The organism is Micromonospora sp. NPDC023644 (assembly GCF_040640115.1).
GTDB lineage: Bacteria > Actinomycetota > Actinomycetes > Mycobacteriales > Micromonosporaceae > Micromonospora.
Genome location: NZ_JBFABA010000002.1, coordinates 75,376 through 190,718 on the forward strand (window position 1 = coordinate 75,376; position 115,343 = coordinate 190,718).

At 72.8% G+C, this 115,343-nt stretch carries 79 protein-coding genes and 3 pseudogenes (2 of these 82 only partly in view); 27 read left to right on the top strand and 55 right to left on the bottom strand.

Going from position 1 to position 115,343, the window contains the following annotated elements:
• The 7 genes from AB0G08_RS01880 to AB0G08_RS01910 form a co-directional block, all read left to right on the top strand.
• On the top strand, positions 1-467 hold the end of the coding sequence (locus AB0G08_RS01880; RefSeq protein WP_358081704.1) for a hypothetical protein. 544 nt of this gene lie to the left of the window's left edge; only the last 467 of its 1,011 coding nucleotides appear in the window; the start codon falls outside the window, past its left edge; the stop codon is at positions 465-467.
• Positions 464-736: a phosphopantetheine-binding protein gene (locus tag AB0G08_RS01885; RefSeq protein WP_357873037.1), complete on the top strand. Its 273-nt coding sequence runs from the start codon at positions 464-466 to the stop codon at positions 734-736. The genes AB0G08_RS01880 and AB0G08_RS01885 overlap by 4 nt, the downstream gene beginning before the upstream one ends.
• 2 nt (positions 737-738) lie before the next feature.
• Positions 739-990, top strand: a complete 252-nt coding sequence (locus AB0G08_RS01890; RefSeq protein WP_358081707.1) for an acyl carrier protein — start codon at positions 739-741, stop codon at positions 988-990.
• Positions 987-2,540 carry a long-chain-fatty-acid--CoA ligase gene (locus tag AB0G08_RS01895; RefSeq protein WP_358081709.1) on the top strand — a complete coding sequence of 518 codons (1,554 nt, stop codon included), beginning with the start codon at positions 987-989 and terminating at the stop codon, positions 2,538-2,540. Before AB0G08_RS01890 ends, AB0G08_RS01895 begins: the two co-directional genes overlap by 4 nt.
• A gap of 59 nt (positions 2,541-2,599) precedes the next feature.
• Positions 2,600-3,898, top strand: coding sequence for an SDR family oxidoreductase (locus AB0G08_RS01900; protein WP_358081711.1), 1,299 nt, complete (start codon positions 2,600-2,602; stop codon positions 3,896-3,898).
• A 968-nt stretch (positions 3,899-4,866) separates the two neighbouring features.
• Entirely contained in the window at positions 4,867-6,018 is a 1,152-nt protein-coding gene (locus AB0G08_RS01905) for a SagB/ThcOx family dehydrogenase (RefSeq protein ID WP_358081713.1), read from the top strand.
• Positions 6,019-6,154: 136 nt separating this feature from the next.
• Positions 6,155-7,438 (top strand): MFS transporter, encoded by a 1,284-nt coding sequence (locus AB0G08_RS01910; RefSeq protein WP_358081715.1) that lies wholly within the window; start codon positions 6,155-6,157, stop codon positions 7,436-7,438.
• A 148-nt stretch (positions 7,439-7,586) separates the two neighbouring features.
• On the opposite strand, the gene AB0G08_RS01915 is transcribed toward AB0G08_RS01910, so the two are convergent.
• From AB0G08_RS01915 to AB0G08_RS01930, 4 genes and pseudogenes are all read right to left on the bottom strand, one after another.
• Positions 7,587-8,093: a hypothetical protein gene (locus AB0G08_RS01915; RefSeq protein ID WP_358081717.1), complete on the bottom strand. Its 507-nt coding sequence runs from the start codon at positions 8,091-8,093 to the stop codon at positions 7,587-7,589.
• Between the two features lie 95 nt (positions 8,094-8,188).
• Positions 8,189-8,392: pseudogene (locus tag AB0G08_RS01920) on the bottom strand (FAD-dependent oxidoreductase); the annotation flags it as partial.
• A gap of 73 nt (positions 8,393-8,465) precedes the next feature.
• A complete protein-coding gene (locus AB0G08_RS01925) occupies positions 8,466-8,963 on the bottom strand; it encodes an N-acetyltransferase family protein (protein ID WP_358081720.1) in 498 nt (165 codons plus the stop codon).
• On the bottom strand, positions 8,963-9,289 hold the full coding sequence (locus tag AB0G08_RS01930) for a metalloregulator ArsR/SmtB family transcription factor (RefSeq protein ID WP_358081723.1): 327 nt from the start codon (positions 9,287-9,289) through the stop codon (positions 8,963-8,965). The genes AB0G08_RS01925 and AB0G08_RS01930 overlap by 1 nt, the downstream gene beginning before the upstream one ends.
• Before the next feature lie 13 nt (positions 9,290-9,302).
• Between AB0G08_RS01930 and AB0G08_RS01935 the strand changes: the two are divergent.
• A pseudogene (locus tag AB0G08_RS01935) lies at positions 9,303-9,623 on the top strand (metalloregulator ArsR/SmtB family transcription factor); the annotation flags it as partial.
• A 65-nt stretch (positions 9,624-9,688) separates the two neighbouring features.
• Here the strand turns inward: AB0G08_RS01935 and rpsN are convergent.
• The 3 genes from rpsN to rpmB are packed head-to-tail and all read right to left on the bottom strand — an operon-like array spanning position 9,689 to position 10,397.
• Entirely contained in the window at positions 9,689-9,994 is a 306-nt protein-coding gene (gene rpsN, locus AB0G08_RS01940; RefSeq protein WP_358081725.1) for a 30S ribosomal protein S14, read from the bottom strand.
• Positions 9,994-10,161: a 50S ribosomal protein L33 gene (gene rpmG / locus AB0G08_RS01945; protein ID WP_013287204.1), complete on the bottom strand. Its 168-nt coding sequence runs from the start codon at positions 10,159-10,161 to the stop codon at positions 9,994-9,996. Before rpmG ends, rpsN begins: the two co-directional genes overlap by 1 nt.
• Complete coding sequence (gene rpmB / locus AB0G08_RS01950; protein ID WP_358081728.1) at positions 10,161-10,397, bottom strand: 50S ribosomal protein L28; 237 nt, start codon at positions 10,395-10,397, stop codon at positions 10,161-10,163. Before rpmB ends, rpmG begins: the two co-directional genes overlap by 1 nt.
• Positions 10,398-10,608: 211 nt before the next feature.
• Here rpmB and AB0G08_RS01955 point away from each other — a divergent pair, with 211 nt between their 5' ends.
• Entirely contained in the window at positions 10,609-11,910 is a 1,302-nt protein-coding gene (locus AB0G08_RS01955; RefSeq protein WP_358081731.1) for a GTP-binding protein, read from the top strand.
• A gap of 22 nt (positions 11,911-11,932) precedes the next feature.
• Here the strand turns inward: AB0G08_RS01955 and AB0G08_RS01960 are convergent, their stop codons facing one another.
• Complete coding sequence (locus AB0G08_RS01960; RefSeq protein ID WP_358081733.1) at positions 11,933-12,601, bottom strand: response regulator transcription factor; 669 nt, start codon at positions 12,599-12,601, stop codon at positions 11,933-11,935.
• Entirely contained in the window at positions 12,598-13,725 is a 1,128-nt protein-coding gene (locus AB0G08_RS01965; RefSeq protein ID WP_358081736.1) for a histidine kinase, read from the bottom strand. Before AB0G08_RS01965 ends, AB0G08_RS01960 begins: the two co-directional genes overlap by 4 nt.
• Before the next feature lie 227 nt (positions 13,726-13,952).
• Between AB0G08_RS01965 and AB0G08_RS01970 the strand changes: the two genes are divergently transcribed.
• Entirely contained in the window at positions 13,953-14,396 is a 444-nt protein-coding gene (locus tag AB0G08_RS01970; RefSeq protein ID WP_358081739.1) for a DUF6223 family protein, read from the top strand.
• A gap of 127 nt (positions 14,397-14,523) precedes the next feature.
• Here the strand turns inward: AB0G08_RS01970 and AB0G08_RS01975 are convergent, their stop codons facing one another.
• The 12 genes from AB0G08_RS01975 to AB0G08_RS02030 form a co-directional block, all read right to left on the bottom strand.
• Positions 14,524-17,451 carry an AAA family ATPase gene (locus AB0G08_RS01975; protein WP_358081742.1) on the bottom strand — a complete coding sequence of 976 codons (2,928 nt, stop codon included), beginning with the start codon at positions 17,449-17,451 and terminating at the stop codon, positions 14,524-14,526.
• 97 nt (positions 17,452-17,548) lie between these two features.
• Positions 17,549-17,752 carry a hypothetical protein gene (locus AB0G08_RS01980; RefSeq protein ID WP_358081745.1) on the bottom strand — a complete coding sequence of 68 codons (204 nt, stop codon included), beginning with the start codon at positions 17,750-17,752 and terminating at the stop codon, positions 17,549-17,551.
• Between the two features lie 12 nt (positions 17,753-17,764).
• Entirely contained in the window at positions 17,765-20,923 is a 3,159-nt protein-coding gene (locus AB0G08_RS01985) for a type 2 lanthipeptide synthetase LanM family protein (RefSeq protein WP_358081748.1), read from the bottom strand.
• Positions 20,924-21,110: 187 nt separating this feature from the next.
• Complete coding sequence (locus tag AB0G08_RS01990; RefSeq protein WP_358081751.1) at positions 21,111-22,037, bottom strand: ornithine carbamoyltransferase; 927 nt, start codon at positions 22,035-22,037, stop codon at positions 21,111-21,113.
• Positions 22,038-22,075: 38 nt separating this feature from the next.
• Complete coding sequence (locus tag AB0G08_RS01995) at positions 22,076-23,371, bottom strand: aspartate aminotransferase family protein (protein ID WP_358081754.1); 1,296 nt, start codon at positions 23,369-23,371, stop codon at positions 22,076-22,078.
• A gap of 116 nt (positions 23,372-23,487) precedes the next feature.
• Positions 23,488-24,273 (bottom strand): fumarylacetoacetate hydrolase family protein, encoded by a 786-nt coding sequence (locus tag AB0G08_RS02000; protein ID WP_358081757.1) that lies wholly within the window; start codon positions 24,271-24,273, stop codon positions 23,488-23,490.
• Positions 24,273-25,259: a class I SAM-dependent methyltransferase gene (locus AB0G08_RS02005; RefSeq protein ID WP_358081760.1), complete on the bottom strand. Its 987-nt coding sequence runs from the start codon at positions 25,257-25,259 to the stop codon at positions 24,273-24,275. The genes AB0G08_RS02000 and AB0G08_RS02005 overlap by 1 nt, the downstream gene beginning before the upstream one ends.
• Positions 25,260-25,300: 41 nt before the next feature.
• Positions 25,301-26,332: a 4-hydroxy-2-oxovalerate aldolase gene (dmpG, locus tag AB0G08_RS02010; protein ID WP_358081764.1), complete on the bottom strand. Its 1,032-nt coding sequence runs from the start codon at positions 26,330-26,332 to the stop codon at positions 25,301-25,303.
• The gene (locus AB0G08_RS02015) at positions 26,329-27,219 is read right to left on the bottom strand and encodes an acetaldehyde dehydrogenase (acetylating) (RefSeq protein WP_358081767.1); all 891 of its coding nucleotides are present in this window, start codon (positions 27,217-27,219) and stop codon (positions 26,329-26,331) included. Before AB0G08_RS02015 ends, dmpG begins: the two co-directional genes overlap by 4 nt.
• Positions 27,220-27,278: 59 nt before the next feature.
• Positions 27,279-34,403: an amino acid adenylation domain-containing protein gene (locus AB0G08_RS02020; protein ID WP_358081770.1), complete on the bottom strand. Its 7,125-nt coding sequence runs from the start codon at positions 34,401-34,403 to the stop codon at positions 27,279-27,281.
• Positions 34,400-40,906, bottom strand: a complete 6,507-nt coding sequence (locus AB0G08_RS02025) for an amino acid adenylation domain-containing protein (RefSeq protein WP_358081773.1) — start codon at positions 40,904-40,906, stop codon at positions 34,400-34,402. Before AB0G08_RS02025 ends, AB0G08_RS02020 begins: the two co-directional genes overlap by 4 nt.
• Before the next feature lie 155 nt (positions 40,907-41,061).
• On the bottom strand, positions 41,062-42,066 hold the full coding sequence (locus tag AB0G08_RS02030; RefSeq protein ID WP_358081775.1) for a TauD/TfdA family dioxygenase: 1,005 nt from the start codon (positions 42,064-42,066) through the stop codon (positions 41,062-41,064).
• Positions 42,067-42,283: 217 nt separating this feature from the next.
• Between AB0G08_RS02030 and AB0G08_RS02035 the strand changes: the two genes are divergently transcribed.
• The 9 genes from AB0G08_RS02035 (at position 42,284) to AB0G08_RS02075 (ending at position 58,167) form a co-directional block, all read left to right on the top strand.
• Positions 42,284-42,502: an MbtH family NRPS accessory protein gene (locus AB0G08_RS02035; protein ID WP_091630286.1), complete on the top strand. Its 219-nt coding sequence runs from the start codon at positions 42,284-42,286 to the stop codon at positions 42,500-42,502.
• Between the two features lie 11 nt (positions 42,503-42,513).
• Positions 42,514-44,406, top strand: a complete 1,893-nt coding sequence (locus AB0G08_RS02040; protein WP_358081779.1) for an amino acid adenylation domain-containing protein — start codon at positions 42,514-42,516, stop codon at positions 44,404-44,406.
• Complete coding sequence (locus tag AB0G08_RS02045; RefSeq protein ID WP_358081782.1) at positions 44,403-50,954, top strand: amino acid adenylation domain-containing protein; 6,552 nt, start codon at positions 44,403-44,405, stop codon at positions 50,952-50,954. Before AB0G08_RS02040 ends, AB0G08_RS02045 begins: the two co-directional genes overlap by 4 nt.
• A gap of 46 nt (positions 50,955-51,000) precedes the next feature.
• The gene (locus AB0G08_RS02050) at positions 51,001-52,278 is read left to right on the top strand and encodes an MFS transporter (protein ID WP_358081785.1); all 1,278 of its coding nucleotides are present in this window, start codon (positions 51,001-51,003) and stop codon (positions 52,276-52,278) included.
• Positions 52,279-52,280: 2 nt separating this feature from the next.
• Positions 52,281-52,736: an aspartate 1-decarboxylase gene (panD, locus tag AB0G08_RS02055; RefSeq protein ID WP_358081788.1), complete on the top strand. Its 456-nt coding sequence runs from the start codon at positions 52,281-52,283 to the stop codon at positions 52,734-52,736.
• A complete protein-coding gene (gene sbnA, locus AB0G08_RS02060; protein ID WP_358081790.1) occupies positions 52,723-53,739 on the top strand; it encodes a 2,3-diaminopropionate biosynthesis protein SbnA in 1,017 nt (338 codons plus the stop codon). Before panD ends, sbnA begins: the two co-directional genes overlap by 14 nt.
• Positions 53,733-54,734 (top strand): 2,3-diaminopropionate biosynthesis protein SbnB, encoded by a 1,002-nt coding sequence (gene sbnB / locus AB0G08_RS02065; protein ID WP_358081794.1) that lies wholly within the window; start codon positions 53,733-53,735, stop codon positions 54,732-54,734. The genes sbnA and sbnB overlap by 7 nt, the downstream gene beginning before the upstream one ends.
• Positions 54,724-57,888, top strand: a complete 3,165-nt coding sequence (locus AB0G08_RS02070) for an amino acid adenylation domain-containing protein (RefSeq protein WP_358081797.1) — start codon at positions 54,724-54,726, stop codon at positions 57,886-57,888. Before sbnB ends, AB0G08_RS02070 begins: the two co-directional genes overlap by 11 nt.
• Positions 57,889-57,957: 69 nt before the next feature.
• Positions 57,958-58,167 (top strand): helix-turn-helix transcriptional regulator, encoded by a 210-nt coding sequence (locus AB0G08_RS02075; RefSeq protein WP_358081800.1) that lies wholly within the window; start codon positions 57,958-57,960, stop codon positions 58,165-58,167.
• Position 58,168: 1 nt separating this feature from the next.
• Here AB0G08_RS02075 and AB0G08_RS02080 read toward each other — a convergent pair whose 3' ends face one another.
• Positions 58,169-58,750: a response regulator transcription factor gene (locus tag AB0G08_RS02080; protein ID WP_358081802.1), complete on the bottom strand. Its 582-nt coding sequence runs from the start codon at positions 58,748-58,750 to the stop codon at positions 58,169-58,171.
• 170 nt (positions 58,751-58,920) lie between these two features.
• Here AB0G08_RS02080 and AB0G08_RS02085 point away from each other — a divergent pair.
• Positions 58,921-59,397 (top strand): annotated as a pseudogene (locus tag AB0G08_RS02085) (acyl-CoA dehydrogenase family protein); the annotation flags it as partial.
• Positions 59,398-59,424: 27 nt separating this feature from the next.
• Here the strand turns inward: AB0G08_RS02085 and AB0G08_RS02090 are convergent.
• Both AB0G08_RS02090 and AB0G08_RS02095 read right to left on the bottom strand, forming a co-directional pair.
• Entirely contained in the window at positions 59,425-60,216 is a 792-nt protein-coding gene (locus tag AB0G08_RS02090; RefSeq protein WP_358081805.1) for an ABC transporter permease subunit, read from the bottom strand.
• Positions 60,206-61,108 carry an ABC transporter ATP-binding protein gene (locus tag AB0G08_RS02095; protein ID WP_358081808.1) on the bottom strand — a complete coding sequence of 301 codons (903 nt, stop codon included), beginning with the start codon at positions 61,106-61,108 and terminating at the stop codon, positions 60,206-60,208. The genes AB0G08_RS02090 and AB0G08_RS02095 overlap by 11 nt, the downstream gene beginning before the upstream one ends.
• A 71-nt stretch (positions 61,109-61,179) precedes the next feature.
• On the opposite strand from AB0G08_RS02095, the gene AB0G08_RS02100 reads away from it, so the two are divergent.
• On the top strand, positions 61,180-61,650 hold the full coding sequence (locus tag AB0G08_RS02100) for a MarR family transcriptional regulator (RefSeq protein ID WP_358081811.1): 471 nt from the start codon (positions 61,180-61,182) through the stop codon (positions 61,648-61,650).
• A 74-nt stretch (positions 61,651-61,724) separates the two neighbouring features.
• Here AB0G08_RS02100 and AB0G08_RS02105 read toward each other — a convergent pair whose 3' ends face one another.
• The 3 genes from AB0G08_RS02105 to AB0G08_RS02115 are packed head-to-tail and all read right to left on the bottom strand — an operon-like array spanning position 61,725 to position 63,648.
• Positions 61,725-62,870 carry a DUF6596 domain-containing protein gene (locus AB0G08_RS02105; protein WP_358081815.1) on the bottom strand — a complete coding sequence of 382 codons (1,146 nt, stop codon included), beginning with the start codon at positions 62,868-62,870 and terminating at the stop codon, positions 61,725-61,727.
• A 4-nt stretch (positions 62,871-62,874) separates the two neighbouring features.
• Positions 62,875-63,282 (bottom strand): YciI family protein, encoded by a 408-nt coding sequence (locus tag AB0G08_RS02110; RefSeq protein WP_358081818.1) that lies wholly within the window; start codon positions 63,280-63,282, stop codon positions 62,875-62,877.
• A gap of 42 nt (positions 63,283-63,324) precedes the next feature.
• Positions 63,325-63,648 (bottom strand): BON domain-containing protein, encoded by a 324-nt coding sequence (locus AB0G08_RS02115; RefSeq protein WP_358081821.1) that lies wholly within the window; start codon positions 63,646-63,648, stop codon positions 63,325-63,327.
• Between the two features lie 298 nt (positions 63,649-63,946).
• Between AB0G08_RS02115 and AB0G08_RS02120 the strand changes: the two genes are divergently transcribed.
• The 3 genes from AB0G08_RS02120 (at position 63,947) to AB0G08_RS02130 (ending at position 68,038) form a co-directional block, all read left to right on the top strand.
• On the top strand, positions 63,947-65,938 hold the full coding sequence (locus AB0G08_RS02120; RefSeq protein WP_358081824.1) for an acyl-CoA dehydrogenase: 1,992 nt from the start codon (positions 63,947-63,949) through the stop codon (positions 65,936-65,938).
• A gap of 123 nt (positions 65,939-66,061) precedes the next feature.
• Positions 66,062-67,012: a GNAT family N-acetyltransferase gene (locus AB0G08_RS02125; RefSeq protein ID WP_358081827.1), complete on the top strand. Its 951-nt coding sequence runs from the start codon at positions 66,062-66,064 to the stop codon at positions 67,010-67,012.
• A 198-nt stretch (positions 67,013-67,210) separates the two neighbouring features.
• A complete protein-coding gene (locus AB0G08_RS02130; protein WP_358081830.1) occupies positions 67,211-68,038 on the top strand; it encodes an SDR family oxidoreductase in 828 nt (275 codons plus the stop codon).
• A gap of 96 nt (positions 68,039-68,134) precedes the next feature.
• Here AB0G08_RS02130 and AB0G08_RS02135 read toward each other — a convergent pair whose 3' ends face one another.
• From AB0G08_RS02135 to AB0G08_RS02210, 16 genes are all read right to left on the bottom strand, one after another.
• The gene (locus tag AB0G08_RS02135; protein WP_358081833.1) at positions 68,135-69,187 is read right to left on the bottom strand and encodes a S1 family peptidase; all 1,053 of its coding nucleotides are present in this window, start codon (positions 69,185-69,187) and stop codon (positions 68,135-68,137) included.
• A gap of 342 nt (positions 69,188-69,529) precedes the next feature.
• Positions 69,530-70,522 (bottom strand): LacI family DNA-binding transcriptional regulator, encoded by a 993-nt coding sequence (locus AB0G08_RS02140; RefSeq protein WP_358082229.1) that lies wholly within the window; start codon positions 70,520-70,522, stop codon positions 69,530-69,532.
• Positions 70,523-70,870: 348 nt separating this feature from the next.
• Positions 70,871-72,373, bottom strand: a complete 1,503-nt coding sequence (gene araA, locus AB0G08_RS02145; RefSeq protein WP_358081836.1) for an L-arabinose isomerase — start codon at positions 72,371-72,373, stop codon at positions 70,871-70,873.
• A 24-nt stretch (positions 72,374-72,397) separates the two neighbouring features.
• Positions 72,398-73,390 (bottom strand): galactofuranose ABC transporter, permease protein YjfF, encoded by a 993-nt coding sequence (yjfF, locus tag AB0G08_RS02150; RefSeq protein WP_358081839.1) that lies wholly within the window; start codon positions 73,388-73,390, stop codon positions 72,398-72,400.
• Positions 73,387-74,457: an ABC transporter permease gene (locus AB0G08_RS02155; protein WP_358081842.1), complete on the bottom strand. Its 1,071-nt coding sequence runs from the start codon at positions 74,455-74,457 to the stop codon at positions 73,387-73,389. Before AB0G08_RS02155 ends, yjfF begins: the two co-directional genes overlap by 4 nt.
• Complete coding sequence (locus AB0G08_RS02160; RefSeq protein WP_358081845.1) at positions 74,454-75,995, bottom strand: sugar ABC transporter ATP-binding protein; 1,542 nt, start codon at positions 75,993-75,995, stop codon at positions 74,454-74,456. Before AB0G08_RS02160 ends, AB0G08_RS02155 begins: the two co-directional genes overlap by 4 nt.
• An 89-nt stretch (positions 75,996-76,084) precedes the next feature.
• Positions 76,085-77,077, bottom strand: coding sequence for an ABC transporter substrate-binding protein (locus AB0G08_RS02165; protein WP_358081847.1), 993 nt, complete (start codon positions 77,075-77,077; stop codon positions 76,085-76,087).
• A gap of 133 nt (positions 77,078-77,210) precedes the next feature.
• A complete protein-coding gene (locus AB0G08_RS02170; RefSeq protein WP_358081851.1) occupies positions 77,211-77,894 on the bottom strand; it encodes an L-ribulose-5-phosphate 4-epimerase in 684 nt (227 codons plus the stop codon).
• Entirely contained in the window at positions 77,891-79,567 is a 1,677-nt protein-coding gene (gene araB / locus AB0G08_RS02175; RefSeq protein WP_358081854.1) for a ribulokinase, read from the bottom strand. Before araB ends, AB0G08_RS02170 begins: the two co-directional genes overlap by 4 nt.
• Before the next feature lie 326 nt (positions 79,568-79,893).
• Positions 79,894-81,414 carry a non-reducing end alpha-L-arabinofuranosidase family hydrolase gene (locus AB0G08_RS02180; protein ID WP_358081857.1) on the bottom strand — a complete coding sequence of 507 codons (1,521 nt, stop codon included), beginning with the start codon at positions 81,412-81,414 and terminating at the stop codon, positions 79,894-79,896.
• A gap of 275 nt (positions 81,415-81,689) precedes the next feature.
• Positions 81,690-82,187, bottom strand: coding sequence for a hypothetical protein (locus AB0G08_RS02185; protein WP_358081860.1), 498 nt, complete (start codon positions 82,185-82,187; stop codon positions 81,690-81,692).
• 87 nt (positions 82,188-82,274) lie between these two features.
• Complete coding sequence (locus AB0G08_RS02190) at positions 82,275-82,448, bottom strand: hypothetical protein (RefSeq protein ID WP_358081863.1); 174 nt, start codon at positions 82,446-82,448, stop codon at positions 82,275-82,277.
• Positions 82,445-83,380, bottom strand: coding sequence for a peptidoglycan-binding protein (locus tag AB0G08_RS02195; protein ID WP_358081865.1), 936 nt, complete (start codon positions 83,378-83,380; stop codon positions 82,445-82,447). Before AB0G08_RS02195 ends, AB0G08_RS02190 begins: the two co-directional genes overlap by 4 nt.
• The gene (locus tag AB0G08_RS02200; RefSeq protein ID WP_358081867.1) at positions 83,377-83,922 is read right to left on the bottom strand and encodes a hypothetical protein; all 546 of its coding nucleotides are present in this window, start codon (positions 83,920-83,922) and stop codon (positions 83,377-83,379) included. Before AB0G08_RS02200 ends, AB0G08_RS02195 begins: the two co-directional genes overlap by 4 nt.
• The gene (locus AB0G08_RS02205; protein WP_358081868.1) at positions 83,919-84,509 is read right to left on the bottom strand and encodes a MauE/DoxX family redox-associated membrane protein; all 591 of its coding nucleotides are present in this window, start codon (positions 84,507-84,509) and stop codon (positions 83,919-83,921) included. Before AB0G08_RS02205 ends, AB0G08_RS02200 begins: the two co-directional genes overlap by 4 nt.
• 6 nt (positions 84,510-84,515) lie before the next feature.
• Positions 84,516-85,127 carry a hypothetical protein gene (locus AB0G08_RS02210; RefSeq protein ID WP_358081870.1) on the bottom strand — a complete coding sequence of 204 codons (612 nt, stop codon included), beginning with the start codon at positions 85,125-85,127 and terminating at the stop codon, positions 84,516-84,518.
• Between the two features lie 472 nt (positions 85,128-85,599).
• Here AB0G08_RS02210 and AB0G08_RS02215 point away from each other — a divergent pair, with 472 nt between their 5' ends.
• Positions 85,600-87,603, top strand: coding sequence for an endo-1,4-beta-xylanase (locus AB0G08_RS02215; protein ID WP_358081873.1), 2,004 nt, complete (start codon positions 85,600-85,602; stop codon positions 87,601-87,603).
• Between the two features lie 224 nt (positions 87,604-87,827).
• On the opposite strand, the gene AB0G08_RS02220 is transcribed toward AB0G08_RS02215, so the two are convergent.
• The 11 genes from AB0G08_RS02220 to AB0G08_RS02270 all read right to left on the bottom strand — a co-directional run bounded on the left by AB0G08_RS02220 (position 87,828) and on the right by AB0G08_RS02270 (position 113,310).
• Positions 87,828-88,721: an SGNH/GDSL hydrolase family protein gene (locus AB0G08_RS02220; RefSeq protein WP_358081876.1), complete on the bottom strand. Its 894-nt coding sequence runs from the start codon at positions 88,719-88,721 to the stop codon at positions 87,828-87,830.
• A 225-nt stretch (positions 88,722-88,946) separates the two neighbouring features.
• Positions 88,947-89,462 (bottom strand): M23 family metallopeptidase, encoded by a 516-nt coding sequence (locus AB0G08_RS02225; protein WP_358081879.1) that lies wholly within the window; start codon positions 89,460-89,462, stop codon positions 88,947-88,949.
• Positions 89,463-89,640: 178 nt separating this feature from the next.
• Positions 89,641-90,288, bottom strand: a complete 648-nt coding sequence (locus tag AB0G08_RS02230; RefSeq protein WP_358081881.1) for a hypothetical protein — start codon at positions 90,286-90,288, stop codon at positions 89,641-89,643.
• 292 nt (positions 90,289-90,580) lie between these two features.
• Positions 90,581-92,854: a penicillin acylase family protein gene (locus AB0G08_RS02235; protein WP_358081883.1), complete on the bottom strand. Its 2,274-nt coding sequence runs from the start codon at positions 92,852-92,854 to the stop codon at positions 90,581-90,583.
• 74 nt (positions 92,855-92,928) lie between these two features.
• On the bottom strand, positions 92,929-94,197 hold the full coding sequence (locus AB0G08_RS02240; RefSeq protein ID WP_358081885.1) for an MFS transporter: 1,269 nt from the start codon (positions 94,195-94,197) through the stop codon (positions 92,929-92,931).
• On the bottom strand, positions 94,194-96,914 hold the full coding sequence (locus AB0G08_RS02245) for an amino acid adenylation domain-containing protein (RefSeq protein WP_358081888.1): 2,721 nt from the start codon (positions 96,912-96,914) through the stop codon (positions 94,194-94,196). The genes AB0G08_RS02240 and AB0G08_RS02245 overlap by 4 nt, the downstream gene beginning before the upstream one ends.
• 34 nt (positions 96,915-96,948) lie before the next feature.
• Entirely contained in the window at positions 96,949-103,635 is a 6,687-nt protein-coding gene (locus AB0G08_RS02250) for an amino acid adenylation domain-containing protein (protein WP_358081891.1), read from the bottom strand.
• Positions 103,636-103,645: 10 nt separating this feature from the next.
• Positions 103,646-107,005: an AMP-binding protein gene (locus AB0G08_RS02255; RefSeq protein ID WP_358081894.1), complete on the bottom strand. Its 3,360-nt coding sequence runs from the start codon at positions 107,003-107,005 to the stop codon at positions 103,646-103,648.
• A gap of 9 nt (positions 107,006-107,014) precedes the next feature.
• A complete protein-coding gene (locus tag AB0G08_RS02260; protein ID WP_358081897.1) occupies positions 107,015-109,315 on the bottom strand; it encodes a pyridoxal-phosphate dependent enzyme in 2,301 nt (766 codons plus the stop codon).
• Positions 109,316-109,407: 92 nt separating this feature from the next.
• Complete coding sequence (locus tag AB0G08_RS02265; protein ID WP_358081900.1) at positions 109,408-110,832, bottom strand: lyase family protein; 1,425 nt, start codon at positions 110,830-110,832, stop codon at positions 109,408-109,410.
• Positions 110,833-111,741: 909 nt separating this feature from the next.
• Positions 111,742-113,310: an FG-GAP-like repeat-containing protein gene (locus tag AB0G08_RS02270; RefSeq protein ID WP_358081903.1), complete on the bottom strand. Its 1,569-nt coding sequence runs from the start codon at positions 113,308-113,310 to the stop codon at positions 111,742-111,744.
• A 24-nt stretch (positions 113,311-113,334) separates the two neighbouring features.
• On the opposite strand from AB0G08_RS02270, the gene AB0G08_RS02275 reads away from it, so the two are divergent.
• Together AB0G08_RS02275 and AB0G08_RS02280 are read left to right on the top strand one after the other, a co-directional pair.
• Entirely contained in the window at positions 113,335-114,003 is a 669-nt protein-coding gene (locus AB0G08_RS02275; protein WP_358081905.1) for a tetratricopeptide repeat protein, read from the top strand.
• Between the two features lie 132 nt (positions 114,004-114,135).
• Positions 114,136-114,831, top strand: a complete 696-nt coding sequence (locus AB0G08_RS02280; RefSeq protein ID WP_358081907.1) for a hypothetical protein — start codon at positions 114,136-114,138, stop codon at positions 114,829-114,831.
• A 103-nt stretch (positions 114,832-114,934) separates the two neighbouring features.
• Here the strand turns inward: AB0G08_RS02280 and AB0G08_RS02285 are convergent, their stop codons facing one another.
• Positions 114,935-115,343, bottom strand: the 3' portion of a protein-coding gene (locus tag AB0G08_RS02285; RefSeq protein ID WP_358081909.1) for a hypothetical protein. The gene runs 206 nt beyond the window's last position; only the last 409 of its 615 coding nucleotides appear in the window; its start codon lies beyond the right edge, outside the window; the stop codon is at positions 114,935-114,937.

Sequence of the window (115,343 nt, forward strand, 5' to 3'; positions counted from 1 at the left end):
TGCGCGCGATCGCCGCCGAGTTCGCCGCCATGGAGCTGCGCTGGGTCAAGCTGCCCGAGGCCCTGCAGAACGACGTCGACCTGGTGACCACGCACGGCGTCGCGAGCTGCGACTCGGCGAGCCGTTACCTGGCCCAGCTCTGTGTCCGGGCCGGCATCCCGGCGGTCACCCGGATCGGCTGGGTGGTCGGCATGCTCGACCTGGTCCACGCCTGGGTCGAGGTCGAGGACGCCGACGGGGCGACCAAGGTCATCGACCCGGTCTTCGCGCTGTTCTCCGCCACCGTTCCGGGCACCAACCCGCTGCTGCGGGATCCGGCCGTCGCGCTGCGCACCAACCGGCTCATCCCGACCGGCCTGCCCACCGGCCGGGCCGTGGCCGAGCACCGGTGCGCCGGCGAACCGGCGGCGGCCCGGGTCACCACGAAGATCCTTCCCGCACCGACGCGCCCTGAGGAGGGGTCATGAGCACGACCGAGACGGTTCCCGAGTTCCTCACCGCGTTCCTGCGCGCCAGGTGTCCGGACATCGACTCCGTCGGTGTCGACGACGACCTCGTCGACACCGGTGTCCTGAACTCGATGCACTTCGTCGAGCTGCTCTACCTGATCGAGGCGGAGCTGGGCACGGAGATCTCCCTCGACGAGGTGAGCACGGACGACTTCCGCACGATCTCCCGGATCACGCGACGTTTCTTCACCCCGGGGCAGGGCCTCGGCGCGACACCCAAGGAGTAGCAATGTTGGAGACCCGTGTCCGCGAGGTGGTCGCCTCGGTGTTCGGTGTCGCACCGGGCGAACTGCCCGAGCAGCTGGATCCGGACACCGTGCCGGGCTGGACCTCGCTGCGCCAGATCCAGCTCATGATGGCGCTCGAGAACGCGTTCGGCATCGAGATCGACCCGAACCTGCTGCCGGCCCTCGCGTCCGGCCCGGCGATCGTGCGGTTCCTCGAGGAGACGCTGGCGGTCCCGGAGGGAACGGGCCGATGACGGCGTACCACCCGCAGCTGCGCACGGTGCACGACGTCATCGCCTTCCACGCCGGGCAGCGGCCCGACCATCCGGCGGTGCACTGCGAGGACCGTTCCGTCAGCTACGCGCAGCTGCACCGGTCGAGCAACCGGACGGCACACGCCCTGCGGCGCGCCGGGGTCACGGCGGGGCACCGCGTCGCCTACCTGGGCAAAGAGTCCGAGCACTACTACGACATCCTGTTCGCCTGTGCCAAGACCGGCACCGTGCTGGTCCCCATCAACTGGCGGCTGCGCGCCGGCGAGATCCGGCACATCATGCGCGACTCCGGCAGCACGGTCCTCTTCTGCGACGAGGACCTCCTGGACACCGTCGACACGCTGCGACCGGACCTGCCCGAGCTGCGCGAGGTCGTGTCGCTGGCCGGCTTCGCCGGCTGGCAGGCCGACGAGGACGGCGACCTGGACCCGTCCTGGAGCGAGGAGCAGCCCCTAGCCCAGGTCTACACCAGCGGCACGACGGGCAACCCCAAGGGTGTCGTGCTGGCGCACCGCAGCTTCTTCGCGGTGCGGGACGCGCTCGCCTCCGAGGGCCTGGACTGGATCGACTGGCGGCCGGACGACGTGAGCCTGATCGGCATCCCCGGGTTCCACATCGGTGGGCTCTGGTGGTCGATCCAGGGGTTCAGCGCCGGCGTCACCAACGTCTCGGTCCGGGTGTTCGCCGGGCACGAGGCGGTCCGCCTCATCCGGCGGCACGGCGTCACCACGGCGTGCGTCGTGCCGGCCCAACTGCAGATGATGCTCGCCCCACCCCGACCGAAGCGGGAGGACTTCGTCTCGCTGCGCAAGATCGTCTACGGCGGGTCGCCGATCTCCGAGGCGTTGCTGGGCCGCAGCATCGAGATGTTCGGCTGCGAGTTCGCGCAGATCTACGGCCTGTCCGAGAGCGGCAACACCGCGGTCTGCCTGCCGCCGTCGGAGCACGTCGTCGGGGGGCCGCGCATGCAGGCGGCCGGCCGGCCGTACCCGGGCTTCGGCGTGAAGATCATCGACGGTACGGGCCGGGTCCTGCCACCGTTCGAGGTCGGCGAGATCTGCCTGCGGACCCCCGCTCGGATGATCGAGTACCGGGGCCTGCCCGACGCCACCGCCGCGACCCTGGTCGACGGCTGGCTGCACACCGGCGACGCCGGCTACCTGGACGACGAGGGCTTCCTGTTCGTCCGCGACCGGATCAAGGACACGATCATCGTGGCCGGCGAGAACGTCTATCCGGCGGAGATCGAGAACGCGGTCTGCGCGTACCCGGGCGTGGTCGAGGCCGCCGCCGTCGCCGTGCCGCACGAGCACTGGGGCGAGGTCGTGCACTGCTTCGTGGTGACCCACCCCGACCAGCCGACGACCGCCCGCGAACTCACCCCGTTCCTGCGGGGACGGATCGCCGACTTCAAGATCCCGGCGAGCTTCGAGTTCGTCGACCAGCTGCCCCGCAACCCCAGCGGAAAGCTTCTCCGCCGGGAGCTGCGTGAACGGTTCTGGCAGCACCTGGACCGGCGCGTGGCCTAGCCGCCCGCCCGGTGCCGTTCCGGCTCCACGACCCTCACTCACCATGCAAAGGCGGACCCATGCACATTTTCCTGCGCCACCACAGTGACCGCGTCGCGCTCTCGATGGGCAACCCCAACCGGATCTCGCTCGGCTACTCGGAGGATCCGCGAGCGGTCGCGGAGCGGCTGCCGCGACGCGGCGACGACGAGCCGAAGAACGTGCTCCTGCTGGGCGCGAACGGCTACGTCGGCATGCACATGCTGCGTGAGCTCCTCGGCGACGCCCGGGTCGCGACGGTCTACGCCCTGGTGCGCCGCAAGGGCGACAAGTCCGGGGAGGACCGCATTGCCCGGCAGCTGCGCAAGTACAAGATGGAGCTGCCCGACACCGGGAAGCTGTCGGTCCTGGAGGGCAGCTACCTGGAGCCGGCGATGGGCCTCTCCCCCACCGCCTACGACGAGCTGCTCACCGAGGTCGACGTGGTCATCGACGCCGCGGGGGCGACGACTCACGACTACCCCTACGCCCGCTACCGCCAGGAGAAGGTGCTGCCGACGCTCCGGCTCGCCGAGTTCTGCCTGCAGAAGCGGTTCAAGACGCTGCACGTCATCGGCTCGGTCGGCAGCGAGGTCTACCAGCAGTGGCGCGACTTCTACCGCAACAGCTTCTTCTACACCGGCTACAGCCGGATGAAGTGGGTCGTCAAGCACATCAGCCTGCGGGCGAACCGCGACGGCGTGCCGATCCACATCTACCAGGCGCCGTTCGCGCTGGGCGGGCCGAGCACCGGGTTCAAGGACCCCGGGATGGAGTACTCGTTCTGGAACATGATCTCGCACGTCCTCCAGCTCGGCATGGTCTGGGACTCGGAGGTCACCAGCCCGGTCGTGGCGGGTGACGTGCTGGCCCGGTCCGTGGTGGCCAACGCGCTGTCGAACGCGCCCCGGGTGATCAGCTACCCGGTGACCCCCGTGACCACCGAGGAGATCGCCGAGCGGTTCAAGCTGAAGCTGGTGCCGTGGAAGACGTTCCGCCGCGAGCTCATCCGCCAGCACCGGTTCCGGCCCGGCCAGATCGACTGGTCGAAGCCGGTGGCCAGCATCCGGCGCGGCCGGCAGCAGTCGAAGTTCGTCAGTTCGCTGTTCCCACGGTCGTTCCACACGCTGTTGAACAACATCCACACCGCCGCCGCGAACCCGACGGTCGTGCGGGTCGACGCCGACCTGCCGTCGATCGACATCATGGAGAACAACGCCAGGCGGATCCGCAAGCTCGGCAGGTACCTGCCCGAGGCCACGCCGGCTCCCGTCGCCGTCCCCGCGTCCGTTCCCGCCCCGGCCCCCGCTCCCGAACCGGTGGCCGTCGGGGCCATCTGACCCCGCCCCGCCCCGCAGCGGCCGGCTGACCCTGGCGTCCGACCAGGTCAGCCGGCCGCTGCGCGCGTGCCGTCCGGCGCGACCTTCGGCGCCCGGCCCAGGCTCGGCGGCCGCGCGCCGACCGCATCGCGCGGTGGGGCTGGACCGCGCCCGAATTCGGCGACCCATTGCGTGGACCCCGGACCGGAGTTGTCGACTCTCCCGACAACGGAAAATGGCCGGAGGCTTCGGCGCCATACACCGGCCCACACACGAATGGCCCACCCCCGACCCAGCGGAAGGGAATTCCGTTCCGCCGGGGCAGCCACGCCCGCGACGAGGTCGGCGAACCGCTGGCCGCCCAGGGCTCGACCAGCTGCGATCACACCGCGTCGATGCCCTGGCCAGGACGCCTGCGCCGGCGCCCGGCCGCTGGACGGCCGCCCTCCCACCCTGGTCGCGGGCGCCGGTCCGCGCCGTCCGCCCCCCGCCCTGGCGGACCCCTCGCATTCCCATTGATTCTCGCTGTATACCGGCGAATGAACCGTTGCCGACCCCTTGGCAAGGGGACGACGCATTCGCTACCTTCTCTATTGCCGCAAGGGAGTACGGATGAAGGGAGTTGTCGTGACGGCGCACCGTTCGGAAGCCAATTCCGCATTCCGTCGTCACTGGCTCCGAAAGCCCGCCGCAAGCGGCTTTCCTGCCTCATCTCCCGAGCAACGAATCCGCGTCCCGAATGCGTTTCCGCGGCACTGAAGTTCCCCCGAACGCCCGTCTCGAACGCCGGCGGAGACGGTCGCGTCCAGGGGTGCACCAAGTCCACCGCGCTGGAGAGGAGGTACACGCCATGGCGTTCGACATCGTTATCGTCGAGACCAACGAGGAAATCCTGAACCACGGGGCTGCCTGACCAGAGCGGTGCCGGACCCGCGCGCGGGTCCGGCACCGTCCTGTCCATCGTGCTTTGTCGTCGAAAGGGCACCGGAATGCGCGTACGTCGCCGCGACCAGCTCATCTGCCGCTGGGACAACGATGCGCTGATGGTCGCCCTGCCCGGTCAACGCCGATGGTTGCGCGTCACCCCCGATCTGCTGAACCTGTTGCAGCGGCTGGACGACTTCACCGAGGTCGACGAGGTCGCCGCCCACTTCGGGGGCGAGGCCGCCGACGCCGCCACCCAGGCGGTCCACAAGCTCCGCGAGGCCGGCATCCTCGTCGCCGACACCGACGACGCCGACACCCCGCCCGTCTGGCAGCACTGGGGGCCGATCGCGTCCCGCATGCACACCGAGGCCCGCGACGCCAACTACCTCGTGGACTCGCCGCGACGTGACGCCACCGCCGCGCAGATCGCCGCCGACGGAGAGCCTCCGGCGCCGTTCAAGCGGTACCCGGACGCCCCGGCCGTGTACCTTCCCCGGCGCAACCTGCCGCTGCGTACGCCCGTCGAGGAGGTGTTCGCGGCCCGGCGCACCCACCGCGCGTTCGCCGGCACCCCCGTCGGCATCGACGCACTCGCCACCGTACTGGCCTGCACCTTCGCCCCCCAGCGGTTCCTCGACGGCGGCGCGTTCGGCCCGCAGCAGGGCCGCGTCAGCGCCTCCGCCGGCGGCCGGCACGAGGTCGAGTGCTACGTCGCCGTCTTCGACGTCAGCGGCGTGCCGGCGGGCCTCTACCACTACGCGCCCGAGGTGCACCGCCTCGAACTCCTCGACCCCACCGTCGACCGGCAGCGCATCGCCGACCTGGTCTACGAGCAGGACGCCTCCTACCAGGGGGCCTTCAGCTGCCTCACCACCACCGTCGCCGCCCGCCTGTCCTGGAAGTACCGGCACCCCCGGGCCTACCGGCTGTGGATGTTCGACGCCGGCCACTACGGGCAGACCTTCGCGCTGACCTGCACGGCCCTCGGCCTGGCACCGTTCCAGACCGTGGCGTTCCACGACAGCCGCGTCGAGGCGATGCTCGGGGTGGACCCCGACCAGGAGTTCGCCACCTACCTGCTCGCCGCCGGCAATCCCGCACCCGAGGACGGCGCCCGGGCCGCCGGGCCGGGGTATCCCGCACCGGCCCGCCTGGCCGCCAGCACACACCGGTCACCGGCCGACCTGACGACCGGTTCGGAACAGCTCGGATGAGCCCGACCGGCCGTACCGGCGTCCCCACCGCGGCTCCCGGCGCCGCCCGCCGCGGGGTCCCGCACGGCCACGCCGCCCACCCGGCGCCCTTCGGCGGCCCGTCCGCCACCGGCCGCCACCGGACGCGCCCCACGCCATGAGCGCACCCACCAGGCCCGCCACCGGCACGGCGGAGAAGCTCAGCCAGCATCCGCGGTTCCTGCGGGTGTGGGCCAGCCAGTCCGCCGGGGCGGTCGCCGACCAGATCCTGCCGGTCGCGTTCGCGCTGCACGCCGTACAGCTCGGGGCAGGTGCCGGCACCATCGCCGTAATCCTCGCCGGCCGGGCGATCGCCCTGGTGGTCTGCCTGCTCGCCGGCGGCATCCTCGCCGACCGCGTCTCGCGGCCCCGGATCCTGTTCACCGCCGACCTGCTCCGCACCGCCATCATCCTCGGCACGCTGTTCGCCCTCGACGACCTGCCCCTCGCCGCGCTCGGCATCGTCACCGCGCTGTCCGGCGTGGCCGAGTCCCTGTCCCGGCCGGCCATGCGGTCGCTGATCCCGGCGCTGCTCCCCGCCGCCCTGCTGGAGCGCGGCAACGCCCTGATGTCCGCCGTGCAGCGCTCCGCGACCCTGCTCGGGGCGCTCGCCGGCGCCGCGATCGTCACCGCCATCGGCATCCACGCCGCGCTGGGCCTGGCCGCCCTCCTGTTCGCGACCGGCGCGCTCGCGGTGCTGGGCGTACGCGACGTCGCCGCCGACAACCGGGCCCGGACCAGCATCCTGGCCGACGCCGCGGCCGGCATCGCCACCGTCCGGCGCCGCCCCTGGGTCGCCGCCGTCATGGCTGCCGTCGCGGTCCAGCTCTTCGCCGGCACCGCGCCCAGCCTGACGCTGCTCCCGCTGATCGCCGCGGACCGCCTCGGCGGCGAACTCGCCTACGGGCTCGTCCTCGCCGCTGCCGCCGCCGGCGCCCTCCCGGCCATCGCGCTGGCCGGCCGGTGGCGGCCCCGCCGGCCCGGCACGGTCAGCATGCTCGCCCTCACCACCTACGCCGCCCTGCCCGCCAGCCTCGCCTTCGCCCTGCCGCTGCCGGTCACGGCGCTCTGCTTCGCCCTCGGCGGATTCGTCGTGGAGATCTACTTCATCTCCTGGCTCTCCGCCCTGCAACGCGAGATCCCCGCCGAGGTGCTCGGCAAGACCCTCGCCCTGGACCAGCTCAGCGCCTTCGCCCTGCTGCCGGTCGGTTACGCCCTCACCGGGCCGGCGGTCGCGGCGTTCGGGATCCAGCCCACTCTCGTCGCGGCGGCCGCACTGACGGCCGCGGCCAGCGCCGTCACGCTGCTGGTCCCCGGCGTCAGCACCTTCAGCGACCCCGCCACCGCACCGACGTCGGGTGGCGGGGGTCGCAGCGGATCCGGTACGCGAAACGGGCCGTGACCGGCGGACGGCCACCGTCCGCCCCGGCCGCGGGGACACCGGCTACGGGGTCAGCCCACCCGGGCGGCGCCGGCGGTGACGCTGCCCGTTGACCTGATGACGTGGCAGGTGACGGGGTCGTACCACCCCAGAAGCCCCGCGCCCCGCGTCAGGCGTTGCGGCGGTACACCTCGAGGTACGCGGCGGCCCGGTACTGCTGCTTGACGTCCTCGGCCAGCACACCGATCCACAGCGGGCCGGTGCCGGTCTTCGAGCTGACCGTCGTGCGGGCCTGGTCCAGGGCGCCGGTGGGCAGGAACGCCGGCTGCTCCACCACCGCGGAGTGGTACGCGTCCGTGCCCCCCAGCCACCAGACCAGCACGTCCTTGGCCGCGACGTTCCGCGCGTTGTCGATCCGCCCGAGCGTCTGGTACTCGTCGGCCAGCACCTGCGGCAGGAAGCCGCCCCACACGGTGTACGTGTGCGTGCCGAAGGTGCCCAGCGAGTAGCCGTGGCAGAAGAACCTCTGGTCACCGGTGACGGTGGGCCCCGCCCGCCACGCCTCCACGCGGGTGCCCAGATCGGTCCGTACGGAGAGGTTCATCCCGCTGACGTTGTTCGCCAGCGCGGGCTGGTGGAGGATCTGGTCGCCACTGGTCGGATCGAACGGCTGCATGGGACTCCTCGGGCGCACGTGCGGCGGATGTGAGTACGGCTCGACCCTCGGCCATCCGGTCACGGAGGGCAAGCACACGGTCACGAACCCGACCGGAGCCGGCGGGCGGCGGGGTCGACGTCGTAGCGCCACGGGGAGAACACCCGCACGTGCCCCCACTGCCGCACCGCCGCGCCCGGGGTGTCGCCGGCCTCCAGGACGGTGAAGGCGATGCCGCGCTCGTGCAGGTGCGCGGCGGCGGCCAGGCCCACCGGTCCGGCGCCGATCACCACGACGGGCAGGTCGTTCAGGGTACTCATCAGACAACTCCACCTGGTTGGAAAACTGTCGAATCAAAGGCTGGACGGGGCCGGCTTCCGGGGACGGGAGCGGTCAGGCGACGACCGGACTGCGCCGTTCGAGGAGGACGACGTCGCGCCACCGGCCGCGGTGGCGGCCCACCCGTTCGCGAACGCCGATGACGCGGAAGCCGGCCCGCCGGTGCAGGCTGAGGCTGGCGGTGTTCTCCGGGAAGACACCGGACTGGATGGTCCAGATGCCGGCCGCCTCGGTCGAGGCGACGAGCGCGTCCAGCAGGAGCCGGGCCACGCCACGACCCCGCGTGCCGGGGTCGACGTAGACGGAGTGCTCCACCACCCCGGCGTAGACGGCACGGGTCGAGGTCGGCGAGACGGCGACCCAGCCGACCACGCTGTCGCCGCCGTCGACGGCAACGAAGCGGTGGTCGGGCAGCCTGGCCGCGTCGAAGGCGGCCCAGGTGGGCGCGCTCGTCTCGAAGCTGGCCTCGCCCCCGTCGAGACCGGCCTGGTAGATCGCCAGCACCCGCTCGGCGTCGCGCGGGCGCATCGGGCGGACGGTGACGGCGGCCATCAGCAGGCTCCGTCCGGACAGGGGGCGGGGCGGCCCATGACGACGTCGGCGGCGGAGGGGAAGCAGCCGACGCAGGCCTCGTTGATGCGGTAGTGGCGGGCGGTGCCGACCGGCTCGACCAGCACGAATCGCACCTCGGTCAGGATCTTCAGGTGCTGGGAGACGGTGGACTGCGCCAGGCCGACCGCGGCGACGATCTCCCCCACACTCATCGGCCGGGCGCGCCGGGCGAGGTATTCGACGATCTGCACCCGGGTCGGGTCGGCCAGGGCGCGGAACCAGGACGCGTAGGTCTGCGCCGTCGTCCGGTCGAGCAACTCGTCCACCGCGACTCCTTATATCGCCTATCGCCGATTGACGATCGAACGGTACCAGGCGAGGACGCGACGGGTGCCGGCCGGGACGGCCGCGGCGCTCGCCCCCGCGTTCAAGGCGCTCGGGGATCCGGTGCGGTTGCAGCTGATGTCGATGATCGCGTCGGCGGACGGCGGCGAGGCCTGCGTCTGCGACCTCACCCCCGCCTTCGACCTCACGGGGCCGACGATCTCGCACCACCTGAGGACGCTGCGCGAGGCGGGACTGGTGGACGCCGAGCGGCGCGGGACCTGGGTCTACTACCGGGCCCGCCCGGCCGTCCTGCGCCAGCTCGCCGCGCTGCTCACCGTCGAGCCCGCCGCCGCGTCGTACCCTCCCACCGGAGATTCAGCTCGGGTCGGGCGGCCTCGTCACCAGGACGCCTTGCGGACGCCCGGCAGTTCCCCGCGCAGCGCCAGCTCGCGGAACCGCACCCGGGACAGGCCGAACCGGGAGAGCACGCCCCGGGGCCGGCCGTCGACGACGTCGCGGCTGCGCAGTCGTACGGGGCTGGAGTCCCGGGGCAGCCGGGCCAGCCGGCGCACCGCCTCCTCCCGTACGGCCGGGTCGGTGTCCGGATGGGCGATGGTCCGCTTCAGCTCGACGCGGCGCTCGGCGTGCCGGGCGACGAGGTCCTCCCGGCGGGCCTGCCGGCCGCCCAAACTCCTGCGGGCCATCAGCGCGCCTCGCGGAACTCGACGTGCCGGCGCACGACCGGGTCGTACTTGCGCAGGACCAGGCGGTCCGGGTCGTTGCGGCGGTTCTTGCGGGTCACGTACGTGTAGCCGGTGCCGGCGGTGCTGCGCAGCCGGACGATCGGCCGCACGTCGGTCTGGCGGGCCATCAGAGCGTCACCCCCCGGGCGCGCAGCTCGGCCACGACCCTCTCGATGCCCTTGCGGTCCACGGTCTTCAGCGCCCTGGCCGTCAGGGTGAGGCTCACCCATCGCCGCTGCGACGGCAGCCAGTAGCGGTGGTTCTGCAGGTTGGGATTCCACCGGCGACGGGTGCGTCGGTGGGAGTGGGACACGGCGTTGCCGAAGCTCGGCTCCGCCCCGGTGACGTCACAGCGTCGCGACACGGTTGCTCCTTCAGTTGCGGCTCATCTTAATGAAACTCGTTTTCATTTTTACATCGGTCGTTCGGGCGGCCGTCACGCGGGGGTGCGGGCGCCCTCCACCGGCACCGACGAGCCGGGGCGACACCCGACGGCCCCACGGGGCGCCGATCACCGACGGGTCGACCGCGTGCTTATAATGACAATCATTTTCATCTGAGTCGAGAGGACCGCGATGTCGACGTCTCCACTGGCACCGGCCGACGCCCTCGCCCGCACGGCGGACGCCCGCCCCTCACTGACCGTGCTCAGTGGCTTCTGGCCGTCCGCCACGTACGCCGTCGCCCGTGCCCTGCTCGCCGCGGACCCGGCGCTGCTGCTGGTCCGGCACGATCTCGCCGGCCTCGGCGCCGGCAGTGTGCACCGCATGGTGCGCGACGGTTCGGGCGTGCTCGAGGACGAGCGGATCACGCTCGCGCACGGCTGCGTCTCCTGCACCCTGCGGGAGGACGTCCTGCCCACCCTCGCCCGGCTGGCCCGCGCGCATCCGCGCCGTGACCTGGTGCTGATGCTGCCCGAGGTGGCCGAGCCCGAGGCGGTGGCCGCCGTCTGCGCGCACTGCCTCGTCGACGGCGTGCCGCTGACCGACCTGGTCCGGGTCGACTCCTACGTGACCGTGGTCGACGCCGAGCACCTGCTCGACGGCCTGGTCAGCACCGACGACCTCAAGGCCCTCGGGATCCAGGCCGCCGACAACGACCACCGGGCGCTCGCCGACGTCGTCGTCCGGCACATCGAGTACGCCGACACCCTCGTCCTGTGGGGGCAGTCCCGCGAGGGGACGTACGACACCAGCCGGCTGTCGGTGTTGCTGGCGCGGATCGCGCCATGGGCGGCGCAGGTCCGCGTCGACGGCGACCTCGTCGACGCCGGCGCGCTGACCCGCCAGCTGCGCGGCACCCACCGGCACCGCCCCGAGACCCCGGGTGTCCTGGCCCGGGGCCTGGAGGGCCGCGTCCTCGGCGTGCACGAGCCGCACCCCGACTGCGGGGTGGTCTCAGTGGTCTTCCGCGCCCGCCGGCCGTTCCACCCCCGGCGGCTGCACGACGCCCTCGAGGAGGTCAACGCGGAGGTCGTCCGCTCCCGGGGGCACCTGTGGCTGGCCAGCCAGCCCGAGACGGTCGTCGCCTGGGACTTCGCCGGCGGCGGCCTCGGGCTCGGCTCGCTCGGCCGGTGGCTGGCCGCCCTGCCCGACCCGTACTGGGACGAGGCCTCCGACGACCGCCGGCTCGCCGCCGCGCTGGACTGGGACCCGTACTACGGCGACCGGCACCAGCACCTGGTCTTCGTCGGCCTGGACCTCGACCCGGCGGCGCTGCACCGCACCCTCGCCGGCTGTTTGCTCACCGACGCCGAGCTCGCCGACGGTGAGGACGCCTGGCGCCGCCTCGACGACCCGTTCGCCGGCTGCTTCCCGCTCGCCGACCTTGGCCCGACCGACACCGACCCGACCGGCATCGAAGGAGAATCCGCATGAAGCCCGGCATCGCCCGGGCCCGTCACCTGTCCCGCGTCCGGGGGGCGACCAGGCCGGACTCGTAGGCGAGGACCACGAGTTGGGCCCGGTCACGGGCGTGCAGCTTGACCATGGCCCGGTTGACGTGGGTCTTCGCGGTCAGTGGGCTGATCACCATGCGGTCGGCGATCTCGTCGTTGGACAGGCCCCGCGCGACCAGGGCAACGGCCTCGCGTTCGCGGTTGGTCAGCCCGGGCAGGCCCGCCTCGGCATCCAGGTGCTGCGGCTCGGTGACGTACCGGTCGATCAGCCTGCGGGTGATCGACGGCGCGAGCAGCGCGTCGCCGCGCGCGGCGACGCGTACGGCGTGGAGGAAGTCCTCCGGCTCGATGTCCTTGACGAGGAAACCGGCCGCGCCGGCGCGCAGCGCGTGGAAGACGTGTTCGTCGAGGCCGTAGTTGGTCAGGATGACGACGTGCACCCGGGCCAGGGCCGGGTCGGCCGCGATGCGCCGGGTCGTCTCGATGCCGTCCATGACCGGCATCTGGATGTCGACGAGCGCGATGTCGGGCAGGTGCTCCCTGGCGAGCGCCAGGCCCTCCTTCCCGTCGGCGGCCTCGGCCACCACCTCGATGTCGTCCTCGACGTCGAGGAGCGCGCGGAATCCGCTGCGGAGCAGCGGCTGGTCGTCGACCAGCAGGACGCGGATCACGACCGGCCCACGGGGAGTTCGGCGTGGACGGTGAAGCCGCCCTCGTCGCGCGGTTCCGCGCGCAGGCGACCGCCGAGGGCGGTGACGCGCTCGCGCATCCCGAGCAGCCCGACGCCGGGCACCGGGGCGGTGCCCGGCCTGGCCCGGCCGTCGTCGTCGACCCGGATCGCGAGGGCGTCCGGTCCGTAGTCGATCCGGACCGACGCCGTGGCGGCGGCGGCGTGCCGGGTGATGTTGGTGAGCGACTCCTGGACGATCCGGTAGGCGGTCCGGTCTACCGCGGCCGGCACGTCGTGGCGTCGTCCCTCGATCGTCAACGTCGCGTCCAGGCCGGTCCTACGGGCCCGTTCCACCAGTGCCGGCAGGTGGGCGAGCCCATGCGGCGGCGTCCTGCCGTCGTCGCGCAGCGCCTCCAGGGTGGCGCGCAGTTCCCGGGTCGCCTCACGACCGGCCTCCTGGATCACCAGCAGGGCCTCCGGCACCTGTTCACCCCGCTTGCGGGCCAGGTGGACGGCCACTTCGGCCTGCACCTTGATGACCGAGATCTGGTGGGTGAGCGTGTCGTGCAGCTCCCGCGCGATGTGCAGCCGCTCCTCGTCGGCGCGGCGCAGCGCGGTCTCCTCCCGGATGCGTTCGGCCTCGTCGGCGCGCCGCTCGGCCTGCCGCAGCGCCTCTCCCGCCGCACCGGCGGCGACCAGCCAGGCCAGTTCGAGGGCGCCCCGGGCCCGTGCGAGCGCCTCGCCCACGGATTCGTCCGGTGGCAGGGCGAGGGCCGCGAGCGGGAGGGCGGCCAGCATCAGCACCGCCGCCACGACCGTGCCGACGCGGTGGCCGGCCCGCACGGCGGCGTACACCGCGAACAGGAATGCGACGGCGGGCACGTCGAAGCCGACCGCCTGGTGGCCCACCGCGCACAGCCCGGTGACGGCCAGGACGGCAACCGGCGCCCGCCGGGCGGCGGCCAACGCCAGCCCACCGGCCACCAGCAGCGCGTAGCCGAGCAGGTCGACGCCCGCGGCGGAGCCGTCGCCGGACAGCCCGGCGACCAGCAGGGTCGCCGCCACGCCGATGGCGACCGCCCAATCTCTGACACCGGCCGGAACGCCGGACCGTCCTGGGTGCATGGGCGCACCCTAGCCAGATCCGGCCGCGGGCGACTCCCCCTCGCAGACGAGCGGCCGCCTACCGCACGCGCAGTACCGTCCGGTCGCCTGCGGCGTCCGCAGCAGCCGGCCGCGCCACCGGCGGCAGCGCGGATTGCCTCCGTCGGCGGGACGACCGGCGGTGCGCGCGGCGACATGATCGGGCGACATCCACGCCTCGGGAACGAGACGTACGAGAGGAGACGGACATGAGCTCGTCAAAAACCCTGAAGTCGCTCCAACTGGTGCTCGCCGCCACCGCAGCCGCCCTGCTCGGGGGGTTCGGGCTCGCCGCACCGGCGGCCGCGCACGTCACGGGCCAGCCGGCCGCCGCCGGCGCCCTCACCATGAGCGCCGGGCGGTTCGGGGCGACCGTGGCCGCCGTGCTGGGGCTGGCCGGCGTCATCGTCGGCGGGCTGGCCCTGGCCCGCCCCACCAGTCGCCTCGGCACCGGCAACGGGCGGCTGGGCGCCACCGTGGCCCTGGCGGCGGCGCTGGTCGGCACGGCCCTCGGCGGGGTGGTGGTGGCCACCTCCGACAGCGGCATCGGCACCGGCAACGGGCGAGGCGGGGCCTACCTGGCCCTGGTGCTGGGGCTGACCGCCCTGGTCCTCGGTGGACTGGCCCTGGCCCGCTCCCGCCGTACCGGCTGACCGTGCGGCCGACGAACACCTGGCCCAGGCGAGACAGGCAGGGCCAGATCCCGGCCCGGGCGGCTTCGGCCGCCCGGGGCCGTCAGGGCGCCGTTCGAGGCGTGCGGGACCGCGCGACGTCGCCGGCCTACGGGTGCGGCGGGTGCCGCAGCAGATCGTCCACGCTGTCGCGCAGCGCCTTCCGGTTCGCGTGCCCGGTCTTGAGCAGCAGGCTGGCGACGTGCTTTTCGACCGTACGCGGCGAGAGGTGCAGCAGCGCGGCGAGGTCCTGGTTGTCGTGGCCCTTCGCGAGCAGCACGAGCACCTCGTGCTCGCGCACGGTCACCCCGAGGGCGCGCAGCCGGGCCGGGATGCGGTCGTGGCCGGAGCGCCGTTGCCCGAGCGATGCGCCGGCCTGACGAAGCAGGCCCCGGCACGCCCCGGCGATCACCGGCGCGTCGACGTTGTGGAAGTAGTCCTCCGCTGCCCGCAGCCAGGCGACGGGCTCGCCCCACCCGTCGGCGAGCGCGGCCTCGGCGACCAGCCGCAACCCCAGGTGACGGGCCATGCGGTAGGGCGCCGCGGCGTCCAGGGCCAGCGCGACCTCCGCGGCGGCCCGCTCGCGCTGCCCCGCGCGCCCGTGCACCACCGCCTTTCCCAGGTGCAGGAACTGCCGGTTCCAGCGCAGGCTCGCTCCCGGGGCCAGCGCCACGGCCTCCATGCCCGTGCGGTCCACGGACCCGGCCAGCGCGTCGAGGAGCGGTCGCAGCCCGAAGCGACCCGTCATGTAGTAGGTGTTCGGGTGGTCGTCCTCCCACGCGCGGGCCAGGTCGAGGGCCCGGATCGCCGCCGGCCGGTCCTCCTCCAGCAGCGCGCAGACGGCTTCGCAGAGGCCGTAGGCCAGCGGTACGTGCCCGGACTCTCCCCCACCGGCCGCCCGGAACTCCTCGAGTCGGCGCTCCATCAGTCGCCGTTGTCCGCGGTGGGCGGCGGAGGCGGCGGCCGTTACCAGGGCGAACTGCTGGTCGTCGATGTTGCGTAGCCGGGCGGTCGCCGCGGCGCACCGGGCGGCGAGCTCGTCACCTCTCGGGTAGTCGCCCTGCATCACGGCACGGATCGCGTGCACGCCCTCGATGCTGTGCCCGAGCATGATGGCGCCGGACAGCTGCGCGGCCTGCTCCGCCTGGCACAGCAGCGTCTGCTCACCGGTCCGCATGCTCTGGTTGACCCCGAGGCGGAACAGCGCGTTGATGCGCCACAGGGGCAGGCGGTGTTCCTCCGCTATCGTCAACATCCTGGTCAGGTAGGACTCCGCCTCGTCGAAGCTGCGAGCCCGGGCGATCATGGCCAGGAGTTGCAGTGCCTGACACGCCGTCTCCGCCATCGCCACCTGTTCGGCCACCGCCAGGGCCTTGAGCACGAGCTGCTCGGCCTCCGCGGTCCGACCGCAGCCGTCGCCGTCGCCGAAGATCAGGTGTGCCTCGACCACGTCCACCCGGGCCGCCGGCCCCGGCGGCGGGGTGCTGCCGAGGATCGCCCGGGCGATGCGCACCTGGGACGCGCCGTCGGACCACCGCCCGGTCGTGACCGCGACCCAGGCGAGCCGGGTCCGGAGGCTGACGTGCTGCTCGACGCCGAGGGTCACGGCGTTCACCCAGGTCGCGTCGTTGACCAGGGCGAACGCCCGGTCCGCGTGGCCGGCTTCGGCCAGGGCGTTGAGCAGCGACTCGAGGATGCCGGCGCGTGCGTCGGGGTCGGGTGGGTCGGACATCAGCTGGTACGCGCGGTCGAGCAGGGTGACGGCCGACGTGGTCGCGCCGTCGCCGAGTGCCCGCCGGCCCGCCTCCGCGAACAACAGACCCGCGGCGTGGTTGTCGCCGGCGGTCTGCCGGAGCTCGGCCGCGAGCTGGCACCAGTGTCCGGGCAGCCCGGCGTACGCCGACTCCAGCGCGTCGGCGGCGCGTTTCGCCAGCGCGGACCGTTCGGCCGGGGTGAGCGCGGTCAGGATCGCGTCGGCGGTCAACGCGTGGCGGAAGGAGTACCAGTCGGGTGTCGACCGGTCGGGCATGATGACTTCGACGTCCACCCCGGAACGCAGGTGGCTCAGCATGGCCCGCTCCTCGAGGCCGGTCGCCGCCCGGACCGCGGCCACGGGAAACCGACGGCCCAGCACCGCGGCGGTGTGCAGCAGTGTCCGCGCCTGCGGGTCGAGGCTGTCCAGCCGGCGGGTCACGCTGAGCGTGACGGTGTTCGGCAACGCGATGGCCGGGTCGTCGGTGAACCGCCAGCCGTCGCTGTCGCGGACCAGTGCGCGCGCGCCGATCATGCTGTTGAGCAGTTCCTCCGCGACGAACGGGTTGCCTTCGCTGTCGCGCACCAGCCGGTCGGTCAGTTCGGCGGGCAGGGCGTCGGCGCCGAGGCAGGCGGAGGCGAGTTCGTGCACCTCCTCGTCGGAGAGGCGGCGCAGCTCGACGACGGTCGCCGTCCGGCGCACCGCCGCGGCCCAGGCCAGATCGGTCGCCGGGCCGCTGGCCGGCCGCATGGTCGCCACCATGAGGATGGGCAGGTCGGCGAGGTTGTCGACCAGGTACTCCACGACGGCGTGGGTCTCGGCGTCGGCGTCGTGGATGTCTTCGAGGATGAGCACGCAGCCCCGGCTGCCCGCCACGGCGGTGACGAGCCGCAGGACGGCCTCGGCCAGTTCGACGATCGAGGCCACCCGTTCCGGCACGGCGGGGTCCCGCCATTCTGGGACGAGCCGGGCGAGGGCCGGTCGGTAGGGCGCCAGCTCCCTGTTGTCCGGCAGCCGGCCCGTACGCGACAGCGAGAAGATCGCCTCCGTCAGCGGGCGGAACGGCACGATGGGGCCGGTGGAGCTGCTACGTCCCCGTAGCAGCTCCATGCCGGCCTCCGCCGCCGCGTGCGCGCAGTGTTCCGCGAGCCGTGTCTTGCCGATCCCCGCCTCGCCGATCAGGAAGACCGTCCCGCCGGACGAGGCCCGCGTGGCCGTCAGTCGGGCGTCGACGTCGCGGAGTTCGGAGTCACGTCCGATCACCACCGGCGAGGAGAAGCGCATGCCGCAGGCTAACGTGAGCTGCACCCGCATTGCCGCGTCCGACGCGGAACGCCCGCTGTCGATGAGGCGACACGAAAAGGGGTGCCGCCGGCCGTGCCTACGCCCCCGAGTGCCCCCCGGTGCCGGTGTCGATGATGCCCGCGAAGGCGGGCGCGGCCACCATCAGGCCGGTGAGGATGCCCGACCGCCTGCCGAGGTGCCGCAGGAAGCTGAGCTTGATCTCGCCCGCCGGGTGCGTGTCGGCTGGCTCGTGCTCCGCCACCGGCCCAGCCGGATGAGGAGCGGTCACGTCGTCCCGCATGTCTTCCCCCTTCTATCTGTCGACACCGCGTCCGGATGTCGTCGGCTCGGCATGCAGCAGCAGTGCCGAGGGCACATGGTCGGCGAAGCCGATACGGAGCAGTCCGTGGCCGATCCCGGCCAGGCCGTCCAGCAGGCCGGGTACGCTCACGCCGCCGGCAGCACCGCACCTCGGGCCGGCCTGGTCCAGCGCCGCGACCAGTTGTCCGGCCTGGTCGGAGCGGACGCTGACCGCGGCCCGGCGACCGCGGGCGGCGGCGACCGACAGCATCTCCTGCCGGCCCAGTTCCCCGTGGCAGAGGCTGTGGTCGCCGACCAGCCCGGTCTTCGACACGGCGGTCGCCGCGCGGTCCACGAAGGCGGCCAGCGCGGGGTCTGCCAGCAACGGGCCCTGGTCGGCGATGGCGGCCGCGATTCCCGGGACGCCGTGGCACCACGAGTGGGTCGACGGCTGCGGGAATGGACCGGTGGCGGCGCGGGCCACCATCGCGCGGCCGGCCTCGGCGTGCCGCTCGTCGCCTTCCACCCGCGCGAATCGCAGCAGGGCCCAGCCGATCCCGGCCGTGCCGGTGGCGAAGCCGGGCTGCGCGGGCAGCGAGGGGGCGGCCGCCAGCAGCCGCTTGGCGCAGTCGCGGGCCGTCTCGGCGGCGAGCGGCAGACCGGTCAGTTCGTTGACGGCGAGCATCGCGGCGAGGCAGCCGGCAAGCCCGTCGAGCACGCCCAGGTTGGTCTCCGTCGCGGCGGCGATCGCCGCGAGGCGTACCGCCGTCTCGACCGAGTCGCCGAGCGCGTCGTCCTGGAGCAGGCCGGCGAGCCGGGCCACCGCGTAGGCGATCCCCCCGAGGCCGGTGAACCCGCCGCTGCCGACCGTGCCGGCCAGGTGCGGCCGGGTCTCCAGCGCGGTGAGCAACAGGGGAAGCTGGCGCACCGCCCGGCCGGCGGCCTCGGCGTAGCGGTCGACGTCCGTGAGCCGGGCCAGTTCGGCCAGGAAGAGGGCGGTGCCCGGGTATCCGGTCCCCAGCCCCGCGCCCAGCGGCATGATCGTGCTGTGCCCGCCGTCCACCGGCTCGAGCCCGAGCCAGTTGGCGAACACGCCGTCGTCGTAGGCGTCTGCGATGATCTTGTCGGCGATGCCGCAGGCGACCGTGAGCAGCCTGCCCGGGTCCGGTGCCGTCGCCTCCCACCGCACGGACACCGGCTCGGCGCACTCGTGGCGTGCCCCGCCGAGCCGGCCGGCGAGCGCGGCCTGGACGATCCACTCCTGGTCGCGCTGGTCGACCACGCCCATGCCGGCGATCTTGCGCAGGGCGGTCGCCAGTACCGGCTCGTCGAGCAGGTCGACGAATCCGACGCCGTCGCCACCGGCCAGGTCGCGGTCCTCGGAACGGCAGGTGAACAGGGGGACGTCGCCGTCCCAGAGCTGTTCGATCTCGCGGGACACCAGCCGGTTCCGCATCGGGTCGTCCACCGAGGCCGCCCAGAGCAGGTCGAAGATCTGGTCCCGGTCGAGCGCGTCGCGCAGCACGTCGGGATGGGTGGACTCGCTCAGCAGCACGGTGTAGGTCCGCGTCGACCGGACGATGACCCGCAGCTCGTCGGCGGCGAAGCGCCGCAGCAGGCCGTCCGGGCCGGTCAGGTCGCCCGTTCGCCGGGCGATGGCGCGGTACGCGGCACGGAAGCCGGCGAGCAGCTCGGCCGTGTACTCGGCGGCATCGGCCGGGACGCCGTCCAGCATCGGGCGGTTCTCGGCGGCCCGCACGGGCGCGAACCGGCGTACCAGGTGCATCGTGTCGGTGCCGGCCCCGGCCCACTCGACGGCCTCCCGGAGCTGTTGCGCGCCGGGGTCGCCACCGAGGCCGGAGACGTCCAGCAGGCCGCGTTCGCCGATGAGCGGCTGCGGCAGCAGGGCGGTGCGGTACACCGACGTCCGCAGCGCCCGGGCGGCGGGATCGGGCGCGGCGGTCGGCACCGGCAGGTCGGGGTGCAGCAGCGTCTCGACGTCGACGAGGACGGGCTGGTCGGCGCAGGCGATCAGGTTCTCGTGGTGGATGTCCGTCATGCCCAGCAGGTACAGCAGGGCGAGCAGCACCCCCTGCCGGCGGTAGAACGCGCCCACCTGGCCGACGTCGGAGCAGGGGGCACGGTCGACGACCTCGATCCACCCGTAGCCACCGCCGGCGAGCACGGTCAACGTGCGCAGCTCCAGCTCCGGCAGCAACCCGTTCAGCCAGTCCAGCACCTCGTTGAAGTGCACGTGGACGGCAACCGAGCGCGGCCGGTAGACCACCCGGGCGCCGGAGGCGAAGCGCAGCATCGCCACCGCCCGCCCGTGCCCGTGCGAGTCCCCCGCCACGTCGAATCCGGTCAGCGGCCCCGGATCGCGCCCGTCGAGCAGCCGGCGGAGGATCTCCCCCCGGTCCGCGACGAACCGGTCGAGCAGCTCGGCCGTCGCCTCGACGGCGTGCCGACAGGCGGTCGCCAGCAACCGCGCCAGCACGGGGTAGTCCGTCATCAGCCGGGTCAGCCGCTCGCGCTGGGCGAGGTCGGCCACGAAGGCGGCGAACCGGTGCTCGGGCGTGGGGCCCACCAACCGGCCGGCGGCGCGGGCGACGTTGAGTTCCAGGACGAAGGTGCGCGACGCCGTCGCGACCAGCCTGCGACGAAGCGCGTCGGCGAACCCGGCGTACACCGCGGCGAGGTCGACCACCGTGGACGTCCCGGGAGCGCGTACCCGCTGCCGCAGGTCGGCGCAGGCGGCCGTGACGAACGGCGCCAGCACGCCGGCGAAGGCGTCGGACCACGGGGTGTGGGCGGGCAGCTGGAGGGTCTCGTCGGGGGCGAGGCCGAGCGCCCGCTCGGTGAACCCGGCCCAGGCGGGCGCGTCCGACCCGTCCGCCAGCGCCGCCGGCGGCCGGTCGAGGAGAGCCAGGAACTGCCGCTCGGTGATCTTCAGCGCCGCCAGGCGGTTCGCGAACTGACCCGTCGTCCCCAGCTCGTACGCCGAGCGCCAGTCCTGCAGCCGCTGCACGGCCTGCGCGGACACGGGGTCGGCGGCGACGGGCCCGCCGTCGCCGGCTGCCCGTACCCGTTCGGCGAGCGTGAGGCCGGGCGCCCACCACGCGCCGCCCGCACCACTCACCGCCGCCGCATCCCGCGTCCCCGACCTGTCCATGCCGATATCGTGCCGGCGCCCCCGAAGGGGTCACATGGGTAGCCGGTACCCATATTTCGGCGGCGCACCGACCCCGGCCCGGGATGCCCGCCACGCGTCGAGGCGGGCCGGGCCGCCGACGCTCCCGCGCCCGCCGGCCGCTGCCGTGGCACCGGTCGGACAGGTGCCGCAGCGACCGGCGGCCGGCTCACCCGGCGCACCACTCCAGCGCGGCCTGAGCGCTGGACATCTTGTGCCTGGCCTGGTCGAAGGCGATGCTGCGGGGCCCGTCCAGCACCCCGGCGGTGACCTCCTCACCCCGGTGCGCCGGCAGGTCGTGCATGAACACCGCCTGCGGGCTCGCCGCCAGGACCGCCCCGTCGACCTGGAACGGCGCGAAGACGCGGCGCCAGTCCGGGTCCGGCTTGGTGGTGCCGGTGGTCTGCCAGCGGGTGGTGTAGACGACGTCGACCTCCGGCAGGTCCGTCATGTGGTGCGCCTCGGCGACTGCCGAGCCGGTCCGCTTGGCGGCCACCTCGGCGGCGGCGAGGACGTCCCGGTCCAGCCCGTACCCGGGCGGCGTGCGCAGGTACAACCGGGTTCCGGTGAACCGGCCGAGGGCGAGCGCGAGCGCGGCGGCGGTGTTGTTGCCTTCCCCCACGTAGAGCACCCGCAGCCCGTCGACCCGGCCGAACCGCTCGGTCATGGCGCTCAGGTCGGCCAGCGCCTGCGTGGGGTGCTCCTCGGCGCTCATCGCGTTGATCACCCCCATCCGGTCCTGCGCGGCGAAGGCCCGCAGCTCGGCGACCGGGTCGGCGGTCCGGGCGACGAAGAGGTCGACCATCTCGGACAGCACCCGGGTGGTGTCCTCGACCGTCTCGCCGGTGTTCAGTTGCAGATCCCCCGGGCCGTAGCTGATCAGATGCGAGCCGAGCCGCAGAGCCCCGCTGGAGAAGGCGGTGCGGGTCCGCGTCGAGGTACGGCGGAAGTAGACCGCGGTGACCAGGCCGCGCAACTGGTCGGCGGGGCGGACCCGACCGGCGGCGTGGTCGGCGCTGCGGGCCACCAGGTGCCGCAGGTCGGCATCGCTCAGGTCCTGGATCGACAGCAGGTGACGGCGGGGACGACGGTCCATCGGGCTCCTTCGGGAACGGTCGCGGTGGTGGGAGTCGGTCAGCCGGCCTGGATGGCCCGGCGCAGCACGGCGAGGCCCCGCTCCAGCCGGGCGAGGTCGATGGTGAGCGGCGGCATCACCTTGATCACTTCGTCGTCGCGTCCGCAGAGCTCGACGATCAGCCCGGTCTCGAAGCAGCGCCGCTGGATCCGGTCGGCCCGCTCGGCGCCGCCGGCCGCCCGCAGGTCGATGCCGAGGACCATGCCCAGGCCCCGGACGACGAGGGCCGGCTCGCTGTCGCGCAGTTCGGCGCCGAAGCGCTCCAGCCGCCGGGCGCCGACCACGGCGGTGGTCCGGAACCCCTCCTGGCCCCAGAGTTCGCAGGCGGCGGCACCGGCGACGAAGGCGAGCTGGTTGCCCCGGAAGGTGCCCGTGTGCTCCCCCGGCGACCAGACGTCGAGGGCCGGTCGGAACAGCACCATCGACAGCGGCAGGCCGTAACCGCCGATCGCCTTGGAGACGGTGATGACGTCCGGCACCACGTCGGCGTGCTCGAAGCAGAAGAACGTGCCGGTCCGTCCGCAGCCGGACTGGATCTCGTCGAAGATGAGCAGGATGCCGTACCGGGTGGTCAGCTCGCGCAGCCGGCGCAGCCAGTCGGCCGAGGCCGGGTACACCCCGCCCTCCATCTGCAACGGTTCGACGATCACCGCGGCGGGGAGGTCGAGCCCCGACGACGGGTCGGACAACATCCGCTCCAGGTAGCCGATCGAGTCGAACGGTCCCGCCGGACCGTCCTCGTACGGCACGAACGTCACGTCCGCCGTGCCCACCTGCCCGGCGGCGCGGGCCCGGCGGCCACCGCTGACCGCGAGCGACCCGCGGGACATGCCGTGGTAGGCCCCGGTGAAGGAGACGATGCCGCGCCGTCCCGTGGCCCGGCGGGCCACCTTCAGCGCCGCCTCCACCGCGTCGGTGCCGGTCGGCCCGCAGAACTGCACCTTGTGGTCCAGCCCCCGCGGGGCCAGCACGTGCTCCCGGAGCCGGCTCAGGAAGGTCCGCTTCGCCACGGTGTACATGTCCAGGCCGTGCATCACGCCGTCCCTGGCGAGGTACTCCGTGATCCGGCGCTTGAGGTGGGGGTGGTTGTGGCCGTAGTTCAAGGTGCCGGCGCCGCAGAAGAAGTCGGTGAACATCCGACCGTCCTCGGCGTAGAGCTCGGCGCCCCGGGCCTGGTCGAACACCACCGGAAACTTGCGGCAGTAGTAACGCACCTCCGACTCCATCGCCTCGAAGAGGGAGAAGTCGTAGGCCGCCTTGTGCGGCGGTACCGTCTCGTCCACCAGCATGGTCATCGGTCCGGGGTCTCCTCGGTCGTAGTCGTCTCGTCGTCGAACAGGTCGTCGGGTGCGTGCTGCCCGACCAGCGGGCGGTCGGTCGGCCCGGCCGGGGCCGAGGGGCCCCGGCCGGCTCAGCCGCGGGTGGTCAGCGACACCGAGCCGAGCGCGCCGAAGGAGGCCCGCACGGTGTCCCCCGGCACGAGGTCCACGGCCGCCGCCCAGGAACCGGAGAGCACGAGCTGACCGGCCTCGATCCCGGTGCCGAACCCGGACAGGATGCGGACCAGGCACGCCACGGACTCCGCCGGATGGCCCATCACGGCCGAGCCCCGCCCCTCCTGCGCGACGTGGCGGCTACGCAGCTGCATGCGCGCGTCAGCCAGGTCCGTCGTGTCGGGCGGCACGCCGGCGCCGACCACGGCCAACGCCGACGAGGCGTTGTCGGCGACGGTGTCGACGAGACCGATCCGCCAGTCCTGGATCCGGCTGTCGAGCACTTCCAGCGCCGGCAGGACCTCCGCGGTGGCGGCCAGCACGTCGCGCGCGGTCACGGCCGGGCCGGCGAGGTCCGCCGCGAACCGGAACGCGACCTCGCCCTCGACCTTCGGGGCGATGAACCGGCTCAGGTCGAGGTCGGCCCCGTCTGGCAGCACCATCCGGTCGGTCAGGTAGCCGAAGTCGGGATGGTCGATGCCGAACATCGACTGGATCGCCTCGCTCGTCGCACCGATCTTGAGCCCGGCCAGGACCGCACCGGCCGCCAGCTCCATCTCGCGCAGCTCGCTCTGGATGGCGTAGGCGTCCGCCAGGTCGAGCTCCGGGTGCCGGACCGAGACCGGCGGCACGGCACGAAGGGTCCGCGCCGCCGTCCGCAGTTCCCGCGCGAGCTCGCGGTGCAGGGGCAGCGTGTCGGCCACTACCTGACCGCCACGAAGAGCCGGCCGCCGGGCACGCCGAGCGGCACGCACTCGGTCCGGGAGAAGCCCGCCGCCTGGAACGTGTCCAGCCACCGCCGCTCGGTCGGGAGGGTCACGCTCATGAAGGTGGCGTGCAGGTAGGTGAAGAGCGCGCTGAACCTCCGCTCCGCGGGGTCGGGCGCGTAGGAGACCGCGTCGGCGACCGCCATGAACCCGCCCGGGGCGAGCGCGTCGCGACAGGCGCCCAGGACGGCCTTCGCCACCGCCTCGTCCGCCACGATGTCGTGCATGACGAAGCACGCCAGCACGGCGTTCGCGCCCTCGACCGGTCCGGGGTCGTCCGCGAGGGACTCGACCGTACGCTCGACGACCTCGAGCCGGTCGGCCACCCCCGCGGCGGCGGCCGCCTCCCGCGCCGCGGCACACGCGGCGCCGCTGCTGTCGAGCGCCACGGCGGTACGCGCCGGGTCCTGCCCCAGGAGCCTGATGAGCAGCCCGCCCGCGCCGGCGCCGAGGTCCGCCACGCGCAGGGCGCCGGCCGAGACGACCCGGTCGACGATCGGCGGATAGAACGCCCGCTCGCCGATCCACCGGGAGCTGACCGCCACCCGGCGCCCGTTGCGCCGGTGGACCCGGGCGGCCGCGTCGCGGTCGGCCAGGAACTCCCGGGCGTTGGCGAGGAACGGGCCGTTCGCGCTCATGGCCCAGGACACGTAGCCGGCCGCGTACCGCCGGTCCGGGTAGTCCTCGGCCGCCCGGAACCGGTCCGGGACCTCCGTGCCGACCACCAGTCCGGCGGCGACCAGCGCGGCGAGGTAGTCGTCCACGCCGGCCTGCGGGAGGTCGGCGGTCGCGGCCAGCTCCGCGGCGCTGAACGTGCCGCCCGAGTCCAGCAGTCGATCCACTCCGATCTCCGCGCCGATCTGCAGCAGCGCGGCGACCGCGGCCAGGTCGGCCGCGCCGTCGAGCGGGGAATGGCGTTGCATTGCTCCTCCTACGTCACTTGATGCGAACCCTGACGACCCACTCACACCTGGCTGGGTGTCTCCTTCTCGGCGGCCAGCGCCATGGCGACCTCGATGATGGTGTCCTCCTGGCCGGCCACCACCCGCCGGTTGCCCAGCTCCAGCAGGATCCTGCGGGGGTCGACGCCGAAGCGGGCGCTCGCGCGCCGCACCGGCGCGGCGAACCCGGAGAACACGCCGGCGATCCCGCTGGCGATGGTGACGCTGTCGTTGGTGGGTACGTGCTTGACGAAACGCTCCTGTGCCACGTCGGCCGCGTCCAGCGCGCCGAAGAGCTGGATGCCGGTCTCGAGCTGCTCGACGTGCAGGTTGGCCGCGACGAGCTCGATCGGCGCGTTGCCCGCGCCCGCGCCGAAGCCGCGCGCGGTGACGTCGACGATGGTGGCCCCCGACTCGATCGCCGCCATGCTGTTGACGACCGACATGCCGAGGTTGTTGTGCGCGTGGAAACCGACCTCGATGTCGAGGTTCTCGACGAGCTCGCCGACCTTCTCGCGGACCTTCTCCGGCGTGTACGCGCCGGCGGAGTCCATCAGGATGACCGCCTCGGCGCCGTAGCTCTGCATGAGCCGGGCCTGTTCCACCAGCTTCGCCGCGGATGCCATGTGGCTCATCAGCAGCATTCCCTTGACCGCCACGCCCATCGCCCGCAGCATCGTGACCTGCTGCCGGGTGACGTCCGCCTCGGTGCAGTGCGCGCCGACGCGGACCTCGTCCACGCCGCAGTCCAGCGCCGGCTTGAGGTCGCGCTCGACACTGGCGAACCCGGGGATGGACAGCACGCCGAGCCGGGCGGTACGCAGCTCGGCCTTGGCGGCGCGCAGCATCTCGGCGTCGCTGAGCGCGGCCATGCCGACCTGGATGGACGAGGCGCCGAGCCCGTTGCCGTGGCCGACCTCGACGACGTCCACGCCGGCCGCCTCGGCCGCCCGCGCGTACGCGCTGATGTCCGCGCGGCCGAGTTGGTGGGCGACCGCGTGGTTGCCGTCGCGCAGGGTCGTGTCGCAGATGCTGAGTTTCGATGCGCCGCTCATGACCGCCGCCGTTCTGCCCGGGCCTCCGCGACCGCGAGCGCGGCGCAGGTGATGATGTCGAGGTTGCCGGCGTAGCGCGGGAACCAGTCGCCTCGGCCCTCGACCTCGACGATGATCGTGACCCGGTCCCCGACGGCCACCGGCGGGACGACGACGCGGTAGCCGGGGACGTACGACCTGATCTGCTTCTCCATCATCGCGACGGAGGCGCGCAGGGCGTCCAGGTCGATCCGCTCGGCGGTCGTCACCGCGATGGAGTTGCGCATCACGATGCCGGGCTCGGCGGGGTTGATGACCAGCACGGTCTTGGTGCGCCGCACGCCGCAGAAGTCGATGGTCGCCTGCTCGGTGGTGTGCACGTACTCGTCCAGGTTGGCCCGTGACGCGGGGCCGACGCTGGCCGAGGCGCTGGCCGAGACGATCTCCAGGTAGTCGATCCCCTCCGCGGCCTCCGCCATGCAGTGGGCCATCGGGACCGCCGCCTGTCCCCCGCAGGTGACCATGCTGAGGTACTGCTCGTCGAGGCAGTCGTCCAGGTTGAGGGCCGGCACGCAGAACTTCCCGAGGTGCGCCGGCGTGAGGTCGACGAACGGCAGCCCGGTGGGCGCGACGACCGACCAGTGGCGGGTGGCGTCCTCGGCCGAGGTCGCGTCGAAGACCAGGTCGATGTGCTCGGCGCGGGCGGCGACCGCGTCGATCCCGTCCACGCTGGTGGGCACCCCGTGGCTCTCGGCCAACTGGATCCCGGGTGACCCGGCGCGGCGCCCGGCGAACAGGACGCACTTCAGCAGGGGGGACGCCTCGACCTTCAACAGCAGGTCGGTTCCGATGTTGCCCGTGCCCACGATGGCTACCGATAGCGGTGGTGGGCTCGTGTGGGTACTCATCCAGTTCTTCCTCTCATCCGGCCGCGCCCGACGGGCGCGGCCGGCATCCGTGACAACGGTCAGCCCTCACCGAGCACGTCGACGATGACGCGGGCGAGTTCGGTGACGTGCGGCGGCTTGATGACGCTGAAGTGGTCACCCGGCACCCGGTGCACCCGCACGCCGCCGGTGCAGAGCTCCTCCCAGCGCGCCAGGTAGTCCGGGTAGCTCTGGCCGGAGGTGACCTCGTGCTGGCCGCAGGCGAGCTCGTCGCTGACGATGAGCTCGAGCCGCCCCGGCCAGGGGCGGTGCCGGTACTCGACGTCCACCTCCATGACCTCGCGCCAGATCCGGACCTGCCGTGGCCACGAATCCCCCACGCCGCGCTCGGGCAGCGTGATGCCGGTCTCCTCGTCGATGTCGTCGACGATGTGCTCGAGCAGGTCGAGGATCTCCTTGCGGCGTTCCAGCGTGTCGGCCTCGTCGCCGCCGGTGCTCACCTCGTGGAGCAGCAGTTCGAGGCGGCGGATCAGGGCGAGTTCGCTCCAGGCGTCGGCGCGGGTGTGGATGTCCAGGCCCGGATCGAGCAGGATCAGCGTCACCTCGTGCCCGTCCCCGACCAGCCGGTGGGCCATCTCGCTGGCGATGCCGCTGCCGCCGCACCAGCTGAACAGCCGGTACGGTCCGTGCGGTTGGGCCCGGCGGAGTTCGTTGTCGTAGCGTTCCGCCATCTGCGCCGTGGTGGGTGTCCCCTCCGGATGCGGGCCCGGCCACTCGAACGCCGCCACCGGCTGGTCCGGGTGCAGGTGCGGGGCCAGGCGCAGGTACCAGTGGGCGCTGCCGCCGCCGGGGTGCACGCAGAAGAGCGGTGGCCGGCCGTCGCCGTCGCGCCGCAGCCACATCATCGCGCCGGCCGGCGCCGCCGCCGGGTCCTGGAGGGTCGCGGCCAGCCCAGCGACGGTGCGGTGTTCGACGAACGAGCCGAACGTCAGCTCGTAGCCGTGCCGGCTGCGCAGCGTCGCGGTCAGCCGCATCATCGCCAGCGAGTGGCCGCCGAGGTCGAAGAAGTCGTCGTGCACACCGATCCGCTCGATGCCGAGCGCCTCGCTCCAGGCGGTGGCGATGTGCTGTTCGACGTCCGAGCGCGGGGCGACGTACTCGACGTCGGTCACCGGCCGCGAGCCGTCCGGCGCCGGAAGGGCGGTCCGGTCGACCTTGCCGTTGCGCGTGTACGAGAAGTCCTCCACCGAGAGGTAGTGGTGCGGGACGAGGTGCTGCGGCAACCGCTCGCGCAGGAAGTCGCGCAGCGCGGCCGGGGACGCCGCCGTCCCGTTCGCGGGGCGGGTGTAGGCGACGAGCGAGGCGTCCGGGGTGCCGGCCCGGTGCACGGCGACCACCGCGGCGGCCACCGCCGGGTGGGCGGCGAGGGCGTGCTCGATCTCGCCGAGCTCGATCCGGAACCCGCGGACCTTGACCTGGTGGTCACGGCGCCCGTGGAAGTGCAGGGTGCCGTCGGGATCACGGGAGACCACGTCGCCGGTGCGGTACATGCGCTCGCCCGGTCGGGACGCGTACGGGTCCGGCACGAACCGCTCGGCCGTGAGTTCCGGCCGGTTGAGGTATCCGCGCACCACGCCCGCCCCGCCGAGCATCAGTTCCCCGCGTACCCCGGGGGGCAGCAGGCGCAGCTCGTCGTCGACGACGTAGGCGCGCACGTTGCCCAGCGGGAGCCCGATCGGCGGCGGTGCCGTGTCCGTGGCCCGCAGCTCCGCGATGGTGGCGACGACGGTGGTCTCGGTGGGCCCGTAGGCGTGCAGGACGCGGACCCGGTCGGCCCACCGCGCCGCCTGGTCGGCCGTGCACGCCTCGCCGCCGGTGGTCAGCACCCGCAGGCGCGGGAAGGCGGCCGGGTCGAGGCGGTCCAGCAGCGGCGGCGGCAGGGTCATGTGGGTGAGTTCGGCCGCGTGGCGGCGCAAGTCGCCGGGGTCGACGTCCGGCGGGGGCAGCACCAGCGCCGCGCCGTTGGCGAGGGCCAGGAGGATCTCCCAGACCGACGCGTCGAAGCTGGGCGAGGCGAACTGCAGCACCTCGTCCCCGGCGTGCGCGTCCAGGACCCGTCGCTGCGCGTGGCAGAAGTTGAGCACGCTGCGGTGGGTGACCGCGACGCCCTTGGGCCGTCCCGTGGAGCCCGACGTGTAGATGACGTACGCGAGGTTGTCCCCGCTGAGCCGCACCGCCGGAGGGCGCGCCGCCCGGGGCCCGCCGTCGGCCAGGTCGGCGACCAGCACCGTCGCTGCCGTGCACGGCAGCCTCGGGGCCAGCTCGGCGTCGGTCAGCACGACCACGGGCGCCGCGTCGCGGATCATGTCGCCGATCCGCTCGGCGGGATAGGCGGGATCGAGGGGCAGGTACGCCCCGCCCGCCTTGAGGACGGCCAGCATCGCGACGACGAGGTCGGTCGCGCGGGGCAGGTGGATGCCGACGATCGTGTCCGCCCGCACGCCCAGCTCCGCCAGCCGCGCGGCGAGGGCGTCGGACCGCCTGTCCAGCCCCTGGTAGGTGAGCGTGGCGTCGCCGTGCCGCACCGCCACCGCGGCCGGCACGGCGGCGGCGCGCTCGGCGACGAGGTCGTGGACGAACGGCTCCGCCGGGAACCGCTCGACGGGCTGGTACGCCTCGACCGCCCAGGCCCGGTCGGCGGCGCTCAGGCCGACGTCCGTGTCGCCGTCCGGATCGGCGGCCATCGCCTCCAGCACGTGCCGGTAGGTCCGGGCCAGCAGTTCGAGGTACGGCCGGTCGATGTCGGCGGGCCGGGCGCCCAGGCGCAGGACTCCCGGGAAGGTCCACACGTCCAGTCCGACGCTGCTCGGGCTGAAGTCGTCGACCATCTCGACCGACTCGGCGGGACCGTCGAGCACGTGGAAGTCCAGGTACGAGAAGCCGACCCGCAGCAGTGGCGTGCCGTTGCCCCACTCCCGCTGCATGGACGGCAGCGGGTAGCGGCGGTGCGGCCAGAGGCGCGCCTCGCCGGCGAAGACGGCCTCGGCCAGAGAGCGCCAGGTGCGCGCGGAGGTGTCGGCGGCGAACGGCACGGTGTTGAGGAACATGCCGAACACCTCGTCGCCGCGCAGCCGCTCGGGGCGGCCGTTGCACAGCAGGCCGCTGAAGAACCGCTGCCGGCCGGTGACGATGCTCATCACCTTGAGGTGCGCGGCGTGCAGGACGCTCTTCAGCGAGGTGCCGGCGGCGGCGGAGAGCCGGCGCAGTCCGGGACGCAGATCGGCCCACGGCACCTCGATGACGGTCGCCGGAGCGTCCGACTCGGTGCCCCACTCCGGCGGGAGCTCGAGCCGGTCCGACCCGGCGACGGTCGCCGCCCAGAAGTCACGGTCCGGCACCGAGGCGAGGGACTCACGCTCGCGGGCGACGAAGTCGGCGAACCGCACCGCCGGCGGGGGCGGCAGGGCGGGCCGCTCGCCCCCGCGCAGCGTCCGGTACAACGAGATCAGCATCGCCACGGTGGAGGTGTGGCTCCAGCCGTCGAGGATCGCGTGGCTCTCCGAGTGGGTCAGCCGCCATTCGGAGTCGCCGACCTGGTGCACGTGGTAGCGCAACAGCGGCGCCGTGGTGATGTCGAACGGGCGGACGCGCTCGGCCCGCAGGTGCGCGCGTACCGCCTCCTCCTGCTCGTCGGCCGGCAGCCCGCGCAGGTCGTCGTAGCCGATCGGCAGGTCGACCGACGCGTGGACGAGCTGCATCAGCTCGGAGTAGCTGGACAGGTCGAACGACGTACGCAGGATCTCGTGCCGGTCCGTGAGCAGCCGCCCGGCCTCCCGCAGCGCGTCCAGCGAGAAGGGCAGCTGGTCGCTGATCCCGTAGCAGGAGACGTTGCGGTAGACCGGCCGGTCGCCGCCGGACAGCATCTCGAACAGCATGCCGGCCTGGTTCTGGGTGATCGGATAGGCGTCGACGAGCCCGTCCGGCAGCCGGCCGCGGTCGGCGTCGCTCACCAGCGCGAACCGGTCGACGGTGGGCTCCGCCTCCTCGGCCGGCCCGGTCGGCACGACCACGCCCGCCAGGTCGGCCACGCTCTGGTGCGTGAACAGGTCCTGGACCGACACCGCGAGGCCGGCCGCGCGCAGCAGCCCCACCATCCGGATCGCCCGCATCGAGTCGCCGCCGAGCAGGAAGAAGCTGTCCGTCACACCGACCGCGTCGATGCCGAGCGCCACGCCGAACGCGTCGGCGATCCGCTTCTCGAGTTCGTCACGCGGGGCGACGTGGCCGTCGCCCGCCCCGCCCCGGTCGGGCGCCGGCAGGGCGCGGCGGTCCACCTTGCCGCTGGCGGTCAGCGGCAGGGCGGGCAGGATCGTCCAGCGCGCCGGGACCATCGCGTCCGGCAGGCGGTCGAGCAGGTACGCGCGCACCCGGTCGACGGTCTCCGGCCCGACCAGGTAGCCGACGAGCTGCTCGTCGTGCACGGCCACCGCCGCCGCGGCGACGCCGGGAGCCTCGTGCAGCACGGCCTCGACCTCGCCGAGCTCGACGCGCTGACCACGGATCTTCACCTGGTGGTCGAGCCGGCCGAGGTACTCGATGTGGCCGGAGGGCAGGTAGCGGGCCAGGTCGCCCGTGCGGTACAGGCGTCGCCCCGGCGCGGCGGCGAACGGGTCGGGGATGAACCGTTCGGCGGTCAGGGCGGCCCGGCCGTGGTAGCCCCGGGCGAGCTGCACGCCCCCGATCAGCAGCTCGCCGGGCACCCCGACGGGGGTGGGCGCCAGGGCGGCGTCGACGACGTAGGCGGTGGTGTTCGCGATCGGACGGCCGATGGTGACCGGCTCGCCGGGCTCGCACCGCACCGCGGTGACGTCGACCGCGGTCTCCGTCGGGCCGTACAGGTTGTGCAGCTCGCACCCGATCCGCTCGTGCACCCGGGCGGCCAGCTCCGGCGGCAGCGCCTCGCCGCTGCAGAGCAGCCGCCGCAGGGACGGCAGCGGTCCGACGGGCTCGGCCAGGAAGGCCCGCAGCATCGACGGTACGAAGTGGACGGTGGTGATCCCCTCCGTCCGGATCAGCTCGGCCAGGTACGCCGGGTCGCGGTGCCCACCGGGGCGGGCGAGGACCAACGTCGCGCCGGTGACCAGCGGCCAGAAGAGCTCCCACACCGACACGTCGAACCCGACCGGCGTCTTCTGCAACACCCGGTCCGAGGCGTCGAGCCGGTAGGCGTCCTGCATCCACAGCAGGCGGTTGACGATCGCGCGGTGCTCGATCAGGGCGCCCTTGGGCCGGCCGGTCGACCCGGACGTGTAGATGAGATAGGCGGCGTGCCCGGGCGTGACCGGTTCGGACGGCGGCGGGTCGCCGGCGGGGGACGCGTGGTCCTCAGCGGCCATGAAGTCCGCGGTGATCACCAGGCGGGCGCCGGAGTCGCGCACCATGAAGGCGCGGCGCTGCGCCGGGAGGTCCGGGTCCAACGGCAGGTAGGCGGCGCCGGCCTTCAGGATCGCCACCAGCGCCCGCATCAGGTCCAGGCCGCGGGGCAGGCAGACGGCCACGACGGACTCCGGTCCGACGCCGGCCTGTCGCAGGCGCCGCGCGAGGACGCCGGCCTCGGCGTGCAACCGGCGGTACGACAGCTCCTCGCCGCCGAAGCGCAGCGCGACCGCGTCGGGCGTGCGGGCGGCCTGCGCGTCCAGCAGCGCGGTCAGGGTCGCGGCCGGAAGGGGGCGGTCGACGGCGGTGTCGTTCCAGGCCGCGAGTTGGGCCGTTTCGGTGTCGGTGAGCATGGGCAGCCGGGTGACCGGGGTCTCCGGGTCGGCGGCGACCGCGGTCAGCAGCTGCCGGTAGTGCCCGGCCAGGCGCCGCACGGTCGCGGTGTCGAACAACGCCGTCGGGAAGTCCACCCCGCCGGAGAGGGAGCCGTCCGCCTCCTCGGCCAGCCCGAGCGTCAGGTCGAACTTCGCCGTGGCCGGGCCGACGGAGAGCTCCTCCCCCACCAGGCCGCCGGCGTCGAAGCCGGCCGACCCGCCCTCCTGGAAGAGGAACATGGTCTGGAACAGCGGGTTGCGCGACAGGTCCCGCTCCGGGGACAACGCGTCCACGATCCGCTCGAACGGCACGTCCTGGTGCGACTGCGCGTCCAGCACCGCCTCCCGGACCCGGGCCAGCACCTCGACGAAGGTCGGCTCGCCGGAGAGGTCGGTCCGCAGCACCAGCGTGTTGAGGAAGAGCCCGACCAGACCGTGCACCTCCAACCGGTCCCGACCGGCGGCCGGGGCGCCCACCGCGACGTCGGTCTGCCCGGTGTAGCGGGCCAGCAGGGCCTGGAACGCGGCGAGCAGCACCATGAACGGGGTGGCGTTCGACGCCCGGCCCAGGTCACGGAGCCGGCCAGCGACGGCTGCCGGCACCGTGAAGGTGACCAGCCCGCCGTCCGGGTTCCACACCGGCGGCCGGGGCCGGTCGGTCGGCAGCTCCAACGGCGTCAGCCCGGCCAGCCGGTCCCGCCAGTGGTCGACCTGCCGGTCCAGCCGGTCCCCGGCGAGCCGGGTCCGCTGCCAGACGGCGAAGTCCGCGTACTGGATCGGCAGCGGGGCGAGCGGGGAGGGCCGGTCGGCGACGAACGCGCCGTACAGGGCGGCCAGTTCGCGCAGGATGATCCCCTCGGACCAGCCGTCGGAGGAGATGTGGTGCATGGCGAGCACCAGGGCGTGCTCGTCCTCGGCGAGCCGGACCAGCCGGGCCCGCAACGCCGGGCCGGCGGCCAGGTCGACCGGGTCCGGCGCGGCGAGCAGCTCGCCGAGGCGCCGCCGGGCCGTCTCCCGGTCGGTGTCGCCGAGGTCGGTCACCGCCATCTCGACCGGGGCGGGCGGGTCGACGACCTGCGCCGGCTCACCGTCGACCACGACGTACCGGGTCCGCAGGATCTCGTGCCGGGCGACCAGTTCGGTCAACGCCCGGCACAGCGCGTCGGAGTGCAGCGGGCCGCGCAGCCGGAGGCCGACGGACATCAGGTACCCGGTGCCGCCGGGCTGCAACTGGTCGAGCATCCAGAGCCGGTGCTGCCCGAAGGACAGCGGCAGCGGACCGGTGCGCGGGGCCGGGGTGATGGTGTCGGCGCGGCGGGACTGACCGGCCCCCCGCAGGCGCCGCTCCAGCAGTTCCTGTCGCAGGGACGCGCTCGGGGTGTGGCTGGTGGTCACAGGTTTCCTTCCTTCAGCAGTTCCGCCACCTCGGCGTCGGAAAGCCGTGCGATCTCGTTCTCGATGGCCGTGTGCACCGCGTCGGCGAGGTCGGCCACGGTCGTCTGCTCGAACAGCAGGCGCAGCGGCAGGTCGATGTCGAAGCTCTGCCGCAGGTGCGCGAGCACCCGGGTGGCGAGCAGCGAGTGACCGCCGAGGTTGAAGAAGTCGTCGTGGACGCCGACCCGGTCGACCTCCAGCACGGCGGCCCAGATCTCGGCCACGGTCTCCTCCAACGGGGTACGGGGTGCCTCGTACGCCCGGCCGGTGTCGGCGCGCACCGGTGTCGGCGCGGGCAGGGCCCGGCGGTCCACCTTCTTGCTGGTGGTCAGCGGCAGTGCGTCCAGCACCATCCACTGGGCCGGGACCATGTAGTCCGGCAGCCGCTCGCCCAGGTGGGCCCGGAGTTCGCCGACCGACGGCGGGGCGCCGTCCCGGCAGACCAGGTAGGCGACCAGGCCCTTCTCCCCCGGCTGGGTCTCCCGGGCCACCACCGCGACCGCGCGGACCGCCGGGTGCTCGGCCAGGGCCGACTCGATCTCGCCGAGTTCCATCCGGAAGCCCCGGATCTTGACCTGCTGGTCGATCCGGCCGAGGAACTCGATCGTCGAGTCCGGCCGGTACCGGACCAGGTCGCCGGTGCGGTAGAGCCGACCGCCGGAGCCGTCGCCGAACGGGTCGGGCACGAACCGGTCGGCGGTCAGGCCGGGCCGGGCCAGGTAGCCCCGGGCCAGCCGTACCCCGCCGAGCAGAAGCTCGCCGGGCACCCCGACCGGCACCGGGTCCAGGTGCTCGTCGACCACGTAGGCCCGGGTGCCGGGGACCGGGCGGCCGATCGGCAGGGCCGCCTCGGCCCGCTCGCCGGGCGGGTCGCCGGTGACCGGGTGCAGCAGGCAGGTGACGGTGGCCTCGGTCGGGCCGTAGTTGACCAGGAACCGGCCGGGCAGTCCGGTGGCCGCCCAGCGCCGGGCGTCGGCGACGGTGACCACGTCGCTGCCGACGTTCATCAGCTTCAGGTGCCGCAGGCGGTCGTCGCCGGCCGGCAGGGCGTCCATCACCTCCCGGTAGTAGGCGGGCGTGATCTCCATGTGGGTGACCCGGTGCCGGGCGAGCCGGTCCGGCAGCTCAGCCGGGCTCCAGAAGAGCGGGTCGCTGACCACCAGGGTCGCCCCGGCCAGCAGGGTGGCCATCATGCCGTCCATCGCCACGTCGAAGGTGAGCGCGGAGAGCAGCACCACCCGGTCGCCGGGGGCGATGTCGTACGCCCGGGCGATGACGCCGCAGTGGTGGGCGTACGCGCCGTGCGGGATCATCACGCCCTTGGGCCGCCCGGTGGAGCCCGAGGTGTAGATGACGTAGGCGAGGTCGTCCGGCCCGCTCGACGGGTCCGGCGCGGTGCCGGCCCGACCGGCGATCACCGCCCGGTCGGCGTCCACGGCGACCACGGCCACGCCGTCGGCGGCGACCCGGTCGGCGAAGCGCGCCTCGGTGACCACCACCGTGGCCCCCGCGTCGGCGAGCATGAAGTGCAGCCGCTCGGTGGGATGGTCCGGGTCGACCGGGAGGTACACCCCGCCCGCCTTGAGCACCGCGAGGAGCGTGACCACCACCTCCAGGCCGCGTTCCAGGCAGACCGCGACCGGGACCTCCGGGCGTACCCCGAGTCCGCGCAGGTGGTGGGCGAGCCGGTTGGCCCGGGTGTCCAGCTCGGCGAAGGTCAGCCGCCGGCCGTCGAACTCCACCGCCACGACGTCCGGGTGCTGCCGGACCCGCCGGCTGAACAGCTCCACCACGCCGGCGCCGCTCGCTCCGGCGGCGCCCAGCGGCCCGGCCGGCTCGCCGGCCCACTCCCCGGTCAGGTACGCCCGCTCCGCGTCGGTGGGCAGGGTCAGGTCACGCAGGGCGGTTCCCGGGGCGGTCGCCAGCTGGGCGAGCAGGTGCAGGTAGTGCCCGGCCATCCGCTCGACGGTGCGGCGGTCCCAGAGCGCGGTGGCGTACTCGAACCAGCAGCGCAGCCGGCCGTCCGGGTGCTGCTCCACGGAGAGGGTGAGATCGAACTTGGCCACCGGGTACGCGCTGTCGACGTGCTCGATGGCGGCCGGGCCGAGGGTCGCGGTCATCCGCTCCAGGTGTTGCAGCTCGAACATCACCTGGAACAGCGGGTTGCGGGACAGGTCCCGGTCCGGCCGCAGCGTGTCGACCAGCCGCTCGAAGGCGACGTCCTGATTGCGGAACGCGTCCGTCACGGTGCGGCGCACCTGGTCGAGCAGGACCGGGAAGGGCTGGCCGTCGACCAGTTCGGCGCGCATCACCAGGTTGTTGACGAAGAAGCCGAGCAGGTCCTCGGTCTCCTGTCGGGTCCGGCCGGCGACCGGGGTGCCGACGACCACGTCGTCCTGCCGGGCGTACCGGCCGAGCATGACCTGGAAGGCCGCCAGCAACACCATGAACAGCGTGGCGCCCTCCCGGTTGCCCAGCTCGGCCAGTGCCCGCCCGACGTCGGTCGGCACGTCGACGACCACGTTGTCGCCGGCCGGGTCGCGCAGCACCGGGCGGGGCCGGTCAGTGGGCAGCTCCAGCGGCGTCGCGCCGGCCAGTTGCCGGGACCAGTAGGCGAGCTGGGCGTCCAGTTCGGGGCCGTCCTGGCGGGCCGCCTCCCAGGCCGCGAAGTCCGCGTACTGCACGGGCAGGTCGGGCAGGGCGGCGACCGGGCCGCCGCCGGCGTACGCGCGGTAGAGGGTGTCGAGTTCGCGCAGGAGGATGTCCATCGACCAGACGTCGAACGCGATGTGGTGCACGGTCAGCGCGACCAGGTGCTCCTCGGCGGCGACCCGGACCACCTGGGCCCGGATCACGCGCTCGGCGGCCAGGTCGAAGGGACGCCTGGCGGCCGCCCGCAGCAGCGCCTCGGCGCGGTCGGCGGCGTCCGGGGCCCCACTGAGGTCGATCAGCTCGCAGCCGACCGGTGCCGGCGGGTCGACCACCTGCACGGGCTCGCCGCCGACCGAGTGGTAGCGGGTACGCAGGATCTCGTGCCGGTTGACCACCTCGTCCACCGCCCGCCGGAACACCGCCACGTCGAACGGGCCGGTCAGCCGCATCGAGATCGGGATCAGGTATTCGAGGCTGCCCGGTTCGAGCTGGTCCAGGAACCACAGCCGGCGCTGGCCGAGGGAGAGCGGCAGGTCGCCGTCCCGCGCGACCGGCAGGATCGCCGCACCGGCCGGCTCGTCGGCGGAGCCATCGGCGCCGGGGCGGGCCGCGTCGACCAGGGCGGCGAGCTCGGCGACGGTGGGGGCGGTGAAGAGCTGCCCGACGGTCAGCTCCACGTCGAGGGCCCGGCGCACCCGGAGCACGCCCCGGATGGCGAGCATGGAATGGCCGCCGAGGGTGAAGAAGTTGTCGTCCCGGCCGATCCGCTCGACGCCGAGCAGCTCGGCCCAGATCCCGGCGATGGTCCGCTCGGTGTCGGTGGCCGGCGGCAGGTACCTCCGGTCGGCGCCGGGCCGGGGGCCGTCGGGCGCCGGCAGGGCCGCCCGGTCCAGCTTGCCGTTCGCGGTCAGCGGGAGGGCGTCCAGGCTGATCACGGTGGACGGGACCATCGCGGCGGGTAGCCGGTCGGCGAGCGCGTCGCGCAGTCCGTCCGGATCGATCCGGGCGCCGGCGGCGGGCACCACGTACGCGACCAGCTCGGCATCGCCCGAGGGCGGCCGGTACAGGGTCGCCACCGCCGCGTCGACGGTCGGGTGCCGCCGCAGGGCCGCCTCGACCTCGCCCGGCTCGATGCGTACCCCGTGCAGCTTGACCTGGTCGTCGAGGCGGCCCAGGTACTCCAGGCTGCCGTCGTCGCGCCAGCGGGCCAGGTCGCCGGTCCGGTACAGGCGCCTGCCCGGCGTGGCGGCATACGGGTCGGGGGTGAACTTCTCCCCGGTCAGGGCGGGTCGCCCCAGGTAGCCGCGCGCCACGCCGACCCCGCCGAGGCAGAGCTGGCCGGCCACCCCGACCGGCACCGGCCGGTCGCCGGCGTCGAGCACCAGGACGGTGCAGCCGGGCAGCGGCCTGCCGATCGGGACGGTCCCGGTGCCCTCGTCGCCACGGTAACGCCAGGCGGTCGCGTCGATCGCGCACTCGGTGGGACCGTAGGTGTTCCAGATCTCCACGGGCAGCAGGGCGCGAAGCTGCTCGCAGAGCGCCACCGGCAGCGGCTCCCCCGCGGAGCAGACCAGCCGCAGCGCGGCACACCCGGACAGGTCGGACTCGTGCAGCAGCACCCGCAGCACGGACGGCACCAGTTGCAGCACCGTGACGTCGTGCGCCCGCACCGCCCGCAGCATCGCGCCCGGGTCGCGGTGGGCGTCAGGGGCGGCCAGCACGACCGCGCCGCCGCTGACCAGCGGGGCCAGGAACTCCCACATGGAGGCGTCGAAGCCGAGGGCGGTCTTCTGCAGCACCCGGTCGGCGGCGGTGAGCGCGTACTGCTCGACCGACCACAGCACCCGGTTGCGGATGCCGGCGTGGGTGACCACGACGCCCTTGGGCCGGCCGGTCGATCCGGAGGTGTACATGACGTAGGCGGCGGCGTCGGGGTCGGTGGCCGGCGGCGACGCCGCGGCGCCGTCGCCACGACCGGCCCCGACCGCGGCGTCGTGGCGGGCGTCGACGAGCACCACCGGGGCGTCACCGGCCGGCAGCAGGCCCCGCAGGGCCGACTCGGTGACCAGCACCGACACCCCCGCGTCGGCGGCCATGAACTCCAGCCGGCCGACCGGCTGGTCGGGGGCGAGGGGCACGTAGACGCCACCGGCGAGCAGCACCCCGAGCAGCGCGGTCACCAGGTCCGGCCCGCGGTGCACCGCGACCCCGACCGGGGTGCCGACGCGGACCCCGACGGTGTGCAGGTGCGCGGCGAACTCCCGGGCGCGGCCGGCCAGCTCGGCGTAGCGAACCTCGGCGCCGTCGTCGGCGATCAGCGCGGTCGCGTCGGGGGTCGCCGCCGCCTGGGCGAGGAAGAGCTCCGGCAGCCCCGGGCCCGCGGCCCGGTCGGCGCCCCGGCTCCACTCGCCGAGCACCTCCCGGCGTTCCCGGGGGGCCAGCAGGTCCAGCTCGGCCAGGGGGACCCGGTGGGCGACGACGGCGGCCAGCAGATGCAGGTAGTTGGCGATCATCCGGTGCACCCGGGCGCCGTCGAACAGCGCGGTGGGGAAGACCACCTCCCCGTGGTACGAGCCGTCCGGCTGCCCGACCAGTTGCAGGGAGAGGTCGAACGCGGACGAGGTCCACGAGGTGGGCTGCTCGGTGACGGTCAGGCCGGACAGGGCGAAGGGGGCCGGGTCGGCGTTGTGCAGCCCGAAACCCACCTGGAACAGCGGGTTGCGGGACAGGTCCCGCTCCGGGGCCAGCTCGGCGACGATCCGGTCGAACGGCACCTCCTGGTTGTCGTAGGCGTCCAGGGTGGTCGTCCGGACCTGGTCGAGCAGGTCGGGGAAGGACGCCGGGGCGGCCAGGTCGGCCCGGAGCACGACGGTGTTGACGAAGAGGCCGACGAGGTCCTCCAGCTCGACCTCGTGCCGCCCGGCCACCGACACCCCGACCGCCACGTCGCTCTGCCCGGCGTACCGGCCGAGCAGGAGCTGGAAGGCGGCGAGGAAGACCATGAACGGGGTGGCGCCCCGGTCCGCGCCGAGTCGGGTCAGCGCCGCCGCCAGCTCCGCCGGCACGGTGAAGGTGAGGCCGTCGCCGTCGGCCTGCCACTGCGCGGGCCGGGGCCGGTCGGTGGGCAGCTCCAGCGGGCCGAGCCCGGACAGCCGCTCCCGCCAGTAGCCGACCTGGGCGTCGACGTGCGGCCCGGACAGCCAGTTCTCGCGCTGCCAGGCGGCGAAGTCCGCGTACTGGACGGGCAGCGGCGGCAGCGGGCTGGGCCGGCCGGCGACGAACGCCCCGTAGAGGGCGTGCAGCTCCCTGGCGAGGACGCCCCAGGACCAGCCGTCGAAGGCGATGTGGTGCACCACGAACAGCAGGACGTGGTCGTCCGCCGCGCAGCGGATCAGCCGGGTCCGCAGCGGCGGGTCCTTGCGCAGGTCGAGCGGGACGTCGAGGGCCGCGGCCACCACCTCGTCGAGGCGGCGGTCCCGGTCGTCGGCCGGCGAGTCGGTCAGGTCGACGAGCTCGATCTCGACCGGGCCGGGCGGGTCGATCACCTGCACGGCACGCCCGTCCACCGTGTCGTACCGGGTCCGCAGGATCTCGTGCCGCGCGCTGATCTCGGTCCAGGCGGCCCCCAACGCCGTGGTGTCGAGTGGGCCGCGCACCCGGACCGCCTGGTGCAGGAGGTACTCGCTGGCGCCGGAGCGCAGTTGGTCGACGAACCAGAGCTGCTCCTGCGCCGACGACACGGCGTAGCCGTCCCCGTGATCGGGTGGCACCGCCCCGCCGGTGCCGACGTACCGGCTGTCGCCGTCTGTCATGGGTCTTCGCCTCCGTGTCCAGGCCGGGCATCGCTGCGATGCCGTGGGGAGTTGCCGTTGCCGGGTGGGCGACGCCGCCGCCGTGCCGGGATGGGTGCGGAACGGGCCGCCCGTCGGTCCGGTGTGCGAAGGACCCTCCGGCACACCGACGACGGTCAGCCCGGGGCGCTGCCGGCCGCCGCGAGCGCCGCGCGGTACGGCTCGGCCATCGCCACGGCGATCCGCCGGTCGCCGGTGAACGGTTCCCGGGCGTGCGCGGCGAGCATGTTGTCCACCACCAGCACGTCGTCGCACTGCCAGTCGAAGCGCCGCTGGGCCGCCCGGTAGCAGTCCCGCAGGTGGGCCACCACGTCGTCCGGGATCCGCCCGCCGTCGCCGTAGTAGGTGTTCGTGGGCAGCTCGGTCTCGTCGAACAGCTCCCGCAGCCCGGCGCAGACCTCCCCGGCCAGCGTGGTCACGTGGAAGAAGGTCACATGGTTGAACCAGAGCAGCTCGCCGGTGCCCGGGTGCCGGTGCATGGCGGCGCGTCGGGCCCGGGTGCGCGGCCCCGAGCTGGTCCACTCCACCTCGATGCCGCTGCGCGCGCAGTAGCGCGACACCTCGTCCCGGTCGTCGGTGTTGAACGCCTGCTGCCAGGGCACGCCGAAGCCCTCGTGGAAGTTGCGCACCACCATCCAGCCCCGGGCGACGAACTCGTCACACACCGCCGGGTCGATGGCCTGGCGCACCAGGCGGGTGTCGGCGAGCGGCGTGGCGCCCATGGTGGCCGGCGTACGCAGGCAGTGGAAGTACAGGACCATGGGCCAGTCGGCCTGATAGGAGTTCTCGTTGTGCAGGAAGATCTCCTCGGCCGGCGGATGGTCCGTCGAGGTGTAGACCTGCCCCTTGATGGTGCTGCGGGGCGACGAACGCTCGACGTAGTCCAACGGCTGTCCGGAGAGCGCGCGGACCACCCCGTCGAAGCCGTCCACCCCGCCGACGTCGAACCCGCGCAGCAGGACGGCCCCGTGCTCGCGCAGCCGGGCCCGGATCGCGGCCCGGTCGGCGGCCAGCCGCCCGGCGATCGGCTCCCCCGGCGTGCCGGCGGTCAGGACGAACGGAAGCGCCTGCTCGGCCGACCCGCGCGGCAGCGGCGGCACCGTCATCCGGGGCGTACTCATCGCTTCTCCTGTCGGCCGCTGGGCTGGCGGTTGCGCGGCAGGGCCCAGCCTCTCCGCTGAGGCACGGGTCAGAAAGAGAATCCCCGGCAAGGCTCGTACGCGTTTTTCTGCCGGTTCTTCTCTACGGCCGGCGATGGCGTCCCGGCAGGGTGTGACCGGCAGTGGGACCAGTGTCGTGTCGTACGACACGGCTGCCCTTTCTCGATGAGGAGCCGGCATGTCCGACGAGAACACCGATGAGCGCGCGTACCGGGTCGTGGTGAACGACGAGGAGCAGTACTCGATCTGGCTGGGTGACCGGGAGCTGCCGCTGGGATGGCGCGCGGAGGGCACCGAGGGCACCCGCGAGGAGTGCCTGAAGCGGATCGACGAGGTGTGGACCGACATGCGCCCGCTCAGCCTGCGCCGGCGTATGGAGCAGGCGGCGGGCCGGTAGTCGTGACCGCCATGGCGAAGCTGACCGCGACCGACGGGCACCGGGTCCCGACGGAGTGGAACGACACCGAGGTCGGGTACCCGGCCGACCAGTGCCTGCACGAGCTGGTCGAGGAGCAGGTACGGCGTACCCCGGACGCGATCGCCGTGGTGTCCGACGAGCGGACCGTCCGCTACGCCGAGCTGAACCGCGAGGCCAACCGGCTCGCCCACCGGCTGCGGGCAGCCGGGGTGCGCGCGGAGTCGGTGGTGGGCGTGTGCCTGCACCGGGGGGTCGACCTGGTGGTCGCGCTGCTGGGGGTGCTCAAGGCGGGCGGCGCCTACCTGCCGGTGGACCCGGACCAGCCGGCGGACCGGATCCGCTACCTGCTCACCGACTCCAAGGCGGCGACCGTCGTCACCGGCCCGGGTGTCGACCACGGGCCGCTGGCCGCCGCCACCGGCGCCCCGGTCCGGGTCGACGACGACCACCGGGGACTGCCGGACGACGACCCGGAGCCGGTCGCCGGCCCGACCAACGCCGCCTACGTCATCTACACCTCCGGCTCCACCGGCCGCCCGAAGGGCGTGGTCGTGGAGCACCTGTCGATCGTCAACCGGGTGCGCTGGAGGCCGGACGCCCAGGGTGCCGACGGCGGCGTGGTGCTCCAGAAGACGCCTTTCGGCTTCGACGTCTCCGTGTGTGAGCTCTTCTCCCCGCTGACCACCGGGGCGACCCTGGTGATGGCCCGTCCCGGCGGGCACCGCGATCCGGCGTACCTGGCCCGGGTGGTGGCCGAGCGGCGGGTCACCTCGATCCGCTTCGTGCCGTCGATGCTGCGCGCCTTCCTGGACGTGCTGCCCGCCGGCCGCACCAGCCTGCCGTCGGTGCGGCAGGTGCTGTGCAGCGGCGAGGCGCTCCCCGCGGACCTGGTGGCCGCGGCGCACGACCGGCTCGACTGCGAGGTGTTCAACCTGTACGGGCCGACCGAGGCGGCGGTCGAGGTGACCAGCACCCGCTGCCTGCCCGGCGAGGCGGTGACCATCGGCCGGCCGGTGGCCAACACGCGCACGTACATCGTGGACGGCGAGCTGCGGCCGGTACCGGTCGGTGAGCCCGGGGAGCTGGTGCTCGCCGGGGTCCAGCTCGCTCGGGGCTATCTCGGCCGGCCGGGCCTGACCGCCGCCAGCTTCGTCCCCGATCCGTTCGCCGACCGGCCCGGGCAGCGCGTGTACCGCACCGGGGACCAGGCCCGGTACCTGCCCGACGGCAGCATCGAGTACCTGGGCCGGCTGGACCACCAGGTGAAGATCAGGGGCTTCCGGATCGAACTGGGCGAGATCGAGGCGGTGCTCGGCCGGCACCCGGCCGTCCGCGCCGCCGTGGTGGACGTGCACCACGGCGCGGTCGGCGGCCCGCAGCTCGTCGGGTACCTGCTGCCGGCCGGCCCGGAGCCGCCCGACCACCGGGCGGTCCGCGCGTACCTGGCCGAGCTGCTGCCGGAGCACATGGTCCCGCAGAGCTGGGTGACCCTCGACCACCTGCCGGTGACCGGCAGCGGAAAGGTCGACCGTCGGCGGTTGCCGGCGCCCGCCCCGGCCGGGCCGGTGACCGACGGGCCGACGACGGCGCCGCGTACCCCCACCGAGCAGGCCGTCGCCGAGGTGTGGACCGAGGTGCTCGGCATCGACCGCTGCGGGATACACGACGACTTCTTCGACCTCGGCGGTCACTCGCTGCTGGCCACCCAGGTCGTCGCGTTGCTGCACGAACGGTTCCCGGTCGACCTGCCGGTCAGCGCGGTCTTCGAGGCACCGACCGTGGCAGAGCTGGCGACGGTGCTCCAGGAGGCCGTCGAGGAACGGGTGGCGGAGATGTCCGAGTCCGAACTGGAGACGATGTTGGCGCAGGTGGGCAAGGAGTGAAGAGTCCCGAGGGTCCGTCCCGATCCGTCCCCGCTGCGGCTCCCGGTGGCGCCGCCCCGGATCCCGCGCACACCCCGCCGGTCCCCGCCACCGGCACCCCGCCCCCGACCTCGACCGACGCCCGCCGTCGGGCGCTGGTGGAGGCGCTGCTGGCCGGGCGGGCCCCGGACCGGTCGCGGGCCACCCCGGACGCGCCGCAGCGGCCGGCCGGTCCGCTGCCGCTGTCCTATCCGCAGCAGGGGGTGTGGCTGCTCGACCAGATCCGGCCCGGCGGCGCGGAGTACGTCGTGCCGTTCAGCTGGCGGCTGACCGGAGCGCTGAACCCGGTGGCCCTGCGCGACGCCTGGCGGGAGGTGGTCCGGCGCCACGAGGTGCTGCGGACCCGCTACCAGGTGGTGGACGGCCGGCCGAGCCAGGTGGTCGGCCCGGCCGAGCCGGTCGAGCTGCCGGTCACCGACCTGCGCGGCTGCGTCCCGTCGCAGCGGCGGGAGCTGCTGGACTCGCTGCTCCGGGACGAGGCGAGCGTTCCGTTCGACCTGGGTCGGGACGCCCCGCTGCGGGTCCGGCTGGTCCGGCTCGCCGAGGACGAGCACGTCATGGTGCTGGTCGTCCACCACATCGCGTTCGACGGCTGGTCGGTCGGCGTGTTGGCCCGGGAACTCGGCGCGCTCTACCCGGCGCTGGCCGCCGGCGAGCCGTCCCCGCTCGCCCCGCTGCCGATCCAGTACGCGGACTTCGCGGTGCGGCAGCGGGACCGGGCGGCCGGCCTGACCGCGCAGCTCGACCACTGGCGCGACCGGCTGGCCGGCCTCGTGCCGCTGGAGCTGCCGACCGACCGGCCCCGCCCGCCGGTGCAGGACCCCCGGGGCGCGACGCTGCCGTTCACCGTGCCGGCCGACCTCGGTGGCACCCTCGCCGCCGTCGGGCGGCAGCACCGGGCGACCCCGTTCATGGTGCTGCTGGCCGTGTTCCAGGTCGTGCTGGCCCGCTACACCGGGCAGACCGACGTCGCGGTGGGCACCCCGGCCGCCGGGCGTACCCGCCCCGAGGTCCAGGACCTGATCGGGTACTTCGTCAACACGCTGGTGCTGCGGACCGACCTCTCCGGCGAGCCGACCTTCGTCGAGGTGCTGGCCCGGGTCCGGGAGGCGGTGCTGGACGCGCAGTCGCACCAGGACGTGCCGTTCGAGCGGATCGTGGACGCGTTGTCCCCGGAGCGGGACCTGTCGCGCAACCCGCTGTTCCAGACCATGTTCGTGATGCAGAACGCCTCGGCGGCCGACTTCGCCGGGGCGGGGCTGCACGCGCGGCAGGTGCCGACGCTCTGGCACACCGCCAAGTTCGACCTGACCATGCAGATGACCGAGGAGGCGGACGGCTCCTTCTCCGCCGTGGTCGAGTACGCGACGGCGTTGTTCGACGGCGCGACCGTGCGGCGCCTGGCCGGGCACTACCGGCAACTGCTGGCCGCGGTCGTCGCCGACCCGGACGCCCCGGTCACGCGGCTGCCCATGCTCACCGACACCGAAACGGCCCAACTCGCGGCCTGGAACGACACCGCCGTCGACCACCCCGGCGACACCCTGCTCCACCGGCTGGTCGAGGCGCAGGCGGACGCCACCCCCGACGCGGTCGCCGTGCTCGACGAGCACCACGAGCTGACCTACGCCCAGCTCGACGCCCGCGCCAACCAGCTCGCCCACCGGCTGATCGCCCTCGGCGCCGGCCCCGAACGGATCGTCGCCGTCAGCGCGCAGCGCCGCGTCGCCCTCACCGTGGCCCTCCTCGCCGTCCTCAAGACCGGCGCCGCCTACCTCCCACTCGACCCCACCCATCCGGTCGACCGGCTCCGCTGGATGCTCACCGACACCGGCAGCCCCGTCACCCTGGTCGACACCCCCGACCAGCACGACTGGCACCCGGGCCCGCGGGTCCACCTCGACGACCCCACGCTCGCCGACGAACCCGCCGGACGACCCGGCGTCAGCACCGACGACCGCAACCCCGCCTACCTGATCTACACCTCGGGCTCCACCGGCCGCCCCAAGGGCGTCCTCATCGACCACCGCGCCATCGTCAACCGGCTCCGCTGGATGCAGGACACCTACCGCCTCGACCACACCGACCGGGTCCTGCAGAAGACCCCGCACACCTTCGACGTCAGCGTCTGGGAGTTCTTCTGGCCCCTGACCACCGGCGCCGCCCTCGTCATGGCCCGCCCCGACGGGCACCGCGACCCCACCTACCTCGCCGAGACCATCGACCGGCGGCAGGTCACCACCGTCCACTTCGTACCCTCGATGCTCCGCGCCTTCACCACCCACCTCGCCACCACCCGCACCACCCTGCCCCACCTGCGGCGCGTCATCTGCTCCGGCGAAGCCCTCCCGGACGACCTCGCCATCGCCGTGCACACCCACCTCGACGTCGAGCTGCACAATCTCTACGGCCCCACCGAGGCCGCCGTCGACGTCACCGCCACCCCCGTCCACCCCGGCCGCACCGTCACCATCGGCGCGCCCATCGCCAACACCGGCGCCCACATCCGGGACCCGTGGCACAACCCGGTCCCCGTCGGCGTCCCCGGGGAACTCCTCCTCACCGGCGTCCAGCTCGCCCGCGGCTACCACGGTCGACCCGCCCTCACCGCCGAGCGCTTCACCCCCGCCCCGGACGGCCAACGCGCCTACCACACCGGCGACCTGGCCCGGTGGCGCCCCGACGGCACCATCGAGTACCTCGGCCGGCTCGACCACCAGGTCAAGATCCGCGGCAACCGCATCGAGCTCGGCGAGATCGAGACCGCCCTCGCCGACCACCCCACCGTCCACACCGCCGTCGTCCACCCCCACGGCCCCACCGACGACCGGCAACTCGCCGCCTACCTCACCGCCGCCGACGGCCACACCGTCGACCCCGGCACCCTGCGCGCCCACCTGCGCGCGCGGCTGCCCGAGTACATGGTCCCCACCCACTGGACCACCCTCGCCGAACTCCCCCTCAGCGCCAACGGAAAGATCGACCGCAAGGCCCTCCCCCCTCCCCACGGCCACGCCGCGCGGACCGCCGAGCACGTCCCGCCCGGCACCCCCACCCAGCACCTCATCGCCACCGCCTACACCGAGGCCCTCACCAGCCACACCCAGCCGATCGGCATCCACGACCGGTTCTTCGACATCGGCGGCGACAGCATCCGCGCCATCCGGGTCGTCGGGAACCTCCGCGACCGGGGGCTCGACCTCACCGTCGCGGACCTCTTCCGCTACCGGACGGTCGCCGAACTCGCCGAGGCCGTCGACGCCCGGGAGTGCGGACCGCCGGCCGAGGCCACCCGCCTGGTGGACCGGTTCGCGCTGATCTCCGAGGAGGACCGGGCCCGACTGCCCGAGGGCGTGGTCGACGCGTACCCGCTGTCGATGGTGCAGGCCGGCATGGCGTACGAGATGCTCGCCGATCCGACCGGCGAGCTCTACCTGAACAGTCTCTGCTACCCGATCGAGGGCGACGCGTTCTCGCTGCCCGCCCTGCGCGCCGCCGCCCAGCTGCTCGCCGTCCGGCACGAGATCCTGCGGGCCTCGGTCGACCTGACCGGGTACCGCGAGCCGCTCCAGCTGATCCACTCGACCGCGGAGATCCGGGTCGGCCACACCGACCTGCGGGGCGTACCGGTCGCGGAGCAGGAGGCGACGGTGGCCCGGCTGGTCGCCGAGGAGCGGCGGGACCGCTTCGACCTGGGTACGCCGTCGCTGCTGCGGCTGCACGCCTACCAGCTGGGCGACGACCGGTGGCGACTGCTGGTCAGCTACAGCCACGCCATCCTCGACGGCTGGAGCCAGAACTCGCTGGTGCCGGAGCTGCTGGCGTACCACCGCCGGATCCGCGACGGGCAGGACCCGCGGCCCGCCCCGCAGCCGGCCGTCCGGTTCGCCGACGCGGTGGCGCTCGAGCGGCGGGCGGTGGCCGCCGGGGTGGACCGGGAGTTCTGGGCGTCCCGGGTGCTGACCCACGAGCGGCTCAGCGTCCCGGCGGCGTGGGCGGGCGAGGGTGCCCGGTACCGGGCGGTGCGGCTGCCCTTCGCCGACCTGATGCCGGGCCTGCGGGAGCTGGCCCGGGCGGCGGACGTACCCCTGAAGAGCCTGCTGTTCACGGCGCACCTGACGGCGCTGGGGGTCGTGACCGGGCAGCGGCGCTTCCACACCGGGCTGGTCTGCAACGGACGGCCCGAGCTGACCGACGGCGACCAGGTGCGGGGGATGTTCCTCAACACCGTGCCGTTCGCCGTGGAGCTGACCGGATCGAGCTGGGCCGAGCAGGCCCGCCTGGTCTTCGCCGGGGAGGTCGCGCTCTGGCCGCACCGGCACTACCCGCTGCCCGCGATGCAACGCGAGTGGGGCGACCAGAAGCCGCTGGTGGACATCTTCTTCAACTACACCGACATGCACGTGCTCGACCTGGGCGGCATCGACCGGTCGGCGATCACCGACACCACCCCGAACGAGTTCGGCCTGTCGGTGTCCAGCGAGCCCGGTCAGCTGATCATCGAGGCCGGCACCGACCGGATCTCCGACGACCACCTGGACCTGGTCACCCGGTGCTACCGGCGGGTGCTGGAGGCGATGGTCGCCGACCCGGCGGGCGACCCGCGCCGGTGCGGGCTGCCGGAGGCCGACCGGCACCTCCTGCTCGGTCTCGGCGCCGGCGGGCCGCTGCCGGTCCCGGACGGGACGCTGCCCGAGCTGGTCGCCCGGCAGGCGGCGGCCACCCCGGACGCGGACGCGGTGGTCTTCGGCGACGACGTGCTCAGCTACGCCGAGCTGGACCGCCGGACCAACCGCCTCGCCCACCATCTGCGGGAGCTGGGCGTCGGGCCGGGGACGCTGGTCGGGGTGCACCTGAACCGGAGCGCGGACCTGGTCGTGGCGTTCCTCGCGGTGCTGGCCACCGGGGGCGCGTACCTGCCGCTGGACCCCGACTACCCGGCGCAGCGGACCGCCTTCATGCTGGCCGACGCCGGCGCGCAGGTGATGGTGACCGACACCGCGCTGGCCGGGCGGCTGGACACCGCCGGGATCCGGACGGTGCTGCTGGACGCCGAGCACGCCGCCATCGCCGCCCGTCCGCAGCAGCGGCTGGCCGACCGACCGTCCGCCGACGACCTGGCATACGTCATCTACACCTCGGGATCGACCGGCACCCCGAAGGGGGTGATGATCAGCCACCGGGGGCTGGGCAACTTCCTCGCCGCGATGCGGCAACGGCCGGGCCTGCCGGCGGGGGCCACCGTGGTCGGCCTGACCACCGTGTCGTTCGACCCCTCGGTGCTGGAGCTGTACCTGCCGCTGCTGGTCGGCGGCCGGGTGGTGGTGGCCGACGCGGAGCAGACCCGGGACCCGCAGCGCATGGCCGAGCTGATCCACACCGCCGCGCCGGCGGTGCTCCAGGCCACCCCGGTGACGTACCGGATGCTGCTCGACTCCGGCTGGTCCGCGCCGGCCGGTGCGACCGTCCTCTGCGGCGGCGAGAAGCTGCCGACCGAACTGGCGGTCCGGCTCGCCTCGACCGGCGCCACCGTGTGGGACATCTACGGGCCGACCGAGACCACGGTCTGGTCCACCACCACCCGGCTGGCTCCGGACGGCCGGCCCGTCGACTTCGGCATGGCCCCGAACGCCGGGCTCTACGTGCTCGACGAGCGGCTGGAGCCGGTGCCGGTCGGCGTCCCGGGCGAGATCCACATCGGCGGCGACGGGGTGGCCTGGGGCTACCGGGGCCGGCCCGCGCTCAGCGCGGAGCGGTTCGTCCCGGACCCGCACTCGGCGGCGCCGGGGGCCCGCATGTACCGCACCGGTGACCTGGCCCGCTGGCACGCCGACGGGCACCTGGAGATCCTCGGCCGGGTCGACCACCAGGTGAAGATCCGGGGGCACCGGATCGAGCCGGCCGAGATCGAGGCGGCGCTGCTGGCCCACGAGCACGTCCGGGCCGCCGTGGTACACCCGCAGCGCATCGGCGGGGCGCAGGAGCTGGTCGCGTACCTGGTCGGCGGCGAGGGGCACCCGGCGCCGACGGGCGAGCAGCTGCGCGAGTTCCTGCTGCGTACCCTGCCGGACTACATGTGCCCGGCCGCCTACGTGCCGCTGGACGCCTTTCCGCTCACCCCGACCGGCAAGGTCGACCGCAACACCCTGCCGGTGCCGCGGCCCGGGGCCGGCGGCCGGGAGGAGACCGTGCGGGTGGCGCCGCGGACCGCCGACGAGCGGACGGTCGCGCAGGTGTGGGGCGAGGTGCTCGGCACCGACGAGGTGGGGGTGCACGAGAACTTCTTCCAGGTCGGTGGGCATTCGCTGCTGGCCACCCGGGTCGCGGTCCGGCTGCGTACCCTGCTCCGCGTCGACGTGCCGGTCCGGGCCCTGTTCGACCACCCCACCGTCGCCCGGCTGGTCGGGGCGCTGCCCGGCTATCCGAAGCTGGACGACCGGCCGGCGGTGCCGAGGCTGACCGCCCGGAACCGGCTGGCCGACGTCGCCGCCCGCCGGGGTGCCCGGTGACCCCGCGCGGGGGCCCCGCCGGTCGCCGCCGCATCGGCGGTGACCGGTGAGCCGGGTCGACGATCCGGTACGCGGGGAGCGGATCCCGCCGCTGCACCGCAACCGGGACTTCCTGCTGCTGTGGAGCGGGTCGGCGGTCTCCATGCTCGGCTCGACCGCGTCGCTGGTGGCGTACCCGCTGCTGGTGCTGGCGCTGACCGGCTCGCCGGGCGCCGCCGGGCTGGCCGGTTTCGTGGCGCTGGTGCCGACGCTGCTGTTCCAGCTGCCGGCCGGGGCGCTGGTGGACCGGTGGGACCGCAAGCGGGTGATGATCTGGTGCGACGTGCTGCGGGCGCTGGGGGTGGGCAGCATCGTGGCGGCGATCGCCGTCGACGAGCTGCACCTGTGGCACGTGCTGGCCGTCGGTTTCATCGAGGGGACGTTGTCGGTCGGGTACGAGCTGGCCGCCGGTGCCGCGATCCCGAACCTGGTGCACCCGAGTCAGGTGACCACCGCGCTGTCGCGCAACGAGGCCCGCGAGCGGGCCGCGGTGATGGCCGGCACCCCGCTCGGCGGCGTGCTGTTCGGGTTGGGGCGGATCTGGCCGTTCGTGCTGGACACGGTCTCCTACCTGGTCTCCCTGCTGACGCTGCTGTTCATCCGCCGCGACTTCCAGGCCGCACCGGGCGGCGCGCCCGGCGCCGAACCCGGTGCCGGGAAACTGGCCGCCGAACTCACCCATGGACTGCGCTGGTTGTGGGGGCAGCCGTTCCTGCGGATGGCCACCCTGCTGGTCGCCGGCAGCAACCTGCTGTTCCGCGTCCTGTTCCTGATCATCATCGTGGCGTTCGAGGCCGCCGGGGCGGCCCCGGCGGCCATCGGCCTGCTGCTCGGCGTGGCCGGCACCAGCGGGGTGGCCGGTTCGCTGGTGGCGACCTGGTGCGCCGGGCGGTTCTCCATGCGCGCGATCGTCATCTCCGCGAACTGGGTGTGGGCGCTGATGACCTGCGTCATCGCGGTCACCGACGACCGCTACCTGATCGGCGCCGCGTACGCCCTGATGTGGTTCGTGGGGCCGATCTGGAACGTCGCGGTCGCCGGTCACCAGATGGCCCTCACCCCCGACCACATCCAGGGCCGGGTGCTCAGCGCGGTCAGCCTGCTGGCCAACGGCGCGGTGGCGCTCGGTTCCCTGGTCGGGGGCTACCTGCTGGAGTCGCTCGGACCGACGCACGCGGCGTGGTCGATGGCCGTCTGGATGGTCCTGCTCGCCGCCCTGGCGACGCTGAGCCGCTCGGTACGCCGAGCGGGCTTTCTGCCCATTGAGCACCCAAGGAGGAGCTGAAGGTGTTGCGCACCATACTCAAGTCGAAGATCCACCGCGCGGTGGTCACCCAGGCCGACCTGCACTACGTCGGCTCGCTGACCATCGACGAGGATCTGATGGACGCCGCCGACCTGATCCCCGGCGAGCAGGTGCACGTGGTGGACATCAACAACGGTGCCCGCCTGGAGACGTACGTCATCGCCGGGGAGCGCGGCAGCGGGGTCATCGGGATCAACGGGGCCGCGGCCCGGCTGATCCACACCGGCGACCTGGTCATCATCATCAGCTACGCGGCGATGATCGACCCGGACGCCAAGGGGTACTCGCCCCGGGTGGTGATGGTGGACGAGGCCAACCGGATGCTCGGCACCACCGACGACCCGGCCGAGGCGGTCCCCGGCACCGCGACCGTTCCCGGCACCACCCTGCGGGCCGCTACGGGTCCCCGTAGCGGGAGCGAACATGCGGGCCGATGAGACCGACGTCGGCGGGGTGCTGAACACGATCGGCGGATCCCCACTGGTGCGGCTGGACAAGCTCATGCCGGACGCGCCGTTCACCCTGTGGGCGAAGTTGGAGGCGCACAACCCGGGCGGCAGCATCAAGGACCGCTCGGCGTTGGGCATGCTGATCGACCGGCTCCGGGCCGGGGAGCTGCAACCCGGCCGGTCGGTGGTGGTCGAGTCCAGCTCGGGCAATCTCGGCATCGGGCTGGCCCAGGTGTGCCGCTACTTCGGCATCCGGTTCATCTGCGTGGTGGACCCCCGCACGAACGCGCAGAACATCGCGGTCATGCGCGCGTTCGACGCCGAGGTGGAGGTGGTGACCCGCACCGACCCGGCCACGGGCGAGTACCTGCCGCAGCGGATCCGCCGGGTCCAGGAACTGGTCGCCACCATCCCGAACGCCTGGTGGCCGGACCAGTACGCCAACCCGCTGAACCCCCGCGCCCACGAGACGACCATGCGGGAGATCGTCGAGGGGGTGCCCACCCCGCTGGACTTCCTGTTCTGCGCGACCAGCTCCTGCGGCACGCTGCGCGGCTGCGCCGACTACGCGCGCCGGCACGAACTGGCGCTGACCATGGTCGCGGTGGACGCCGCGGGCAGCGCCATCTTCGGTGACTACAGCCCGCGCAAGCGGCTCATCCCCGGCCACGGCGCGGGGATCCGGCCGAAGCTCTACCGGGACGGGCTGGCCGACAAGGTGGTGCACGTCGACGACCTGGACTGCGTGGCCGGGTGCCGACGGCTGGCCCGCCGGGAGGCCATCCTCGCCGGTGGCTCGTCCGGCGCGGTGGTGGCCGCCCTGGAGCAGCTGCGCGACCTGATTCCGGCCGGCGCGACCTGCGCGCTGATCTTCCCGGACCGGGGTGAGCGCTACCTGAGCACGATCTACGACGACGACTGGGTGACCGGGCACTTCGGCGACGTCACCCACCTGTGGAGGGACCAGCCCATGGACGTACCGCCATGTTGATCGTTTCCGCCGGCGAGGTCCGGCAGATCCTGGCCGGCCGCGAGGACACCGTCCTGGACGCGGTCCGCCGCGCCTACGTCCTGCACGCGCAGGGGCGTACCGTGCTGCCGCACTCGGTGTTCCTGCGGTTCCCGGAGGACGCCCGCAACCGGATCATCGGACTGCCCGCGTACCTGGGCGACGACTCCCCCGTCGCCGGCATGAAGTGGATCTCGTCGTTCCCCGGCAACATCGACCGCGGGGTGGCCCGCGCCTCCGCCGCGATCGTCATGAACTCGATGGCGGACGGCCACCCCGTCGCACTGATCGAGGGCTCCACGATCTCCGCCCGGCGGACGGCCGCCAGCGCCGCCCTGGCCGCCGGCGCCCTCGCCCCGCCAGCCGGCGGCGTCTCCCTGGTCGGCTGCGGTGTGATCAACTTCGAGGTGCTGCGATTCCTCCGGGCGGCACTGCCCGGTCTGGCCGAGGTGACCCTCTTCGACCTGGACGCCGGGCGGGCCGCCGCGTTCGCCCGGCGCTGCGCGCGGTGGGACCTGAAGGTGAGCGTCGCCGGCGACGTCGAGGAGGCGCTCGCCGCCCACCCGCTGGTCTGCCTGGCCACGACGGCGGGCGTACCGCACCTGGGGCTGGCACACTGCCGGCCGGGGGCACTCGTGCTGCACCTGTCGCTACGCGACATCTTCCCGGCGGACATCCGCACCGCGGTCAACGTGGTCGACGACGCCGACCACGTCTGCCGGGCGGCCACCTCGCTGCACCTGGCGGAGCAGGAGACCGGCGACCGGGCCTTCATCGCCGCCGGCATCGGCGAGATCCTGGGCGGCGCCGGCTGGCGGCACGACCCGGAACGGGTCACCGTCTACTCGCCGTTCGGCCTGGGCGTGCTCGACCTCGCCGTGGCCGAGCTGGTGCGGCGCACGGCGGAACGGGACGGCGTCGGCACCCGGCTGCCGGACTTCCTGACCATCGCGCCGGAGGACCCGGATGCCGACTGAGCCGGGCGTCGCACCGTGGAACGACACCGCCAGGAGTTATCCGGGACAGCCGGCCCTGCACGAGCTGGTGCACGGGCAGGCGGCGCGCACCCCGGACGCCGTGGCGGTGCTCACCGAGCGGGGACGGCTCAGCTACGCCGAACTGGTGGGACGGGCCAACCAGCTCGCCAACCTGCTGCTCGCCCGGGGCGTCGGCCCGGAGTCCCGGGTCGGGGTGTGCCTGCACCGGGGCGGCGACATGGTGGCGGCCCTGCTCGGCGTCCTCACCGCCGGGGCCGCCTACGTGCCGCTGGACCCGGAGTACCCGGCCCAGCGGATCGCCTTCATGGTGGCCGACGCGGGGCTGGACACCGTGGTCGCCGACGCGGACCTGCCGGTTCCCGCCGGGTCGGACCGGCCCGTCACCACCGTGTCGGTGGACCGGGAGACCACCGGTTGGCCGGCCCGGGCACCGCGGGTCACCGTCGACGCGGAACACCCGGCGTACGTCATCTACACCTCCGGGTCCACCGGCCGACCCAAGGGCGTGGTGATGCCGCACCGGGGCATCGTCAACCGGATCCGCTGGGGGTTGGACGCGCATCCGCTGGGTCCCGACGACCGGGTGCTGCAGAAGACCCCGTACAGCTTCGACGTCTCGGTGCCGGAGTTCTTCGGCACCCTGGCCGCCGGCGCGCGGCTGGTGATGGCCCGCCCGGGTGGCCACCGCGACCCGGCCTACCTGATCGACGCGATCCACCGGCACGGGATCACCAACGTCCACTTCGTACCGTCGATGCTGCGGGCGTTCCTCGCCGAGGTCCGCGCCACCGGGGCCCGCCTGCCCACCCTGCGCCGGATCGTCTGCAGCGGCGAGGAGCTCGCCCCGGACCTGGTCACCGAAGCCGACGAGCTGATCGGGTGCGAGCTGCTCAACCTCTACGGCCCGACCGAGACGGCGGTGGAGGTGACCGGGTCGCGCTGCCGGGCCGGTGAGCCGGTCAGCATCGGCCACGCGGTGGCGAACACCCGCACCCACATCCTGGACGACCGCGGCGAAGCAGCGGAGGTCGGCGAACTCTGCGTGGCCGGGGTGCAGCTCGCCCGGGGCTACCTCGGCCGGCCCGGGCTGACGGCCGAGAAGTTCGTTCCCGACCCGTTCGGCCCGCCCGGCTCCCGGCTGTACCGCACCGGGGATCTGGCCCGGCGGCTGCCCGACGGCGCGGTGGACTACCTGGGCCGGGTCGACCACCAGGTCAAGATCCGGGGCCACCGGGTCGAACTCGGGGAGATCGACGCCGCGCTGCGTACCGTGCCGGGGGTGCGGGCCGCCGCCACGGCCGTGCACGCCGAGCAGCTCGTCGGGTACGTGGTGGCCGGCACCGTCCCCGGCGTCCGGGTGCTCCGGACCCACCTCGCCGAGCGGCTGCCCGGGTACATGGTCCCGTCGGTGTTCATGGCCGTGCCGGCGTTGCCGACCAGCCCGAGTGGCAAACTGGACCGGGCGGCCCTGCCCGCACCCGACGGGCGCCGGCTCGCCGACGGGGAGCGGGTCGACCCGCGTACCGACGACGAGCGCCGGCTCGCCGGCGTCTGGGCCGAGTCGCTCGGCACCGGGCCGGTCGGGGTGCACGACACCTTCGTCGAGCTGGGCGGCGACTCCCTCGCGGCCGCCCGGGTCTGCTCCCGCGTCCGCCACCTGTGGGGCTGGTCGCTCTCCCCCGCCGACGTGCTCACCGCCACCGTGGCCGAACTCGTCGCGGGCGGCGCCGGGGGTGGCCCGGCGGGCGGCGCGGGCGCCGCAGCCGGCGGGACCCTGCCGCCGGGTGCGCCGGAGGTCGGCGCCGACGGGTCGCTCAGCGCCGCCCAGCAGCGGATCTGGTTCGCCGACCAGCTCGATCCCGGGTCGACCACCTACACGATGGTCGAGTCCTACCGGCTGCGCGGACCGGTCGACGTCGACGCGCTGCGCGCCGCCCTGGCGGACACGGTGCGCCGGCACCCCGCCCTGCGGACCACCTTCCGGGCCCGGCGCGGCGTCCCGTACGCGCAGATCGGGCCGGACGCCCGGGTGCCGGTCGAGGTGCGCACCGTGGCCGACGTCGCCGAGGCGCAGGTGGCCGTCGAACGGCTCGCCGCCGTGCCGTTCGCGCTCGCCGAGGGGCCACTGCTCCGGGTCACCCTGCTGCGGCTGGCCCCCGGGGAGCACGTCCTGGCCGCCGCCATCCACCACATCATCGCCGACGACTGGTCGATGGACGTGCTGTGGCGGGACCTCTGCCAGGCGTACGCGCGGCGCCGCCAGGGCCACGCGGGCGCCGCCGACCCGCTGCCGCCGGCCCCGCCCCCGCCGGCCGACCCGGCCGACCTCGACCACTGGCGCCGGCACCTCGCCGGCGCGCCGCCCACCCTGGACCTCCCGACCGACCTGCCCCGACCGGCGCGGCTGCGGCAGGGCGGGGCCACCGTCCGGTTCGGCCTGTCGGCGGAGACCACCGCCGCGGTGCGGACGCTGGCGCGGACCACCGGCTCGACCCCGTTCATGGTGCTGCTCACCGCGTTCACCGTCCTGATCGGACACCTCGCCGCCCGCGACGACCTGGTGATCGGCACGTTCACGGGGAACCGCGACACGCAGGAGGCCCAGGACGCGATCGGGATGTTCGCCAACACCCTCGCCCTGCGGGTGCCCTGCCCGTCCGGGGCGGCCTTCACCGACCTGCTGCTCCAGGTACGTGACCTGGCGCTGGCCGGGTACCGGCACCAGGGATTCCCCTTCGACCGGCTGGTGACGGCGCTGCGGCCGAAGCGCGACCTGCGCCACAACCCGGTGGTCCAGGTCGCCTGCCAACTTCTCGGTGACCTGACCGGTCGGCTCCGGCTCCCCGGGGTCACCGCCGAGCCGTTCCGGCACGGGCAGGGCGGTTCCCCGTTCGACCTGCTGCTCACCGTGCGGGAGGAGGGGACCCGGTTGACCGGGTGGCTGCAATACCAGAGCGAACTCTTCACCGCCGACCGGGCGGCGTCGATCGCCGACGGCTTCGCCGGAATCCTCACCGCGGCGGTGCGCCGGCCCGAACAGGCGGTCGGGCAGCTGGCCCGGCAGTGGGCCCGGGCCTCCGGTGTGGACAATGCGGGGGCGCCGGCCGGCAATCTGGGTGCGGCGGCCCGATGAGCGGGCGCCGAGTGCGTTCCTAGCCTGGGGTGGTAGGTCACACCACGCCCACACGGCCAGGAGGCGATCATGAGGAACGAGTCGAAGCCCGTACTCACCGCCCAGCAACTCCGGGTGCTCGAACTCGTCGCCGAGGGGTACGACAACGCGGGGATCGCGCGGGAGCTGCGCTGCTCACCACACAGCGTGAAGAACCTGATCTACGACCTCATGGCCCGGTTGCAGGTCTCCAACCGGGTCCATGCGGCCGCGTACGCCATCCGGCACGGGCTGATCTGACTCAGATCAGCCCTTCGCGCAGGGCGCACGCCACGGCGTGCGCCCGGTTGCGCACCTGCCACCGGTGGGTGATCGTGTGCACGATGCCGGTCACGGTACGGACCGAGTAGGCCAGCGAGCGGGCGATCTCCTCGGTCTCGTGCCCGTCGGCGAGCATGAGCAGCACCGTCCGTTCCCGCTTGGTGAGCTGCCGGGCCGGCGGCCGTTCCGGCTCCCGGTCGCCGGCCTCGAGCAGGTCCGACGGCACGGTGAAGCTGCCGTCAGCCGTCGCCCGGATCGCCGGACGCAGCCGGTCCAGGCGCACCTCGCCGCGGCGCAGCAGCCCGCCGGCGCCCGCCTGCACGGCCTCGACCACGTCCGGCTCCCGCAGCGTGTCGGTCACCAGCAGCACCCGCCGGCCGGCGCGGGACAGCGAGCGCAACAGGACCAGGACCGCGTCGCTGACCTCGTCGGTCACCATCAGCACCACGTCCGGCCGGTCGGCCACCACGGTCAGCTCCGGGCACACCCGCACCATGTCGTCGACGCCGACGCGTACCGCCGGGTCGACGGCGATGACCTGCACCCGTATCCGCTCGTCCATGCGCACCACTCCAGGAAACTCGTTGCTGACGGACAGCAACGAGAGTGTCACCGCGGCCCCGGCGACCGGTACGGGGAACGGCCCCCATATTCCTCACCGGCCGGCTACCCGACCGACCCGAGATCCATCGAGCCGCGTCGACCGGACGGAGCACCCGGCCACGTGCCCGGATGTGCCAGCTCGGCCTGCGGGCCGCCCAACTGGCCCACGTCCGGCTCGACAACGTACGGGTCCCGGCGACGAACCGCGTCGCCCCGCCCGGGTTCGGCCTGTCGCACGTCGCCGCCACCGCACTGGACCACGGCCGGTTCACGGTCGGCTGGGGCTGCGTGGGGATGGCCGAGGCGTGCCTGCGGGACATGGCCGGGCACGTCCTCACCCGTCGGCAGGGCGACACCCTGCTCGCCGAACACCAGACCGTACGGGCGCTGCTGGGCCGGGCCGCGGTGGACACCGCCGCCGCGCGGGAGCTCGCCGCCCGGGCCGCCCGATGGCGGGCCGCCGGTGCCCCCGACGCGATCGCCGACACGGTCGCGGCGAAGTACGCGGCGGCGCGCACCGCCGCCCTGGTCGCCGGCGCGGCCGTACAGGTCCTCGGTGCGGCCGGCTGCGCCCCGGACAGCCGGGCCGGCCGGTTCTACCGGGACACCAAGGTCACCGTGAGCAAGGATGCCTCAGGTGTTCAGGTCGCGGCGGTTGAACCACACGGTGCCCACGGCCACGAGTGCGAGCGCTACGCCGAGCAGCACCGAGGCGTCGACCCACTGGATGCCGTTCTCGAGGGGCTCGCCCCCGATGTAGTAGTGGAACGGCGACAGCAGCCTGCCGCTGTCGGCACCGAGTTGCCCGGCGAAGGTGTGCAGCGCGTAGGCGATGACGCCGATCCCGGCGGTGACCGTGAACACCAAGCCCCGCTTGCCGGTGGCGGCGCCGATACCGATCGCGAGGGCACCGAACACGATGCCCAGCAGTGCCAGGTTGAGGCACTGTGCGGCGAACTCGGTGACGGTGACGTCGGTCAGCTTGGCGCTGTCCCGGATGGCGAGCATGCCGAGGAAGATCGCGAAGGCGATGACCAGCGCGCCAACGCTGAGCGCGCCGAAACGATGCAGGACGAGCCGTGTCCGACTGACCGGGTGCGCGAGGATCAGGTCCAGGCGCCCCGATTCCTCGTCGCCGGCGATGGCGCGGGCGCCGGTCGCGGCGCCGTAGAACATGGCGATCAGCGGCAGGATGAGCCCGAACACCGACGAGCCGAGGTAGCCCGCGGCGGAGGTCAGGTCGTCGAGGCGGAACGCCTCGCGTAGCGCCTCGGGGTAACCGGCGACGGCTTCGGCCATCTGACCGCCGGAGATCTGCGGGTAGAAGCTGGCGTACGTGATGGCGGCGAGGGTCGCGCCGACCGTCCAGCCGGTGAGGACCCGCCGGTCGTCGCTCAGGGTCTTGGTGAGCACGTTAGGCAGCACGCGGGGCTCCTGCGTAGTAGTGGTGGAAGAGGTCTTCCAGCTGCGGTTCGGTGGCGAGGATCCCGGTCACGGTGTGCTCGCGGGTCGCCGCGCGCAGCAGCGCGTCGGGGCTGCCGTCGAGCTGGCAGCGCAGCACGGTGCCACGCACGCTGAGCCCGGTCACGCCGGGCACCGTGTCGAACGCGTCCGCGGTCACCGGTCCGGCGAAGGTGATCTCGATGTGGCGGACCGCCTGGCTACGCAGTGCGGCCACCGTGTCGAGTGCGACCAACCGGCCGTCCCGGATGATCGCGACCCGGTCGGCGACCGCCTGGACCTCGGCCATGACGTGGCTCGACATGAACACCGTCTGGCCGTTCGCCGCCGCCTCGGACACCATCTGCAGGAACGTCTGCTGCACCAGCGGGTCCAGCCCGGACGTGGGTTCGTCCAGGATCAGCAGCTCCGGCTCGTGCATGAACGCCTGGACCAGGCCGACCTTCTGCCGGTTTCCTTTCGACAGACTCTTGATCCTCGCGGACAGGTCCAGGTGCAGGCGCTCGGCCAGCACGTCGATCCGCCCGGCCGGCACACCGGCGCGCAGCCCGGCCAGGAACCGCAGGCAGGCGCCGACCGTCTGCCGGCCGTCCACGACGAAATCCCCGGCAAGGTAGCCCACCCGGCGGTGCAGTGCGACCGCGTCGGCCCGCGGGTCCAGCCCTAGGACCCGGACGGCGCCGCTCGTCGGACGGATCAGGTCGAGCAGCAGACGAATCGTGGTGGACTTGCCGGCCCCGTTCGGGCCGAGGAAGCCCAGCACCTCACCGGCACGCACCCGCAGGTCGAGGCCGGCCAGACCGCGCTGGCGGCCGTAGGTCTTGACCAGGCGGTCCAGCACGATCACGTCATCCATGCGTCGACCGTACTGAGTTTTCAGAAATCTGTAAACACTCAGAGTGTTCTGATGTTGGTTACAGTGTGGTGGTGAGCGATGACCTGACCCGGGCTGCCGAGCGTTTCGCGCTGACCCTGATCCAGTACGGGCTGCAGCGGATGACCGCACGCGTGATGGCGGCGTTGCTGTTCACCCAGCAGGAGGCACTGACAGCCGGCGAGATCGGCGAACAACTCGGCGTCAGCTCCGGGGCGATGTCCGGCGCGTTGAAGAACCTCATCAGCATGGGGATGATCGAGCGGGTTCCGGCCCCTGGCAGCCGCAGGGAGCACTTCCGGTTCCGCGACGGCGCCTGGGCCACCCTGATGTCCAGCCAGAACGACGCCCTGAACCTGATGACCCGGGCCGCCGACGAGGGCATCGCCACCGCCGGCACCGAGACCCTCGCCGGGCGCCGCCTCGCTGAGATGCGCGACTTCTACAGCTACATGCTCGGCGAGATGCCCGCGCTGATCGAACGCTGGCACGCCACGCAGCGTCCGCGCGCTGGCCGTTCCTGAAGCACCGCCGCTGCCGGCACCACCTTCCGGCGGCCGGCCGCGGGTGACCGGGTCCGCCCTCCAGCCCCGCCCCCTCAGGGACGCCCGCGGGCGTTGAGCCGGGCGGCCTGGCGCGTCAGGTGGTCGCGTTCGGCGAGGTTGGGTGCCTTCTGGGCCGCCTCGGCGTACAACCGTGCCGCCGTCGCCAGGTCACCGTCGCGCTCGTGGAGGTACGCCGCCACCGCCGCGTGACGGGGCAGTGAGTCGTCCAGCGCCCCGAGCGCCGCCAGGCCGGCGCGCGGTCCGTCGGCCTCGCCGACCGCCACCGCGCGGTTGAGCCGGACGACCGGGCTGTCGGTCAGGCGCGCGAGCTCGTCGTACCACTCGACGATCTGCACCCAGTCGGTCTCCTCGGCGGTGGGCGCGTCGGCGTGCAGTGCCGCGATGGCGGCCTGGGCCTGGAACTCGCCCAGCCGGTCGCGGGCGAGGGCCGCCTGCAGGATCTCGACGCCCTCGGCGATCGACGTGGTGTCCCACCGGCCGCGGTCCTGCTCCGCGAGCGGCACCAGGCTGCCGTCGGGCGCGGTCCGGGCGGCGCGCCGGGCGTGGTGGAGCAGCATGAGGGCGAGCAGCCCCGCCACCTCGGGATGGTCGATCGCGGCCGCGAGCTGCCGGGTGAGCCGGATGGCCTCGGCGGCGAGGTCGACGTCGCCGGAGTAGCCCTCGTTGAAGACCAGGTACAGGACGCGCAGCACGGTCGCGACGTCGCCGGGCTGGTTGAACCGCACGCCGGAGACGGTGCGCTTGGCCCGGCTGATGCGTTGCGCCATGGTCGCCTCGGGCACCAGGTACGCCTGGGCGATCTGGCGGGTGGTCAGCCCGCCGACGGCGCGCAGCGTGAGCGCGACCGCGGACGACGGCGTCAGCGACGGGTGGGCGCAGAGGAAGTAGAGCTGGAGCGTGTCGTCCACCTCGGGCGCGGGCCCGGGCGGCGGCTCCTCGTCGACGAGGTCCTCCCGCCGGCGGCGGGCGGCGTCCGCCCGGGTCGCGTCGAGGAACCGCCGCCAGGCCACGGTGACCAGCCAGCCCTTCGCATCCCGCGGCGGGTCGGCCGGCCAGGCGCGGACCGCCTCGACCAGCGCGTCCTGTACGGCGTCCTCGGCCGCCGCGAAGTCGGCTCCGCGGCGGACGAGGACCCCGAGCACGCGGGGTGTGAGGCTCCGGAGCAGGGCCTCGTCCATCAGGTCACTCCGTGATGGTGGGCGGCGCGGTCAGGAACGGGCGCAGCTCCAACCACTCGTGGATCGGCTTCCCGCCCGCCCCGGGGGCGGCCGACAGCTCCCCGGCCAACTCGACGGCGCGCTCGTAGCTGTCGACGTCGATCACCATCCAGCCGGCGATCAGGTCTTTGGTCTCGGCGAACGGGCCGTCGGTGACCGGCGGGCGGCCCTCGCCGTCGTACCGGACGAACGTCCCCTCGGGGGCGAGCGCCTGGCCGTCGACGAACTCGCCGGTCGCCTCGAGCCGGGTCGCGAAGTCGCTCATGTACCGCATGTGCGCCGAGATCTCCTCCGGCGTCCACTGGTCCATCGGCACGTCGTTGACGGCAGCCGGGGCGCCGCGGTAGTGCTTGAGCAGCAGGTACTTGGCCATGGTGTCTCTCCTCGATGCTGGCGCCGACCATTCTGGTCGCGTTCACAGCGGGGACGGAGCCGGTCCCGGGTTCTCGACATCGCCGACGGTCTTCGGTGGGAAAACTTTCAGCCGGTTGTTGACGTCGTGCACGTCAGGGGTGGCCCACGCGAGGGCGTGGGCACGAACCTTCAGGTCGGGCTCGCTGACCGTCCCCTCCAGGATCACCACGCGGTTCTGCACCTCGATGCAGATGCGCTCACGACGCAGCAGCGGATCCCGCTGCATCCGGTCGAGCAGCCGGCAGGCCAACCGGGCGTCCGGCGAGGTGGGCTCGGCGTGGAACAGCGGCGGTCGGCCGTCGGGAAACAACCAGGGGTACGTCACGACTCGCTCCTCACGTCTCGGCGTCTCCCGGAGAGCCCTACCCCGCAGGCTCCGCCGCAATACGACAACCTCGTGACGATTCGCGCCCGGGCGGTGGCGAGCCATGGCGGCGGGTGGACCGGACGTGTGCGGGTGCCGCCGTACGGGTAGGTGCCCGCCGGGACGACGGGGAGCCGGCGGCGCGACGCGGCGATGGTGTCCCGTCTCACCGCGGTCTCGCCCGCCGGGTCGCGGTGGGGGGCGGGTACCGTTGATTGGGTAGAGACGTACCAAATGTCCGCCATCTCGAGGGGTGACCATGCCCGATCACGCGTCCGGCCGCATCGACCTCGCCCGCCTGCGGGAAAAGCTCGACGGACCGTGGGCCGACGTCCGCAACGCGCACCGGGACCACCTCGACGCGCGCTTCCTCCCGGTGTACGGCGAGACCGGCGACCAGGCACGTGAGCGGATCACCCGGCTGCTCTCCGAACTCCCCGTCGATCTGGGTATCGCGTCGGGCTTCCCCACCGAGTACGGCGGCAGATCCGACGTCGGCGGCTCGATCGTCGCCATCGAGATGCTGGCGCAGGTCGACCTGTCGCTGATGGTCAAGGCGGGCGTGCAGTGGGGCCTGTTCGGCGGCGCCGTCGCGGCCCTCGGCACCCGGCGGCACCACGACGCCTACCTGCGGGACATCGTCTCGGGCGACATCTTCGGCTGCTTCGCGATGACCGAGACCGGCCACGGCTCCGACGTCCAGCAGCTGCGCACCACCTGCACGTACGATCCGCGGACGCGGACCTTCGACCTGCACACCCCGCACGAGGCCGCCCGCAAGGACTACATCGGCAACGCGGCCCGCGACGGGCGGATGGCGGTGGTCTTCGCGCAGCTGGTCACCAACGGGCGGCGGCACGGCGTACACGCGTGGCTGGTCCCGATCCGCGACGCGCAGGGCGACCCGCTGCCCGGCGTGACCATCGGTGACGCCGGGCCCAAGGCCGGCCTGCTCGGCGTCGACAACGGGCGGCTCAGCTTCGACCACGTGCGGGTGCCGCGGGACATGCTGCTGGACCGCTACGGCCAGGTCGCGGAGGACGGGACGTACTCCAGCCCGATCGAGAACGACTCCCGGCGCTTCTTCACCATGCTCGGCACGCTGGTCCGCGGCCGGGTGAGCGTGGGCGGCGCCGCGGCGGCGGCCACCAAGTCGGCGCTTGCCATCGCGGTGCGCTACGGCGACATCCGTCGCCAGTTCGGCACGCCCGACGCGGACCGGGAGGTGCTGCTCAACGACTACCTGGCCCACCAACGCAAGCTGCTGCCCGCCCTGGCCACCACGTACGCCCTGCACTTCGCCCAGGCGGAGCTGGTCGCCGCGCTCAGTGAGGTGCAGGGCGGCGACGGGCCGGTCGACGAGCACCGGCAACGGGAGCTGGAGTCCCGGGCCGCCGGCCTCAAGGCCGCGCAGACCTGGCACGCGACCCGCACCATCCAGATGTGCCGCGAGGCGTGCGGCGGCGCCGGCTACCTCGCCGAGAACCGGCTGCCCAGCCTCAAGGCCGACACCGACGTCTTCACCACCTTCGAGGGCGACAACACGGTGCTGCTCCAGCTGGTGGCCAAGGGGCTGCTCACCGGCTACCGGGACGAGTTCGGCTCGTTGGACGGCTGGGGGCGCGCCTCCTTCGTCGCCGAGCACGTCCGCGAGATGGTGCTCGAGCGCACCGCCGCGCGGTCACTCATCGAACGGCTGATCAGTGCGGTGCCCGGCCGCGACGAGGAGATCGCCGTCACCGACCGCGGCTGGCAGCTCAAGGTCTTCGAGGACCGCGAGAGGCACCTCCTCGACGGCGCGGTCCGCCGCCTGCGCAACGGCGCGGCCACGAAGAAGGACCGCCCCTTCGACATCTTCAACGACGTGCAGGACCACGTCCTCGCCGTCGCCGCCGCGCACATCGACCGGGTCACCCTGGAGGCGTTCGTCGCCGGCATCGAGGACACCGCTGACCCGGCGGTCCAGGCGCTGCTCTCGCGGGTCTGTGACCTGTACGCGCTCAGCGTCATCGAGGCCGACAAGGGATGGTTCCTGGAGCACGGCCGCCTCACGCCGGCCCGCAGCAAGGCGATCACCGGCGTGGTGAACGGTCTCCTCAAGGAGCTGCGCCCGCACATGCGCACGCTCGTGGACGGTTTCGCCATCCCCGACGCGTGGCTGCACTCCGCCATCCTGCGCGAGGAACCCCGCCGGCAGGAGACCGTGGCCACCCATGACGCCGCCGGCGATCCGCAGGCGGTCCCGGCGTAGGCGGGACGCGCCGCGGCAGCTCCGCAACGACCTGTCCGACCGCTGCCCGCCCCGGAAATCCGATGCCGGCTGGCGGGCCGGTGGGTACCGTCCCGGGGCATGCCCCGAGTCAGCGTACGGCCGATGGAATCCGCCGATCTGGCCGCGTGCGGCGTGCTGCTGGCCGAACGGCACCGCCGGCACAGGATGGCCGAGCCGCTGTTGTCCACGCGGTTCTGTGCGGTCGACGCCGCGCTGCGCGAGCTGACCGCGGCGTTCGAGACGACCGACGCATCGGGTGCGGTGGCACTGCGCGACGGCGCCCCGGTCGGCTTCGTCCTCGGATCCCCGAAGTCGTCGCCGGTGTGGGGGCCGAACATCTGGGTGGAAGCGGCGGGGCAGGCGGTGACCGACGCAGAGGTGATGCGGGACCTGTACGCGGCGGCGGCGACCCGATGGGTCGGAGAAGGCCGGACGGCACACTACGTGCTGGTGCCGGCGTACGACGCCGACCTCGTCCGGGCCTGGTTCCGACTCGGTTTCGGCCAGCAGCAGGCGCACGCCATCAGGCCTGCGGTCAGGACGCGGGCGCGGACCGACGACGTCGCCGGGCTGTCGGTGCGCCGGGCTGTGCGTGCGGACGTCCCGGCACTCGCCGCGCTCGACATCGAACTCCCCCGCCAGCACGGGTCGTCCCCGACGTTCTCCCCAGGCGTGCTGTCGACTGTCGAGGAGAACGTGGCCGAATGGGAGGAGAGCATCGCCGACACCGGATTCGCCACGTTCGTGGCCGAGTCGGACGGCCGCGTGGTCGGTTCGGCCATCGGCTGCGCTCTGGAGAAGTCGAGTACGCATCTGAGTCTGGCCCGCCCGGACGACGCCGGATTCCTCGGCTTCGCTGCCGTCCTTCCGCAGGCGCATGGCAGAGGCGTGGGCCGGGCGCTCGGCGAGGCCGTCATCGACTGGGCCGTCGACAGTGGATTCGACAGCGTGGTGACCGACTGGCGGGTGACGAACCTGCTCGCGTCGCGCGCCTGGCCGGCGCTTGGCTTCACCGAGTCCTTCCTCCGGCTGCACCGCACCGTCGCCACCTGACCGTGTCGGCGGCGCGGAACGCACGTCGCCCCCGGTGAGATCGGCGAGGCCGTGGCCGGGGCGATCGAGCAGCGCTCGGCGGTGCGTTGGGTACCCGACGAATCCGGTTGGCGACAGCCGATGCCCCTTCACTCGCGTCGACGGATCCTACAGTCTGCATCCGACAGGTAACCCATCGGATTGGGCAGGTCGAGGGCGATGGCGAAGCGTTGGTTGATCACGGGGTGTTCGAGCGGGCTCGGTCGGGCCCTCGCGGTCCGGCTCGCCGCCGAGGGGGAACAGGTGGTGGCGACGGCCCGACGGCCGGAGACCCTCGGCGCGTTGGTGGCCCGGCACCCGGGCAACGTGGTGGCCACCGCCCTGGACGTCCGGGATCCGGCGCAGTGCGCGGGGGCGGTCGAGCGGGCGGTGGACGCCTTCGGCGGCGTCGACGTCCTAATCAACAACGCCGCCTACGGCCAGTTCGGCACCTTCGAGGAGGTCTCCGACGCGGAACTCGCCGCCCAGTTCGACACCAACGTGTTCGGGCCGTGGCGGCTCACCCGGGCCGTGCTGCCGCTGTGGCGGGCCCAGCGCGGCGGGCACGCCATCTTCGTCAGCTCGGTCGCCGGCATGGTTCCCTTCCCCGGGCTGGCCGCGTACACGGCGAGCAAGTTCGCGGTGGAGGGCGCGGCCGAGTCGCTGGCCGCCGAGGCCGGGCACCTCGGGGTCAAGGTCACCATCCTGCAACCGGGCGGCTTCGCCACCGGGTACAGCGCCAACCTGATCATGCCGGAGCAGCGCATCGCGGACTACACGCCGGTCAGCGACGGCCTGCTCGGCGCGCTGCGCGGCATGAACACCAAGATCGAGGTGAACTCCCCCGCGCTCTTCGCGGACGTGGTCTGGCGGCTCAGTCAGCTGGAGTCGCCGCCGCTGCGGCTGCCGGTGGGACCGGACTCGGAGACGTTCCTGGAGGCCGCCTACGACGCGCGACGCAGCGAGTACGACCAGGTCGTCAAGGCGGGTCATCACACCCTCGCGTGACCCGGTGCGACGGTGCGGGCGGCCGGACCGGCCGCTTCGGCGCAGACACAGGGGCGGGGCCGCCGGTGTCCGGCGGCCCCGCTGGTGTGACGTCCCTCAGACGATCTCCACCCCGTAGACGCTCAGCGCCTCGGTGACCGGCTGGAAGTAGGTGGTCCCGCCGGAGGAACAGTTGCCGCTGCCACCGGAGGTCAGGCCCAGGGCGGTACTTCCGCTGAAGAGCGCGCCACCGCTGTCGCCCGGCTCGGCGCAGACCGTGGTGCGGATCAACCCGGTGACGCTGCCCTCGGCGTAGTTCACCGTGGCGTCGACCGCCTCGACCGCGCCGCCGTGCAGACCGGTGGTGCTGCCGGAGCGCTGCACCGACTGCCCGACGAAGGCGTCGGCCGCGCCGGTGATGTCCCGGGTGGTGCCGTCGTACAGGTAGACGCTGCCGTCGGCGGAGGCCGGGCTGGTGTGTCGCACGATGCCGTAGTCGTCGCCGGGGAAGCTGCCGGTACCGCCGGTGCCGAGCAGGCTGCCCTGCCCGGAGTCGGCGTACCAGTTGGCGGTGATGTCGGTGCAGTGCCCGGCGGTGAGGAAGTAGTGGGTGTCGCCGCTGCGGACGTTGAAGCCCAGCGAGCAGCGGCCACCACCCTCGGCGTAGATGGCCTCACCGCCGGCCGCCCGGGTGCTGAGCGTGCCGGACTCCCGCTGGATGCGGACGGTGCCGCCGAGCCGCTGCGCGACGGCCTCGACGCGTGCCAGCTTCGCGCCGGTCACCGTGCTGTCGACGGATACCACGACCTGGTTGGTCGCCGGATCGGTCCACCACGCGGTGCCTGGCACCCGCGCGGCGCCGTCCAGGGTGGCGGTGGCCCGGGCGAGGTCGCCCGCGCCGCGGGCGACAAGCTTCGGGGTCGCGCCGGCCGCGCGGACCTTGCGGGCAGCGGCGTCGTCGGTCACGGTGACGACCATGGCGCCGTCGGCCCCGGCGTACGCCCCACCGGAGCGGTCGCCGAGTGCGGCGGCGAGCGCGGCGGCTTGATCGGGGGAAGCGGGCGTAGCGGGTGCTGCCTGAGCGGGACCGCCGGTCAGCATGCCGACGACCAGCGCGCCGGCCACCGACAGTGCGGTGGCGTGGCGCAGCGGAGACCCGGAGTGTCGCATGTGGTACCTCCATGGAGCTGAGCACGGGCTGCCTTCCGGTAGCCCCGGGCACCCGATCGGTCGATGCGGCTCACCCGATCGGAGGCGTCGATCTATTCATAGGTCTCGTATTGATTGCAAGAGTGATGGTTGGTCTGACTCGGCCGCTTCTCATACCTTGGGCCCGGACAGCCCGACGAGTGGCGCCTGCGGCGATTAGTGGCTATTCGCGGAGACGTGGCAGGTCAGCAAGCCCGGCCCACGACCCACCGGGCGGCTCCGGTCGTCGGCCCCGACCGGATGGCGGGACACGGCCGCAGATCGAAAAAACCGCTGCCGCCGATGCCCGCGCGGGTGGGGTGCCTAGCGGCGCGGCGGGGCTGCCACGCTGTGGCGGGCGACCAGGGTCGGCGCGACCGTCTGCCGAAGCGGGCCGGCGACGTGCGACGACTCGATCTGGGCGAGCAGCATGTCCAGGCTCGCCCGGGCGACGGCGGCGAAGTCGGGCCGCACGGTGGTCAGCGGCGGGATGAAGTACGCCGCCTCCGGCACGTCGTCGAAGCCGACCACGCTGATCTCCTCCGGCACCCGTCGGCCGTGCTCGTACAGCGCCCGCAGCACGCCGAGCGCCAGGTGGTCGTTGGCGGTGAAGACCGCCGTGACCTCCGGCATCCGGGCCAGCATCTGCCCGCACCGGTAGCCGGCCGCCGCGGACCAGTCCGCGGGGACCAACGGCGGCACCTCGGCGCCCGCCGTCTGCAGGGCCTCCCGCCACCCTTCGATCCGGCCCGCGCTGTCGAACCAGTCGGGCGGACCGGAGACGTGCCAGACCGTGCGGTGCCCCGCGTCGAGGAGGTGCTGCGTGGCGGCCCGGGCACCGGCGGCCTGGTCGACCGTCACCAGCGGGATCGGCCGGCGCGGGTCACCGTCGACGGTCACCAGGGGCACGTCCTGCGGAAGCCGTTCGAGGGCCTCCCCGGCCGACTCCACCGGCGCGATCACGATGATGCCGGCGACCCGGTGCGCGAGATGCCGCTCCACCGCCGCCGAGATGGACCGGTGGTCCAGGTCGCTCACACTGCCGACGCTGACCGCGAAGCCCGCCTCGGCGGCCGCCTGTTCCAGGGCGGCCAGCAGCGACGCCGGGCCGTAGAGGGTGGTGTTCTGCGCGACCACACCGATCACCTGGGACCGGCCGGTCACCAGTGCCCGCGCGGCCCGGTTGGGCCGGTAGCCCAGCTCGGCGATCGCCGCCTGGACGCGAAGCCGGGTCTGCTCGCGCACGTTGGGGTGCCCGTTGAGGACCCGGGACACCGTCTGGTGGGAGACGCCGGCGAGGCGAGCCACGTCCGTCATCGCGGGACTACGCACGGCCACCTCACCTCCCCCGCCTGCCCGTCGGCGATCGCGCACGTCGACGTCGACGGGAGCGGCCTCGTGGTGCTGCATCCGCCCTCCCATCCGCCACGGCGACGTGTGCCGGGTGACCGAGGTTGGAACGCCGACAGTCTACGCCAGTTGCCCCGTCGTCCAGAGTGCGGCGGAGCCGACCGGGCCGGGCCCGGCGTTGCCCCCGCCGACGAGTCGGCGGGGAGCGTCTCCATTCGCCGTACGGCCGTCAGGCTGCCGCACCGCCGGGGACGGCGGCCGAGGTCACGGTGTCGTCGGCTGCTGACAGGGACCGGATCCGTCGGGGCGCGCGGGTCAGAACCCCCGGGCGAGCCGGTAGTAGGCCTGGTTCCACCGAATCTCGTTGGCAAGGCGGCGTGGGTCGGTGTGCGCGTCGATGACGACCAGTTCGGTCCTCGTCATCTCGGCCAGGTCGTGCAGCTCCTCCACGCCCACCGCCTGGGACAGCACGGTGTGGTGCGGGCCACCGGCGGTGATCCAGGCCTCCGCCGAGCCGGGCAGGTGCGGGCGGGGCCGCCACACGGCCCGCGCGACCGGCAGCCGGCGCAGCGGGTGCGGCGGCGCCACCACGTCGACCTCGTTGGCCACCAGCCGGAAGCGCTCCCCCATGTCCGCGAGGCCGAGCACCACCGCCGGTCCGGGGGCGGCGTCGAACACCAACCGGACGGGGTCCTCGCGCCCGCCGATGCTCAACGGGTGGATCTCCACCGTGGGGGTGTCACCGGCGATCGACGGGCACACCTCGAGCATGTGGGCGCCGAGCACCAGCTCGCTGCCGGGCGTGAGGTCGTAGGTGTAGTCCTCCATGAAGGACGTCCCACCCGTGACCCCGACCGCCATCGACTTGAGCGAGTGGACCAGCGCCGAGGTCTTCCAGTCGCCCTCACCGCCGAAGCCGTAGCCGTCGGCCATGAGGCGCTGCACGGCGATGCCCGGGAGCTGGCGCAGGCCGCCCAGGTCCTCGAAGTTCGTGGTGAAGGCCCGGAAGCCGCCGTCGTCCAGGAACGCGCGCAGGCCCAGCTCCTGGCGCGCGGCGTAGCGCAGCGAGAGGTGCCGTGCTCCGCCCGCCCGCAACTGCGGGTCGACCCGGAAGGTGTCGTCGTACTCCTCGACCAGCTCGTCGACCTGCGCGTCGGCCACCTGGTCGACGACCGCGACGAGGTCGTTGACGCCGTAGGTGTTTACCGAGACGCCGAAGCGCAGCTCCGCCTCGACCTTGTCGCCCTCGGTCACGGCCACGTCGCGCATGTTGTCGCCGAAGCGCGCCAGCCGCAGCGAACGCATCGCCGAGTAGCCGAGCGCGGCCCGGGCCCAGGCGCCGATCCGGGCGGTCACCCGGGGGTCGCTGACGTGCCCGGCGACGGTCTTGCGGGCGACGCCGAGCCGGGTCTGGATGAAGCCGAACTCGCGGTCGCCGTGCGCGGCCTGGTTGAGGTTCATGAAGTCCATGTCGATCTCGTCCCAGGGCAGCAGGACGTTGGCCTGGGTGTGCAGGTGCAGCAGCGGCGTCCGCAGAGCGTCCAGACCGGCGATCCACATCTTGGCCGGCGAGAAGGTGTGCATCCAGGCGATCACCCCGACCGCACCCTGCGCGGCGGCGTCCCGACACGCCTCGAGGATGTCGGCGCCGGAGGTGAGGACCGGCTTCCAGACCACCCGGAGCGGGATCTGCGGCGAGCCGTCGAGCTGCGCGGCGATCTGCCGGGACTGGTCGGCGACCTGCCGGAGGGTGTCCGCGCCGTACAGGCCCTGGCTGCCGGTGAGGAACCAGACCTCGGGTTCAGGATGCGTTGCCATGCCTTTGCCTTCCGAGAGGGGCGGTCACTTGAGGCGGATGCCGACGAGGCGCTGGAGGAGGATGAAGGCGAAGAGCAGGCCACCGATCACGATCCTCGTCCACCAGGAGTTGAGGCTCCCGTCGAAGGTGATCAGGGTCTGGATCACGCCGAGCACCAGCACACCGAGCACGGTGCCGAAGACGTAGCCGGACCCGCCGGTGAGCACGGTGCCGCCGATGACGACGGCCGCGATCACGTCCAGTTCCATGCCGATGGCGATCAGCGGCGCCCCGGAGAGCGTGTAGAACGACAGCAGGATGCCGCCGATGGCCGAGCACAACCCGCTGACCGTGTAGACGGCGATCCGGGTGCGCCCCACCGGCAGGCCCATCAGCACCGCCGACTGCGGGTTGCCGCCGATCGCGTACACGTTGCGGCCGAAGCGGGTGTATGTCAGCACGTACGCGGCGACGAGCACCACCGCGAACGCGATCAGGACGCTGATCGACACGAAGTTGCCCCCGGGATCGCCGATGCGCTCCTGGGAGACGGCCGTCCAGAACCCGTCGGTGACGGGGATGGACGCGTCACTGATGAACGTGCACATGCCCCGGGCGAAGAACATCCCGGCGAGGGTGACGATGAACGGCTGGATCTCGAAGAAGTGGATCGCGCAGCCCATCAGGAACCCGAGGGTCGGACCGATCAGCAGCGCGACGACCAGCACCAGGGCCGCGGGCAATCCGTCCTGGAGCAGCGAGGCCGACACCATCGCGGTCATCGCGACGACGGAGCCGACCGACAGGTCGATGCCGCCGGTGAGGATCACGAAGGTCATGCCGACCGCCACGACCAGCAGGAACCCGTTGTCGATGAAGACGTTGAACACGACCTGGACGTTGGAGAACGCGCGGTACTGGGACACGCCGACGCCGTACATGACCAGCAGCAGGGCGAGCGTGGCCAGGACCGGGACGTGCCGGCGGGGCACCCCGGGCCGCCAGGTGCGGCCGGTGGTCAGCGACGTACCGCTCATGCCGGCACCTGCTCCTTCTCCCGTCGCGCCGCCGCGGACCCGGGTGTGGATGCGCCCCGTCGGCGGCGGAACCTGGCCCGGAACGCCGGCGACTGGATGAGGCAGACGGCGATGACGACGACCGCCTTGAACAGCAGGGCCGTCTGCGGCGAGATGTTCAAGGCGTAGACCGAGGTGGTGAGGGTCTGGATGATCAGCGCGCCGAGGACGGTGCCGCCGAGGGAGAACCGGCCGCCGGCGAGTGAGGTGCCGCCGATGACCACCGCGAGGATCGCGTCGAGCTCCACCCAGAGACCGGCGGCGTTGCCGTCGGCGCTGGACACGTTCGCCGTCATCATGAATCCGGCGATCGCGGCGCAGGCGGCGCTGACCACGTACACGAGGAAGACGACGCGCCCGGAGCGGATGCCGGCCAGCCGGCTCGCCTCGGCGTTGCCCCCGACCGACTCGACGATCAGGCCGAGCGCGGTGCGACGGGTGACGGCGGCGATGAGCAGGGCCGCCGCGAGCGCGATGAGGATGGCCAGCGGCAGGGTCAGGAAGTGTCCGAGCCCGACCGCCCGGTACGGGCCGGAGTTGATCGTGATGATCTGGCCCTCGGTGACCAGCTGCGCGAGCCCTCGGCCGGCCACCATGAGGATCAGCGTGGCGATGATGGGCTGGATGCCGATGACGGCGACCAGCACCCCGTTCCAGGCGCCGAGCACGAGCGCGGCGCCGAGGGCCAACGCCAGCGCCGTCAGGACGGTCGACGGGCTGTCCTGGTCGGACGCCTCGCTGATGTGCAGGCAGGCGATGGCGCCGCTGATCGCGCAGAGCGAGCCGACGGAGAGGTCGATGCCGCCGGTGGCGATGACGAGGGTCATGCCCAGCGCGACCAGGATCAGCGGGGCGCTCAGCCGGAGGATGTCGACCAGGGTGCCGTAGAGCTGCCCGTTCTTGACCTCGACGGCGAGGAAGCCGGGCCGGTGGACCGTGTTGGCCAGGATCATGACCAGCAGCACGAGTACCGGCCAGAACAGGCGGTGGCCGGTCAGCGGCCGGAGGCGGTCGGCGACGGCGGTCATCGGATCGCCTCCGCACTGCCGGTTCCGCGGGCGATGGTCCGCATGACGCGGTCGGCGTCGAGGGTGTCGTCATTGTCGAGTTGGGCGACCATCGTCCGGTCACGCATGACGGCGACGCGATGGCTCAGCCGCAGCACCTCCTCCAGCTCGGCGGAGATGAACAGCACCGCCATACCGTCGTCGGAGAGCTGGACCACCAGTTTCTGGATCTCGGCCTTCGCCCCGATGTCGATCCCGCGGGTCGGCTCGTCGAGGATCAGCAGACGCGGCTCGGTGATGAGCCAGCGGGCCAGGAGCACCTTCTGCTGGTTGCCGCCGGAGAGGTTGCGCACCGGCAGGTCCGGGTTCGCCGGCCGGATGCCGAGCGCCCGGACGTACTTCTCGACCAGCTCGTCCTGCCGGCGGCGGGGAACCGGCCGCAGCCAACCGCGGGCCGCCTGCATCGCGAGGATCATGTTCTCCCGCACCGACAGCTCGGGGATGACGCCCTCCGCACGGCGGTTCTCGGAGCAGAACCCGACGCCGCGGGCGATGGCCTGGCCCGGGTGACGCAACTGCGTCCCGCCGCCGTCGATGGCGACCCTGCCGTGGTCGGCGCGGTCGGCGCCGAACAGCAGACGCGCCACCTCGGTGCGGCCGGAGCCGAGCAGGCCGGCGAGCCCGACCACCTCACCGGCGTGGATCCGCAGGCTGAAGGGGGCGACCGCGCCGTCGCGGCCCAGCGCCGACGCGTCCACCAGCGGTACCGCGTCGGACCGCACGGCGACGGTACGCTTCTGTTGCCCGTCGAGGCGCTCCAGGACGTCGAGCTCCTTGCCGATCATCTTCTCGACGAGGCTCAACTGCGGCAGCTCGTCGGTCCGGTACTCCCCCACCAGGGCGCCGTTGCGCAGCACCGTGATGCGATCGGCGATGCCGTAGACCTGGTCGAGGAAGTGCGTCACGAACAGGATGCCGATGCCCTCGTCGCGCAGTTGCCGCATGATGCGGAACAGTTGCGCGACCTCACCTGCGTCCAGGCTGGACGTCGGCTCGTCCAGGATCAGCACCCGGGAACGCACGTCGATCGCCCGGGCGATGGCGACCATCTGCTGCACCGCCAGGGAGTACGTCCCGAGCTGCGCGCCGACGTCCACGTCGAGGTCCAGCCGGGCCAGCAGTTCCCGCGCCCGCCGGCGCATCTCGCCCCAGCGGATCGCGCCGAGGCGGCGAGGCTCGCGGCCGATGAAGATGTTCTCCGCCACGGACAGGTTGGCGCAGAGGTTGACCTCCTGGTAGACGGTGCTCACACCGGAGGCCGACGCCTGCATCGGGCCGCTGAAGGTGACCTGCTCACCGTCGAGGACGACGGTGCCCTCGTCGATGGCGTGCACGCCGGTCAACACCTTGATCAGGGTCGACTTGCCGGCGCCGTTCTCGCCCATCAGGGCGTGCACCTCGCCCGGGAACAGCCGGAAGTCGACGTCGTGGAGCGCGCGTACCCCGGGGAAGGTCTTGCTGATCCCGGTCATGGTCAGGACCGGACGGCTACCCGTCATCTGATCGGACCTCTTCTGGAGAGTGGCGGTACGAGAAGGGCCAGCGACGAGCCGGGGGCGCCGTCAGCGCACGGCGCCCCCGGCGTCGGTCAGTACCTGCGGTTGGGCAGCGCCTCCTTGGCCTGCTCCTGGGTGAAGGTGGTCTCCTCGGTCTCGATCCGGGCGGGCACCTCCTCGCCGGCGTGGACCTTCTTCGCCAGGTCCATCAGCTGGGGGCCGAGCAGCGGGCTGCACTCGGCGATGAAGTTGAACCTGCCGTCCGCGAGCGCCTGCATGCCGTCCTTCACCGCGTCGATGGTGATGATGGTGATGTCCTTGCCGGGCACCTTGCCGGCCGCGGTGATCGCCTCCAGCGCGCCCAGACCCATGTCGTCGTTGTGCGCGAAGAGCACGTCGATCTTCGGGTTGGCCTTGAGGAACTGCTCCATCACCTGCTTGCCGTCGGCCCGCTTGAAGTCGCCCGACTGCGAGGCGACGACCTTCAGGTTCGGGTTGGCGGCGATCGCCTTGGCGAAGCCCTCCTTGCGGTCGTTGGCCGGCGCCGAGCCCGTCGTGCCCTGCAACTCGACGATGTTCACCGGGCCGCTGGCGCCCCTGGTCTGCTCCACCAGCCACTCGCCGGCCAGCCGGCCCTCCTTGACGAAGTCCGACCCCAGGAAGGTCTTGTAGAGGGACCTGTCGGCCGAGTCGACGGAGCGGTCGGTCAGGATCACCGGGATGTCGGCGTCCCTGGCCTCCTTGAGCACGGTGTCCCAACCGGACTCCACCACCGGCGAGAAGGCGATGACGTCCACCTTCTGCTGGATGAAGTTCCGGATCGCCTTGATCTGGTTCTCCTGCTTCTGCTGCGCGTCGTCGAACTTCAGCTCGATCCCCGCCTCGGTGGCGGCTTCCTTGATCGAGGTGGTGTTCGCCGTCCGCCAGCCGCTCTCGGCGCCGACCTGCGAGAAGCCCAGCGTGATCCTGCCGTCGTCGGCGGAGCCGCCGCCGGTGTCGCTGTTACCGCAGGCCGCCACGCTGCCGGCGAGCAGCACGCCGACGACGGCTGCGATGATCGTGCCTGCCGTTCTCCTGGTTCTCATCGGTTCTCCTCGGGTCGGGGAAGTCCGGACACGTGGCCTGCGCGCCGGTGCCCGGACGTGGTGATGGCGTTGGTGCGAGAAGAGGCCGTGCCGGCCGGGTGAAGGGCGATCAGGAGCGTGGTGGCGTTCCCGGTCACCCGGTGGCCGAGCGCTGGCCGTAGACGTTCTGGTACCGGTCGTGGAGCGCGGTGATGTCGGCCTGCGCCATCGGCAGCGGCTGCCCCAGCGCCCGGGCCAGGTGCGCGGTGCGGGCGACGTCCTCGCACATCACCGCGGCCTTGACGGCCGCACGGGCGTCCCTGCCGATCGTGAAGACCCCGTGGTTGCGCATGAGCACCGCGGGCGAACGGTGCCCGGACAGGGTGCTGACGATCCCCTTGCCGATGTCGTCCCCGCCGATCAGCGCGAACGGGCCCACCGGGATCTCCCCGCCGAACTCGTCGGCTTGCGCCGTCAACCAGCACGGGATGGACTCGCCCCGCGCCGCCCATGCGGTGGCGTAGCCGCTGTGGGTGTGCACGACGCCACCGACCTGTGGCATGGCCCGGTAGACGTAGGCGTGGGCGGCGGTGTCGCTGGACGGCGCCTTGTCCCCGTCGACCACGGTCCCGTTCAGATCGCAGACGACCATGGTCTCCGCCGTCAGGGCGTCGTAGTCGACACCGCTCGGCTTGATCACCATGAGGTCCTGGCCCGGCACCCGCGCCGAGACGTTGCCGGCGGTCCAGGCGACCAGCGCGTACCGGGTCAACTCGCCGTGCAGGCGGGCCACCGTCTCCCGCAGGGCGCTGACCTGCCGCGCCGCGTCGGTGTTCATCCGACCACCTCCAGGACGGCTTCACCCGGCGCCGCGGCGGCGGCGTTCCGGATCGCCCGCAGGCGGAGCATGACGTCGTCGCCGCCGCGACCGAAGTGGTCGTGGAGCGTCCGGTACTCGGCGTACAGGGCGTCGTACGCCCGCACGTTGTCGGGGTCCGGCTGGTACACGCCCTCATCCACCCGGCCCATCGCCTCCGAGGCCCGGTGGACGTTCGGGTACGCCCCGGCGGCGACCGCCGCGTGGATCGCCGAGCCGAGCGCCGGCCCCTGGGCGGAGCCGATGATGCTCAACGGGCGGTTGGTGACGTCGGCGTAGATCTGCATGAGCAGCCGGTTCGAGGTGAGACCACCGGCGACGACCAGGTCGTCCACCGGCACACCGGCCTCGACGAACGCCTCGATGATCATCCGGGTGCCGAACGCCGTGGACTCGAGCAGTGCCCGGTAGACGTCCTGCGGCCGGGTGGCCAGGGTCAGCCCGACGATCATCCCGCTGAGGTCGTGGTTGACCAGCAGCGACCGGTTGCCGTTCCACCAGTCCAGCGCGATCAGGCCGTGTGCGCCGACCGGTTGGCTGGCGGCCAGCTCGGTGAGGCGCTCGTGCGACGCGATCCCGGCCGGGGCGGCCTGCTCGACGAACCACCCGAAGATGTCCCCGACCCCGCTCTGCCCGGCCTCGTGACCCCACGCGCCCGCGCTGACGCCGCCGTCGACCACGCCACACATCCCCGGCACCTCGGCGGGACGGGCGCCGTTGACCACGTGGCAGGTGGAGGTGCCCATGATGGCCACCAGTCGACCGGGCTCCAAGGCCCGCGCGGCGGCCGCGGTGACGTGCGCGTCGACGTTGCCGACCGCGACCGCGACACCCGCCGGCAGCCCGGTCCAGGCGGCGGCGCGGGCGCCGAGGGGCCCGGCCCGCTCGCCCAGCGGCAGCAGCGGACCGTCCAACTTGGTCGCGAAGTCGGCGAAGCCCGGGTCGAGCGCGGTCAGGAAGTCAGTCGACGGGTACCGGCCGTCCTGCCGGATGCCCTTGTACCCGGCGGTGGACACGTTGCGGGTCTCCGCGTCGCACAACTGCCACACGATCCAGTCGGCGGCCTCGACGAAGCGTTCGGCGCGGCGGTAGATTTCCGGATCCTCCTCGAGGATCTGCAGGCCCTTGGCGAACTGCCACTCGGCGGAGATCCTGCCGCCGTAGCGGCCGATCCACGGCTCGTTCCGCTCGTGGGCCAACGCGTTGATGCGGTCGGCGTGCGGCTGGGCCGCGTGGTGCTTCCACAGCTTCACCCAGGCGTGCGGGCGGTGGCGCAGCTCCGGAACCTCGCACAGGGGGGTGCCGTCGGCGAGCGTCGGCAGAACCGTGCAGGCGGTGAAGTCGGTGCCGATGCCGATCACCTGCGACGGGTCCACGCCGGCGTCGGCCAGAGCGGCGGGGACTGCGCGCCGCAGGACGTCGCGGTAGTCCTGCGGGTCCTGCAGGGCCCAGTCGGGGGGCAGTGCCGGGCCGCCGTCGGGGAGCTCGGCTTCGATCACGCCGTGGCGGTACGCGTGCACCGCCGTCCCGACCTCCGCGCCATCGCGAACCCGCACCACCAGGGCCCGCCCGGAGAGGGTGCCGTAGTCGACCCCGACCACGTACCGCTCGCCCGTACCGTCCACACCGCTCATGACCACCTCCGATCGACGACCGACCTAGTGTTAACGCTCACATCCATCGTCGTCAAGATGTTGGTGGGCAAACAGCCTCAATGGAAGGACAGGCGGGGCGTTCGGCGCGCACCGGTGGCATCACGGCCACCGTCACCTGCCTGCGGAGAAGCACTCCCGACCGGCCGCACGCCGCCGCGTGGACCGGGGCGGGCTCGACCTTGCGCCGAGCCCGCCCCTCCGGTCCCACCCCGATCCCGGTCGGGAGCGGTGGCAACGTTCACCGCGCGACACCACACCGCTCGCGCGCACGTCAGGAACGTCCGGACCGGACCTGTGCCGCGCCGTCAGCGCTGCAGTGTCAGCAGACCCGGCCGGTACGGCAGGAGGCCGTAGTCGCCACCGGAGTCGGGAGAGCGGCCCTGGTAGAGCAGCTGCAGGTTGCAGGGATCGACGGTCATGGTCTGATCGGCGTTGCCGCGAATGAGCTCGCCGTGGCTGATGTCGTTGGTCCAGGTGGCGCCGCTGTTGGCCTTGCCGGCGAAGGGGTTGCTCTCGGTCGCGGCCTGCGGCGTCCACGTACCGCCCAGACTGGTGGCCGTGAACGAGCGGAAGTAGCGACCCTGCGAACCGATCGCCTCGACGAGCATGAGGTACCGGTCCTGACCCTGGAGCTTGTAGACCTGCACGGCCTCGAACAGGTTGTTCGTCGTGTCACTCATGATCACCGTCGAGGTGGAGCCGAAACTGCCCGGGAAGTTGCCGATGGGCATGCTGGCCCGGTAGATCCTGCCGTTGTCCCCGGCGAAGAACAGGTACATGTTCGTGCTGTCACCGATGACCGCCTGGTCGATGGGCCCCGTACCGGAGCCGGAGATGCTTCCGGAGAAGAGCACCTGCTCCGACGACCAGCCATTCGGGTTGGTGGGGTCGCTCGAGGTCCGGTAGGAGAAGGCGGTCCCGCCCCACTGATAGGCGAGCACCCAGATGTTCCTCGGGGCGAAGTAGAAGAGCGTGGGCGCGACGGCGGAGAAGGACATCGCGTTCTGGCTGGCCGAGGCCATCTCGGACCAGTTCGTGAAGAGGCCGAAGTTCATCGAACCCCACCTCGTCCCGGTGTCGTGCGTGGTCGCGTAGACCAGGTGCCGGCCGTTGTAGGGGGCGTGGGTGAAGTCCTTCAGCGACACCCACCCCGACCTCGGGTTCGCCAACGAACCGGTCGACGTCCAGCGGTACGTCGAGGGCAGGGCGCACGTGCCGGGCGGCGGCGTGGTGGGGCTTCCCCCGCCGTCGACGCGGACGAGTTGCCACTGCTGGTTGCTGCCGTTCCAGTCGTCGTACTGCACGATGCTCGCGCCGTCGGCGGTCGAGGCGCCCTGCACCTCCACCACCTTGTTGCTGTTCCGGTTGATCAGGCGGACGTAGCCGCCGGCGGAGTCGGCCAACCGGAACTGCTGATTGGCCGAGTTGTTGTCGGCCCACTGCACGATGCTGCCACCGTTGGCCGTCGAGAAGTTGTAGACGTCCAGCACCTTGCCGGACAGCCGCGAGCGCAACCGGTAGTAGCCACCGCCCGAGTCCACGAACTGCCACTGTTGCTGGTTGCCGTTGTTCCGCGCCCACTGCACGATCCGCGCGCCGTCGTTCGTGGCCAGGTTGTACACGTCCAGTGCCTTGCCGCTGTTGCGGTTGACCAACACGTACCACGCGCCGGTGTCGACCGTCGCCGCGGCGACTGGTGACGACGACGCCACCGCCGCGGCGACGCCACCGACCAGCACGGCCACGCCGGCGGCGACGACCCGCAGCAACCACCCGCGCCGCCGCGACGGCGGCGCGATCGTCAGAGACCTACCAGATGCGGACATGATCCTCCCTCGATGACAAGAGCCAGCGGGCTACCCGGAGATGGGCGCAGCACGACGCGTGACGCGCGCGGCACCGTGGAAGTGAGCGCTAACACCACCCGCTCGGCTCGGCGCGCGCCTGATCCGGGTCCGACGAGGAGGGCTTGCCCGGTAAGCCGCACTGTCGTCGCCCTTAGACATCGACTGTGAGCGATAACATGCCGTCCGTCAAGTCGTGGCCGGCCGGCTTCGTCAGGCGGCGGCCGGCCTGCTGACCACGGACCGTCGCGCCGCGCTCAGAACTGCCGCACGGCCAGCAGGCCGAGGGCGGCCACGAGCACGACGCCCGCCGTGACGGTGATCGTCCGGATCCGCACCCGGAGGTCGGCGTCCCACCTGTCGCCGGTGCCGGCGGCGCGGCGGGCCAGCGGCGTCAACGCGCGTCCGACACCGAATCCGATCCCGGCGAGCATCGCGACATGCAGGCGCTGACCGCCGAGCAGCAGGGCGACCGCCAGCACGTACGGGGCGCTCGCCGAGACGTAGGTGCGGACTCCGGTGCCCATCTCGAAGCCGAACTGCAGCGCCCCGCGCCGCAGGCTGCGCTGAAGCACGTCCTGCGGCACCTGCCGGGCGTTCTGGGGCAGCCGGATGGACACCAGGCCCACCTCGCGGAGCAGCCCCAGCACCGCCACCGCCACGATGCCCGCGTACCGCCACGGCACGGGCAGCGGAGCGGACAGGCCGGAGAGCAACCCCAGCACCAGTCCGCTGAGCAGGCCACCGGCGACCAACCCCGCGACGAACAGGGTCAGGACGACGCCCTGCCGATCTCGATCCCGCCACCCGGGCGAGGCCAGCGCGTGCGCGCTGTTGTGCGTTCAAACGGAGCCGGAGAGCGTGTAACCCGCGAGCCCCCCGATCATCGCCCAGGTGAGCACGTGTCCGTACGCGGCGGCGGCCAGCGCACCGGCGACGAGCAGCACGAGGGGTACGAGGGGGTCGCCGGCCCGGCGCAGTGCCGCGCGGGCATGCCCCGGCAGCGTCCGGGTCATACGGCGGCGCCGGTCAGCGTCCGCCAGGAGTTGACCCCGATCACGCCGTCGACCGTCAGCCCGTTCTGCCGCTGGAAGTCGCGCGCCGCGCTGTCCGTCGCCGGGCCGAAGGACCCGTCGACCACCAGCGCGTAGCCGCGCCTGTTCAGCTGGCGCTGCGCGGCGCTGACGGCGTGGCCGCTGTTCCCGGAGCGGACCGTGAGCACGAGCGCCGGCCAGGTCGTCGCGTTGACGACACCGGTGGCCCCGAGGCCCGCCGCCGCCTGGAAGCTCTTCACCTTCGCCTCGGTGTCGCTGCCGAAGATCCCGTCGATCTCGGTGGCGTACCCGCGGGCGGTCAGCAGGTGCTGCACGGTGTAGACGTTCACCCCGGTGTTGCTGCGCTGGGTGGTGGGCCAGCTGGCCGTGCCCAGGCAGCCGCACTTGGTGTTCCAGCGGCAGATCGACTTCACCCAGCCCGAGCTGGTCTTCTTGTACCCGTCGTGGCACCGGCGTTCGACCGAGCAGGCGCAGGCGCCGCACGCCCCGTTGTAGGCCCACAGCCAGCCGTCGTAGGTGCCGCCGTAGCACTGGTTCGGCCGCAGGATCCAGGTGACGCCGTCGTTCTTGTGGAATCCGGTGTACGTCCCGCTGGTGTTGCAGGAGTCGGCGAAGATCGTGCTCGGGCCACACCCCGGTGAGCAGTTGTGGTCGCTGGCGTACGTCGGGCATCCGGCATAGATCGTGTAACCGTCGGCGTACGCGCGGCGGGCCGCCGGGAACACACTGAGCGCGGCCATTCCCACCGCGGTGCCCGCCCGGAGCAGGGTGCGTCGCGACAGCTCCCACCCCGCGCGCCTCCGGCCGCCCGGCTGCACCGGCACCCGCCGGACGGCGGGCCCGGTCCCCGGGTCGTCTCCGCGCAACCAGGGCACGGCGTCGATACCGGTCATGCCCGGCCTCCCTGATTCGTGGCGGCCGTCGGTGCGGAGCCGCCGGGTGGGCTGTCGACTTCGTCGAGCAGGCGGTGCAGTGCCGCGCGGGAGCCGAGCGGCTCGGCGCGGAGCACCCGCCCGGCCTGGTCGACGACGGTGGCGAACGGGGTGGCGAGGGCGTCGTACCGCTCGAACAGTTCCGCCTGCCCGCCGAGCACGGTGATCGGCAGCTCCGCCGCCCGCGCCGGAGGGTCCTCCCGGTAGAGGACCCGGAACTCCAGGCCGGGGCGGACGTGGTCGCTCGCCTCGGCCAGCACCTCGGTGCACGTCCCGCAGTCGGGCTCGAGGAAGAGCAGCACCAGCGGAACCGCCGGGGTCGGCGGGGCCAGCCGGGCGAATCCGGGGGCCGGCGCGCCCGGCCGCAGACCGACCGACTCGGGGCGACGCTGCACCGCCCCGCTCGACAGCGCGTGCACCTGGCGTACCAGGCCCGAGACCGTGAAGGCCAGCAGAAGTATCGCGATCCAGCTCAGGATCAGTGCGCTGGTCTGGAAGCTCATCCGGGCAGCCCTCCCTCTGTCGTGCCAATGGCCCGGCCGGTGGTGGGCCGCCGGGCTGTCGCCGTCGCCGGCTCGTACATCGCGGCGGGCAGGTGCCACAGCAGCGCGGTGAACGTGGCGGAGGCCAGCAGCACGACGGCGAGCGAGGCGTCGGCCCGGTACGCCGGAACGATCGAGTCGGACAGGAGCAGCGCGACCAGGGCCAGCCCGGCGAGGATCGACGCTCGTGCCACCACCCAGCCGGTCATCGGCAGTTCCACCCGGGAGCATCCGCACGACCCGGCGCGCCCGGTCGACCTCACGTGCAGGCCGTAGCCGGCGTACAGGGCGAGTAGCGCGACGCTGCCGACGAGGACGGCGACGAGCGGGCCCCGGCCGCCGGGGTGGAACAGCGCCACGATCCCGGCGCCGGCGAGCAGTCCTTCGCCGGCGATGGCGACGGCGGCGACCGCGACCGGAGCCGGAAGCACCCGGTGCGCGGCCAGGGCCTCGGCGAGCGCCGCCGGCCGCGACAGGTGCTCGGCGGTGCTGACGAGCAGGGTGAACAGGACGGTGTACGTGGCCACGCCGGCCAGCAGTCCGGACACCCCGACCTACCGGGCCCTCTGGACGCGGAGCCGGTCGACCAGGGTGGGCACCTGCTCAATGTCCGTGTCGCCGAACGGCACCAGGCTGAGCCAGGCGTCCGCCGCGGCCAGCACGAAGTAGGGCTGCCCGTCGGGCAGGACGTCCCGGAAGAGCTCGCCCGCCTGCGTCCGCAGGCCGCGCCAGGAGGGCAGTTGCCCGACACGCCGCTTGGTGAGCGGTGCGATCTCCAGCAGGCCGAGCCCGGGCACCTCCTTGAGCACGGTGGCGGGTTCGGCGAACTCGGCCCCGGTCTTCGAGGTCGGGCGCAGGGCCAGCCCGTCGTCGTGCTCCTCGACGCGCAGCGTCCGCAACGCGCCGAGCAGGTCGGTGGTCGCCGCGCCGTACATCTCGGTGAAGAAGCAGTGTCGCCGTCCCCGCCAGACCGCCACGAGCCGCTCCTCGGCCAACTGGATCTGCGGGTCGTAGGACCGGATCCGCGCGGTCAGCAGCGTTCCGCCCTGGTAGGTGAGTTCCTCGTCGAACGTCTCGACGCCGAGCGTCCGGGCCACGTCGTCCGCGAGCCCGATCGAGCCGGCCGTGAACTCGTGCAGTCGGCCACCGATCGTCACGTCGGCCACGGATGTGAACGGTGCGCTGAGGTCGAGTGAGCCGTCGAGCTGGAATCGGCCTTGGTCGATCGCCCGATGGATCACCGGCGCCCCTTTGGCTGCCATGCGACCGCCCTTCGTCCGGGTCCGGAACTTAGCACCGGCACGATATACGGATACGTAAATATCTGACAAGGTCGATCGCTGTCACCGGGCGGTGACAGCCCCGGCTCGCCGACGCCGCGGGCACGCGGACGGCGGCTCCTTCGAGCCCGTGGCGGGCGTCGCGGGGCGCGCCGCTCACCATGAGCGCTGGAGCGCCGCGTCCGCGATCCGTACCATCAGTCCTCGACAGCGGCGCCCGGCACGGGCGCCGCGAGCGGAGCGGGACCACCCACCACCGGCATGCGGGCTCATGCCGGTCGACCGGCGTGCGACCGTGTCCGCGAGAACCTCGCCCAGCGGTCCGCGCGCATCCACCCGTACCCGAAAGGACACCCCCATGCGCGCTCCCTGGACGCGCCGTCGCCGCCTTCTGCCGGGGCTGTTGGCCCTGGCCTGCCTCGCCACCGTCGCCGTGGCCGCCGCCGTTCCGCTGACCACCCCGCCCGCCCGCGCCGCCGATCCCGTCCTGGTGCTCGACGCCACCTTCGAGGACGGCACCACCCAGGGCTTCCGGGCCCGGGCCGGTGAGACCGTCGCGGTCAGCACCGCCGTCGCCCACGGCGGCACCCACAGCCTGCTCACCTCCGGCCGCACGGCGAGTTGGCAGGGCCCCGCCCTAGACCTGCTCGACGAGATGGTCAAGGGAACCCGCTACACGCTGGCGGTGTGGGTGCGGCTCGCCGCCGGCCAGTCGCCCGGCCAGGTCCGGCTCAGCGTGCAACGCGACTCCGGCGGCACCTCCGCCTACGACCAGGTGGTGGGTGACACCGCGGTCACCGCCGACGCCTGGGTCCGGCTCAGTGGCACGTACGTGCTCGCGCACGACGTGGACGGGCTGTCGGCGTACGTGGAGACCGCCAGCGGCACCGCCGACCTGCACCTCGACGACTTCACCATGGCGTACCAGCCGACCAAGCCCGTGCAGACCGACATCCCGGCCCTGCGCGAGGTGCTGGCCGCCGACTTCCCGATCGGGGCGGCGATCGGCAACCGGCAGATCATCGGCGACCAGGCGGTCCTGCTGCGCCGGCACTTCGGCACCGTGACACCCGGCAACGCGCTCAAGTGGGACGCCACCCAGCCGACCGAGGGCGCCTTCCGGTGGGCCGACGCCGACGCGCAGGTCGGTTTCGCCACCGACAACGGCCTGGCGGTACGCGGACACACCCTCGTCTGGCACCAGCAGACCCCGGCCTGGGTCTTCACCGACACCGACGGCACCCCGCTGACCTCGGACCCGGCCGACAAGGCCCTGCTGCTGTCCCGGCTGGAGGCGCACATCCGCGCGGTCGTCGGCCGGTACGGCGACGCGATCGGGGTGTGGGACGTCGCCAACGAGGTGATCGACGAGAACCAGGCCGACGGGCTGCGGCGCAGCCGCTGGTACGAGATCAGCGGACTGGACTACCTGCGGACGGCGTTCCGGGTGGCCCGGGAGGTCGCGCCGACGGCCAGGCTCTACATCAACGACTACAACACCAACGTGCCGGCCAAGCGCGACAAGCTGCGCGACCTGGTGAGTCGGCTGCGCGCCGAAGGGGTGCCGGTCGACGGCGTCGGGCACCAGATGCACGTCAACGTCCAGTGGCCCTCGATCGCCGAGACCGAGGCGATGCTCCGGGCGTTCGTCCCGCTCGGCGTGGAGCAGCAGGTCACCGAGATGGACGTCAGCATCTACGTGAACAACGACGAGTCCTTCCCCACCCCGCCGGCCGACCGGCTGCTGACCCAGGCGTACCGGTACCGGGACCTCTTCGCCCTCTACCGCCGCTACGCCGACGAACTGACCTCGGTGACCCTGTGGGGGCTGGCGGACGACGACACCTGGCTGGACACCTTCCCAGTGGCCCGCAAGGACGCGCCGCTGCTGTTCGACACGGAACTCCAGGCCAAGTCGGCGTACTGGGGGATCGTCGACCCGACCCGGATCGACCCGACCCCGACGCCGACGGTCTCCCCCACGGTCGGCCCGACCGTCTCCCCCACGGTTTCCCCGACGCCCACGCCGACCACGGGGCCGGACACCTGCCGGGCGGTGTACACCGTCACCAACCAGTGGCCGGGCGGCTTCCAGGCGAGCCTCAGGATCACCAACACCGGGGTACGGGCGCACCACGGCTGGACGGTGCGCTGGCGGTTCCCGGACGGGCAGGTGATCAGCCAGCTTTGGAACGGCACGGTTCGACAGGACGGCCCGGACGTGACGGTCGCCCCCACGTCCTGGAACTCCGCCCTGCCCGCCGGCGGGACGGTCGAGTTCGGCTTCCTCGGCAGTTGGCGCACGGGCAACGACCGTCCGGTCGGCTTCACCCTCGACGGGCTGGCCTGCACGACCGGCTGACCACGGGCCGCCGTACCGCCGAGGCGACCTGCCCGCCACCGGTCGGTGACCAGGCGCCGCACCGGCGCGACGTCCTGGTCGAGACCGTGGCAGGCCCTCGCGGCACCGGAGGCGTCAGCGGGGTGTGGTGGGCGGTGGCCGGGCCGGGCAGGCCCGGCCACCGCCGGCACGGTGGTCCGTGCCGGCGGTGGATGAGCCTGCTCCCCGCTGGCGGGGGCGGTCGGTCAGCTGTTCAGCTTGGCCAGCAGCGCGTTGGCCATGCCCTGCTCGCCCCTGGCGTTGGGGTGGAACGGGGCGGCGGCGTTCTGCGGGACCAGCCCTTCGACCCACCGGGTGCTGCTGCTCCTGCACGTGTCGTGGCCGACCGACGGGGCGTAGACGTCGGCGTAGGTGGCGTTGTTCGCGGCCGCGGTGTTCGCGAGCATCGTGTTCAGCGACCTCTGGACGCCGCGCAGGTACGGCACGTCCTGGTAGGCGATCGGGACCACCGGCCAGCAGCCGTAACCACTGTCCGGCAGGATCGCCGGGTACCCGAGCACCACGACCCGCGCGCCCGGGGCCGCCCGGCGGACCGCCTGCAGCACGGCGGTCACCTTCGGCGCGGTGGCGGCGATCCTGGCCTGCAACTGGTCGACGCCTCCGGCGGTGTACCGGTTCTTGCACGGGGAGCCGAGCGGGCTGCTCAGGCTCGCCTCCGCGCAGTCGCTGATGATGCCGGAGAAGCCGATGTCGTTGCCGCCGATCTGCACGGTGACCAGGCTCGTGTCCGGCGTGATCGCGTTGAGCTGCGGCGGCAGCGCGATGCCCAGTGCGCCGCTGCCGCCGACGAGGATGTCCTCGGTGGTGGCGCCGGAGCAGCTCACGTCGGCGAAGGACGACGAGCCGGCGGAGGCCGCGACCAACGACGGGTAGTTGCGGCTGGAGCGCAGGCAGTTCAGGTCGATCTGGGTGGGCACCAGCGGGGCGGAGGTGTACGAGTCACCGAGCGCGACGTAGCGCCCGGTGGGTGCGGCGGCGTTGGCCGGGGCGGCGAGGGCGAGCAGCACACCGGCGGTGGCCGCCGCGAACGCGGCCAGCCGGCTGGCCGCCCGCAGGAGTGGCAGGCGGGGACGGGTCACGGCAACTCCCAGAGGAAGGATCATGGGTGGGTGCCGTGATTCTGTCCGCGCCGTCGTCGGACGTCAATATCGACGGTCATTGTTGGCACGTGCCGCCCGAGTGGACGGCGGCAGGGGCCGGCGATCGACGCGCCGGTGATCCCGGCGGCCCGCCCGAGGTGAATCCCACGGTTCACCCGGGAGGGCCGCCGCTCCTGACCGGAACCGGCGCGGTCGATCAGTGGATCAGCAACCGGCGGTACGCGTGTAGTTCTGCGTCCCGAAGTAGAGCGCCAGGTTGCCGCTGAAGCGCACCATGATGTCGCTGCCGTTCAGGCGCTGCTCGTAGTGCAGGTGCGAGCCGTAGGAGCCGCCGCTGTTGCCCACGTACCCGATGGTGGTGCTGTACCCGACGGACTGGCCGACCGAGACGTTGAACCCGCTGAGGTGGGCGTAGTAGGTGGTGTACCCGTTGCCGTGGTTGATCCGCACGTACCGGCCGTAGCTGGTGTCACCGAGGTTGGCCACCACGTCCACCGTGCCCGGCGCGCTGGCCTTCACCGGATCGCCGTGGTCGTCGGCCCGGTTGAAGTCGATCGCGTACTGCGGGCTGTGCCCGGTGCGGGTCTCACCGGACCACGTCTGGTGGCACGGGAACGGCGTGCGGAACGACGGCGCGGCGGCGGCGGGTGACGCCGGCACCAGGAACGCGGCGATCGCCAGCACAGCGACGCCGAGGGAACTCGTCAGACGTGAACGCATCCGAACCTCCACGGTCATAACCTTCGATCTATATGCCGGATGATGTCAGAAACTTCCATCGATCGGAAGACCGCCACCGGGCTGACGGTGGCTGGCGCCGACAGCGCTGGATCGCACGAAGGTGAGAACCGGCCGAAGGAGAAGTGCGTACCCGGATAGAGCTTGAGCCGCCCGCCGACTAGTACTTCATCACGCAATAGACCACGGTGGGATTCGTGAATCGGTACCAGCGGTTCCATCTCTGGTCCCGCGTACAACTGTTTCCGTTGGTGGCGCCGGGCACGATGTCGATGATGTGGACGGTCCCCTTCGCCTTGCATTTCGGCGCGCCGACGATCCAGCCGTCGCCCGTCGGGAACCTGTAGCAGCGCAGACGCACCAGATGGCGCTCCAGGCAGAGCCGATAGCCGCGTTCGGTGAGGTACGCCGAACCGGGGTCGGCGCACTGCCCCTGGGAGTAGTCCACCGAGACGACCCGGTAGGTGCCGCTGCTGCCGTTGCAGTTGCCGATGCCCTGGAAGCTGCCCGCCACGCTGACGGCGATGCACTGCCCGATCCTCGCTGGCGGCGGGGGCGGAGCCGCCTCCGTCGTGGGGAGGATCGGCGGCGGTGAGTACGTCGGCTCGCGCGGAAGCTCCCTCGTCGTCCCGATCGGCTCGGGCAGGGGTCTCGCCGCGGGCTGGCCCTGCTCGCCGCTACTGGCCTTGATCAGGGCCACCCCGCCCAGTGCGACCCCGCAGACGCCGATCAGGCAGAGCGCCAGCACCGCGGCGACGACACCGATGATCAGGGGCGTGTTGCGCTTCGGCGGCGACAGCGGTGGCATCGGCGGTGGCGGTGGCGGCGACATCGGTGGTGGGGCCCCGAGTGCTGGTGGCGTGGAGGTCGGCTGGCCGGGCTCGCTCGGCGGCGGAGGCGACGTCACCCGCAGAGTGTCACACAGCCTCGCCCGGGAGCCCGCCCCACCGTCCTGTGTGGTGCGTCGCCAGCCGCACCCTCCGCACCCGGCGACCGCGCACGGGCGGTGCCAACTTCAGCTCGGGTAGCGGGCAGCCGCAACGGGCGGTCGGCCTCAGCCATGGACGGCCCGCCCCGGCTACCGCCGCCGGTGCGTGAGCTCATGCGCCGCGCCCGCGACGTGCACGATCCGACCGCCCCGCCGTCCGGGGCGCCAGGGTCAGGCGGCTACGCACCTCCGGCAGGCTGTCGAGGCGTACCTCGTACAGCCGCCCCTCGGCGTGCGCCGGCGTCTGATCTCCGTAATGGGGCGAGAGGGGATTGCCCGAGCTGCCGTGGCGGAGCACGTCGCGGATGCGGGTGCTGCCGGAGGGGCCGAACTCGACGACGAAGCGCCACGGCGCGCCCTCGACCACCTGGCCGTCGCGGTCGGGATACATCAGGCAGACGCTCTGCCCGCCACCGCCCACCGGGGTCGGGAGCGATCCGTACAGCGAACGCAGCGTCTCCGACGCCGCGGCCAGGGGGTGCTGGTCCGCGATCCGGTTCGACCTGCCGTAGCGCCAGGCGGTGGGGTCGTCGCCGAACCTGTCGGCGAGTCGACGCGCCGCCTCGGTGAGGGCGTCGGCGACGATGACCGGCAGTTCCTCCGTCTCGCCGAGCCGCCGGCGGGCGTCCACGTCCATCACCAGGTGGTCCACCTGAAGGGTGACGTCGGTCATGGCGTCGGCGACGGCCGCACCGAGCCGGCTGGTGATCCAGCGCTCGGTCAACACCCGGGCCAGCGCCCCGAAGACCAGAGGTGCGGCCTGGTCGACGTCGTCCCTGCCGTCCCAGGTGGCCAACGACTGGTGGCCGAACACGGCCAGCGGCGACTCCGGTGGATTCTCGTCGAGCGCCTTCAGCAGGGTGGGCAGGATGCGCCGTGCCCGGCCGTTGCGCAGGTCCATCTGCCACGCGCCGAAGTCGTCCGGACGGGCCGTCGGCAGCGCCGTCAACAGCTCTTCGATCCGGTCGGCCCGGTACGGTCCGCCCCAGTCGCTGCCCAGGTGCGGGGCGACCCCGTCGGGCAGGATCTGGTGGTTGGCGCTGACCACGAAGCCCCCGGGCGGATCGACGACCTCCGGCAGCTCGTCGAACGCGAGCGTGGTGGTCCAGCGAGCGGCCACCTCGGCCGCGCCGGCCGGGGCGAGGCCTTCCTGACGGTCCCGGCGGGGCACGATCCCGGCCGTCCGCAGCGCGACCACACCGTCGCGGGTCGCGACGACGAGGTTGAGCACGGGCACACCGAAACCCCGCAGGGTCTCGCGGAACGCCGGGTAGTCGTGCGCCCGCCACATCCGCTGGCAGCTCTCGGCCTCGGTGGACGGGTGCAGACCACTCCAGTAGAGGGCCACCGGCTCGACATCCGCACCGGGTGGGCCCGGCAGGTCGACGTATCCCGTCCCGCCCGCGGCGGTCACGGTGATCTCGTTCCCGCCGCGCACCCGGATGACGCTGGTCTGCGACCACCGTGGCTCTCCCGTCGGGTCCGTCCGCTCCCCCACGGCCAGGTCCTGGGTGTCGACGGTGGAGTTCGTCACCCCCCACGCGAGATCCGGGTTGGCGCCGATCACCAGTCCGGGCACGCCCGGCACCGTCACCCCGTACGCGCGTTCGCCGTCGAGGTCCAGTCCCAGCTGATACCAGAGGCTCGGCTGGGTGAACAGGATGTGCGGGTCGTTGGCCAGCGCGGCGAAGCCGGTGGCGGACCTGGCCGCGGACACCGCCCACGCATTCGAACCGCTCCCCTGCCGGCCCGCGAAGAGGTCGCCGAGGTGGGCGGCCCCGGCCGCGGAGAGCAGCGCGGTGTCGCCGCGCCGTGCCGCCGGCCCCGCCGGGGCGTCGGCCCTGATGGTGACGCTGCCGCCGGGTGGGTACTTCGGCGCCAGGAAGCTGCCGACGAGGTCCGGTCGCTCCGCCAGCAGCCGGCTGCGGAAGATCTCCTGTTGCAGGTTGCGGCCCAGGTGGAAACCGAGCTGCTTGACGATGGCCAGCGAGTCGCCGACCGACCACGGGCCCGGCCGGTACCGCACCAGGTGGAAGTCGAGCGGGAGCTGCCCGCGGCGCCGCATCCGGCGCACCGCGGTGTCGACCCCGTGGGCGAAGGCCGCGAGGTTGGCGCGGGCCGGCGGTGGGAGCAGGACCTCGCTCTGGTGGGCGGCCCGCTCGAAGGCGAGGGTACGGGCGAGGACGTCCGAACCGGCAGCGCGTTCGCCGAACACCTCCGCCAGTCGTCCGGTCGCCCGCCGGCGCAGGACGTCCATCTGCCACAGCCGGTCGTACGCCATCGCGACCCCGACGCCCACGTAGAGATCACGCTCGTCGCCCGCACGGATCCACGGGATGCCGCGTTCGTCGCGGTCGATGTCGACGGTCCCGTGCAGGGCCGCCATGGAAAGTACCCGGGTTCGCCGGAGCGCACGACTGCTCGGCCAGGCGGCCAGGCGCAGGATGCCCGCCGCGGCCCTCATGACGCCTTTTCGGTCTCCGGGAGCGTGTCATCGCGACTCAGGTCGGGGAGGCGCCGGCCGACCAGCAGGTAGATCGCGACGCTCACCAACGCCAGGGAGCCGATGGCGAGGAACATGGCTGGCCCGCCGAAGGACGCGAGGACGAGGCTGCCGAGGAACGGTCCGGTGAACCCGCCGACCTGCGCGAAGGTCTGTGCGCCGAAGTAGGCTCCGCGCCGGTCCTCGGGCGCGATGCGGTCGACGAGCGCGAACTCCGACGGCACGATCAGGGTCTCGGCGACGGTGAACACCACCATCGCCACGATGTAGTGCCACATCTGCTCGGAGATCGCGAAGCCGGCCATCCCGACGAAGGTGAGGATCCCACCGAGGGTGATGGCGTTCAGCGGGCTGTAGCGCTGCACGTAGCCGGCGGCGAAGAGCTGGAGGATGATCACCGCCACCGCGTTGGTGGTCATGACCGCGGCGAGCACCCGGGCGCTGTCGGCGAAGTCGATGACGAAGTTCTGGGCGAGCAGCACCGAGATCCTGCTGTGCACCGTCTCCAACAGGATCGCGCCGATGAGCAGGAGAAGCAGGCGGCGGTCCGACACCACCGCCCGGGCCGACTCGCCCAGTCCGCGGACGATGGCGCGGGTGCTGCGGCCGAGCGTCGCCAGCCCGCTGTTCCCGATGGACGGTCGTGGCAGTTGCCGCGTGGCCGTCCAGAGGACGGCGAGGTAGACCAGGTACACGGCGGCGGCGGCGGGGAAGGAGATCCGGGCGCCGGTGAACCCGAGGGCCACGCCGACCAGCGGACCGACGGCGTAGCCGGCGTTGATCGCGAGGTACTGGTAGGAGAACCACTTCACCCGCAGCGGGACGGGGAGCAGGTCGCTGATGAGTACCTTCGCGACCGGGCTGAAGGCACTGGTGGCGAACGCCATCGACGCGTTGAAGACGAACACCGTCACGGCGTCGCCCGCGAAGTAGAACCCGACGAAGCTGCCGATCACCACCAGTAGGCAGGAGAGCAGGACCCGGCGGCGTCCCACGATGTCGGAGAGCGCGCCGCCGAGGAACCCGCCGGAGATGCCGAAGAGCACGGAGGAGCCGATGACCAGGCCGACCGTCGAGACGGACAGGCCGAGTTCGTTGCGGAGGTAGATGGCGAGGAAGGGAATCGTCACGCCGTTGGCCAGGCTCATCACGCCGGAGCCGCCGACGAGGATCCTGGCCAGTCGCGGTGGGCGGAACGCTGCGCTCGCAGCCGGTTCCCGGGTCAACTCGGGTTTCCTTCCGTCTTGTCCTGCTGGCTCTGGAATTCGATCATTTCCTCGGCGACGGTTGCCGCCTCGGGGTCCCGCAGCATGCCCTCGTGGCTGGTGGCCACCACCGTCTCGGTCAGGTTCGGCAGCACCAGGTGCCAGCCCTCGGTGTGCCCGTCGTCGTCGTGGGACCTCTCCAGGCCCGCCACCAGCAGCAGTGCGGGCACGGCCAGGGCAGGCGCGGGCTCCGCCATGATCCGTCCCATCGTCCGGTAGTCCTCGAAGGCGGGGGCGAGCTCGCCGATCGTGGCAGCCAGCGCGGGCGCCGCGGTGGAGGCGGCCCAACGCAGGAGCTCCGCGTCGGCCAACCCGGCCGCGGACTGCGGGGAGAGCTCGCGCCACCGGCGGGTGTGCTCGGGAAACGCGAGGGCGACGTCGGAGAGGAAGGCGACCAGCTGCGTCCGGTGGTCCTCGGAGAGGCGCTGGTGGAGACACCGTGGGCTCGGCGCGTCGAGCAGGGTGATGCTGCGCACCTGGCGGCCGGCCGCCCGCATCGCGTGGGCGAGGTGCAGTGCCATCGCCCCACCCAGGGAATGTCCGACGAGGTGGACCCCGGGATCGGCGACGGGCAGCAGCTCGGCCAGGCAGGCCTGCGCGGCGACGGCGGCGGACGGCGTGCCGTCCTGCGCCCGGAGGAGGTCGCGGGTGTGCAGGGCGTAGAACGGGCGGTCCCGGACGTGCGTCGACAGCCGCGCCATCGAGGCGCCGATCCCGAAGACGCCGGGCAGCGCCGCCACGGGCGCCCCGCCCGCCGTGGAGTCGCCCAGCGGCAACAGGCCGACCGGGCGGCGGGCCGCCGCACCCTGTCCGGCCTGCCGGGCCCGACGGACCGCGTCCGCCACCGCTCGTATCGTCGGCGCCTTCAGGAAGTCGCGCAGCGGGACGACGACACCGGTCTGTCGGCGTACGGCGGCGAGCAGGCGGGTCGCCAGCAGGGAGTTCCCGCCCTGCCGGAAGAAGTCGGTGTCTGGTTCGACCTCGGTGCCGGGCAGCAGTTCGGCCAGGATCGCCAGCAGGGACCGCGTGACGTCGTCGACGCCTGCGGGCAGGTGTGGCGTCCGGACGGGGCCCGAGTCGGGCAGGGCTGCCCGGTCGAGTTTGCCGTTGGCGGTGCGCGGCAGCGCGTCGACGAGGATGAACGCGGACGGAACGGCATACCCCGGAAGCCGACCCTCCATCCAGGAGCGCAGCTGCGCCGGAGCGGCGCCACCGTCACCGACGACGTACGCCACCAGCCGCGTGCCCGTGCCGGGTGCGGTGTGCGGCACCACCGCGGCCTGCCGCACACCGGGCAGGGCGACCAGGGCGGCGTGCACCTCCCCCAACTCCAGGCGGTAGCCGCGGATCTTGACCTGGTCGTCGTTGCGCCCGTGGTACTCGTACTCGCCGGAGGGCGTCCGCCGGGCGAGGTCCCCGGAGCGGTAGCCGCGTGCGGGCCGGCCCTGCGCGTCGGTGACGGTGATGAACCGCTGCGCGGTGAGTTCCGGTTGCCCCAGGTAACCGAGGGCCACGCCCGCGCCCGTGACGATGATCTGCCCGATCTCGCCGTCGGCGACCGGCTGGTCGTCCTCGTCCCACAACAGGAAGTCGAGGTCGGGCAGCGGAGCGCCGATCAGGCTGGTCGTGGCGGCAACGTCGGAGGCGAGGATCCGGCGGTACGACGCGTGGACGGTGGTCTCGGTGATCCCGTACATGTTGACCAGTTCGGGCGCGGCGTCGCCGTACTTGGCGACCCAGGGCCGCAGGTCTGCAAACCGGAGCGCCTCACCGCCGAAGACCACCCACCTCAGCGGCAGCCGGTCGTCGTACTCGTCCTCCTGGGCCGCCAGCGAGCTGAAGGCGGTGGGCGTCTGGCTGAGCATCGTGACCCGCTCCGCCCGCAGCAGGCGCCGCAGGGCGACCGGGTCCCGCATGACCTCGGCCTCGACGACGACCACACACCCGCCGGTGAGCAACGCCCCCCACATCTCCCACACCGAGAAGTCGAAGGCGAACGAGTGCGCCATGGTCCACACGTCCCCGGGCCCGAACCCGAACAGTGGCTGCGTGGCGCCGACCAGGCGCAGGACGTTGGCGTGCGAGACCTCGATCCCCTTGGGACGGCCGGTCGTGCCCGAGGTATGGATGACGTACGCCCGGTCGGTGGGCGCGATCGGGCGGACCGGTGCGGCGGGCAGGTCCGGCTGCTCCTCGCCGCCGTCCGACGCGTCGAGCAGGACAGCCGCGACCGTCGCGGGCAGGGAGTCGACCAACGTACCCGTGGTGATCACCAAAGACGGCGCCGCGTCACCGACGATCATGCCGGTACGGACGGCGGGCGCCTCCGGATCGAGCGGCAGGTACGCGGCACCCGTGCGGAGCACCGCCAGCGCCGCCACGATCATCCGCGCCGAGCGCGGCAGCAGCACGCCGACCGGCTGGTTGGGCGACGCGACCGTCGCGATCCGGCCGGCCAGGGCCCGGGAGGCGATGGCCAGCTCCCGGTACGTCAGGGCCTGCCGGTCGCAGCGGACGGCGACCCGGTCCGGGTGCCGACCGGCGACCTCGTCGAAGGCGGCGACCAGGTTGTCGGCGGTGACCGTCGCGGTGTCGGCCCGGCCGACCGCCGGTACGGACACGTCGCGGCGTCCGGCGAGCCGCCGACGCAGCCGTAGCGCGCGATCGGTCGACGTCATGAGCGGTTCTCCCCAGGTCTCGGATCGCCGGTTCTCACAGGGCGAGCACCAGCGGGACGATCAGCCCGGCCGCTTCGACCCGCGACACGTACGCGCCCCAGTGCGGGGAGTCGATGAGCGTCGCCGTCGCGCGGTGGTCGATCTCCAGGGACTGGCCGCTCACCTCCCGCCAGATCTCCCCGAGCGCCCCGCGGTCCCCGTCGTCGACGAGCGTCGCCTCCTCCACCGGCCGGTCCGGGCTGCCCAGGAAGAACCTCAGCAGCCGGTCGGCCGCCCCGGCCAGCCGGTCGACGGCCTCCGGGGTGAACAGCGACCGGTCGTACTCGATGGTCAGCCCGATCCGGTCCGCGTCGGTGAAGTGCAGCAACAGGTCGAAGCGACTCGTCTGCGCGCCCAGCTGGGTCACGGTCGTGTCCAGGCCCGGCAACGCGGCGACGCCGCGCATCGACCGGGCGACGGAGACCACGACCTGGACCAGAGGGCTGACTCCGGGTCGACGGGGTGCCCCCACGAGGTCCACGATCCTCTGCAACGGCAGGCTCTGGTGATCCAGGGCGTTCAGGGCGCTGTCCCGGACCGCTGCGATGACGGCCCGCGCGCTGTGCTCCGGGTCGACCTGGTAGCGGAACGGCACGGTGTTGGCGAAGAAGCCGACGAGGTCCTTCGTCTCCGCCGGGTGCCGACCGGCGACGGCCGCACCGATCACCACGTCCGACTGCTGGGCGAGCTTGGCCATCAGCACCGCGCTGACGGCGTGCACGACCATGAAGAGGGTCACGTGGTGTTGCTGCGCGAACGCCCTCACCTCGGCGGAGAAGGCCTCGTCCCACTCCCCGCGGCGCTGGCCCGCGGCCCGCGCACGGTCCTCGGTCCGCTCCAGGTCGGTCGCGAGGGCGAGCTCCCCGTCGTAGCCCTTCAGGTAGGACCGCCAGAAGTCGCCATCGCGTCGGGCCGGCGCCGATTCGAGGTAGTCCCGCTGCCAGCGGGAGTAGTCGCCGTACTGGATCGGGAGCGGGGCCAGGTCCGCCTCCCGTCCCGCCCGGTGTGCCGCGTACGACTCCGCGATCTCCCGCAGGATCACCTCGTTGGACCAGCCGTCGGTGACCACGTGGTGGCTCGTCCATTCGAGCACGTGGTCCCGGTCGGAGAAGCGGTACAGGGTGGCCTGGGTCAGCACACCACCGAGGTCGATGCGCCGCGTCGCCCGCTGCCGGACGTACTCCAGCATCGCCTCGGTGTCCCCCTGCGCGACCCCCGCGTCAGTGGCCTCCCGCACCCGCAGGCGCGGCTTCGCCTCGGGATCCACGACCAGCAACGGCACACCGTCGCGTTCGACGACCCGGCTGGACAACACCTCGTGCCGCGCGACGAGGCGGTCGACGGCCACTCGCAGCGCCGTCACGTCGAGTTCGCCATGCAGGTGCAGGAGGTAACCGTCGGTGTAGGCGCCGTCGGAGTCGAGCTGGTCGAGGTACCAGAGGCTCGACTGCGCCATGGACAGCGGGAACTCCCGCAGGCCGGCGGGCCTCGCCGGGATCGGCACCTCCGCCTCCCGGTCGTCCGTCAGCGCTGCCTCGACCCGGGCGGCGAAGCCCCGCAGCGTCGGGTTCTCGAACAGCTCCCGGATCGGCAGGCGGACCCCGAGACGGTCCCCCAGCCGGGCGAGGACCTGCGTCGCGTGCAGGGAGTGGCCGCCCAGGTCGAAGAAGCTGACCTGGGGCCCGGGCCTGCGCCCCGACAGCACGGAGGCCCAGATCTCGGCGACGACCTCCTCCATCGAGGTCATCGGGGCGGAGCCCTCCCCGGTCGGTTCGTCGACCGGGGACAGGGCTGTCGCCGCCAGCGACCGGGTGTCGACCTTGCCGTGACTCGTACGCGGCAACTCATCGAGGCGGACGAGGAAGTCCGGGATGGCGTTGCGGGGCAGGACCTGGCTGAGCGCGGAGCGGACCTCCTCGGGCCGCAGGTCCCGGCGGACCAGGGAGCCCTCGGTCGAACCGCCGGCGCCGCCGGAGACCACCTCCGGTACGAAGAATCCGGCGAGCTGCTTGCCGCCGTCGTCGGACTGCCGGACGATCACCACGCTCTCCTGGACGCCCTCGACACCGGCGAGGGCGCGGTTGACCTCGTCCAGTTCGACCCGGTTCCCTCTGATCTTGAGCTGGTTGTCGATCCGGCCGAGGAACTCCAGCGAGCCGTCCGCCAGCCGGCGGCCGCGGTCGCCGGTGCGGTACATGACGCCGTCCCCGTCGACGGCGAACGGGTCGCCGACGAAGACCGCGGCGGTCCGGTCGGGGTCGTTGACGTAGCCGCCGCCGACGCAGATGCCGCCGGCGTACAGCTCCCCCGGCGTGCCGGTGGGCACCGGCTCCCGGCCGCCGTCCAACACGTACAGGGCGGTGTTGCGCACGGGCCGTCCGAGGGGGACGGAGGCGGCCCGCTCGTCGACGTCCGCCGAGACGAGGTGGTGCAGGACGTCGTCGGACGTCTCGGTCGTCCCCCACATGTTCAGCAGCCCCACCCCGGGGAGCAGCCGGCGGAACGCGTTGGCGGACTGCGGGGTCAGCGTCTCCGCCTGCGAGGCGACCCAGCGCAGGCGGAACGGCGGGAACGCGTCGAGGCCGTAGAACGCGAGTTCGGCGCACATGATGTTGAGCACGGAGGGCGTCACCTCCAGCACGGTGACCCCGTCCTCGGCGACGGCCCGCAGCAGCGACGCCGCGTCCTGACCGATCTCGTCCGGGTAGATCACGGTCGTGGCACCGACGGCGAGTGGCGCGAGGAACTGCCAGACGGAGATGTCGAAGGTGGCGGCGGCGTCCTGGGCCAGCCGGTCGCCGGGCCGCAGGTCCAGTTGCTGGATCTTGGCGTCGAGGTGGTTGAGCATGCCGTCGTGCCGGATCAGGGCACCCTTGGGGTCGCCCGTGGAGCCCGAGGTGAAGAGGATGTACGCACTGTCCCGACCGCTCGGTGCGGGGCCGAGCGCGACCGGGGCGCCAGGTGCGGCGAGGACGTCGGCCAGGTCGACCAGCTCGAGGTCACCGATCGCGGCCAACGCGGCGCGGTGCGTCTCGTCGCACACCACCAGCCTCGCCTCCGCCCGCCCGACCATGCGGGCGACGCGTGCGGCCGGCCCCTGCGGCAGCGGCAGGTACACCGCGCCGAGGCGGAGGATGGCGAGGGTGACGACGAGGTAGTCGATGTTCCGGCCGCTGGCCAGGCCGACCACGGTGCCGTGACCCACCTGCCGCGCACGCAACCATCCGGCCACCCGCTCGACCTGTGCGGCGAGCTCCCGGTAGGTGATCTCGCGGCCGCGGCAGATGGCGGCCACCTCGTCGGGGAACGTCTGCACCGAAAGGGCCAGCCGTTCGAGGAAGCCCGTCGCCGTCGCCGGCTCGACCGGCCCGCGGGAGATCGCCAGCAACGCCCGGTACCGCTGCTCACCGAGCAGCGCGACCTGCGTCGGCTCGTCGTCCGGCTGGTCGACGACGCTCGTCAGCGCCCGCAGGAAGATGTCCGCCACGTCGTGGAGCTGGTCCTCCGAGATCCGCTCCATGTTCGCCTCGAGGTCGAGCGTGAGCAGTCGACTGAACGGATCCTTGTTGAACTCGGCCCGCAGGGTGAAGTTCGTCTGGATGTAGCCGAATCCGTCCACCACCTCGATGCCCGTGGCATGGGCGAGCCGTTCGTAGCCGTGGAAGTGGGTGTAGTTGAACATGATGTCGGTCAGCTCGGGCACGCCGGCGAGTCGGAGCATCTCGGCGTGCGGGAAGCGCCGCACCGGCAGCAGCTCCCGCTCCTTGTCGCTGGTCGCCGCGATCAGGTCGCGCCAGGTGCGACCCCGCGGCCGGAGCCGGAAGGGTACGAGGTTGAGGTGCAGGCCGATGACCTCGGTGCCGCCCTCCTCCTCGACCCGCCCGTTGGCGGCGACGCCGAGCACGACGTCGTCGCGTCCCGTGAGCACCATCACCACCCGGGCCTGGACGGCCATCACCACGTGTTTGACCGACACCCCGCAGGCGGCGGCGAGCTGGTGCAGGCGGTCGGAGAGTTCCGCCGGGAGGTCCACGCTGAGGAAGCCCATCCGTCCCTCATGGACGTCGCCGGAGCCCCGGGCCAGGCGGGGCAGCAGGCTCGGCTCGACGTCGGCCAGTTCCTGTCGCCAGAACTCCCGGACCGCCTCGTCGCGGAGCACGGCCTGTTCCTTGGCGATGAAGTCGGCGTACCGGCGCACGGGCAGGGCACGGTCGTGCGACGCGATGCCCTGCAGGTCCTGCCAGTAGTCGACGAGGATCTCCGCGAGCAGTGAGGTCTCGCTCCATCCGTCGAACATCGTGTCGTGGAAGCTCATGGAGAACATGAACTCGTCCGGGCCGAGCAGGTGCGCCGTGAACCGGACCAGTGGCGGCTGCGCCCAGTCGTACGGGTTGCTCATCTCCCGACGTCGCCAGGCCTCGAACTCGGCCAGCTGCCGGTCCTCGTCGAACCGGCTCAGGTCCGTCACGCTCAGCGGGGTGCGGGCCTGCGCGTGGACGACCTGGAGCGGCTGCGAGAAGCCGGACAGGTGGAACGACGTCCGCAGGATCTCGTGGCGCTCGGTCACCCGCGCGAGCGCGCGGCTCATGGCGTCGTGGTCGAACCTGGCGCGCAACCGGAACATGAAGATGTCGCAGTACATGTTGACGCCTTCGGCGTACGCGCTGTGGAACAGCACGCCGGCCTGGAGGGTGGCCACCGGGTAGGCGTCCACCGTGCCGGCCGGCAGGTGCGCCCGGTCCGCCGGATCGATGAGGCTGAACGGCTCGACCGGCGGGTCGACCGACTCGTCCGTGGTGACCGCGTTGGCGGCCAGCGCACGCGGCGTCTTCAGCTCGTAGATGTCGGCCAGGTCCAGCGCCATCCCGCGGTTCGCCGCGGCCGCCCGCAGCTGCACCGCGATGATGGAGTCCCCGCCGATGCCGAAGAAGGAGTCGTCGGGTCCCACCCCCTCGACGCCGAGCACCTCCTCGAACAGCGCGCAGATCGCCCGCTCCACGGCCGCCGACGAGGCGTCGGCGACCTCCTCCGTGGCCATCGGCGCCCGGAGCTGGTTGGCCGCGGTCGGTGCGGGCAGGAGCGTGAAGTCGACCTTCCCGTTGGCGTTGACGGGAATCTCCGGCACCGGGACGACGAACGCCGGAAGCATGTACGACGGCAGGCTCGCCCGCAGCAGTTCCGGAATCTCCCCCAGCTCGCAGCCGGGGTCGTGGGTCACGTACGCGACGATCTGCGTCCGGTTGTTGCCGGTGCCCGACGCCGCCGGCCGCCCGGCCCGGACGAGGCTGCGGACCGAGGAGATCCGCCCGGACACCGCTTCCTCCTTCACCACCGGATTGCGCTGCGGCCGCGCCCGACGGACGGTCACCGCGACCTGCCCGACGCCGGGTACCGCGGTCAGCGCCGCGTGGATCTCCCCGAGCTCGACCCGGTGCCCACGGATCTTGACCTGGTCGTCGGCCCGCCCCAGGTACTCGTACTCCCCGGCGGGAGTCAGGCGCGCGAGGTCACCGGACCGGTATCCCCGCACGGGCCTGCCGTCGACGGTCAGGTCGAGGAACCGCTCGGCGGTCGTTGCGGGCTGGCCCAGGTATCCGGTGGCCACCCCTGCTCCGGTCACGACGATCTCACCGGTCTGGCCCGGGGCCACCGGCCGGCCCTGCTCGTCCCAGAGCAAGAAACCGAGATCCGACAGCGGACGACCGATGAGGCTGGCCGTGCTCGTCAGGTCGGCCTCCAGGACCCTGCGGTACGAGGAGTGGACCGTCGTCTCCGTGATGCCGTACATGTTGACCAGCTGCGGCTGCTGGTCGCCGTACCTGCCCACCCAGGGCCGGAGGTCACCGAAGCGCAGCGCCTCACCGCCGAAGACCACCCACTTCAGCGGCAGCCTGTCGGGCTGGGTGACCTCGTGCGCGACCAGGCTGTTGAAGGCGGTGGGCGTCTGGCTGAGCATCGTCACCTGTTCCTCGGCGAGCAACGCCCGGAAGGCCACCGGGTCCCGTGCGACGTCCTGTCCCACGACGACCAGCCGGCCACCGGACAGCAGCGCCCCCCACATCTCCCAGACGGAGAAGTCGAAGGCGAACGAGTGGAACATCGTCCAGACGTCCCCGGCGCCGAAGCCGAACTGCGGCTGGGTGACCCGGATCAGGCGCAACACGTTGCCGTGGCTGACCTCCACGCCCTTCGGCCGCCCGGTGGTGCCCGAGGTGTAGATCACGTAGGCGCGGGTGTCCCACGCCGCGGGGCACCGCCCGTCGGTGTCGTCGCTGCGGTCCTCCGCGACGTCCCGCGGCCCCATCACCGGGGTGTCCGGCGACAGCAGTTCCGCCAGCTCGGGGGTCGTCAACACCACCGAGGGCGCCGCGTCCGCCACGATCAGCCTCAGCCGAGCGGCGGGAGTGGACGGATCGACCGGCACGTACGCCGCGCCCACCCGCAGCACGGCCAGGCTCGCGATCACCATGTCCACCGAGCGCGGCAGGAGCAGCAGCACCGGACGGGACGGGTCGTCGACCCGCGCCCTGATCGCCGCGGCGAGCGCCGTCGACCGGGCGGCCACCTCGGCGTACGACATCCGCCGGTCTCCGCAGCACACCGCGACGCTGTCCGGGTGACGTCGGACGACCTCGTCGAACGACTCCACCAGATTACCGACGGCAACATCGGAAGCAGTCATCATTTCCGCCTTAGCTGAGTCGAACCGTGTCGTGAGCGAGTGGTGCGGACGGCCGTCGGACCAGCCGGGCGAGACTCTCGGAGAACCGCCGACACACCTCGGCCGCCACCTGCGGGGACACGAGGTTGCGTTGATGGACGAGGCGGAACGCGAGCCCGTCCGCGTCGAGGGCGCCGTAGAGGCTCGTCGCGAAGGCGGCGTCCACGGGCGGCAGGTCGAACGTCTCGACGTCGTGCGACCCGATCCGTCGCCGCCGGCGGCTCCAGGGCACGGACAGTCCCACGTCGCTGCCGGCCACCGGCTGCTGAAGCGTCAACGTCGCCTGGAAGAGCGGATTCTGGCCGTGCCGATCGGCGGCGAGTGCCCGGACCAGGTCGCTGAAGGGAACGTCCGCGGTCGACAGTGCCGCCCGCAGTTCCCGCCACAGGCGTTCCTCGAAAGTGGACGGGTCGGGCCGGTCGGTCAGGTCGCCGAGGATGGGCACCATGTTGACCAGGTAGCCGACGGTGCCGGCGAAGCGCTGGTCGGTGCGCCCGTGATGCGGCGCGCCGATGACGATCCGCGGCTCGCCGGTCACCTGGTGCAGGGCTTCGGCGTAGGCGGTCAGCAGGGAGACGAAGGGGGTGAAGCCGCGCCGCGCGGCGTGCCGGTGGAGGAGCCGTACGACCTCCGGGTCGACCTCGAAGTCGATGCAGCCGGCCCGGTGCCGCTCCGGGTCCGGTCGTCGTCGTGGAGACCCGGCGCCGGCGGGTCGCTCCGGAAAGAGGACGAGGTCACGCAGTGGTCGCCACTTCTGCGCCAGGGTCGTGACGCGGTCCCGCCAGTCGGGGTCGAGTCGCGCCTGCTGCTGCAGCCGGGCCCAGTCGGTGGCGTCCGCCGCGCCCGGTCCCGGCGTGGCCGGCGGGGCGTCGCCGCCCGTGATCCGGGGCAGGATCTCGGCGAGCAGGAGCTGGAGCGACCAGTGGTCGACGACCGCGTGATGACACGCCACGAGAAGCACCGTGCCGTCCGGCGGGTACGCCACCCCGGCCCGCACCAACGGGCCCTTCACCAGGTCGAAGGGGCGGTGGGCCCGCTCGTGCAGGTAGGCCCGTACCGCCTCGTCGGGACCGTCCGGGAAGGCCCGGCACTCCCATTCGACCGTGCCCCGGTCATGGACGGTCTGCACGCCGGAGCCGAGCGGTCCGAGCGTCGTGCGCAGCGCGGGGTGCCGGGCGACGGCCGTGTCGATCGCGGCACGCAGCAGTTCCTCCTCCACGCGGCCGGAGACGCGCAGGGCGATCGCGAGGTTGTTCGCCCGGTTGCCGCGGGACACCTCGTCGTAGAAGTGCAGCTCGACCTGGCCGGCCGAGGCGGGGCCCACCGCGCCGGTCCGCTCCGGCAGCGGGGCGGCGGCCGGGCCGGGCTCCGCGGCGGCGGCGACCAGCTCGGCGACCGACCGGTCGCCGAAGAACAGCTCGGTGTCCAGGGTGCCGTTCACCAGCCGCTCGACCGCCGCCTTGAGTTCGATCAGTCGCAGCGAAGAGAGTCCCAGCGCCGCCAGCGGCAGCGATCGGTCCAACTCGGCCCCGCCGAGGTTCGCGTACCGCCGGACGAGCTGTTCCACGGCAGTGGACCGGTCGCCGGGGTGGGCGTCGGCGGCGGCCCGCTCGGGCGCCACGGGCGCGGCCGCCGGCACGACGAGCTTGAGCCGTCCGCCGACGAACAGCTCCCTGGTGGCACGCCGGCGGATCTTCCCGCTGGAGGTCTTCGGTATCGCGCCGGGCACGACGACGACCACGTCGTCGAGGTCCAACCCGCACCCGGTGGCCACCCGGCGCCGCAGCCCGTCGGTCAGCGACGTGAGCAGCGCGGGGTCCGCGCGCAGCCGCATCAGCCCGCTGCGGGAGGCCTCGACCACCAGCGCCACCCGCTGGTCACCGGTCTCCGGTTGGAACGCCGCGGCACCGCCCTGGCGCAGGTGCTCGTCGCCCGCGGTGGCGACCGTCTCGATGTCGTGCGGGTGGTGGTTGCGGCCCGCCCGGATGATCAGATCCTTCTGGCGCCCCGCGACGTAGAGTTCGCCGTCGTACATCGCGCCGAGGTCCCCGGTACGCAGGAATGTCCCCGGCTGGCCGCCGACGGTGGCGGCGAACGTCGCGGCCGAGTCGGACCTGCCCCAGTATCCGGCGGCCACCCCGCCGGATCGCACGCAGATCTCGCCGACCTCGCCCGCGGCGCAGGGTTCGCCGTCCGCGCGGCGCACGGCGACCGTCGTGCCCGGTGGCGGGGTGCCGCAGGAGACCAGCGTGACCGGATCCGTCCCGGCCGCTCCGGTCGCCTCGGCCAGCCGGCCCGTTTCGAGAGCGTCCCGGTCGAAGGTGCCGGCGCGGTAGCCGGTCGACGCCTCGGGGCCGCTGACGAAGAGCGTCGCCTCCGCCAGGCCGTAGCACGGATAGAAGGCTCGACGGTCGAACCCGAGCGGCGCGTACGCGGCGGAGAACGCGTCCATCGTCCGCCTGTTGACCGGCTCCGCGCCGTTGAACGCGATCCGCCACGAGCTGAGGTCGACCCCGTCGAGCTGCCCGGCGTCGAAGCGGTCCGCCAGGAGCTGGTAGGCGAAGTTGGGTCCACCGGAACAGGTCGCCTTGAAACGGGACACCTCCGCCGGCCACCGCAACGGATCCCGGACGAACGCGAACGTGTCGAGCAGGATCGCCGGTACGCCCACGAACAGCGGCAGCAACGTGGTGCCGATGAGGCCCATGTCGTGGTACATCGGCAGCCAGCTGAGCACCACGTCGTCACTGTCGATCCCGAAGCCGGCCGCGATGGCCTTGTGGTTGTCGGTGAGGTTGCCGTGGCCGACCATGACGCCCTTGGGATCGCCCGTCGATCCGGAGGTGTACTGGAGGAAGGCGAGGTCGCCCCGCCCCGGCCGGTGGGGCCCCACCGGGGCGGCTTGCGCCCGCACCGCCTCGATCGGGTGCACCGCCGGTCCGTCCGGCTCGGCCGCCAGCCCCGACAGCGGTTCGACCAGCTTCGCGGTGGTCAGCGCGTGGGTGGCTCCGCAGTCGCGCACGACGGAGGTGACGCGGTCGAGGCGTGCGTTGGGGCCCGGCGGGTAGAGCGGCACCGCGACCACGTTGGCGTAGAGGCAGCCGAGGAAGGCGGTGACGTAGTCGAGGCCGGGTGGGAAGAGCAGCAGCGCCCGGTCGCCCGGCTCGGCGATCGACCGCAGGTGGCCGGCCACGGTACGGGCGCCCTCGTCGAGCTGCCCGTACGTGGTGCTGGTCGCCGTCCCGGCGCTGTCGACGAAGGTCAGGGCGTGGTCGTCCGCCCGGGTGTCCGCCCAGGCCGACAGGGCCGCGATGAGCGAGGTGTGCGTCATGGTCGTCCCTCAGTGGGCCGGGGCCAGGGACGCCTCGTCGCTGACGGCGTCCGGACTGTCCTCGTCGACCAGCAGCTGGACCTGGTCCACGGCGGTGTGGAGCCGGTGGACGACCTCCGCTCTGCTGGCGCCCGTGGCGATCACGTGCCCCAGGCGGTCGTAGCCGCTTCGTGGTGGCCGCACGGACGTGCCGGGGGACGCCGTCACGGTCACCTGTTCGACGCCGTCGAGGCGCTCGGTCTCCGCCCCGCCCGCGGTGCCCCGGAGCGTCCCGGGTCGGGAAGCCACCAGGAACTCGATCGCGGCGTACCCGTGCGTGGTCGAGGAGAGCCGGGTCGGTTCTCCGACGGCCGCGGCCAGCTGCGCGGCGAGCAGGTCGGAGCCGGTGGCGAGGCGGTAGAGCTCGGGGATCATCCCGCCGGCCGGGCGGGGGTTGATCTCGATGATGGCCGGGCCGGACGGCGTGAGGCGCACCTCGGTGTGGGTCGCCCCGTGTGACATCCCGACCGTGGCGAGCGCCCGCAGGACGGCCTCCACCATCTCGGCTGCCTGATCCGCCGGCAGGTCCGCGGGAAAGACGTGACCGAGCTCCACGAAGTGCGGCCCCCCGGTCACCCGCTTCTCGGTGATCCCGAGGCAGCGGTTCCCGGTGCTCTCGCCGAACACCTCGACGCTGAACTCGGCACCCGGCACGTACTCCTCGACAAGTGCGCAGCAGGCGGTCGGCATGCCCCGGACGTTGACGCGCATGCCGAGGACCGTCTTCACGTGCGCGGTCGCCTCCTCGACGGTGGCGCAGAGCAGCACGGCGTTCGATGCGGAGTCGTCCGCGGGCTTCACCACGCACGGCAGGCCGACCTCGCCCACCGCGGCAGCGGCCCGGGCCGGGTCCGTCACCGCCACGAAGCGGGGTTGCCGGATCCCGCTGTCCCGCAGGGCCTCCCGCAGCAGGGCCTTGTTCCGGCAGGCGGCCACGGCTGCCGGCGGGTTGCCCGGCAGCCCCAGCCAGTCGGCCAGCTCGGCGGCGAGCACGGTGTAGAAGTCGCTCGTCGTCGTCACCCCGGCGAGCTGTTCACGACGGAACCTGCCCTGGATGAGCGAGCGCAGGGCCGGCAGGTCGTGCGTCTCGCAGACGAGGACCTCGCAGTCGGCGTCGGCGAGCCCCGGGTAGCGGTCGGGACGGTCGGTGAGCAGCACCGGACGCAGCCCCATCCGTCGCGCGACGTTCAGGGCGAGCACGCCGGTCCCGCTCGTGTTCGCCTCCAGGAACAACAGGTACCGCTCGCCGTTCGTGCCCGGGACGTCGTCCGTCCGCGACCAGCTCACGGCGACCTCGCCGGGGTCGATCGGGCGCGGCTGGTCCATCGCGTCCATCTCGTGGAGGCGGTCGGCGGCCCATCCGTCGTCGTAGACGGTCTGCGCGTACCGGTCGCCACGGTCGGGGAAGATGCCGACGATCCTGGTCCCCGGCTCCACCCGGCGAGCCACGTCCTTCAACACCTGGTAGACCGAGCCCGACGTGTTGCCGCCGAAGATCTGCTGTTCGCGGGCCAGGTCACGGGTGGCGCGGAACGCCTCCCGGTCGTTGAGCCAGTGCACCTCGTCGATCTGGCGGCGGTCCAGGTTGGCGGGCTGGAGGCTGTTGCCGAGTCCGCCCTGGAGCCTGGTGGGCACGTCCGGTTGACCGAACAGCACGCTGCCCACGCAGTCCACCCCCACCACCCGCAGCTCGGGCAGCGCGCGTCGCAGCGCCCGGGCCGAGCCGCACAGCGATCCACCGGTGCCGACCGCCCCGACCAGGACGTCGAAGGAGGTGAGGTCCCCCAGCAGCTCTGCGGCCAGCGACCGGTACGCACCCGGGTTGTCCGGATTCCGGTACTGCTCGGGAAAGAACGCACCCGGCAGGCATTCGAGGAGCTCGTGCAGCCGTTCGAGGCGGGCGCCCTGCCAGCCCTGGCTGGACATCCGGTCGACGACGTGCACCTGACACCCCAGGGCGCGCAGCTTGGCGAGCGTCACGGGGTCGATCCGGGGGTCGGTGACGACGTGCACCGGATGTCCCAGGGCGGTTCCGACGAGGGCGACTCCCAGCGCCATCGTGCCGGAGGAACTCTCGACGATCGGCGCGCCCGGCCGGAGTACGCCCAGCCGCCTGGCCTCGAGGATCACGTGGCGGGCGACGCGGTCCTTCATCGCGAAGAGGTTCTGGAGTTCGAGTTTGGCGTACACCTCAACGCGTGGGTCGACATCCATCCGCAGCCTGACCAACGGCGTGTGCCCGATGGCGTCGACGACGTTCTGGAAGATCACGCGCCGGCCCCCGATCGTTCGTAGGTGCCGATGTCGTCCGCGCCGACCCGGGCTGCTCCGCTCAAGATCCTCATTCTTCCCCGATTCGACGCTTATTGACGCCCGAGCAGCGCCCGAGCGGAACCTCGCCGTTCACGACGGTCGGCCCACTGCTGCCGGAGGAGTCGGAAGTCGTCCGCCTGGCTGGCGAGCAGATCGGTCAACGCTTCGGGATTGACCGAGCCCGCCGACCGCTTGCCACGAATTGCGTTGTCGATGTCGAAGGCGTTGGCGAGCACGCGTGCGCCGTCGGAGACCTGGTATCCGTGCCGGCCCGCGACCTCGGCCAACAGCCCGGGGTCCCCGGGATGGGGCGGGATGTCGGCGGAGATGGCCGCGGCGATGTACTGCCCGACGACGATCTGGGCGTCGCGCCAAGGGATCCCGTCGTTCAGGGTCAGGTCGTTCGCCAGTGCGAACGCGCCCAGATACTCCCGCCGGCAGGCCTCCCGCATCCGGTCGGATCGGAAACGCAGGTTGTCGATGACGGTCGAGAAGAGCCGCAGGGCGGTCCGCGTGGTGGAGACGGAGACGTGGAGGTTGGCGGTCGCCTCCTTGGACACCTCCACCATGTTGGAATAGGGCGTCGAGCGTTGGGCGAGGACGATGTCCACCCCGAAGGCGCCGAGATGCGCCAGCTTTCCGCGGATCCGCTCCAGGATCGGAAAGTTCTTCTTCTGCGGCATCGCCGCCGAGATGCCGGAAAGCTCGTCAGGCAGGTCGATGAAGGCGTACTCGTTGCTGCCCCAGGCCATGAGGTCGGTGACGAAGCGGCTCAGTTCGGCACCCAGAATGGAGAATTCCGCCATCATCTCCAGGGCCAGCGACCGGGACGCCACCGCGGTCAGGGCGTGCGGAACCGGTCCCGCGAAGCCGAGCAGGTGCGCCATGCGATGGCGGTCCCAGGGCAGCTGCTGACCCGCCATCGAGCCCGCGCCGAGCGGGGAGAGGTCGTTGCTGTCATAGGTGGCGAGCCAGCGGCGCAGGTTGTGCAGGATCTGCTGAGAGAGGGCGGCCAGGTAGAAGCCGGGAGTGATCACCTGGGCCGCCTGGAGATGGGTGTATCCCGGCATCAGCAGATCGGTCGTGCCGTTCGCGAGTCGATGGACGGCCTCACCGAGGCCCAGCAGCTCCTCCGCCGCCCCACCGAACCACTCGCGTGCCGCGAGGGCGTGCGCGGTCGCCTGAGAATCGTTACGGCTGCGGTCGACGTGCCAGGCCGGGACCGGCCCGGTCAGCTGACGATGCACCCATTGCTCGATGGCCATCGACGTATCGGACATGTTGGTGGAGGGGTCGGCGCTGAGCGTCGACTCGTCGATCCTGCCAAGCTTGTCCGCGATGTCTCGTCGCTGGTCGCCGGTGATGACCCCCATCCGCTCGTACTCGAACAGGAGGACCACTTCCACGGCGAGATAGTGAGGAAGCAGGTGGGTCATGTCGAAGACGAACTGCGGTCGGAGGATCTCGTCGTGCACCTGGCGGGACGGGCCGCTGGACAACCGTCCTGACATCAGGGCGGAGCCCTCGGGAACGAGCTGCAACTGAAGACCCCCGTTATGGAAGTTGCACGGCCGCGCCGCAACCGACTCCGCGCCTTGCGGCGCGTGACATCGCCTGCGGATCAGACCGCCTCGAATGAAAGACAGTGACAGTCACCTGAGGGAGGTACGACGATTCACAAGAAAGGCGCGACCGGCAGCGGGGGATGATTCCGACGTTTGCCGTCAGCAGACATCACACCAACTCCCCCGTGGAGCGACTACAAAATCGTGTAAGCAACGGAGCAGGAAACCGCAGTTCAAGCCAATATGCGATCTTCAATGCGGCGAGCGTAGCCGCGCACCCCGCGCCAGGCAAGGGACCGCATTTCGCGCGCTATGTCTGATACAGGTTGTATTTGCTCGTCCCGGCACCCAGCTCCGAAGCGCCCGCCCGGGCACCCTGACGACGGCGGGAGCTTTTCCCCCGACCGAGGCCACTCCTGGCTATTCATACTGCTGGCAGGGCTGACGGCCAGGACGGACCGAGTGTCGTCGGCGCTTTGGAGACTCGGAACGTGTCAGGCATTTTGACCAGTGGGAGTTGATCCCGCCCCATCGTCAGCTAACACGGGACAGCGCCTGCCTGCATTTGGCCCTCAAGCAGAATTCCAGGTTCCGTCGATGACGCCTGACGGGAAGCAGCCCCGCGACTACCGACCGTGCGGGCTGCCATCGCATTTCCGACTCCCCGGCCGGCGACAACTTCCCCCGCCACCCTGATTGAGGGAAGTGACCCCTGTCAGCCGGACACCTTGGCCTGTCAGGGACTCTCGGTGGATCTTCTCGCAGGGGTCAGGACTGACGTCGCCCGGACGGCTGTACCGACGCCGAGGGTTAGCCCCGTCAGCGGAGAAAGAGGGTTCCCTGCCATCCTGGGCCGTGTGCTGCCATCGTCGGGAACATCAATCCGCCAGCGAAGCGGCCTGCATTGATGTTCGTGATGAGCCTGCCCGCACTGTTGATCGAGATCAGGTCGGCGCGACCGTCCCCACTCAGGTCGGTCGGGTGGGGCAGCATGTCGGCGTGCCAACCCTGGCCCACGGAAGCTCGGGCTCCCAAGCTGACACGTCCGTTCGTCATGCCCTGATTGCGGAAGGCGGCAAGCGTCCCGTCCGCCAGTACACCGAGCACATCCGCAGGCCCGTCGCCATCGAGGTCGACGAGGTGCACGGCCAGGTGACCGGTCCAGCCCTCCCCGGCCCGTTGACCGGCAGCGAACATTCCGCCGGTGAAGCTGCCGGTGTTCAGGTAGTGCCACAGCGAGCCATCGGACTTGACGGACACCAGGTCGACTCTTCCATCACCCGTCAGATCACCGACGATGGGACGCTCGGCGGTGCTCCACCCCTGGCCGACCTGGACGGCCGGGGCCCAGGTGACGGCACCGTTGTTCATGCCGGTGTTACGGAACGCCTTGAGCGCGCCGTCCGGGAACACTCCCAGCAGGTCAGCGCGCCCGTCGTCATCGAGGTCAGTCAGGTGCATCGCCAGCGTCCCCTGCCAGCCGCTGCCGACCTGGACACCCGCCGCGAACATGCCACCCGTGAAGGACCCGGTGTTCCTGAACTGCACCAGGGCCCCGGTGCTGGTCACTGTCAGCAGGTCCGCGAGCCGGTCGCCGTCGACATCACCGACGAGAGGCAGCTGGGTGGCCGACCAGCCCTGCCCGACCGTCTGGGTAGCGCCCAGCTCCGGCCAGTTCATCGTGGTGCGCAGGTTCTCGTACGCGTTCAGCGTGCCGTCCGCCCGGACGGCCAGCACGTCGGAGCGCCCGTCTCCGCTCAGATCCACACTGTCGACGCCTCGGCGCAGCGCAAAGGTCACCAGCGGGTGGAGCACGCCGTGCGCCACCGACTCGGGACGGGAGGCGATGGCGGGAAGGAGGTTACGAAGCTCCTGGCGAAGGTTGTTCGCCACGGCGCTCTGTCCCGCGCGCTCGGCGATCAGGAGATCCACGGCGCGGGTGGCCGCGTCCACGAGGCGCACCGTCTGCTGCAACCACGGTCCCGCCTCGTTCGTCAGGCTGGTGTCCATGGTCTGCAGGGCCGTACTGGCCGCCTTGAGACCAGAGAGCCTCTGCTTGAGTGCGGCGGCGGCGTTCTCCACCCCGCTTCCGGCACGGAGGGCGTTGCGGAAGCTCCTGATGGCCTCGGCCAGCGCCACCGAGTCGGTGTGGTCGATGACGGACGAACGGTTGATCTCGGCGAAGGTCCGCAGCTGGCCCGCCATCGATCCACCCAGGGTGTCGATGGCGCGGGACCAGGAGTCTTCTGGCTGGTAGCCGCCCGGATTCCAGGCGTAGTCGGCGGCGGTGAGCAGGGGCAGCTGGGAGGGGCCCTGCTGGGTCATCTCGTTGAACAGGATTCCCGGAGCAGCGGAGAGCGCAGCCTCGCGCCCGACCAGCGGGCCCATCTGGAGCCGGTCCCAGACCTGGTCGTGTACTACGTGGACCGGGCCGCCCTGCACCGGGCGGCGGGGCGGCCACGGGCCGCGATCAGGGACTACGACACCGCGATCCGCCTGGGACCGCACCTGCCGGAGGCGTACTACAACCGGGCCATGCTCCGACAGGAGCGGGGCCGTGCCGCGCGGGCGCGTGACGACCTGGAGCGCGTGCTGACGATCGATCCCCGGCACCTCGACGCCCGGATCGCCCTGGTCAACCTGCACGTCCGACGCGACGCGTTCGATCAGGCCGAGACGGACGCGCGGGCCGGGCTGGCGCTGGCCCCGCAGGAGCCCGCGCTGCTGTGCACCCTCGGGCTGATCCGCTCGGAGCGCGGCAGCCTCGCCGAAGCCGACCGGCTGTTCAGCCAGGCGCTGGCCGGGGATCCGGAGCTGGTCGAGGCGTGGACGAACCGTGCCGCGATCCGGTTCGAACGCGGCGACGTGCCCGCCGCCCTGGCCGACCTGGACCAGGCGGTCGCGCTGTCGGAGGCACCTGTCCCCCGCTACAACCGCGGCACGGCGCTGATGCGGCTGGGACGGTGGGAGGAAGCCGCCCGCGACTTCACCCACGCGCTCACCCAACCCGAGGTGGACCGGTCGCTGCGCCGCGACCTACGCGCGGAGCTGGCCCTCTGCCGTCGCGCCATGCCCCGGTGACCGGCGGCCAAGGCGGTGTCGGCGGCCCCGCGGCAGCCGACCGAGGAGACGGCGCGCACCGGTCCGTCGGCGGAGTCACGGCGCGGCACCGCCAACGTCTGGGTCGGCCCGACGAGGCAGTATCGTCCCGGAATGGCCCCGGTGACACCGACGCTGCCCGCAAGCACTGCGATGCTCCACTACTACCTGCTGCAAGCGGGCGGCGGGGAGGACACGACGGGGGCGGGACTGCTGGTCGAGGAGTTCGTGCTGGACGACGACCTGTCGGCCGTACGGCTGCGCAGTGCCTGCTGGACGGCGGCGGACGCCGGCTGGTGGAGCTCGGCGGCGTTCGTGCGAGCAGTCCGCACGGACCCGCGCCTGCGCTCCCGGTTGACGGCCGTCAACCGCCCCCGGGCGGAAGCGGCGTACGGTCGACTCGGCGGCGGGGCGCTACCGGACGAGGACACGCTGCGCCGGCACTTCCGCGACGACGTCCCGCTGGCGGCCGGCACACCGTTGCGGCTGGGCACCGGCCCGGCGGTTCACCGGGTGCTCTTCACCGGTGAACCGGACGGTGACGCGATAGCCCGCCTGTCGGCGTTGCTGCGGCTCGGCGCCGCCCCTGGCACGGACGTGACCGAGCCGGGCGTCGTCGGCACCGGCCGGCTACGGGTCAACGACACGAACCACCTCTGGCATCTCCGCCGCGTCGGCGGTGTCGCGTGGAGCATCGACGTGACGTCCGACCCGGCCGGTGGAGAGGGACTGCGCTGGGTGCTGCGCCAGGTCACCGACGTGGCCCGCTGCCACGGCCTGGTCCCCGTCACGATCGAACGCCTCTCCTGACGACGACCGGAGCCGGCCGATCACGCGTGGGCAGGCGTGGGCCGGGGTTGACGCACGCCAACTGCGGTAAGCCCCGTCTCCGGATCCACCCCGGTCAGGATCATCACCGGGGTGGAAGCTTCTGGCGCGCAGGCTCGGTGAACTGTTCCGCAGCCTGCGCGGTCGGGTCGGGAACGGGTGCCTGGCCCCGCGCGAGACCGGAACGGAGGTCGATGGCGGTGAACCTGGTCTCGAAGCTGTCCCCGCCGCTGCCGCTGAAGACAGCGGCGATGCTCACCACCATGTACAGGGGCGCGAAGGACCAGCAGAGGGCCCGCCAGCCTCCCCGCCAGGCCCCGAAGCCTTCCCCGTCGGAGGTCCTGACGGAGCGCATGCCGGAGGCGGCGTCCCCGAGGCTGCCGAGCGATCCCCAGACCATGCCGTACGCGAAGACCACCACGAACCAGATGGCGGCCATGACTGCGGCATGAACACCGGTGCTGGCGAACATGGCCATGGAGAGCCGGCCGAAC

Coding starts and splice junctions, on each gene's coding strand:
- AB0G08_RS02120 (WP_358081824.1), top strand. CDS start 63,947: ATGCCCGATCACGCGTCCGGCCGCATCGACCTCGCCCGCCTGCGGGAA.
- AB0G08_RS02095 (WP_358081808.1), bottom strand. CDS start 61,108: ATGGATGACGTGATCGTGCTGGACCGCCTGGTCAAGACCTACGGCCGC.
- AB0G08_RS01965 (WP_358081736.1), bottom strand. CDS start 13,725: ATGCACCCAGGACGGTCCGGCGTTCCGGCCGGTGTCAGAGATTGGGCG.
- AB0G08_RS02180 (WP_358081857.1), bottom strand. CDS start 81,414: ATGTCCGCATCTGGTAGGTCTCTGACGATCGCGCCGCCGTCGCGGCGG.
- AB0G08_RS02280 (WP_358081907.1), top strand. CDS start 114,136: ATGGCCCCGGTGACACCGACGCTGCCCGCAAGCACTGCGATGCTCCAC.
- AB0G08_RS02075 (WP_358081800.1), top strand. CDS start 57,958: ATGAGGAACGAGTCGAAGCCCGTACTCACCGCCCAGCAACTCCGGGTG.
- AB0G08_RS02250 (WP_358081891.1), bottom strand. CDS start 103,635: ATGACTGCTTCCGATGTTGCCGTCGGTAATCTGGTGGAGTCGTTCGAC.
- AB0G08_RS02040 (WP_358081779.1), top strand. CDS start 42,514: ATGGCGAAGCTGACCGCGACCGACGGGCACCGGGTCCCGACGGAGTGG.
- AB0G08_RS02155 (WP_358081842.1), bottom strand. CDS start 74,457: ATGACCGCCGTCGCCGACCGCCTCCGGCCGCTGACCGGCCACCGCCTG.
- AB0G08_RS02025 (WP_358081773.1), bottom strand. CDS start 40,906: ATGACAGACGGCGACAGCCGGTACGTCGGCACCGGCGGGGCGGTGCCA.
- dmpG (WP_358081764.1), bottom strand. CDS start 26,332: ATGAGCGGCGCATCGAAACTCAGCATCTGCGACACGACCCTGCGCGAC.
- AB0G08_RS02245 (WP_358081888.1), bottom strand. CDS start 96,914: ATGACGTCGACCGATCGCGCGCTACGGCTGCGTCGGCGGCTCGCCGGA.
- AB0G08_RS01895 (WP_358081709.1), top strand. CDS start 987: ATGACGGCGTACCACCCGCAGCTGCGCACGGTGCACGACGTCATCGCC.
- AB0G08_RS02270 (WP_358081903.1), bottom strand. CDS start 113,310: ATGGGCCCGCTGGTCGGGCGCGAGGCTGCGCTCTCCGCTGCTCCGGGA.
- AB0G08_RS02170 (WP_358081851.1), bottom strand. CDS start 77,894: ATGAACACCGACGCGGCGCGGCAGGTCAGCGCCCTGCGGGAGACGGTG.
- sbnA (WP_358081790.1), top strand. CDS start 52,723: ATGCGGGCCGATGAGACCGACGTCGGCGGGGTGCTGAACACGATCGGC.
- AB0G08_RS02215 (WP_358081873.1), top strand. CDS start 85,600: ATGCGCGCTCCCTGGACGCGCCGTCGCCGCCTTCTGCCGGGGCTGTTG.
- AB0G08_RS01990 (WP_358081751.1), bottom strand. CDS start 22,037: ATGGACCGTCGTCCCCGCCGTCACCTGCTGTCGATCCAGGACCTGAGC.
- AB0G08_RS01980 (WP_358081745.1), bottom strand. CDS start 17,752: ATGCGGGACGACGTGACCGCTCCTCATCCGGCTGGGCCGGTGGCGGAG.
- AB0G08_RS02190 (WP_358081863.1), bottom strand. CDS start 82,448: ATGACCCGGACGCTGCCGGGGCATGCCCGCGCGGCACTGCGCCGGGCC.
- AB0G08_RS01900 (WP_358081711.1), top strand. CDS start 2,600: ATGCACATTTTCCTGCGCCACCACAGTGACCGCGTCGCGCTCTCGATG.
- sbnB (WP_358081794.1), top strand. CDS start 53,733: ATGTTGATCGTTTCCGCCGGCGAGGTCCGGCAGATCCTGGCCGGCCGC.
- AB0G08_RS02235 (WP_358081883.1), bottom strand. CDS start 92,854: ATGGCGGCCCTGCACGGGACCGTCGACATCGACCGCGACGAACGCGGC.
- AB0G08_RS01970 (WP_358081739.1), top strand. CDS start 13,953: ATGAGCTCGTCAAAAACCCTGAAGTCGCTCCAACTGGTGCTCGCCGCC.
- AB0G08_RS02135 (WP_358081833.1), bottom strand. CDS start 69,187: ATGCGACACTCCGGGTCTCCGCTGCGCCACGCCACCGCACTGTCGGTG.
- AB0G08_RS01915 (WP_358081717.1), bottom strand. CDS start 8,093: ATGCAGCCGTTCGATCCGACCAGTGGCGACCAGATCCTCCACCAGCCC.
- AB0G08_RS02030 (WP_358081775.1), bottom strand. CDS start 42,066: ATGAGTACGCCCCGGATGACGGTGCCGCCGCTGCCGCGCGGGTCGGCC.
- AB0G08_RS02140 (WP_358082229.1), bottom strand. CDS start 70,522: ATGACGGACGTGGCTCGCCTCGCCGGCGTCTCCCACCAGACGGTGTCC.
- AB0G08_RS01890 (WP_358081707.1), top strand. CDS start 739: ATGTTGGAGACCCGTGTCCGCGAGGTGGTCGCCTCGGTGTTCGGTGTC.
- AB0G08_RS02110 (WP_358081818.1), bottom strand. CDS start 63,282: ATGGCCAAGTACCTGCTGCTCAAGCACTACCGCGGCGCCCCGGCTGCC.
- AB0G08_RS02035 (WP_091630286.1), top strand. CDS start 42,284: ATGTCCGACGAGAACACCGATGAGCGCGCGTACCGGGTCGTGGTGAAC.
- AB0G08_RS01955 (WP_358081731.1), top strand. CDS start 10,609: ATGTCGACGTCTCCACTGGCACCGGCCGACGCCCTCGCCCGCACGGCG.
- AB0G08_RS02125 (WP_358081827.1), top strand. CDS start 66,062: ATGGAATCCGCCGATCTGGCCGCGTGCGGCGTGCTGCTGGCCGAACGG.
- AB0G08_RS02225 (WP_358081879.1), bottom strand. CDS start 89,462: ATGCGTTCACGTCTGACGAGTTCCCTCGGCGTCGCTGTGCTGGCGATC.
- AB0G08_RS02080 (WP_358081802.1), bottom strand. CDS start 58,750: ATGGACGAGCGGATACGGGTGCAGGTCATCGCCGTCGACCCGGCGGTA.
- AB0G08_RS01905 (WP_358081713.1), top strand. CDS start 4,867: ATGCGCGTACGTCGCCGCGACCAGCTCATCTGCCGCTGGGACAACGAT.
- AB0G08_RS02255 (WP_358081894.1), bottom strand. CDS start 107,005: ATGACGCACACCTCGCTCATCGCGGCCCTGTCGGCCTGGGCGGACACC.
- araA (WP_358081836.1), bottom strand. CDS start 72,373: ATGGCAACGCATCCTGAACCCGAGGTCTGGTTCCTCACCGGCAGCCAG.
- AB0G08_RS02005 (WP_358081760.1), bottom strand. CDS start 25,259: ATGCAACGCCATTCCCCGCTCGACGGCGCGGCCGACCTGGCCGCGGTC.
- AB0G08_RS01885 (WP_357873037.1), top strand. CDS start 464: ATGAGCACGACCGAGACGGTTCCCGAGTTCCTCACCGCGTTCCTGCGC.
- AB0G08_RS01975 (WP_358081742.1), bottom strand. CDS start 17,451: ATGCGCTTCTCCTCGCCGGTGGTGATCGGACGTGACTCCGAACTCCGC.
- AB0G08_RS02015 (WP_358081767.1), bottom strand. CDS start 27,219: ATGAGTACCCACACGAGCCCACCACCGCTATCGGTAGCCATCGTGGGC.
- rpsN (WP_358081725.1), bottom strand. CDS start 9,994: ATGGCCCGCAGGAGTTTGGGCGGCCGGCAGGCCCGCCGGGAGGACCTC.
- AB0G08_RS02195 (WP_358081865.1), bottom strand. CDS start 83,380: ATGACCGGTATCGACGCCGTGCCCTGGTTGCGCGGAGACGACCCGGGG.
- AB0G08_RS02130 (WP_358081830.1), top strand. CDS start 67,211: ATGGCGAAGCGTTGGTTGATCACGGGGTGTTCGAGCGGGCTCGGTCGG.
- AB0G08_RS01985 (WP_358081748.1), bottom strand. CDS start 20,923: ATGGACAGGTCGGGGACGCGGGATGCGGCGGCGGTGAGTGGTGCGGGC.
- AB0G08_RS02160 (WP_358081845.1), bottom strand. CDS start 75,995: ATGACGGGTAGCCGTCCGGTCCTGACCATGACCGGGATCAGCAAGACC.
- yjfF (WP_358081839.1), bottom strand. CDS start 73,390: ATGAGCGGTACGTCGCTGACCACCGGCCGCACCTGGCGGCCCGGGGTG.
- AB0G08_RS02230 (WP_358081881.1), bottom strand. CDS start 90,288: ATGCCACCGCTGTCGCCGCCGAAGCGCAACACGCCCCTGATCATCGGT.
- araB (WP_358081854.1), bottom strand. CDS start 79,567: ATGAGCGGTGTGGACGGTACGGGCGAGCGGTACGTGGTCGGGGTCGAC.
- AB0G08_RS02070 (WP_358081797.1), top strand. CDS start 54,724: ATGCCGACTGAGCCGGGCGTCGCACCGTGGAACGACACCGCCAGGAGT.
- AB0G08_RS02200 (WP_358081867.1), bottom strand. CDS start 83,922: ATGAGCTTCCAGACCAGCGCACTGATCCTGAGCTGGATCGCGATACTT.
- AB0G08_RS02165 (WP_358081847.1), bottom strand. CDS start 77,077: ATGAGAACCAGGAGAACGGCAGGCACGATCATCGCAGCCGTCGTCGGC.
- AB0G08_RS01925 (WP_358081720.1), bottom strand. CDS start 8,963: ATGGCCGCCGTCACCGTCCGCCCGATGCGCCCGCGCGACGCCGAGCGG.
- AB0G08_RS02105 (WP_358081815.1), bottom strand. CDS start 62,870: ATGGACGAGGCCCTGCTCCGGAGCCTCACACCCCGCGTGCTCGGGGTC.
- rpmG (WP_013287204.1), bottom strand. CDS start 10,161: ATGGCCCGCCAGACCGACGTGCGGCCGATCGTCCGGCTGCGCAGCACC.
- AB0G08_RS01910 (WP_358081715.1), top strand. CDS start 6,155: ATGAGCGCACCCACCAGGCCCGCCACCGGCACGGCGGAGAAGCTCAGC.
- AB0G08_RS01995 (WP_358081754.1), bottom strand. CDS start 23,371: ATGACCATGCTGGTGGACGAGACGGTACCGCCGCACAAGGCGGCCTAC.